The sequence below is a fragment of the Streptomyces sp. NPDC007872 genome (genome assembly GCF_042868165.1).
GTDB lineage: Bacteria > Actinomycetota > Actinomycetes > Streptomycetales > Streptomycetaceae > Streptomyces.
This window is the reverse complement of the sequence record NZ_JBIAEA010000006.1, coordinates 304,831-415,569: the sequence shown is the minus strand read 5'-3', so window position 1 is coordinate 415,569 and position 110,739 is coordinate 304,831. Positions and strand designations below refer to the sequence as shown.

General features: G+C 73.7%; 104 protein-coding genes, 1 tRNA gene and 3 pseudogenes (2 of these 108 cut by a window edge). 56 read left to right on the top strand and 52 right to left on the bottom strand.

Annotated elements, in window-relative coordinates:
* The 4 genes from ACFYNX_RS23780 to der all read left to right on the top strand — a co-directional run.
* A protein-coding gene (locus tag ACFYNX_RS23780) for a prephenate dehydrogenase (RefSeq protein ID WP_388663873.1) crosses the window boundary here: on the top strand, positions 1–1,038 show its 3' portion. The gene continues 51 nt to the left of window position 1, outside the view; only the last 1,038 of its 1,089 coding nucleotides appear in the window; its start codon lies beyond the left edge, outside the window; the stop codon is at positions 1,036–1,038.
* 160 nt (positions 1,039–1,198) lie between these two features.
* The gene (gene cmk / locus ACFYNX_RS23775; RefSeq protein WP_388663950.1) at positions 1,199–1,864 is read left to right on the top strand and encodes a (d)CMP kinase; all 666 of its coding nucleotides are present in this window, start codon (positions 1,199–1,201) and stop codon (positions 1,862–1,864) included.
* 53 nt (positions 1,865–1,917) lie between these two features.
* Entirely contained in the window at positions 1,918–2,505 is a 588-nt protein-coding gene (locus ACFYNX_RS23770; protein WP_388663948.1) for a lysophospholipid acyltransferase family protein, read from the top strand.
* Between the two features lie 69 nt (positions 2,506–2,574).
* The gene (gene der / locus ACFYNX_RS23765) at positions 2,575–4,023 is read left to right on the top strand and encodes a ribosome biogenesis GTPase Der (RefSeq protein ID WP_125657084.1); all 1,449 of its coding nucleotides are present in this window, start codon (positions 2,575–2,577) and stop codon (positions 4,021–4,023) included.
* A gap of 75 nt (positions 4,024–4,098) precedes the next feature.
* Here the strand turns inward: der and ACFYNX_RS23760 are convergent, their stop codons facing one another.
* Together ACFYNX_RS23760 and ACFYNX_RS23755 are read right to left on the bottom strand one after the other, a co-directional pair.
* Positions 4,099–4,377 carry a hypothetical protein gene (locus ACFYNX_RS23760; RefSeq protein ID WP_388663870.1) on the bottom strand — a complete coding sequence of 93 codons (279 nt, stop codon included), beginning with the start codon at positions 4,375–4,377 and terminating at the stop codon, positions 4,099–4,101.
* Positions 4,378–4,589: 212 nt separating this feature from the next.
* Positions 4,590–5,372: a hypothetical protein gene (locus ACFYNX_RS23755; protein ID WP_388663868.1), complete on the bottom strand. Its 783-nt coding sequence runs from the start codon at positions 5,370–5,372 to the stop codon at positions 4,590–4,592.
* A 216-nt stretch (positions 5,373–5,588) separates the two neighbouring features.
* On the opposite strand from ACFYNX_RS23755, the gene ACFYNX_RS23750 reads away from it, so the two are divergent.
* From ACFYNX_RS23750 to ACFYNX_RS23735, 4 genes are all read left to right on the top strand, one after another.
* The gene (locus ACFYNX_RS23750) at positions 5,589–6,206 is read left to right on the top strand and encodes a transglycosylase family protein (protein ID WP_388663866.1); all 618 of its coding nucleotides are present in this window, start codon (positions 5,589–5,591) and stop codon (positions 6,204–6,206) included.
* 90 nt (positions 6,207–6,296) lie between these two features.
* Positions 6,297–7,571, top strand: a complete 1,275-nt coding sequence (locus ACFYNX_RS23745) for a glycosyltransferase (RefSeq protein WP_388663864.1) — start codon at positions 6,297–6,299, stop codon at positions 7,569–7,571.
* Positions 7,572–7,676: 105 nt separating this feature from the next.
* The gene (locus ACFYNX_RS23740; protein ID WP_388663862.1) at positions 7,677–8,657 is read left to right on the top strand and encodes a helix-turn-helix transcriptional regulator; all 981 of its coding nucleotides are present in this window, start codon (positions 7,677–7,679) and stop codon (positions 8,655–8,657) included.
* A 250-nt stretch (positions 8,658–8,907) separates the two neighbouring features.
* Complete coding sequence (locus ACFYNX_RS23735; protein ID WP_365540113.1) at positions 8,908–9,123, top strand: I78 family peptidase inhibitor; 216 nt, start codon at positions 8,908–8,910, stop codon at positions 9,121–9,123.
* A gap of 74 nt (positions 9,124–9,197) precedes the next feature.
* Here the strand turns inward: ACFYNX_RS23735 and ACFYNX_RS23730 are convergent, their stop codons facing one another.
* Entirely contained in the window at positions 9,198–10,094 is an 897-nt protein-coding gene (locus tag ACFYNX_RS23730; protein WP_125657102.1) for a phosphatase PAP2 family protein, read from the bottom strand.
* A gap of 406 nt (positions 10,095–10,500) precedes the next feature.
* Between ACFYNX_RS23730 and ACFYNX_RS23725 the strand changes: the two genes are divergently transcribed.
* Positions 10,501–12,252: an MFS transporter gene (locus tag ACFYNX_RS23725; protein ID WP_388663859.1), complete on the top strand. Its 1,752-nt coding sequence runs from the start codon at positions 10,501–10,503 to the stop codon at positions 12,250–12,252.
* Positions 12,253–12,294: 42 nt separating this feature from the next.
* On the opposite strand, the gene ACFYNX_RS23720 is transcribed toward ACFYNX_RS23725, so the two are convergent.
* Positions 12,295–12,726 (bottom strand): cell division protein SepF, encoded by a 432-nt coding sequence (locus ACFYNX_RS23720; protein ID WP_125657109.1) that lies wholly within the window; start codon positions 12,724–12,726, stop codon positions 12,295–12,297.
* A 371-nt stretch (positions 12,727–13,097) separates the two neighbouring features.
* On the opposite strand from ACFYNX_RS23720, the gene ACFYNX_RS23715 reads away from it, so the two are divergent.
* Positions 13,098–14,375 carry a DUF5685 family protein gene (locus ACFYNX_RS23715; protein WP_388663857.1) on the top strand — a complete coding sequence of 426 codons (1,278 nt, stop codon included), beginning with the start codon at positions 13,098–13,100 and terminating at the stop codon, positions 14,373–14,375.
* A 35-nt stretch (positions 14,376–14,410) separates the two neighbouring features.
* Here the strand turns inward: ACFYNX_RS23715 and ACFYNX_RS23710 are convergent, their stop codons facing one another.
* Complete coding sequence (locus ACFYNX_RS23710) at positions 14,411–15,388, bottom strand: transporter substrate-binding domain-containing protein (protein WP_388663855.1); 978 nt, start codon at positions 15,386–15,388, stop codon at positions 14,411–14,413.
* A complete protein-coding gene (locus ACFYNX_RS23705; protein ID WP_365540108.1) occupies positions 15,385–15,882 on the bottom strand; it encodes a GNAT family N-acetyltransferase in 498 nt (165 codons plus the stop codon). The genes ACFYNX_RS23710 and ACFYNX_RS23705 overlap by 4 nt, the downstream gene beginning before the upstream one ends.
* A 558-nt stretch (positions 15,883–16,440) precedes the next feature.
* Between ACFYNX_RS23705 and ACFYNX_RS23700 the strand changes: the two genes are divergently transcribed.
* The 11 genes from ACFYNX_RS23700 (at position 16,441) to ACFYNX_RS23650 (ending at position 28,824) form a co-directional block, all read left to right on the top strand.
* Positions 16,441–17,298: an amino acid ABC transporter permease gene (locus ACFYNX_RS23700; RefSeq protein WP_365540107.1), complete on the top strand. Its 858-nt coding sequence runs from the start codon at positions 16,441–16,443 to the stop codon at positions 17,296–17,298.
* Positions 17,295–19,100 carry an FAD/NAD(P)-binding protein gene (locus ACFYNX_RS23695; RefSeq protein WP_388663852.1) on the top strand — a complete coding sequence of 602 codons (1,806 nt, stop codon included), beginning with the start codon at positions 17,295–17,297 and terminating at the stop codon, positions 19,098–19,100. Before ACFYNX_RS23700 ends, ACFYNX_RS23695 begins: the two co-directional genes overlap by 4 nt.
* Before the next feature lie 51 nt (positions 19,101–19,151).
* Complete coding sequence (locus tag ACFYNX_RS23690) at positions 19,152–20,048, top strand: amino acid ABC transporter permease (protein WP_388663850.1); 897 nt, start codon at positions 19,152–19,154, stop codon at positions 20,046–20,048.
* On the top strand, positions 20,045–20,845 hold the full coding sequence (locus ACFYNX_RS23685) for an amino acid ABC transporter ATP-binding protein (protein WP_388663848.1): 801 nt from the start codon (positions 20,045–20,047) through the stop codon (positions 20,843–20,845). Before ACFYNX_RS23690 ends, ACFYNX_RS23685 begins: the two co-directional genes overlap by 4 nt.
* A 70-nt stretch (positions 20,846–20,915) precedes the next feature.
* Complete coding sequence (locus ACFYNX_RS23680; RefSeq protein ID WP_388663846.1) at positions 20,916–21,890, top strand: ABC transporter substrate-binding protein; 975 nt, start codon at positions 20,916–20,918, stop codon at positions 21,888–21,890.
* A 173-nt stretch (positions 21,891–22,063) separates the two neighbouring features.
* Complete coding sequence (locus tag ACFYNX_RS23675; RefSeq protein WP_388663844.1) at positions 22,064–23,101, top strand: LLM class flavin-dependent oxidoreductase; 1,038 nt, start codon at positions 22,064–22,066, stop codon at positions 23,099–23,101.
* Positions 23,098–24,405 carry an NtaA/DmoA family FMN-dependent monooxygenase gene (locus ACFYNX_RS23670; RefSeq protein ID WP_388663842.1) on the top strand — a complete coding sequence of 436 codons (1,308 nt, stop codon included), beginning with the start codon at positions 23,098–23,100 and terminating at the stop codon, positions 24,403–24,405. The genes ACFYNX_RS23675 and ACFYNX_RS23670 overlap by 4 nt, the downstream gene beginning before the upstream one ends.
* A gap of 7 nt (positions 24,406–24,412) precedes the next feature.
* On the top strand, positions 24,413–25,201 hold the full coding sequence (locus ACFYNX_RS23665; RefSeq protein WP_365540100.1) for a DUF1684 domain-containing protein: 789 nt from the start codon (positions 24,413–24,415) through the stop codon (positions 25,199–25,201).
* Between the two features lie 171 nt (positions 25,202–25,372).
* Positions 25,373–26,266 carry a S1 family peptidase gene (locus ACFYNX_RS23660; protein ID WP_388663840.1) on the top strand — a complete coding sequence of 298 codons (894 nt, stop codon included), beginning with the start codon at positions 25,373–25,375 and terminating at the stop codon, positions 26,264–26,266.
* 268 nt (positions 26,267–26,534) lie between these two features.
* Positions 26,535–27,419, top strand: coding sequence for an esterase/lipase family protein (locus tag ACFYNX_RS23655; protein ID WP_388663838.1), 885 nt, complete (start codon positions 26,535–26,537; stop codon positions 27,417–27,419).
* 316 nt (positions 27,420–27,735) lie between these two features.
* On the top strand, positions 27,736–28,824 hold the full coding sequence (locus ACFYNX_RS23650; protein ID WP_388663836.1) for a hypothetical protein: 1,089 nt from the start codon (positions 27,736–27,738) through the stop codon (positions 28,822–28,824).
* 62 nt (positions 28,825–28,886) lie between these two features.
* Here the strand turns inward: ACFYNX_RS23650 and ACFYNX_RS23645 are convergent, their stop codons facing one another.
* A complete protein-coding gene (locus ACFYNX_RS23645) occupies positions 28,887–29,951 on the bottom strand; it encodes a lytic polysaccharide monooxygenase (RefSeq protein ID WP_388663834.1) in 1,065 nt (354 codons plus the stop codon).
* Between the two features lie 171 nt (positions 29,952–30,122).
* Positions 30,123–30,281, bottom strand: a pseudogene (locus ACFYNX_RS23640) (two-component system response regulator); the annotation flags it as partial.
* On the opposite strand from ACFYNX_RS23640, the pseudogene ACFYNX_RS23635 reads away from it, so the two are divergent.
* Together ACFYNX_RS23635 and ACFYNX_RS23630 are read left to right on the top strand one after the other, a co-directional pair.
* A pseudogene (locus ACFYNX_RS23635) lies at positions 30,262–30,787 on the top strand (tripartite tricarboxylate transporter permease); the annotation flags it as partial. The pseudogenes ACFYNX_RS23640 and ACFYNX_RS23635 sit on opposite strands and share 20 nt — an antisense overlap.
* A gap of 75 nt (positions 30,788–30,862) precedes the next feature.
* Positions 30,863–31,357 carry a DUF6299 family protein gene (locus ACFYNX_RS23630; protein WP_388663832.1) on the top strand — a complete coding sequence of 165 codons (495 nt, stop codon included), beginning with the start codon at positions 30,863–30,865 and terminating at the stop codon, positions 31,355–31,357.
* A 6-nt stretch (positions 31,358–31,363) separates the two neighbouring features.
* On the opposite strand, the gene ACFYNX_RS23625 is transcribed toward ACFYNX_RS23630, so the two are convergent.
* Positions 31,364–31,849: a DUF402 domain-containing protein gene (locus ACFYNX_RS23625; RefSeq protein WP_388663830.1), complete on the bottom strand. Its 486-nt coding sequence runs from the start codon at positions 31,847–31,849 to the stop codon at positions 31,364–31,366.
* Positions 31,830–32,753: a GNAT family N-acetyltransferase gene (locus tag ACFYNX_RS23620; protein ID WP_365540076.1), complete on the bottom strand. Its 924-nt coding sequence runs from the start codon at positions 32,751–32,753 to the stop codon at positions 31,830–31,832. The genes ACFYNX_RS23625 and ACFYNX_RS23620 overlap by 20 nt, the downstream gene beginning before the upstream one ends.
* Before the next feature lie 73 nt (positions 32,754–32,826).
* On the opposite strand from ACFYNX_RS23620, the gene ACFYNX_RS23615 reads away from it, so the two are divergent.
* Positions 32,827–33,201 (top strand): GntR family transcriptional regulator, encoded by a 375-nt coding sequence (locus ACFYNX_RS23615; protein ID WP_125663240.1) that lies wholly within the window; start codon positions 32,827–32,829, stop codon positions 33,199–33,201.
* Positions 33,202–33,207: 6 nt separating this feature from the next.
* Here ACFYNX_RS23615 and ACFYNX_RS23610 read toward each other — a convergent pair whose 3' ends face one another.
* Positions 33,208–34,326, bottom strand: a complete 1,119-nt coding sequence (locus tag ACFYNX_RS23610; RefSeq protein ID WP_365540074.1) for a DUF5925 domain-containing protein — start codon at positions 34,324–34,326, stop codon at positions 33,208–33,210.
* A 342-nt stretch (positions 34,327–34,668) separates the two neighbouring features.
* On the opposite strand from ACFYNX_RS23610, the gene ACFYNX_RS23605 reads away from it, so the two are divergent.
* Positions 34,669–35,475 (top strand): SGNH/GDSL hydrolase family protein, encoded by an 807-nt coding sequence (locus ACFYNX_RS23605; protein WP_125663236.1) that lies wholly within the window; start codon positions 34,669–34,671, stop codon positions 35,473–35,475.
* Here ACFYNX_RS23605 and ACFYNX_RS23600 read toward each other — a convergent pair.
* Positions 35,459–36,508, bottom strand: a complete 1,050-nt coding sequence (locus tag ACFYNX_RS23600; protein ID WP_388663826.1) for a protein kinase — start codon at positions 36,506–36,508, stop codon at positions 35,459–35,461. The two genes, ACFYNX_RS23605 and ACFYNX_RS23600, sit on opposite strands and share 17 nt — an antisense overlap.
* Before the next feature lie 324 nt (positions 36,509–36,832).
* Between ACFYNX_RS23600 and ACFYNX_RS23595 the strand changes: the two genes are divergently transcribed.
* Positions 36,833–37,105 (top strand): hypothetical protein, encoded by a 273-nt coding sequence (locus tag ACFYNX_RS23595; protein ID WP_388663824.1) that lies wholly within the window; start codon positions 36,833–36,835, stop codon positions 37,103–37,105.
* Positions 37,106–37,255: 150 nt separating this feature from the next.
* Here ACFYNX_RS23595 and ACFYNX_RS23590 read toward each other — a convergent pair whose 3' ends face one another.
* The 4 genes from ACFYNX_RS23590 to hmgA all read right to left on the bottom strand — a co-directional run bounded on the left by ACFYNX_RS23590 (position 37,256) and on the right by hmgA (position 41,926).
* Entirely contained in the window at positions 37,256–38,452 is a 1,197-nt protein-coding gene (locus ACFYNX_RS23590; protein WP_365540072.1) for a CaiB/BaiF CoA-transferase family protein, read from the bottom strand.
* A gap of 106 nt (positions 38,453–38,558) precedes the next feature.
* Positions 38,559–39,782 (bottom strand): type ISP restriction/modification enzyme, encoded by a 1,224-nt coding sequence (locus ACFYNX_RS23585; RefSeq protein WP_388663822.1) that lies wholly within the window; start codon positions 39,780–39,782, stop codon positions 38,559–38,561.
* A gap of 33 nt (positions 39,783–39,815) precedes the next feature.
* Positions 39,816–40,565, bottom strand: coding sequence for a GntR family transcriptional regulator (locus tag ACFYNX_RS23580; protein WP_388663820.1), 750 nt, complete (start codon positions 40,563–40,565; stop codon positions 39,816–39,818).
* A 38-nt stretch (positions 40,566–40,603) separates the two neighbouring features.
* Positions 40,604–41,926, bottom strand: a complete 1,323-nt coding sequence (gene hmgA / locus ACFYNX_RS23575) for a homogentisate 1,2-dioxygenase (protein WP_365540070.1) — start codon at positions 41,924–41,926, stop codon at positions 40,604–40,606.
* A 151-nt stretch (positions 41,927–42,077) separates the two neighbouring features.
* On the opposite strand from hmgA, the gene ACFYNX_RS23570 reads away from it, so the two are divergent.
* The 11 genes from ACFYNX_RS23570 to ACFYNX_RS23520 all read left to right on the top strand — a co-directional run bounded on the left by ACFYNX_RS23570 (position 42,078) and on the right by ACFYNX_RS23520 (position 57,571).
* Positions 42,078–44,387: a right-handed parallel beta-helix repeat-containing protein gene (locus tag ACFYNX_RS23570; protein WP_388663817.1), complete on the top strand. Its 2,310-nt coding sequence runs from the start codon at positions 42,078–42,080 to the stop codon at positions 44,385–44,387.
* Complete coding sequence (locus tag ACFYNX_RS23565; RefSeq protein WP_388663815.1) at positions 44,384–45,202, top strand: hypothetical protein; 819 nt, start codon at positions 44,384–44,386, stop codon at positions 45,200–45,202. The genes ACFYNX_RS23570 and ACFYNX_RS23565 overlap by 4 nt, the downstream gene beginning before the upstream one ends.
* The gene (locus ACFYNX_RS23560; RefSeq protein ID WP_388663813.1) at positions 45,199–46,530 is read left to right on the top strand and encodes a hypothetical protein; all 1,332 of its coding nucleotides are present in this window, start codon (positions 45,199–45,201) and stop codon (positions 46,528–46,530) included. Before ACFYNX_RS23565 ends, ACFYNX_RS23560 begins: the two co-directional genes overlap by 4 nt.
* A gap of 36 nt (positions 46,531–46,566) precedes the next feature.
* On the top strand, positions 46,567–47,349 hold the full coding sequence (locus tag ACFYNX_RS23555; RefSeq protein WP_388663811.1) for a TetR family transcriptional regulator: 783 nt from the start codon (positions 46,567–46,569) through the stop codon (positions 47,347–47,349).
* A 67-nt stretch (positions 47,350–47,416) separates the two neighbouring features.
* A complete protein-coding gene (locus ACFYNX_RS23550) occupies positions 47,417–48,961 on the top strand; it encodes a flavin-containing monooxygenase (RefSeq protein ID WP_388663809.1) in 1,545 nt (514 codons plus the stop codon).
* A gap of 169 nt (positions 48,962–49,130) precedes the next feature.
* Positions 49,131–51,332, top strand: coding sequence for a molybdopterin-dependent oxidoreductase (locus ACFYNX_RS23545; RefSeq protein ID WP_388663807.1), 2,202 nt, complete (start codon positions 49,131–49,133; stop codon positions 51,330–51,332).
* Positions 51,333–51,564: 232 nt separating this feature from the next.
* Positions 51,565–52,962: a CitMHS family transporter gene (locus ACFYNX_RS23540; protein ID WP_388663805.1), complete on the top strand. Its 1,398-nt coding sequence runs from the start codon at positions 51,565–51,567 to the stop codon at positions 52,960–52,962.
* 144 nt (positions 52,963–53,106) lie between these two features.
* Positions 53,107–53,829, top strand: coding sequence for a hypothetical protein (locus ACFYNX_RS23535; protein ID WP_388663803.1), 723 nt, complete (start codon positions 53,107–53,109; stop codon positions 53,827–53,829).
* A 55-nt stretch (positions 53,830–53,884) separates the two neighbouring features.
* Positions 53,885–54,679, top strand: coding sequence for a class F sortase (locus ACFYNX_RS23530; protein WP_388663946.1), 795 nt, complete (start codon positions 53,885–53,887; stop codon positions 54,677–54,679).
* 363 nt (positions 54,680–55,042) lie between these two features.
* Positions 55,043–56,434 (top strand): aldehyde dehydrogenase family protein, encoded by a 1,392-nt coding sequence (locus ACFYNX_RS23525; RefSeq protein ID WP_388663801.1) that lies wholly within the window; start codon positions 55,043–55,045, stop codon positions 56,432–56,434.
* A 54-nt stretch (positions 56,435–56,488) separates the two neighbouring features.
* Entirely contained in the window at positions 56,489–57,571 is a 1,083-nt protein-coding gene (locus tag ACFYNX_RS23520; RefSeq protein ID WP_388663944.1) for a zinc-binding dehydrogenase, read from the top strand.
* Between the two features lie 18 nt (positions 57,572–57,589).
* Here the strand turns inward: ACFYNX_RS23520 and ACFYNX_RS23515 are convergent, their stop codons facing one another.
* From ACFYNX_RS23515 to ACFYNX_RS23470, 10 genes are all read right to left on the bottom strand, one after another.
* On the bottom strand, positions 57,590–58,519 hold the full coding sequence (locus tag ACFYNX_RS23515) for a PDR/VanB family oxidoreductase (protein ID WP_388663799.1): 930 nt from the start codon (positions 58,517–58,519) through the stop codon (positions 57,590–57,592).
* Positions 58,520–58,567: 48 nt separating this feature from the next.
* Positions 58,568–60,025, bottom strand: coding sequence for a purine-cytosine permease family protein (locus tag ACFYNX_RS23510; RefSeq protein ID WP_388663797.1), 1,458 nt, complete (start codon positions 60,023–60,025; stop codon positions 58,568–58,570).
* Positions 60,022–60,339: a Rieske (2Fe-2S) protein gene (locus ACFYNX_RS23505; protein WP_388663795.1), complete on the bottom strand. Its 318-nt coding sequence runs from the start codon at positions 60,337–60,339 to the stop codon at positions 60,022–60,024. The genes ACFYNX_RS23510 and ACFYNX_RS23505 overlap by 4 nt, the downstream gene beginning before the upstream one ends.
* The gene (locus tag ACFYNX_RS23500) at positions 60,336–61,205 is read right to left on the bottom strand and encodes an iron-containing redox enzyme family protein (RefSeq protein ID WP_125665013.1); all 870 of its coding nucleotides are present in this window, start codon (positions 61,203–61,205) and stop codon (positions 60,336–60,338) included. Before ACFYNX_RS23500 ends, ACFYNX_RS23505 begins: the two co-directional genes overlap by 4 nt.
* Complete coding sequence (locus tag ACFYNX_RS23495) at positions 61,202–62,005, bottom strand: dihydrodipicolinate synthase family protein (protein WP_365540057.1); 804 nt, start codon at positions 62,003–62,005, stop codon at positions 61,202–61,204. Before ACFYNX_RS23495 ends, ACFYNX_RS23500 begins: the two co-directional genes overlap by 4 nt.
* Before the next feature lie 24 nt (positions 62,006–62,029).
* On the bottom strand, positions 62,030–62,575 hold the full coding sequence (locus tag ACFYNX_RS23490; protein ID WP_388663793.1) for a DUF6190 family protein: 546 nt from the start codon (positions 62,573–62,575) through the stop codon (positions 62,030–62,032).
* A complete protein-coding gene (locus ACFYNX_RS23485; protein ID WP_388663791.1) occupies positions 62,565–63,743 on the bottom strand; it encodes an aminotransferase class I/II-fold pyridoxal phosphate-dependent enzyme in 1,179 nt (392 codons plus the stop codon). The genes ACFYNX_RS23490 and ACFYNX_RS23485 overlap by 11 nt, the downstream gene beginning before the upstream one ends.
* 248 nt (positions 63,744–63,991) lie before the next feature.
* The gene (locus tag ACFYNX_RS23480; protein WP_365540055.1) at positions 63,992–64,693 is read right to left on the bottom strand and encodes a DsbA family protein; all 702 of its coding nucleotides are present in this window, start codon (positions 64,691–64,693) and stop codon (positions 63,992–63,994) included.
* 36 nt (positions 64,694–64,729) lie between these two features.
* Complete coding sequence (locus tag ACFYNX_RS23475) at positions 64,730–65,530, bottom strand: MBL fold metallo-hydrolase (RefSeq protein WP_388663789.1); 801 nt, start codon at positions 65,528–65,530, stop codon at positions 64,730–64,732.
* Positions 65,531–65,664: 134 nt separating this feature from the next.
* The gene (locus tag ACFYNX_RS23470; protein ID WP_356546131.1) at positions 65,665–66,603 is read right to left on the bottom strand and encodes a DMT family transporter; all 939 of its coding nucleotides are present in this window, start codon (positions 66,601–66,603) and stop codon (positions 65,665–65,667) included.
* 130 nt (positions 66,604–66,733) lie between these two features.
* Between ACFYNX_RS23470 and ACFYNX_RS23465 the strand changes: the two genes are divergently transcribed.
* The gene (locus tag ACFYNX_RS23465) at positions 66,734–67,402 is read left to right on the top strand and encodes a TetR/AcrR family transcriptional regulator (RefSeq protein WP_388663786.1); all 669 of its coding nucleotides are present in this window, start codon (positions 66,734–66,736) and stop codon (positions 67,400–67,402) included.
* 196 nt (positions 67,403–67,598) lie between these two features.
* Here the strand turns inward: ACFYNX_RS23465 and ACFYNX_RS23460 are convergent, their stop codons facing one another.
* The 4 genes and pseudogenes from ACFYNX_RS23460 to ACFYNX_RS23445 form a co-directional block, all read right to left on the bottom strand.
* Positions 67,599–68,672: a TetR family transcriptional regulator gene (locus ACFYNX_RS23460; protein WP_388663784.1), complete on the bottom strand. Its 1,074-nt coding sequence runs from the start codon at positions 68,670–68,672 to the stop codon at positions 67,599–67,601.
* A gap of 233 nt (positions 68,673–68,905) precedes the next feature.
* Positions 68,906–69,820 carry a DMT family transporter gene (locus ACFYNX_RS23455; protein ID WP_365540051.1) on the bottom strand — a complete coding sequence of 305 codons (915 nt, stop codon included), beginning with the start codon at positions 69,818–69,820 and terminating at the stop codon, positions 68,906–68,908.
* 113 nt (positions 69,821–69,933) lie between these two features.
* Positions 69,934–71,490, bottom strand: a complete 1,557-nt coding sequence (locus ACFYNX_RS23450) for an ABC transporter substrate-binding protein (protein ID WP_388663782.1) — start codon at positions 71,488–71,490, stop codon at positions 69,934–69,936.
* A gap of 156 nt (positions 71,491–71,646) precedes the next feature.
* Positions 71,647–73,071: pseudogene (locus tag ACFYNX_RS23445) on the bottom strand (S8 family peptidase); the annotation flags it as partial.
* 1,098 nt (positions 73,072–74,169) lie between these two features.
* On the opposite strand from ACFYNX_RS23445, the gene ACFYNX_RS23440 reads away from it, so the two are divergent.
* Positions 74,170–77,088 carry a LuxR C-terminal-related transcriptional regulator gene (locus tag ACFYNX_RS23440; RefSeq protein WP_388663780.1) on the top strand — a complete coding sequence of 973 codons (2,919 nt, stop codon included), beginning with the start codon at positions 74,170–74,172 and terminating at the stop codon, positions 77,086–77,088.
* Here the strand turns inward: ACFYNX_RS23440 and ACFYNX_RS23435 are convergent.
* Entirely contained in the window at positions 77,085–77,402 is a 318-nt protein-coding gene (locus ACFYNX_RS23435; RefSeq protein ID WP_365540048.1) for a hypothetical protein, read from the bottom strand. The two genes, ACFYNX_RS23440 and ACFYNX_RS23435, sit on opposite strands and share 4 nt — an antisense overlap.
* A gap of 447 nt (positions 77,403–77,849) precedes the next feature.
* Between ACFYNX_RS23435 and ACFYNX_RS23430 the strand changes: the two genes are divergently transcribed.
* The gene (locus ACFYNX_RS23430) at positions 77,850–79,055 is read left to right on the top strand and encodes a S1 family peptidase (RefSeq protein ID WP_388663778.1); all 1,206 of its coding nucleotides are present in this window, start codon (positions 77,850–77,852) and stop codon (positions 79,053–79,055) included.
* A 110-nt stretch (positions 79,056–79,165) separates the two neighbouring features.
* Positions 79,166–80,083 (top strand): hypothetical protein, encoded by a 918-nt coding sequence (locus ACFYNX_RS23425; RefSeq protein WP_388663776.1) that lies wholly within the window; start codon positions 79,166–79,168, stop codon positions 80,081–80,083.
* 55 nt (positions 80,084–80,138) lie between these two features.
* Here ACFYNX_RS23425 and ACFYNX_RS23420 read toward each other — a convergent pair whose 3' ends face one another.
* Both ACFYNX_RS23420 and ACFYNX_RS23415 read right to left on the bottom strand, forming a co-directional pair.
* Complete coding sequence (locus ACFYNX_RS23420; RefSeq protein WP_388663774.1) at positions 80,139–80,834, bottom strand: ArsR/SmtB family transcription factor; 696 nt, start codon at positions 80,832–80,834, stop codon at positions 80,139–80,141.
* An 18-nt stretch (positions 80,835–80,852) separates the two neighbouring features.
* A complete protein-coding gene (locus ACFYNX_RS23415; RefSeq protein ID WP_388663772.1) occupies positions 80,853–81,581 on the bottom strand; it encodes a TetR/AcrR family transcriptional regulator in 729 nt (242 codons plus the stop codon).
* Positions 81,582–81,675: 94 nt separating this feature from the next.
* Here ACFYNX_RS23415 and ACFYNX_RS23410 point away from each other — a divergent pair, with 94 nt between their 5' ends.
* The 3 genes from ACFYNX_RS23410 to ACFYNX_RS23400 all read left to right on the top strand — a co-directional run bounded on the left by ACFYNX_RS23410 (position 81,676) and on the right by ACFYNX_RS23400 (position 83,914).
* Entirely contained in the window at positions 81,676–82,827 is a 1,152-nt protein-coding gene (locus ACFYNX_RS23410) for an acyl-CoA dehydrogenase family protein (protein WP_388663770.1), read from the top strand.
* Between the two features lie 71 nt (positions 82,828–82,898).
* Positions 82,899–83,186 carry a YiaA/YiaB family inner membrane protein gene (locus tag ACFYNX_RS23405; protein WP_365540042.1) on the top strand — a complete coding sequence of 96 codons (288 nt, stop codon included), beginning with the start codon at positions 82,899–82,901 and terminating at the stop codon, positions 83,184–83,186.
* Between the two features lie 101 nt (positions 83,187–83,287).
* Positions 83,288–83,914: a TetR/AcrR family transcriptional regulator gene (locus ACFYNX_RS23400; RefSeq protein ID WP_388663768.1), complete on the top strand. Its 627-nt coding sequence runs from the start codon at positions 83,288–83,290 to the stop codon at positions 83,912–83,914.
* On the opposite strand, the gene ACFYNX_RS23395 is transcribed toward ACFYNX_RS23400, so the two are convergent.
* Positions 83,905–84,366 carry a MaoC family dehydratase gene (locus ACFYNX_RS23395; RefSeq protein ID WP_365540040.1) on the bottom strand — a complete coding sequence of 154 codons (462 nt, stop codon included), beginning with the start codon at positions 84,364–84,366 and terminating at the stop codon, positions 83,905–83,907. The two genes, ACFYNX_RS23400 and ACFYNX_RS23395, sit on opposite strands and share 10 nt — an antisense overlap.
* A 143-nt stretch (positions 84,367–84,509) precedes the next feature.
* Between ACFYNX_RS23395 and soxR the strand changes: the two genes are divergently transcribed.
* Positions 84,510–84,995, top strand: a complete 486-nt coding sequence (gene soxR / locus ACFYNX_RS23390; protein ID WP_365540039.1) for a redox-sensitive transcriptional activator SoxR — start codon at positions 84,510–84,512, stop codon at positions 84,993–84,995.
* A 150-nt stretch (positions 84,996–85,145) separates the two neighbouring features.
* Here the strand turns inward: soxR and ACFYNX_RS23385 are convergent, their stop codons facing one another.
* The 3 genes from ACFYNX_RS23385 to ACFYNX_RS23375 form a co-directional block, all read right to left on the bottom strand.
* Positions 85,146–85,760, bottom strand: coding sequence for a hypothetical protein (locus tag ACFYNX_RS23385; RefSeq protein WP_365540038.1), 615 nt, complete (start codon positions 85,758–85,760; stop codon positions 85,146–85,148).
* Between the two features lie 157 nt (positions 85,761–85,917).
* The gene (locus tag ACFYNX_RS23380) at positions 85,918–87,063 is read right to left on the bottom strand and encodes a serine-threonine protein kinase (RefSeq protein ID WP_388663942.1); all 1,146 of its coding nucleotides are present in this window, start codon (positions 87,061–87,063) and stop codon (positions 85,918–85,920) included.
* Between the two features lie 238 nt (positions 87,064–87,301).
* A complete protein-coding gene (locus tag ACFYNX_RS23375) occupies positions 87,302–88,600 on the bottom strand; it encodes an exo-beta-N-acetylmuramidase NamZ domain-containing protein (protein WP_388663765.1) in 1,299 nt (432 codons plus the stop codon).
* Positions 88,601–88,844: 244 nt separating this feature from the next.
* Here ACFYNX_RS23375 and ACFYNX_RS23370 point away from each other — a divergent pair, with 244 nt between their 5' ends.
* Positions 88,845–89,654, top strand: a complete 810-nt coding sequence (locus ACFYNX_RS23370; protein ID WP_388663763.1) for an SDR family oxidoreductase — start codon at positions 88,845–88,847, stop codon at positions 89,652–89,654.
* A 115-nt stretch (positions 89,655–89,769) separates the two neighbouring features.
* Positions 89,770–90,363 (top strand): TetR/AcrR family transcriptional regulator, encoded by a 594-nt coding sequence (locus ACFYNX_RS23365; RefSeq protein WP_125664713.1) that lies wholly within the window; start codon positions 89,770–89,772, stop codon positions 90,361–90,363.
* A 35-nt stretch (positions 90,364–90,398) separates the two neighbouring features.
* Here ACFYNX_RS23365 and ACFYNX_RS23360 read toward each other — a convergent pair whose 3' ends face one another.
* From ACFYNX_RS23360 to ACFYNX_RS23320, 9 genes are all read right to left on the bottom strand, one after another.
* Entirely contained in the window at positions 90,399–91,631 is a 1,233-nt protein-coding gene (locus ACFYNX_RS23360; protein WP_388663761.1) for an acyl-CoA dehydrogenase family protein, read from the bottom strand.
* A 5-nt stretch (positions 91,632–91,636) separates the two neighbouring features.
* Positions 91,637–92,665 (bottom strand): phosphotransferase family protein, encoded by a 1,029-nt coding sequence (locus tag ACFYNX_RS23355; protein WP_365540034.1) that lies wholly within the window; start codon positions 92,663–92,665, stop codon positions 91,637–91,639.
* 233 nt (positions 92,666–92,898) lie between these two features.
* Positions 92,899–93,810 carry an MBL fold metallo-hydrolase gene (locus tag ACFYNX_RS23350; RefSeq protein ID WP_365540033.1) on the bottom strand — a complete coding sequence of 304 codons (912 nt, stop codon included), beginning with the start codon at positions 93,808–93,810 and terminating at the stop codon, positions 92,899–92,901.
* Between the two features lie 93 nt (positions 93,811–93,903).
* Complete coding sequence (locus ACFYNX_RS23345) at positions 93,904–94,200, bottom strand: hypothetical protein (protein WP_388663758.1); 297 nt, start codon at positions 94,198–94,200, stop codon at positions 93,904–93,906.
* 219 nt (positions 94,201–94,419) lie between these two features.
* Positions 94,420–94,725 carry a DUF202 domain-containing protein gene (locus ACFYNX_RS23340; RefSeq protein WP_388663756.1) on the bottom strand — a complete coding sequence of 102 codons (306 nt, stop codon included), beginning with the start codon at positions 94,723–94,725 and terminating at the stop codon, positions 94,420–94,422.
* A gap of 35 nt (positions 94,726–94,760) precedes the next feature.
* Positions 94,761–95,153 (bottom strand): YidH family protein, encoded by a 393-nt coding sequence (locus ACFYNX_RS23335; protein ID WP_125664703.1) that lies wholly within the window; start codon positions 95,151–95,153, stop codon positions 94,761–94,763.
* A 78-nt stretch (positions 95,154–95,231) separates the two neighbouring features.
* Entirely contained in the window at positions 95,232–95,756 is a 525-nt protein-coding gene (locus tag ACFYNX_RS23330; RefSeq protein ID WP_388663755.1) for an NUDIX hydrolase, read from the bottom strand.
* Positions 95,757–95,859: 103 nt separating this feature from the next.
* Positions 95,860–96,624 carry a glucose 1-dehydrogenase gene (locus ACFYNX_RS23325; protein WP_388663754.1) on the bottom strand — a complete coding sequence of 255 codons (765 nt, stop codon included), beginning with the start codon at positions 96,622–96,624 and terminating at the stop codon, positions 95,860–95,862.
* On the bottom strand, positions 96,621–97,271 hold the full coding sequence (locus ACFYNX_RS23320) for a TetR/AcrR family transcriptional regulator (protein ID WP_388663752.1): 651 nt from the start codon (positions 97,269–97,271) through the stop codon (positions 96,621–96,623). Before ACFYNX_RS23320 ends, ACFYNX_RS23325 begins: the two co-directional genes overlap by 4 nt.
* A 106-nt stretch (positions 97,272–97,377) precedes the next feature.
* Between ACFYNX_RS23320 and ACFYNX_RS23315 the strand changes: the two genes are divergently transcribed.
* Positions 97,378–99,033 carry an FAD-binding dehydrogenase gene (locus ACFYNX_RS23315; RefSeq protein ID WP_388663750.1) on the top strand — a complete coding sequence of 552 codons (1,656 nt, stop codon included), beginning with the start codon at positions 97,378–97,380 and terminating at the stop codon, positions 99,031–99,033.
* Between the two features lie 118 nt (positions 99,034–99,151).
* Here ACFYNX_RS23315 and ACFYNX_RS23310 read toward each other — a convergent pair whose 3' ends face one another.
* From ACFYNX_RS23310 to ACFYNX_RS23300, 3 genes are read right to left on the bottom strand one after another with little or no spacing between them, the layout of a single operon-like run.
* Positions 99,152–99,595: an ASCH domain-containing protein gene (locus ACFYNX_RS23310; protein ID WP_388663748.1), complete on the bottom strand. Its 444-nt coding sequence runs from the start codon at positions 99,593–99,595 to the stop codon at positions 99,152–99,154.
* A gap of 52 nt (positions 99,596–99,647) precedes the next feature.
* Entirely contained in the window at positions 99,648–101,060 is a 1,413-nt protein-coding gene (locus ACFYNX_RS23305; RefSeq protein ID WP_365540026.1) for a gluconate:H+ symporter, read from the bottom strand.
* A 44-nt stretch (positions 101,061–101,104) separates the two neighbouring features.
* Positions 101,105–101,626, bottom strand: a complete 522-nt coding sequence (locus ACFYNX_RS23300) for a gluconokinase (protein ID WP_356546191.1) — start codon at positions 101,624–101,626, stop codon at positions 101,105–101,107.
* 276 nt (positions 101,627–101,902) lie between these two features.
* On the opposite strand from ACFYNX_RS23300, the gene ACFYNX_RS23295 reads away from it, so the two are divergent.
* From ACFYNX_RS23295 to ACFYNX_RS23280, 4 genes are all read left to right on the top strand, one after another.
* On the top strand, positions 101,903–102,604 hold the full coding sequence (locus ACFYNX_RS23295; RefSeq protein WP_365540025.1) for an FCD domain-containing protein: 702 nt from the start codon (positions 101,903–101,905) through the stop codon (positions 102,602–102,604).
* A gap of 165 nt (positions 102,605–102,769) precedes the next feature.
* Positions 102,770–104,242: an amino acid permease gene (locus ACFYNX_RS23290; protein ID WP_388663745.1), complete on the top strand. Its 1,473-nt coding sequence runs from the start codon at positions 102,770–102,772 to the stop codon at positions 104,240–104,242.
* A 130-nt stretch (positions 104,243–104,372) separates the two neighbouring features.
* On the top strand, positions 104,373–105,458 hold the full coding sequence (locus ACFYNX_RS23285; protein WP_365540023.1) for an S-(hydroxymethyl)mycothiol dehydrogenase: 1,086 nt from the start codon (positions 104,373–104,375) through the stop codon (positions 105,456–105,458).
* Positions 105,458–106,087, top strand: a complete 630-nt coding sequence (locus ACFYNX_RS23280) for an MBL fold metallo-hydrolase (protein WP_125667180.1) — start codon at positions 105,458–105,460, stop codon at positions 106,085–106,087. Before ACFYNX_RS23285 ends, ACFYNX_RS23280 begins: the two co-directional genes overlap by 1 nt.
* On the opposite strand, the gene ACFYNX_RS23275 is transcribed toward ACFYNX_RS23280, so the two are convergent.
* Both ACFYNX_RS23275 and ACFYNX_RS23270 read right to left on the bottom strand, forming a co-directional pair.
* The gene (locus ACFYNX_RS23275) at positions 106,071–106,997 is read right to left on the bottom strand and encodes a pseudouridine synthase (RefSeq protein WP_388663742.1); all 927 of its coding nucleotides are present in this window, start codon (positions 106,995–106,997) and stop codon (positions 106,071–106,073) included. The two genes, ACFYNX_RS23280 and ACFYNX_RS23275, sit on opposite strands and share 17 nt — an antisense overlap.
* 108 nt (positions 106,998–107,105) lie before the next feature.
* Positions 107,106–107,193, bottom strand: a tRNA-Leu gene (locus ACFYNX_RS23270).
* Between the two features lie 208 nt (positions 107,194–107,401).
* Here ACFYNX_RS23270 and ACFYNX_RS23265 point away from each other — a divergent pair.
* The 3 genes from ACFYNX_RS23265 (at position 107,402) to ACFYNX_RS23255 (ending at position 109,986) form a co-directional block, all read left to right on the top strand.
* On the top strand, positions 107,402–108,727 hold the full coding sequence (locus ACFYNX_RS23265; RefSeq protein ID WP_125667182.1) for a M20/M25/M40 family metallo-hydrolase: 1,326 nt from the start codon (positions 107,402–107,404) through the stop codon (positions 108,725–108,727).
* 183 nt (positions 108,728–108,910) lie between these two features.
* Positions 108,911–109,144: a chaplin ChpH gene (gene chpH, locus ACFYNX_RS23260; RefSeq protein ID WP_030213014.1), complete on the top strand. Its 234-nt coding sequence runs from the start codon at positions 108,911–108,913 to the stop codon at positions 109,142–109,144.
* 140 nt (positions 109,145–109,284) lie between these two features.
* A complete protein-coding gene (locus ACFYNX_RS23255) occupies positions 109,285–109,986 on the top strand; it encodes a chaplin (protein WP_388663739.1) in 702 nt (233 codons plus the stop codon).
* 85 nt (positions 109,987–110,071) lie between these two features.
* On the opposite strand, the gene ACFYNX_RS23250 is transcribed toward ACFYNX_RS23255, so the two are convergent.
* On the bottom strand, positions 110,072–110,260 hold the full coding sequence (locus ACFYNX_RS23250) for a DUF5703 family protein (RefSeq protein ID WP_015032473.1): 189 nt from the start codon (positions 110,258–110,260) through the stop codon (positions 110,072–110,074).
* 47 nt (positions 110,261–110,307) lie between these two features.
* On the opposite strand from ACFYNX_RS23250, the gene ACFYNX_RS23245 reads away from it, so the two are divergent.
* Positions 110,308–110,739, top strand: partial view of a hypothetical protein gene (locus tag ACFYNX_RS23245; RefSeq protein ID WP_388663737.1) — the 5' portion only. Its footprint extends 267 nt past the window's final position; only the first 432 of its 699 coding nucleotides appear in the window; the start codon lies at positions 110,308–110,310; its stop codon lies beyond the right edge, outside the window.

Sequence of the window (110,739 nt, the reverse complement as noted above, 5' to 3'; positions counted from 1 at the left end):
CTCGCCCTCGCCGGCCGCGGCATCACCGTCCACCTGCGCGACCACGACCCGGACCGCGCCCGCACCGCCGCCGCGCTCGGCGCCGGCACCGACGAGGCGCCCGGGGGTCCCGTGGACCTCGCCGTCGTCGCCGTGCCCCCCGCCCACGTGTCCACCACCCTCGCCGGGGCCATGACCGCCGGCCTCGCCCGCGGCTACCTGGACGTCGCCAGCGTCAAGGGCGGACCGAAGCGGGAGCTGGAGGCCCTCGGCCTCGACCTCACCGCGTACATCGGCACGCACCCGATGTCCGGCAAGGAGCGCTCGGGCCCGCTCGCCGCCACCGCCGACCTCTTCGAGGGCCGCCCCTGGGTCCTCACCCCCACCCGGGACACCGACACCGAGGTCCTCAACCTCGCCCTGGAACTCGTCGCCCTCTGCCGGGCCGTCCCCGTCATCATGGACGCCGACGCCCACGACCGGGCCGTCGCCCTGGTCTCCCACACCCCCCAGCTCGTGTCCTCCATGGTCGCCGCGCGCCTGGAGGAGGCCGACGAGTCGGCCGTGCGCCTCTGCGGGCAGGGCATCCGCGACGTCACCCGGATCGCCGCCTCCGACCCCCGCATGTGGGTCGAGATCCTCTCCGCCAACCCCGGCCCCGTCGCCGACGTCCTCTCCGGCGTCGCCGCCGACCTCGACGAGACCGTCCGCGCCCTGCGCTCCCTCCAGTCCGCCGACGAGGACCGGCGCCGGGACGGCGCCACCGGCGTCGAGGACGTCCTGCGCCGCGGCAACGCCGGCCGCTCCCGCGTCCCCGGCAAGCACGGCGCCGCCCCCGCCGCGTACGAGACCGTCGCCGTCCTCATCAGCGACCGGCCCGGCGAGCTGGCCCGGATCTTCGCCGACGCGGGCCGCGCGGGCGTCAACATCGAGGACGTCCGCATCGAGCACGCGACCGGCCAGCAGGCCGGCCTGGTCCAGCTCATGGTGGAGCCCTCGGCGGTCCAGGTCCTCGGCACGGCCCTCCAGGAGCGCGGCTGGGCCCTCCGTACGGGCTGACGCGGACCGCCCGGGCCCGGGGCCGGGGGACCGGTCCCCGGGGCCCCCGCACGGGCTGGGCCGAACGGGTGCGTGGGACTCGGTAACCTTGGGGGAGCCCGTCGCGTCCCCGCCGGGTCCTGCCACCCCACCCCAGGAAGGTGTTCCCACCGTGGAATCCGTGATCGTCGCCATCGACGGGCCGTCCGGCACGGGCAAGTCGAGCACCTCGAAGGCGGTCGCCGCCAAGCTGGGACTGAGCTACCTCGACACCGGCGCCCAGTACCGGGCGATCACCTGGTGGATGATCAGCAACGGCGTGGACGTCTCCGACGCCGGGGCCGTCGCCGACGCCGCCGCCAAGCCGGTCATCGTCTCCGGCACCGACCCGTCCCGGCCCACCATCACCGTGGACGGCGCCGACGCCTCCGGCCCCATCCGCACCGAAGAGGTCACCTCCAAGGTCAGCGCCGTCAGCGCCGTCCCCGAGGTCCGGGCGCTCATCACCGAGCTCCAGCGGACCATCGCCCGGGACGCCGGGCACGGCATCGTCGTCGAGGGCCGGGACATCGGCACCACCGTCCTGCCCGACGCCGACCTGAAGATCTTCCTCACCGCCTCGCCCGAGGCCCGCGCCGCCCGCCGCTCCGGCGAGCTCAAGGGCGCCGACGTGCGCGCCACCCGGGAAGCCCTGGTCAAGCGGGACGCGGTCGACTCCAGCCGCAAGACCTCCCCGCTCGCCAAGGCCGACGACGCCGTCGAGGTCGACACCACCGACCTCACCCTCGACCAGGTGATCGAGTGCGTCGTCACCCTCGTGGACGAGAAGCGGGCGGCCGTCAGGTGACCGTGCCCTCCGCGAAGGGCGCCGCCGTCGGCCGCGGCATCGGCATCGGGCTGATGTACGGGCTGTGGAAGCCGCGCGTCCTCGGCGCCTGGCGGGTGCCGGCCTCCGGCCCCGTCGTCCTCGCCGTCAACCACGCGCACAACATCGACGGCCCCATGCTCATGGGCACCGCCCCGCGCCCCGTGCACTTCCTCATCAAGAAGGAGGCGTTCGTCGGCCCGCTCGGCGGCTTCCTGGAGGGCATCGGGCAGCTCAAGGTGGACCGCCACGGCGCCGACCGCACGGCCATAGCCAACGCCCTGGGCGTCCTGGAGCAGGGCGGCGTCCTCGGGATCTTCCCCGAGGGCACCCGGGGCGAGGGCGACTTCGCCTCGCTGCGCGCGGGCCTCGCGTACTTCGCGGTCCGCAGCGGCGCGCCGATCGTCCCGGTCGCCGTCCTGGGCAGCACCGACCGCCGGGGACGGCTCGTCAAGGCCCTGCCCCCGCTGCGCGGCCGCGTCGACGTCGTCTTCGGCGAGGCCTTCGAGGCGGGCGACGGCAGCGGCCGGCGCACCCGCAGGGCGCTGGACGAGGCCACCGTACGGATCCAGGGGAGGCTCACCGCCCACCTGGAAAACGCCAGGCGCCTCACCGGGCGCTGAGCGAGACTCTCAGTAGTGGAACCCGTCGACCGGGAACCACCGACCACGAATGATCGAGGAACGGACTTCATGAACGACCAGCACGACCACGGGGCACTTGGCGACGCCGAGTACGCGGAGTTCATGGAGCTCGCCGCGGAAGAGGGCTTCGACGCGGAGGAGATCGAGGGCGCGATCGAGGAGGCCGGGCACGGCCCGCTCCCCGTCCTCGCCGTCGTCGGCCGCCCGAACGTCGGCAAGTCGACCCTGGTGAACCGCATCATCGGCCGCCGCGAGGCCGTCGTCGAGGACAAGCCGGGCGTCACCCGCGACCGCGTCACCTACGAGGCCGAATGGGCCGGCCGCCGCTTCAAGGTCGTCGACACCGGCGGCTGGGAGCAGGACGTCCTCGGCATCGACGCCTCCGTCGCCGCCCAGGCCGAGTTCGCCATCGAGGCCGCCGACGCCTGCCTCTTCGTCGTGGACGCCACCGTCGGCGCCACCGACACCGACGAGGCCGTCGTCCGGCTGCTCCGCCGCGCCGGGAAGCCGGTCGTCCTCGCCGCCAACAAGGTCGACGGCCAGTCCGGCGAGGCCGACGCGGCCATGCTCTGGTCGCTCGGCCTGGGCGAGCCGTTCCCGGTCTCCTCGCTGCACGGCCGCGGCACCGGCGACCTCCTGGACGAGGTCCTGAAGAAGCTGCCCGAGGCCCCCGCGCAGCGCTTCGGCAACGCCGTCGGCGGCCCGCGCCGCATCGCCCTCATCGGCCGCCCGAACGTCGGCAAGTCCTCCCTGCTCAACAAGGTGGCGGGCGAGGACCGGGTCGTCGTCAACGAGCTGGCCGGCACCACCCGCGACCCGGTCGACGAGCTGATCGAGCTCGGCGGCGTGACGTGGAAGTTCGTCGACACCGCCGGCATCCGCAAGAAGGTCCACCTCCAGGAGGGCGCGGACTACTACGCCTCCCTGCGGACCGCGGCCGCCGTCGAGAAGGCGGAGGTGGCCGTCATCCTCATCGACACCACCGACACCATCTCGGTCCAGGACCAGCGCATCATCACCATGGCGGTCGAGTCGGGCCGTGCCATCGTCATCGCCTACAACAAGTGGGACGAGCTGGACGAGGAGCGCCGCTACTACCTGGAGCGCGAGATCGAGACCGAGATGCAGCAGGTCTCCTGGGCGCCCCGGGTGAACGTCTCCGCCAAGACCGGCCGCCACATGGAGAAGCTGGTCCCGGCCATCGAGACCGCCCTCGCCGGCTGGGAGACCCGCGTCCCCACCGGCCGGCTGAACGCCTTCCTCGGCGAGATCGTCGCCGCCCACCCGCACCCGGTCCGGGGCGGCAAGCAGCCCCGCATCCTCTTCGGCACGCAGGCGGGCACCAAGCCGCCCCGGTTCGTCCTCTTCGCCTCGGGCTTCCTGGAGGCCGGCTACCGCCGCTTCATCGAGCGCCGCCTCCGCGAGGAGTTCGGCTTCGAGGGCACCCCGATCCACATCTCGGTCCGGGTGCGCGAGAAGCGCGGCCGCAAGAAGTAGCACCGCCCCGCGGTGCCGCGCGACACGGCCGGGGGCCGGTACCCGCTACGGGTACCGGCCCCCGGCCGTTCGGTCCTACAGCCCCCTGCGGGGCCCCGGCGGCAGCGCCGGGCGGTGGGCCTGCGGGGGCGGCGGCGCCGGCGCCCGGTCCGCCCACGTCGCGGGGGCCGCGTGCCGGCGCCCCCGCCCGGACCCGCCCGCGCCCAGCGTCGTGCCGAAGGCCCGGAAGGCCAGTCCCTCCTCGCCGCTGCGATCGCCCGGCAAGGTGCGGAACGACCTGCGGTACTCCGAGTACAGGGCGTCGTAGATCGGCGTGGGCGAAGGGCCCGCCGTGACGTCCGGCGCGGGGCGCATGGAGGGGATCTGACTCGGATGCGGCTGGAGGAAAGGGTCGTATGGGTGCACGTAGGTGCCAACGACCCCGCCGCCCGTCGGATGCGGGCGGCTCTCGGAAAGAGGCGCCCGCCGCGGACGCGGCACGGTCGGAGCCCCGGCTCCCGGCGTCCCCCGCCCCGCCGGGGCGCCGCCGACCCGGACCCACCCCGAGCCCGGCCGCGCGCCCTCCCTCACGTGCCGGCCAGGGGCATCGCGGCGGCCACCAGGCGCCCGTTCGCGGCGGCCTTCTCCAGGGCGTCGCGCAGCAGGTCCTCGCGCGGCTGCTGGCCGATCGAGCCCACCGGGGCGGCGAAGACCAGGACCGTGTGCGACTTGTTGGCCGCCGCGCGCCAGCCCTCGGTGACCTGGAGCGGCTGGTGCGCCTGCCACCAGGCGGCCTGCCCGGCGCCGCCCGGCCCCGGCTGGAGCACCGAGTGGAGCTGGCCCATGGCGACCAGGACCGACCAGCCCGGCAGCGCCGCCGGCGTCGTCTCCAGGTCCACGACCTGCCGGAAGCCCTGCTCGGCCAGGAGCGGCAGGAACTCGTCGACGAGGCCGTCCGACCCCGGGCGGGCCACCGGGGCGGTCGGCTCCACCACCAGGGCCGGGTGCAGCTCGCCCCGGATCAGGACGAGCCCGCTGGTGACCCCGAGCACGGCCTGCTCGGGGTGGGAGGCGGAGAGCGTGTCGGCGGCGTCCGAGGCCGTGATGGAGGCGACGGCGCCCTGGAGCTGCTCCTCCGCGACGCGGACGACCTGCGAGGGGATGCAACTGGCGTGGGCGAACGCGAGGACCGCCGTCTCCTCGCCGACGAACAGCACCGTGCTGGTGCGCTCCTGCTCGGAGTCCCCCGGCGTGCGGCAGGAGGTGCAGTCGTAGTGGCCCGGGGCGTTGTCGCCGTCGAGCAGCCGGTCGGCTTCTTCGTCGCCGATCTCGGCGCGTACGTCCTCGCTGACGTCGAGCATGCGCGGCACGGGGGGCTCCCTGGACTCGGTACGGGCGGACGCCGGGCGGTTCCCGGTCGTCTCATGCCGAGTTCAACGGGCCAGGCTCGGCCGGGGTCACGCGCGGATGCGGGACAAGTTGCGGCCGGCCCGCACGGCGGGAGGGTGCCGCCGACCGGGTGGGGTGTCGGCGGAGTCCCGCGCGGCACGGGCCCGGGGCGCCCGGGGGCTGCCTAGCCTGCGTCGATGTCGAAGATCAGATTTTTGACGGCCGGTTCCCTCGTGGCGGCCTCCGCGGCCGCGCTCCTCACCCTGGCCCCGGCCCCCGCCCAGGCGCAGACCCAGGCCCGGACCCAGGCCCCCGCCCAGGCGCAGGCCCGGACCCAGGCCCGGGAAGCCGCCACCGCGCCCCGTACGGCGACCGCCTCCGTGCCCGCGTACGCCTGCGCGAAGGACCAGTGGCCGTGGGGCTGCGTCGCCGAGTGCGAGAGCGGCGGGCGCTGGCACGTCAACACCGGCAACGGCTTCTACGGCGGGCTCCAGTTCTGGCATCCCACCTGGGTCGAGCACGGCGGCCTCGCCTACGCCCGGCGCGCCGACCTGGCCACCCGCGCGCAGCAGATCAAGGTCGCCGAGGAGGTGCTGCGCACCCAGGGCTGGGGCGCCTGGCCTGTCTGCTCCAAGCGGTACGGCCTGAGCGGGCGCGTCCACACCGTCCAGGCCGGCGACACCCTCAGCTCGATCGCCCGCCGCTTCGGGATCAAGGGCGGCTGGCAGGCGCTGTACAAGGCGAACCGGAGCCTGATCGGGTCCGACCCGAACCGGGTCGCCGTCGGCACCATGCTGCGGATCTCCCCGCTCTGACGGCCCGCCCGGCCGCCCGCGGACACCGGCGCCGCCCCGGCAAGTAGAGTCGGGCGACCGACCAACTGACCGGGGGGAACCGGCAGCGCGATGCGTATCTCCTTTCTGCTCCACAACGGCTACCACTACGGCGGCACGATCCGCACCACCTTCACGCTCGCCGAGAAGCTGGCGGAGCGTCACGAGGTCGAGATCGTGTCGGTGTTCCGCCACCGCGACCGCCCGCTGCTCGGCCTCCCCGGCGGGGTGACCCTGCGTCACCTCGTCGACCTGCGCAAGGACGGTCCCGGATACGACGGGGACCACCCCGACTTCCACCGCCCCGCCGAGGTCTTCCCGCGCGGCGACGGGCGCTGGAAGCAGTACAGCGCCCTCACCGACGCCCGGATCGGGGAGCACCTGCGCGGGGTGGAGACCGACGTCCTCGTCGCCACCCGCCCCGGGCTCAACGTCCACCTCGCCCGGCAGGCCCGGCGCGGGCCCGTCCTGATCGGCCAGGAGCACCTGACCCTGGAGGGCCACGGCTACCGGCTGCGCCGGGACATCCGCCACGAGTACGCGCTGCTCGACGCCGTCACCACGGTCACCGAGGCCGACGCCCGCGCCTACCGGAGGCTGGGGCTGCCCGGCGTACGGATCGAGGCCGTGCCCAACAGCGTGCCCGCGCCCTCGCTCCCGCCCGCCGACCCGGCGGCGAAGACGGTCGTCGCGGCCGGCCGGCTGACCCGGGTCAAGCGGTACGACGTGCTGATCGACGCCTTCGCGGAGGTGGCCGGGGACCACCCCGACTGGAAGCTGCGGATCTACGGCTCCGGGGACGCCGTCCAGGACCTCCGGCAGCCGCTCGCCCGGCGGATCGAGGAGCGGGGCCTGGGGGAGCGGGCCTTCCTCATGGGATCGGTCACCCCGCTGGAGCCGGAGTGGGTCAAGGGCTCGATCGCCGCCGTGACCTCCCAGCGCGAGTCCTTCGGCATGACGATCGTGGAGGCGATGCGCTGCGGCCTCCCGGTGGTCTCCACCGACTGCCCGCACGGGCCCCGCGAGATCATCGAGGACGGGGTCGACGGCCGCCTCGTGCCGGTCGACGACGCGGCGGCGGTCGCGCGGGCGCTGCGCGAGCTGATCGAGGACGACGAGCTGCGGGCGAAGACGGCGCGGGCGGCCCTCGCCGCCTCCGAGCGCTTCGACCCGGCCCGGATCGCCGCCCGGCACGAGGCGCTCTGGACGGAGCTCCTCGGCCGGGGCGCGTCCCGGCGCGCGCACTCCCCGGCGCGGGCCGCGCTCCACCGGACCGTGGGCCGGGCCGTCGACGCCGTCTACGCCCAGAAGGCGCGGGCGGGCCGTCTGGTCCGCCGCTTCCGCTGACCCGGCCGGAGCGCTCCCCGCCGGTCGCCGAGGCGTCCGGTCACCGGGGCGCCCGGCCCGCATCGAGGACAGCAACTGTCCGCGAGGGCTGCCAGACTCGGGCGCATGTTGGAGACCTCCGCACGGCTGCTGCGTCTGCTCTCACTGCTCCAGGCCCACCGCGAGTGGTCCGGCGCCGACCTCGCCGACCGGCTCGGCGTCACCCCGCGCACCGTGCGGCGGGACGTCGACCGGCTGCGGGAGCTGGGCTACCCGGTGCACGCCAGTCCCGGCACCGGCGGCGGCTACCAGCTCGGGGCCGGGGCCGAGCTGCCGCCGCTGCTCCTCGACGACGAGGAGGCCGTGGCGGTCGCCGTCGGTCTGCGCGCCGCCGCCGGGCAGGGCGTCGAGGGCATCGGCGACAGCTCCGTGCGCGCCCTGGCCAAGCTGGAGCAGGTCCTGCCGGGCCGGCTGCGGCGGCGCGTCGGGGCGCTCAACGCCGTCACGGTCCCGCTGCTGCGCACGCCGAACGAGCGGGTCGACCCGGCGGTCCTCACCGAGCTCGCCCACGCCTGCCGGGACAGCGAGCGGCTGCGCTTCGCCTACCGGGACCACGGCGGCTCGGCCACCCGCAGGACCGTGGAGCCGCACCGCCTCGTCTGCACCGAGCGGCGCTGGTACCTGGTCGCCTGGGACCTGGACCGGGCCGGCTGGCGCACCTTCCGGGCCGACCGGATCGAGCCCGCCCCGCCGCACGGCCCCCGCTTCACGCCCCGCGAACCGCCCGCCGAGGACCTGGCCGCCTACGTGGCGAAGGGGGTGTCCAGGGGCGCCTACACGACGGAGGCGACGGTCCGGCTGCTCGTGCCGCTCGCCGAGGCCGCCGCGGCCGTCGGCCCGCTGGACGGAGTCCTGGAGGCCGACGGGGACGCGGCCTGTCTGCTGCGCACGGGGGCGCACGGCCTCGACGTCATGGTGATCCACGTGCTGATGCTGGGCTTCGACTTCGAGGTGGTCGAGCCGCCGGAGCTCACCGGGCGGATCCGGGACCTCAGGGACCGTCTGTCCCGTGCCCTCGACCGCGCGGACGGCGTAAGCATTCTGTAAGGAAAGAGTGAGCGCCTCGCGCGGACACCGCCGGAACAATTCGGGAAGTCCGCGCGGCGAGAGGTAATCGTCCGCGTTTCGCCCGCCCTTCCTTCTCCCGGGCGAGGAGTTCCGGGCATTCTCCGGAAATCGCCGGAGAAGTGGCGGAGAAGTGACGGACGTCCGGCCTTACGAGTGACATGGAACACGGCAAACCGATGTCGAGAACTTGTGACACAAGCGTGACCGGCAAGGGACTAACGTGAGGTTCATGGCACCCACACCGCGCACTCCCGAACCGCCCCGCGACGCCCCCGAGTCCTATGTGGGCCTCGACGCGGAAGGCGCCGAGCAGCTCGCCAGGACCCGGGGCTGGAGCGTCGTCCGCACCCTGCCGCCGGGCTCGATCATCACCATGGAGTACCTCGCCGGGCGCATCAACTTCGAGGTCCAGGACGGCGCCGTCACCCGCTGCTGGCTCGGCTGACGCCCGGCCCCGCGCACACGGAAGGGCCCCGGCCGGTCGGCCGGGGCCCTTCCGTGCGTACGAGGGGCGGGGGATCAGCCCCGGGTCGCCGGGGTGCGCCGGCCGCCGGCCACCCCCACGGGCTCCCGGACCGGGTCCCGCACCGGCTCCTCGGGGCCGGGCGGGCGGGTCGGGAAGAACCCCGGCCGGGGCCCTCCGGACGCCACCGGCAGCGAGGGCACGAGCCGGCGCCGGTCCCGCAGCCGCTCCCGCAGCCGGTCGCGCGCGGCGAGGATCCACGACTCCGCCACGGCCAGGACCGGCTCGCACCAGGGCAGCGCGAGCAGGACGAGGAGGCCGGCCGCCCAGCCGAGCAGGACGTCGCTCAGCCAGTGGGTGCCCAGGTAGACGGTGGTGAGGCCGACGCCGAGCGCGACCACGGCGGAGAGCGCCGACAGATAGCGCCTGGCCCGCGGTGTGGTCGCCAGATAGGCCAGGATTCCCCAGGTCACGACCGCGTTGGCGGTGTGCCCCGAGGGGAATATGTCGCCGCCCGCGAAGAGCTCGGCGGAGCCGACCTGCGTCGCGTAGTGGGGTCCGAGCCGGCCGAGTCCGAGCTTGACCGAGCCGACCGAGACGTTGAGCAGCAGGAGGGCGGCGCCGAGACACAGCAGGGGGCGCAGGGTGTGCTGGCGCCAGGAGCGCCAGCCCAGCCAGGCGGCCACCATGACGGCCGTGGGGCCGCGCTGACCGAGGACGACGTAGTAGTCGAGGAAGGCGTGCAGCTCCGGCCACTGCTGGTAGGGCCGGAACAGCATGATCTTCCAGTCGAGGGTCACCAGCCAGGTCGACAGCAGGACGGCCACGACGATGGCGAGATAGAACGCCGACGTCCCGCCGAAGAGGGCGAGACGCGTGCGGGTCATCCCCGGGACCTCTATCTTCGGCGGTTCCGGCTCCCGGTCCAGCCGGGCAAAGATGTCGGTACGCACCCAATCGACGTTACAGGGAGTGAGAAGCCGACCCCGTCAAACCGCTCCCTTCGTGATGACGATGTGATGTTGAGCGGCTCGCGAACGGCGGCTCATTACCGGCGTCCGTCCGGAAATCGGATGACCTGCCGGTCCATTGCCCGAAGGCGCATTCCGGATGAATGTTTGAAGACCCGGGAATTGTTCCGAACGGCCGGCCCCGTGGAATTCCGTACGGCCCGCGCGCCGCCCCGAGTGGCGTACGCCACACCCGCGCCCCCGACGGGGTGAGAGGTGCACCACGCGCTCGACGCTTGAACTCGCGTACGCTGGCGACTCGCTCGCCCGTCGATGCCGGGCCGCTCCGGGGGAGACAACCCCTGGTCGGGGCCCACCGAACGCGAGAGTTCCACCGGGAGGTACGCACATGTCGCGGACGAACACGGCCCCAGCACGTCCCCGTGCCGCCGCGGGCGATGGTGCCAACCGCTGGGTCGTCCTCGTCGTCCTCTGCGTCAGCCTCCTCCTGGTCGCCCTGGACGCGACCATCCTCCACGTCGCCGTCCCCTCGCTCACCGAGGACCTGCGCCCCAGCTCCACCGCGCTGCTCTGGATCGTCGACGCCTACCCCCTGATCTGCGCCTCGCTCCTCATCCTCTTCGGCACCCTCGGGGACCGGGTGGGCAGACGCCGCGTCCTGCTGCTCGGTTACGCGCTGTTCGGGGTCGCCTCCGCGGTCGCCGCCCTGGCCACCGAGCCCTCCGTCCTCATCGCGGCCCGCGCGCTGCTCGGCGTCGGCGGCGCCATGATCATGCCCGCCACGCTCTCCATCCTCCGGGCGGTCTTCCCCGACCGGCGGGAGCGCGCCACCGCCATCGGGGTCTGGACGGCGGTCGCCGCGATCGGCGCCGCCACCGGACCGGTCCTCGGCGGCTTCCTCGTCGAGAACTACTGGTGGGGCTCCGTCTTCCTCATCAACATCCCGCTGATGGCGCTGATCCTGCCGCTCGGCCGGCGCCTCCTGCCCGAGTCCCGGGGCGCGGCCGACGGGCCCTGGGACGTCCTCGGCGCCCTCATGGCCGCGGCCGGCGTCCTCGGCTGCGTCCTCGGCGTCAAGCGCGCCGGGGCCGGCGACCCGCTGCTCGACCTGCCCACCGCCGGGCCGCTGCTGCTCGGCGCGGCGCTCCTCGTCCTCTTCGTGCGGCGGCAGAAGCGGCGCCCGCACCCGCTGATCGACACGGGGCTCTTCGCCCGCCCCGCCTTCACCACCTCGGTCGGCTGCATCGTCCTGGCCATGCTGGCCCTGGTCGGCCTGGAGCTCATCGCCGTCCAGTACCTCCAGCTCGTCCTCGGCCTCAGCCCCCTGGAGACCGGTCTGCGGCTCCTGCCGCTGACCTTCGCCGCCATGGCGGCCGGCGCCACCGGCTCGTACACCCTGCGCCGGATCGGGCCGCGCCGGATGGTCGGCTGGGGCTTCGTGCTCACGGCCGGGGCCGTGCTGCTGCTCGTCCTCATGGGGGAGCACGACCGGCCGCTGCTGCTCACGGTGGGCTTCGTGCTGCTCGGCTTCGGCCTGCAGACCACGCTCTTCTCGGCGTACGAGTCGATGCTCAGCGAGGCGCCGCAGAAGAGCGCGGGCGGCGCGGCGGCGATCGGGGAGACCTCGTACCAGCTCGGCGCCGGGATGGGGATCGCGCTGCTCGGCAGCGTGATGAACGCGGCGTACGCCCCCGGCCTCCGCGGGGTCCCCGGGGTGCCCGAGGAGGCGGGCCGGGCCGCCGCGAACTCGCTCGGCGAGGCCTACCAGGTGGCCGGCCGGCTCGGCGGCACGGCCGGCGACGCCCTGCACCAGGCCGCCCGGCACTCCTTCGTGAACGGTCTGCACGTCACGCTCTGCGTCAGCGCCGCGCTGCTGCTCGCCGGGGCGCTGATGGCCCTGCGCCTGCCCCGGGTCATGGAGTGTCCGGTGGATCCCGAAGACCGCGAGGACCTGGAGGACCTGGAGGACCTGGAGGACACCGAAGGCGCCGGGGGCCCCGGGCTCGGGGAACGGCAGGCCGTCGACGGTCCGGCGCGGTCCGTGGAGCGCGCCCGGAAGGCGGGGCCGTCCGGACCGCGGGTGCCCGCGAGCCGGGAAGCGGTCGAGCCCGCCCGCTCGGGAGGACGCCCGGCGCGCTGACCCGGCCCGCCGGGAGGTGCCCGGCCGGGCCTGCGGACCCGGTCAGCTCTGGTTGAAGAAGCCGTCCTGCGGGCGCCGGCCGCCCTCGCTGACGATCTGGGTGTCGGCGGGGGTCAGCAGGAAGACCCGGGTCGCCACGCGCTCGATGGAACCGCGCAGGCCGAAGGCGAGGCCGGCGGCGAAGTCGACGACGCGCTTGGCGTCGTCCGGCTCCATCGCCGTCAGGTTCACGATGACCGGGACGCCGTCCCGGAAGAGCTCGCCGATGCCCCGGGCGTCCCGGAAGCCGTCCGGGGAGACGGTGGCGATCCGGCGGCCCCGGTCCTCGGCCGTGTCGGTGGCCACCCGGACCCGGGGGTCCGTCACCCAGGCGTCGCCGCTCTCGGCACCGTCGGCGTACTCGTCGTCGTAGTAACGCTCGTCGTTGTCCTCGACGAGTCCCAGCCAGGCACTCGCCTTGCGCACCGATCCCATCGACGCCTCCTTTCAACGCGGTCACTTGTGGTTCCGCATGTCCCCATCGTCGTCCATGATGCGGATCGCGCGCCAAGCGGATAAGTGCCGTGCAGGGGATTCGTGACGGTACTGGTGCAGAACGTGAGGGCCGTTTGCTGGCGATTCGTCAGGAAACATGCGGTATGCGGGTCCTGGCGAGGGGCCATGCAGATGAAAATATGAAAGTCGTGCCGGAAGAGTGACGACGGGCGCGTACGGGTGAACGGAGCCGCTCGCTACGATGCCGCGAGGCCGCTCGACGGCCCTTCGTACGGCCCTCCGTACGACCTTGCGCACCGCCTTCCGGACGCCCCTCGGGGCGGCCGGGGCCACGACTCACGGGGGAGTCCTTGTTCGGAATCGTCAGACCCTGCACGCACCGGCTCACCGACGGCCTCAAGACCGCGTGGACGGCCCACCTCTGCGGACTCTGCCTGGCCCTGCGCGCCGACCACGGCCAGTTCGCCCGGGTCGTCACCAACTACGACGGGCTCATCGTCTCGGTCCTGACGGAGGCTCAGACCGGTGCCGTGGCGAGCGGCCGGCGCACCGCGGGGCCCTGCCCGCTGCGCGGCATGCGGACCGCGCCCGTGGCCCGGGGCGAGGGCGCCAGGCTCGCCGCCGCCGTCTCGCTCGTCCTCGCCTCGGCGAAGGTGCGGGACCACGTCGCCGACCGGGACGGCCTGTTGGCGCGCCGACCCGTCGCCGCCGCGGCCCGCCGCGTCGCCCGCTCCTGGGACCGGGCCGGGGCCAGGACCGGCCGCGCCCTCGGCTTCGACACCGCCGTCCTCGTCGACGCCGTCGACCGGCAGACCGGCATCGAGGCCCTCGCCGGACCCGGCACGCCCCTGCTCGCCGTCACCGAGCCGACCGAGACCGCGACCGCCGCCGCCTTCGCGCACACCGCCGTCCTCGCGGGCCGCCCGGAGAACGCCGCACCCCTCGCCGAGGCCGGCCGCCTCTTCGGCCGGCTCGCCCACCTCCTCGACGCCGTGGAGGACCAGGCCGCCGACGCGGCGAGCGGCGCCTGGAACCCGCTCACCGCGACCGGCACCTCCCGCGCGGAGGCCCGCCGGCTCGCCGACGACGCCCTGCACGGCATACGCCTCGCCCTGAAGGACGCCCGGTTCGCCGACGGCAAGCTGGTCCACGTCCTGCTCGCCCACGAGCTGCGCACCTCGGTGGACCGCGCCTTCTCCACGACGACCTGCTCGCACGGGGCGCACGGCGCCGGACAGGGGCCGGTGCCGGGGAACCCGTACGCCCCCCAGGGGCCCGGCCCCGGCAACCCGTTCGCGCCCGGCCCCGGCGGACCCGGCGGCCCGGGCGGGCCCCACGCCCCCGGGCCCGGCGGTCCGGGCGGACCCGGCGGGCCGTTCCCGCCCGGACCTCCCGGCCGGCGCGGGCTGATCGCCGGCTGCGCCCTCTGGGTCGGCCTCGCCTGCACCTGCCAGATGTGCTGCGGGACGTACGAGGACCCCTGGAGCCGGCAGCGGCGCGAGGGCCTCTGCGGTCAGTGCGACCCGGGCGACTGCTGCGACTGCTGCGACTGCTGCAGCAACTGCTCCTCCTGCTGCGAGGGGGACGGCTGCTGCTGCGGCGACTGCAACTGCGGCTGCGACTGCTGACGACCCGTCGGACCCCCGCCGCCCCCCTCGTACCGCTACTTCTCCGGCGCCGGGAGCTCCGGCGGGGAGATCCGCGAGCGCTCGATGCCCGAGCCCGTCACCCCCCACTTCCTCAGGATCCGGTCGTACGTCCCGTCGGCCTTCAGACCGTTCACCGCGGCCTGGAAGGCCGGCGCGAGCGGCGTGCCCTTCTTGAAGGCGAAGCCGACGTCGAGCCGCCGGTACTCGTTGAGGAACTTCATGTTCTTCTGCTGCGTCACCGCGTACCGCAGACCGTTGATCGTGCTCATCACGATGTCGCTGCGCCCCTGCTGGAGCGCCATCCAGACGGCCCCGACCTCGTTGTAGACGTTGATCTCGTACGGCTTCTTCCCCGCCTCCGCGCACCGGCCCTTGTTCTTCTCCAGGGTCCGCTCGAAGGTGGTGCCGGCGTCCACCGCCACCTTCAGGCCGCACAACTGCGTGAGGTCGGTGATCTCCTTCAGCGGACTGTCGGCCCGGGTCGCGAAGCCCTGCCCGTCGTTGATGTACGTGACGAAGTCGATCGTCCTGCGCCGCTCCTCGGTCACGCCGAAGTTCCCCGAGCCCACGTCGTACTTGCCGCTGCCGAGGGCCGGCAGGATCGCCTCGAAGCCGACGGCCTCGCGCTTCAGCTCCAGGCCCAGCGCCTTCGCTACCGCCCCGGCGAAGTCGGCGTCCACCCCCACCACGGTCCTGCCGTCCGGCAGGTAGGCCGAACTGGGCGGGGTGGCAACGGAGGAGGCGATCGTGAAGCCGCCCCGCTGCCGCACGTCGGCGGGGAGCAGCTTCGCCGCGGCCTCGTTCTTCTTCACCCCCGCCACCACGTCCTCGGTGGGGAGCGCGCCCTTCGCCGTGCCCGGGGCGCCCGAGGCCCCGGCCGGCGCGGTCGCGGGATCGCCGCCCGCGCAGGCGGTGAGGCCGAGCGCGGCCACGGTGATCAGGGCGAAGGCCAGGGTGGTGCGGGCGGGGCCGGAACTCGTGCGCGTACTCATGGCTTCGGGTTCTCCAGGAATTTCTCGAACGGCAGCGGGCCGATCGTCTCGGGATCGGCGGACACGTCGAAGAGCGGGCGGTAGCCGCTCGCCAGGTAGAGGCCCCTGGCCTCCGGCTGGCGCGGCCCGGTCGTCAGGTAGATCCGGGAGTAGCCGCGGGCGGCCGCCTCCCGTTCGAGCGCGGTCAGGACGCGGCGGGCGAGTCCGCGCCTGCGGTGCGCCGAGTGGGTCCAGATCCGCTTCAGCTCGGCGGTGTGCTCGTCGTAACGGCGGTAGGCGCCGCCCGCCACCGGCAGGTCCTGCTCCAGGAGGAGCAGGAAGGTGCCGTGGGGAGGGGCGAACTCCTCCACCGGATAGCGGCTCAGGTCCTCCGAGGAGCCGTACCGGGTCGTGTATTCGTGGGCCAGCTCGTCGAGGAGCGGGCGCGCCAACGGGTCGTCGGCCGTGGTCCGGCGCACGGACGGCGCGGACTCACGGCTGGGCGTGAGAGGCATGCGTCTCTTTCGGGCGAAGAGAACGGAGAAGGGGAAAGGGAAGAGCCGAGGGGAGGGGAGCTCAGTGCCGCACAGGTGAAGGGGCCGCCGGCGGCGTCAGGACGCACACCACGGGCGGGGAGGAGACGGAAGGAGACGCAGCGGGCCGGCTCAACAGGAAGAGGACCACACGCGACCGAAGTCGATGTGGGAGCGCGTGACCAACTGCTGCGAATGCATGGGCCCAGTGGAACAGGCATCCGTTTCCCCGTCAACCACGACGAGACGAACGGCTCATATTCCGGACGGACTTGACAAGCATCCGCTCGGCGGCCGTAGCCTCACAGGGCGGACACCGGGCTGAGGGGCCCGGCTCCGCGCTCACCGCTCGCCGTGCGTGTGAAGGCGCACCCCGTGCGAACGCCCCGCGCGTTCCCCGTGTGAACGTCCCGCGTGTCCCCGCACCGACGCCCGCCGCGTTCCCCCGCGAACATCCCGGCGCCGTCCCCGTGGACACCGTCCGCGTTCCGTGTGCACTCCCGTGTTCGATCCGCCCCCTGGCATCCACGGAGCCTTCGCATGTCGACACCCCTCGCCACCCTCGCCAAGGAGGCCGCGGCCCCGCCGCCGGCCGAACCGTCCCTCCGGATCGTCCCCACCCGCCGCGCCGGACAGTGGGCCGCCGCCGGCGTCGTGATCGTCCTGCTCGCGCTCGGCCTCGTCTCGGTCGTCCGCAACAAGGCCTTCCAGTGGGACGTCGTCGCCCAGTACTTCACCTCCGCGTCCGTCCTGCGCGGCCTCGGCCTGACCCTGTGGCTGACCGCCCTCGTCATGGTCCTCGGCTTCGCCCTCGGCACCCTGCTCGCCGTCCTCAGACTCTCCGCCAACCCCGTTCTGCGCTGGGTCAGTTGGGGCTACATCTGGTTCTTCAGGTCCACGCCGATCCTGGTCCAGCTCCTCTTCTGGTTCAACATCGGCATGCTCTACCCGCAGATCCTCGGCGTGAACACGGTCAACCTCCTCGGCCCCGTCGCCGTCGCCGTCATCGGCCTCACCCTGCACGAGGCCGCCTACGCCGCCGAGGTCGTGCGCGGCGGCATCCTCTCCGTCGACCGGGGCCAGATCGAGGCCGCCGAGTCCCTCGGCCTCGGCCGGTGGCGCCGGCTCACCCGGATCGTCCTCCCGCAGGCCATGCGCGCCATCGTCCCGCCGGCCGGGAACATGCTGATCGGCACCCTCAAGGGCACCTCGATCGTCTCCGTGATCGCCGTCCAGGACCTGCTCTACTCCACCCAGCTCGTCTACCACCGCACGTACGAGATCATCCCGCTGCTCCTCGTCGCCACCCTCTGGTACGTCGCCGTCACCTCGGTGCTCGGCGTCGGCCAGTACTACGTCGAGCGGCACTACGCCCGCGGAACGGGCGGTGCCCGATGAGCCCCCGCCCCTCCCTCGTCGTCGTGGGCGCCGGGCCGCGGGGGACCGGCTTCCTCGAACGGCTCGCCGCCAACCTGCCCGAGCTGTACGGCGACCGGCCCCTCGACGTCCACCTCGTCGACCCGCACCCGCCCGGCCCCGGCCGGATATGGCGCACCGCACAGTCCCCGCTGCTCTGGATGAACTCCGAGGCCGAGGACGTCACGATGTTCACCGACGAGACCGTGCGCCTCGAAGGCCCCGTCCGGCCCGGACCCACCCTCGCCGAATGGGCCGGCATCGACGGCCGCACCTTCCCCACCCGCCCCCTCCAGGGCGCCTACCTGCGCTGGGTGTACGAGCGGGTCCGCGCCGCCCTGCCCCCCTCCGTCACCGTCCACGAGCACCGCGCCCCCGCGCTGCGGGTCGGCGGCTCCCGCGAGGGACGCCAGCGGGTCTGGCTCGAGGGCTCCGCCGTGCCCCTCCCCGCCGACCTCGTCGTCCTCACCGTCGGCCACCTCGACGCCGAACCCGACCGGGAACAGCGGGCGCTCGCCGACTTCGCCGCCCGCCACGGCCTCGTCCACCTGCCGCCCGACTTCACCGCCGACACCGACCTGAGCGCGCTCCGCGCCGGCGAACCCGTCCTCGTCCGCGGCTTCGGACTCGCCTTCGTCGACCTGATGGTCCTCCTCACCGAGGGCCGCGGCGGCCGGTACGAGGGCGAGGGCGACGACCTCGTCTACGTGCCCTCCGGCCGGGAGCCCGTCCTGCACGTCGGATCGCGCCGGGGCGTCCCGTACCACTCGAAGATCGGCTACGCCCTCGACGGCGAACGGCCCCCGCTGCCCCGCTTCTTCGGCACCGAGCAGACCGACGCCCTGCTCGCGCGCCGCGAACCGATCGACTTCCGGCGCGACGTGTGGCCGCTCGTCGACAAGGAGCTCGGCTGGGCCCACTACCACCGCCTCTTCTCCACCCATCCCGAGCGGGCCGCGCTCCCCTGGAGCGACTTCGAGAAGGCCTACGAGGCGGCCGAGCCGCTCGGCGCCGAACTCGCCGCGCTCGTCGCCGACGCCGTCCCCGACCCCGCCGACCGGCTCGACCTCGACGCCCTCGACCACCCCCTGGAAGGAGCCCGCTTCACCTCCGCCGAAGCCCTCCAGGAGGGCCTGCGCGGCTACATCACCGCCGACCTCGTCCGCCGCCACGACCCCGCCCACAGCGCCGACGCCGCCGTCTTCGCCGGGCTGCTCTCCGTCTACGGACAGCTCCTGCGGCTCGGCACGCGCCTGGACCCCGGCGGCTGGTGGCACGGCTTCTTCAGCTACCTCGCCTCCGGGCCGCCCGGACCCCGGCTCCGCCAGCTCCTCGCGCTCTCCCGCGCCGGCGTCGTCCGCTTCCTCGGCCCCCGGACCGCCGTCGAGACCGACGAGGAACGCGGCCTCTTCCGGGCCTCCTCCGAGGCCGTGCCGGGGGAGTGGACCGAGGCCCGCGCCCTGGTCGAGGCCCGGCTGCCCGACCCCACCCTGGAGCTCACCGGCAGCCCGCTGCTGCGCGCCCTCCACGAGGAGGGGGCCCGCGCCACCGACAGCGGCCTCCTCGTCGTCGACCCCGTCGACGGCCGGATCCTGGAGCGCGACGGGCGCCCCCACCCGCGCCGCTTCGCGCTCGGACCGCACACCACCGCCCGCGCCGGCGGGGCCTTCACCCGCCCCCGCACCGGCGGGGTCGCCTTCGGGCAGAACGACGTCACCGCGCGCGCCGCGCTCGCCCTCCTGCGCGACCTGGAGTGTCGTCTCCCGGTCCCGCTGAGCGTCTGACCGGCGCTCCCCCTCCCGTACCCCGCCCTGCCTTTCTCCCGAGGAACCGCCATGGCTCTCACCAGCGATCCACCGGTCGACCCGCTCACGAAGGAACCGGCCGCCCCCGCCGCGCCGCCGGCCGCCGGCCTCGTGGTCGTCCCCGTCCGCCACCCCTGGCGCTGGGTGGCCGTCGCCGCCACCGCCGTCCTGCTCGTGCAGTTCGCCCACGGGCTCGTCACCAACCCCGGCTGGGAGTGGGACGTCTTCGCCGCGTTCTTCAGCACCGAGACGATCCTCAAGGCGGTCTGGGTCACCCTCCAGCTCACCTTCCACGGCACCGCCCTCGGCTTCGCGATCGGCATCGTGGTCGCCTTCATGCGCCTGTCGGCCAGCCCCTTCCTGCGCTCGGTCGCCTTCGGCTACATCTGGGCCTTCCGCTCCATCCCGCTCATCGTCCAGCTCCTCTTCTGGTTCAACCTCGCCTACCTCTACAAGGAGCTGAGCGTCGGCATCCCCTTCGGGCCGAGCTTCTTCTCCTTCGACACGATGGGCCTGGTCGGCGAGATGAGCGCCGCCGTCCTCGGACTCGCCCTGCACCAGGCGGCCTACGCGGCCGAGATCGTCCGAGGGGGCGTACTCGCCGTGGACGAGGGCCAGTTGCAGGCCGCCGCCTCCCTCGGCATCCCCAAGCTCCGGCAGGTGCGGCGGATCATCCTGCCGCAGGCGATGCGCTCCATCCTGCCCAACGCCGCCAACGAGGTCATCTCGCTCTTCAAGGGCACCTCGATCGTCTCCGTCATGGCGATCGGCGAACTCTTCTACCAGGTCCAGGTCGTCTACGGCCGCAACGGGCGGGTCGTCCCGCTCCTGATGGTCGCCACCGCCTGGTACATCCTGCTCACCACCGCGCTCTCCGTCGTCCAGCACTACGTCGAACGCCACTACGCGAAGGGGAGCACCCGATGAGCTCCGCCACCACCGCCGAGAAGGCCCCCGCCGCCACCACCGCCAAGGTCGAGATCCGGGCCGTCCACAAGAACTTCGGCCCCCTGCACGTCCTGCGCGGCATCGACCTCGACGTGCGGGCCGGCGAGGTCACCGTCGTCCTCGGCCCCTCCGGCTCCGGCAAGTCCACCCTCCTGCGGACCATCAACCACCTGGAGAAGGTCGACGGCGGCACGGTCAGCGTGGACGGCGTCCTCGTCGGCTACCGGCGCTCCGGGAACAAGCTGTACGAGCTGCGCGAGCGCGAGATCCTCAAGCAGCGCACCCGGATCGGCTTCGTCTTCCAGAACTTCCACCTCTTCCCGCACCTGACCGTCCTGGAGAACGTCGTCGAGGCCCCCGTCTCGGCCCTCAAGCGCCCCCGCAAGGAGGCCGAGGCCGCGGCCCGGAAGCTGCTCGAACGCGTCGGGCTCGCCGACAAGGCGGAGGCGTACCCCAAGCAGCTCTCCGGCGGACAGCAGCAGCGGGTCGCCATCGCCCGCGCGCTCGCCCTCGAACCGGGCCTGCTCCTCTTCGACGAGCCGACCTCCGCGCTCGACCCCGAGCTGGTCGGCGAGGTCCTCGACGTCATCAAGGACCTGGCCGCCACCGGCACCACCATGATCGTCGTCACCCACGAGATCGGCTTCGCCCGCGAGGTCGCCGACACGGTGGTCTTCATGGACGAGGGCCGGATCGTCGAGCAGGGCCCGCCGGCCGAGGTGCTGGACAACCCGCGCCACGAGCGCACCCGCGCCTTCCTCTCCAAGGTCCTCTGACCCGCCCGTCCCTTCCCTCCCTCCCTCCCTCCCTTCTCCTCTTCCTCCCTCTCACGACAGGAGCATCACCATGAAGACCCGCCGTACCCTCCTCACCGCCCTCGCCTCGCTCACCGCCCTCGGCGTCCTCACCGCCTGCGGCTCGGGCGAAGCCGCCACCAACGAGGTCAAGCCCGAGGGGAAGAAGGGCAACGGCATCAACCTGAGCCCGGAGCAGAACCGCGTCCACACCGCCAAGGTCGACGCCATCGCCGCCAAGCTCCCCGCGGCCGTACGGGAGAGAGGCACGCTTGTCCTGGGCGTCTCCGCGTCCAGCAATCCGCCGCTCGCCTTCCGTGCCACCGACGACAAGACGCTGATCGGCGTCGAGGTCGACATCGCCACCCTGGTCGCCGACGCCCTCGGCCTGAAGCCCGAGTTCAACGCGGTCTCGTGGGAGAACCTCTTCGTCGGCCTGGACAGCGGCAAGTACGACGGCGTCTTCTCCAACGTCACCGTCACCGAGGAGCGCAAGGACAAGTACGACTTCGCCACCTACCGCCTGGACGACCTGGCCTTCGAGGCCAAGAAGGGCTCCGGCTGGACGGTGAAGGGGCCCGAGGACGTGGCCGGGAAGGCGATCGCGGTCGGCTCCGGCACCAATCAGGAGAAGATCCTCGTCGACTGGTCCGCGCAGAACGAGAAGGCCGGGCGCAAGCCGGTCGACATCAAGTACTACCAGAACACCTCCGACTACTACCTGGCGCTCCAGTCCGGCCGGATCGACGCCTACCTCGGCCCCAACCCCGTCGCCGCCTACCACGTGCTCTCGGCGGGCCAGACGGAGGTCGTCGGCAAGTTCTCCGGGGCGGGCGCCGGGCTCCAGGGCAAGATCGCGGCCACCACGAAGAAGGACAGCGGGCTCGTCGCCGCCTACGCCGCCGCGCTCGACCACGTCATCCAGAACGGCACCTACGCCCAGGTCCTCAAGCGCTGGGGCCTCGACGGCGAGTCCGTCCCGAAGTCGGAGATCAACCCGCCCGGCCTGCCCCGCACCAAGAACTGACCCACCGGCCCCGCGCCGGAAGAACCACGGTGCGGGGGCGGGTCGCCCGGCCCCCGCACCACGACGGGGCGGGCCGGGCGACCGGCCCCGCACCACGGGCCGGGCGAAACGGCTCGGCACCGCGAACCGGGCGCCCCGCCCCGCCCCGCGAGAACCCTTCCGAGAGAGACCGCATGACCAGCACCCGACCGCTCCACCTCGCCGCCGAGCTCGCCCCGGGCCCCGGCCCGGCCGCCCCGGGCCCGGAGACCGCCGCCCGTACGGTCGCGCTCGCGCGCCTCGCCGAGGCCGCCGGGCTCGACTTCCTCACCCACGACGACTCCTTCGCCCGCCCGGGCCTCGACGCGCTCGCCGTCCTCGCCCGGGTCGCCCCGGAGACCCGCTCCGTCGGCCTGGTGCCGACCGTGACCACCACCCACACCGAGCCCTTCCACGTCCAGGCCGCCGTCGCCACCCTCGACTGGGTGAGCCGGGGCCGGGCGGGCTGGCGGATCGACGTCTCCCCGACCGGCGCCGAGGCCCGGCTCTTCGGCCGCCGCCCGGCCCCGCCCACCGCCGAGCTGTGGCAGGAGGCCGGCGAGGTCGCCGAGGTCTCCCGCAAGCTCTGGGACAGTTGGGAGGACGACGCCGAGATACGGGACGCGGCGACCGGGCGGTTCGTCGACCGCCGCAAGCTGCACCACGTGAACTTCCAGGGCGCGACCTTCTCGGTCAAGGGCCCCTCGATCGTCCCCCGGCCCCCGCAGGGCAACCCGGTGACCGTCGTCGACGCCACCCGCCCCGCCGCCCGGGAGACCGCCGCCCACCACGCCGACGTGGTCCTGATCGGGGCCGCCACCGCCGAGGAGGCCGCCGCCCTGCGCGCCGAACTGCACCGGGGCGCCCGCGCCCACGGCCGCGACCCCGGACAACTGCGCGTCCTGCTCACGCTGACCGTCGACCTCGACGCGTACGAGGGCGGGCCCGGCGCGCTCGCCGGACTGATCGCGGACTGGCACCGGGGCGGGGCCGTCGACGGCTTCCACCTCGTCCCGGCCGTCCCGGAGCGGGACCTGGAGCGGTTCACGGCCGAGACCGTGCCCCTGCTCGCCGACCGGGGCTCCTTCCGCACGGCCTACGAGGGCACCACCCTCCGCGACCACCTGGGGCTCGTCCGCCCCGAGAGCCAGTACGCCGCCGGCGCGCGCGCCAGGACGGGAGCGGGCGCATGAGCACTCCGGGACCCCGCAAGCGGATCCACCTCGCCGCGCACTTCCCCGGCGTCAACTCCACCACCGTCTGGGCCGATCCGCGCTCCGGCTCGCAGATCGACTTCTCCTCCTTCGAGCACCTCGCCAGGACCGCCGAGCGCGGCCTCTTCGACTTCTTCTTCCTGGCCGAGGGGCTGCGGCTGCGGGAGCACGCGGGCCGCATCCACGACCTCGACGTCGTCGGCCGGCCCGAGTCGATCACCGTCCTGAACGCGCTGGCCGCCGTCACCGACCGGCTCGGCCTGGCCGCCACGGTCAACGCCACCTTCAACGAGCCCTACGAACTGGCCCGCCGGCTCGCCTCGCTCGACCACCTCAGCGCGGGCCGGGCCGCCTGGAACGTGGTCACCTCCTCGGACGCCTTCACCGGCGAGAACTTCCGGCGCGGCGGCTACCTGGACCGCGCCGACCGGTATACGAGGGCCGCCGAGTTCCTCGCCACCGCGCGGGAGCTGTGGGACTCCTGGACCCCGGAGGGCACCCCGGAGCCCTTCGCCCACACCGGGCCGCAGTTCCGGATCGACGGCGAGTTCACCGTCCCGCGCTCCCCGCAGGGACACCCGGTCGTCATCCAGGCCGGGGACTCGCCCGAGGGCCGCGAGTTCGCCGCCTCCGGCGCCGACGTCGTCTTCACCCGCCACTCCACCCCGGAGGCGGGCCGGGAGTTCTACGCCGACGTCAAGGGCCGGCTCGCCCGCCACGGCAGGCGGCCCGGCGACCTGAAGATCATGCCCGGCGTGACGTACGTCCTCGGCGACACCGACGCTGACGCGCGGGAGAAGGCCGACGAGATCCGCCGGCAGCAGGTCTCCCCGCAGAACGCGATCCTCGCCCTGGAGCAGGTCTGGGGCCGGGACCTGTCCGGCTACGACCCCGACGGGCCGCTCCCGGACGTCGACCCCGACCCGGACTCGGCGCTCGTCCAGGGCAGGGTGCGGGTCGCCGACCCGGTCGGCGTCGCCCGGAAGTGGCGGGCGCTCTCCGAGGCCAAGGGGCTCTCGATCCGGCAGACCGTCGTCGAGACCACCGGCAGGCAGTCCTTCGTCGGCAGCCCGGAGACGGTCGCGGCGGCCCTGGAGGAGTTCGTCGCCACGGACGCCGCCGACGGCTTCATCCTCGTCCCGCACCTCACTCCCGGCGGCCTCGACGACTTCGTCGACCGGGTCGTCCCCCTGCTCCAGGAGCGCGGGGCCTTCCGCACGGAGTACACCGGTACGACGCTCCGGTCCCACCTCGGGCTCCCCGAGCCCGTACGAAAGGGTTGAGAAAAGCATGAGCACGGATCCACGGCAGGACTGGCGGGAGTGGCACGAGGGACGCGAGGCCTCGGTCTCCTCCCCGTACGGGCTGCTCTCCCTCACGGGCAACCACTGGCTCACCGACCACCCGGAGGGTCGAATTCCGGCCGTTCCGGGGGAGTGGCGGGCGGACGGTGACGAGGTGGTCCTGACGGCGGCCGAGGCGGACGGCCTCACCGTCGACGGGAAGCCCTTCACCGGCACCGTCCGGCTCGCCGCCGACCAGGGCCCGCCCGAGGAGTCCCGGGTCGCGGCGGCCGGGCGGCGGATCGTCGTGCTGCGGCGCGAGGGGGAGTGGGCCGTACGGGACTTCGACCCCGACGCGGAGACCCGCCGCGCCTTCCGGGGCATCGAGGCCACCCCGTACGACGAGCGCTGGGTGGTGCCCGGCGTCTTCCGCCCGTACGGGGAGACCCGCAGCGTGCGGGTCGAGAACGCCGACGGCCGGGAGCGGGGCCTCGGCCTCGCCGGCGAGCTGGTCTTCGCGCTGGACGGCGACGAGCACGTGCTCCAGGTGGCCGTCGAGGAGGGCGGCTCCCTGTGGGCGGTCTTCGCGGACGCCACCAGCGGCCGCGACAGCCACCGCTTCCGCTTCCTGAAGCCCCCGGCCCCGGCGGCCGACGGCACGGTGACGGTGGACTTCAACCGGGCGGTGCTGCCGCCGTGCGCCTTCGCGGACCACTTCCTCTGCCCGTTCCCGCCGCCGGGGAACACGCTCGACGTGGCCGTCCCGGCGGGGGAGCGGCGCCTCGCGCGCGCCTGATCCCCACCCCCTGCCTGGTACGGGGTAGTTGACGGCTGTACGGCTGAAAGGCGCCCTTGCGGCGTGAAGTCGTACGGCCGGAGACTCCCCCACAGCGCCGGCCCCCGGGCCGCGCCTCACGGGCCCGACCCCCCACGGCGGGCCCCCGATTCCCCTCGGGAGGAACGAGAAGTGAGGACCATGCGCACCACCCCCACGAGAACGATCCGGCTGCTCGCCGTCGCCGCCGGCCTCGCCGCCGCCGCGACGCTCGCCGTCCCCGCCGCGAACGCCGGCCCCACCGGCACCTTCGACGCGAGCGCCCTCGCGGCGACCGGCGACGCCGTCCGCGCCGCCGACGTGGCCGGCACGGCCTGGCACGTCGACACCGCCACCGGCCGGCTCGTCGTCACCGCCGACTCCACCGTCAGCGAGGCGGAGATCGCGAAGATCAAGCAGCGGGCCGGGGCCAACGCCGCCGCCATCAAGGTCGAACGGACCCCGGGCCGCTTCAGCAAGCTGATATCCGGCGGGGACCCGATCTACGCCGACGCCGGCTGGCGCTGCTCGCTCGGCTTCAACGTCCGCGACAGTGCGGGCGCCTCCTACTTCCTGACCGCCGGGCACTGCACCGACGGCGCCGGGACCTGGTACGCCAACTCCGCCAAGACCACCGTCCTCGGGACCACCGCCGGGTCCAGCTTCCCGGGCAACGACTACGGCCTGGTCCGCTACACCAACGCCTCGATCACCAAGTCCGGCACCGTCGGCAGCGTGGACATCACGAGCGCCGGCAACGCCACGGTCGGCCTGTCGGTCACCCGCCGGGGCTCCACCACCGGCATCCACAGCGGCAGCGTGACCGCCCTCAACGCCACCGTGAACTACGGCGGCGGCGACATCGTCTCCGGCCTGATCCGCACCAACGTCTGCGCCGAGCCCGGCGACTCCGGCGGTCCGCTCTACTCGGGCAGCCGGGCCATCGGCCTCACCTCGGGCGGCAGCGGCAACTGCTCCTCGGGCGGGACGACCTTCTTCCAGCCCGTGACGGAGGCGCTGAGCGCCTACGGGGTGAGCGTGTTCTGAGAAGGACCGCCGGGGCGAGCGGCCCCGGCGCGACGACGAGAAGGCCCCGGTGCTCCGGCACCGGGGCCTTCCCGCTGTGCCGAAACGACGGCATCGCCCAACTGCCGCATTATCAGATGGTCATGACGGCGCATCACTTTTTACCGACGCGTAACTTCCCAGTCGTGGCTACCCGTGCGTAGCTTGGCTGAAGCGCATCCCCACTTGTGGTCCGGACCGCAGGGCGTAGCACCCCACCTTTCCCCTTGAGCCGCAAGGAGATCGCCCGATGCTGCCCTGGAAGTCCGCCGTCAGAGCGCTGTCCGTCCTGCTGCTGACCGCCGCCGCCGCACTCGCCCCCACCGCCGCCTCCGCCGCCCCCGACCGGGCCGAGACCGCCGCCGTCGCCGCATCCGGTCGCGGCTGGAACGACTTCTCCTGCAAGCCCTCCGCCGCACACCCCCGCCCCGTCGTCCTCGTCCACGGCACCTTCGGCAACTCCGTCGACAACTGGCTCGGCCTCGCGCCGTACCTCGTCGACCGCGGGTACTGCGTCTTCTCGCTCGACTACGGGCAGCTCCCCCACGTGCCCCTCTTCCACGGGCTCGGCCCCATCGCCGCCTCCGCCGGACAGCTCTCCACCTACGTCGACCGGGTCCTCGCCGCCACCGGCGCCCCCGAGGCCGACCTCGTCGGACACTCGCAGGGCGGCATGATGCCCCGCTGGTACCTCAAGTTCCTCGGCGGGGCCGCGAAGGTGAACGCGCTCGTCGGCATCGCCCCCGACAACCACGGCACCACCCTGCTGGGCCTCACCAAGCTCCTGCCGTACTTCCCCGGGGCCGAGGACCTGATCAGCGCCAACACCCCGGGCCTCGCCGACCAGATCGCCGGCTCGCCCTTCATCACCAAGCTCAACGAGGGCGGCGACACCGTGCCGGGGGTCCGCTACCACGTCATCGCGACCCAGTACGACGAGGTCGTCACGCCGTACCGCTCGCAGTTCCTGAGCGGCCCGAACGTCACCAACGTCCTCATCCAGGACAAGTGCGCTCTCGACCTGTCCGAGCACGTGGCGATCGGCACGGTGGACCGGGTCGCCTTCCACGAGGTCGCCAACGCCCTCGACCCGGCGCACGCGTCCCCGACCACCTGCCTCTCCGTGATCGGCTAGCGCGGGAGTCCGTACGAGGCCGGGTCCCCGGGAGGGGGCCCGGCCGTGCGCGTCGTCGCTCTGTCGGCGCAACGGAAACGCTCTCTGATGGCACGGCTCGGTGCAATGGGCGCTAATCGTAGTCAAGTGTGCGTTCCTTGCACATCACGAGACAGCCACAGTGGGCGCCTCCGGGATGTCCACGAACGGAGCCTGTGACATGACCACCGACCTTCCTCACATCCACCCGACGGAAGACGACATAGGAAGAGAGCCGCAAGGGCCCGTTTCCGGGTCACGCCCTCAGCCGGCTGTCTCCCCGTCCCCGGTGCCCGGCGTGCCGGCTCTTCCCGACCTCCCGGCCCTGCCGCCCTGCGCGACGCCGGACACCCCGGTCCTGACGGCCTCCCCCGCGGAGGCGCGGCGGTCCGATCAGCCGGCCGAACCGCTGATCGAGCCGTCGGCCGAGCCGTCGGCCGAGCCGTCGACCGAGCCGTCGGCCGAACCACCGGCCGTCCTCGCGGAGGCCGACGGGACGGCACGGGCCGTCCCGTCGGCGCCGGGCCAGGACGACACCGGTGACGAGGCGATCCACACCCTTCTGACGACGGCGGCGACCGAGCGCCCGGTGAACGAGGTCGCCGCGCTCGTGGCCCGGCTCCAGGAGACCGGCGAGCTCTCCAGCCCCGCGGACGTGGCGCTCCGGGCGGCGGCCGTCACCCGTCCCCTGGACGAGGTGCGGGAACTGCTCGTCCTGCTGAACGCCTCCGGGTACGACCTCCACCAGGCCGAGACCACGCTGCGCGCCGCGGCGGTGGGACGGCCGATCGAGGACGTGGTGCGGCTCGTCGGCATCCTCGGCACCGACGGCGCGGACTGGCGCCCCACCGGCACCGGCACCGCTGACACGGTTCCGGACTCCGCCCCGGCCGCCGCCGCCGTCCCGAAGCGCCCCCGGGGCGCCGCCAAGCGGACGGGGTCGCCCCTGGACGGCGCCCTGGCCACGGGCCCCGGCAGCCACAGCACCTCCCCGGCACTGCGGTCGGCCCTGCGCTGGCCCGCGGCGCTCGCGCTGCTCGCCTGCGGCCTCGTCCACCTGCCGACGGACCTCACGGGCCTACGGGCGGGCGGTGACACGGAGACGCTGTCCGTGGTCGTCACCGTGCTCTGTCTGGTGGGCGGCGCATGGCTCGCGGTACGGGACACCCTGGTGGTCTGGGCCGCCGCCGCGGGCCTCGGGGTCGCCGTCATCGCGCTCCACGGAGTCGCGAGCGCCCGCACCGTCGACCTGCTGAGCGGCAGCCTCGGCGCCACGTCCGCCTGGGCGAGGGCGCTGGCCCTGCTGGCCGCCGTGGCCGTCGTGGCCCTGGCCGCCGCGGCCGTGGTGCGGCACACGAAGACGGCCGGCGCGGCGGACAACGCCTGACGCACCGGCCGCAGAGAACCGTCTCCGCCCGGACAGCCCCGTGCTGCCCGGGCGGACGGCCGTCAGGCCCGGCGGCGCCGGGCGGTCCCGAAGAGCACGGCCGCGCCGACCGCGAGCACGGCGGCGCCGCCGATCGCGAGGTACGGGGTGCCGGCGTCGCCGCCGGTCTCGGCCAGCTCCGCACCGGAACCGGAAGCACCGGCGGGCGCGGGCGCGTTGGGCGTGGCCGGGGCGGCGGGCGCCGAGGAGGACGACACGGGGGCGGCCGTTCCCTCGCCGCCCGTTCCCTCGCCGCCCGTCCCCGCGCTGCCGGCCTCCGCGGTGCCGGTCCCTGCGGCACCCGTGTGTCCGGCATCCGTGTGCCCGGCGCCCGTGTGCCCGGCGCCGGTCGCCGGATCGTCGTCCCCGTGCCCGCCGTGCTCGACCGAGGACTGGTCCGCGCCGTCCTCGATCTGCTGGTCGGTGGGCGCGCTCGCGCTCGGCGCCGGGGAGCCGCCGTCCTGTCCGAACACCACGTCGGAGCAGGTGTAGAAGGCCTCGGGGGAGTCGGAGCGCTGCCAGATCGAGTAGATCAGGTGGCGGCCGGACTTCTTCGGGACGGTCCCCTGGAAGACGTAGTCGCCGTTCTGCATCCCGGGGTCGGTCACCGTCAGGAACGGCTTCGCCTCCAGGTCCGACCACTTCAGCGGCTTCGACGGGTCGTAGCCGTCCTTCGTCACGTACAGCTCGAAGGAGCCCTTGTGCGGCGCGGTCCCCTTGTAACGGAAGGTGTGCGCGCCGGAGTCCAGCCTGCTCGCCGGCCAGTCGGCCCGCGCCAGGTCGAGCCCGCGGTACTTGTCGTTGCCCGCGCTGCACAGCTTGCCGTCCGGGATCAACCGCCGGTGCTGCCCGGCCGCGTTCGCGATGTTCACCGCGTTCCAGTCGTAGAACGCCTGCGTTCCGCTCGCCGCCACCGCCGCCTTGCAGGCCGCCGACTTCGGGGACTCCGGCCCCTCCGCGTAGCAGGCCGAGACCCGGCTCACCGGATCCGTCATCGACCCGTGCGCGGACGCGGGCACGGCCGAGAGCCCGGACAGGGCCAGCACGGTACCGGCGGTGACGACTGCGGCCGAACGGCGAGAGGTCATGGGGGACAGCTCCTTCACGGGGTGGGGCGTGGGGGGTTGCCCAGCAAGCTAGCCGCCCGGAACCGCGGAAAAGCCCGCGTGGAGCGGGGGAGGGCGATCCTTAGGGCCCCTTTAAGGAGGCGCTAAGCGACGCCTGAGGAACCGGACCGGAGCCGGTCCGGCCGGGCTCCCTCAGCCCAGGCGCCGGTAGCGGCGTTCCGGGCGGCCCGTGCCGCCGTAGCGGAGGGTGACCTCCGCGCGGCCCGTCTCCGCGAAGTACTCCAGGTAGCGGCGGGCGCTGACCCGGGACAGGGAGCCCGCCTCGGCGCACTCCGTCGCCGCCGTGATGCCGGCCGCGTTCCAGCAGTACGGCATCCAGCCCGGCCCGCTGCTCTTCGAGCGGGAGCCCGAGCTCGTGTGGGGCCTGATCGCCTCGCTCTTCGTCGGCATGGTGCTGCTGCTCGCGCTCAACCTGCCGCTCGCCCCCGTCCGGGCCAAGCTGCGCATCCCCCGCCCGTACCTCTACGCCGGCATCCTCTTCTTCGCCGCCGTCGGCGCGTACGCGGTGGGCGGCGAGGCGCTCGACCCGGTCGTCCTGCTCGTCCATCGGCCTGATCGGCCTCGGGATGCGGCGCTACGGCCTGCCGGTGCTGCCCGCCGTCATCGGCGTCATCCTGGGCCCGGCCGCCGAACAGCGGTTGCGCCGCGCCCTCCAGATCAGCGACGGCTCCCCGGCGGGGCTCGTGAACACCCCGTTCTCGATCACCGTGTACGCGGTCGTCGTCCTCCTGCTCGCCTGGCCGCTCCTGCGGCGGGCGGTCACCCGGCGTGAGGACCCCGCCCCTCCGAAGGGATGAACTTCGGCCATTCGACGGCCGGATCCGGGTATCCCTGGCGGGCAGCACCATCCCCCACCCCGAAGGGACCCCCTCATGCGCGTCCGGCTCGTTCTCGCCGCATCCGCCCTGCTCACCGCCGCCGTCGCCCCCCTCGCCCACGCGGGAGGGGCCGACGGCCACCCTGCCGGCGACCACCACACCGGCGGCCACCACGCCACCGACCGGCTCACCGCCGGCCAGGCCCGCGACGGCCTCTTCACCAACGGCCTCTTCGTCGACGCGTACGGAACCGTCGCCGACGACAGCACCGTCAGCCTCTCCGGCACCTACCGCTGCCTCGACGACAGCGCGGGCCCCGTCTTCGTGAGCTCCACGCTCGTCCAGGGGGACCGTTCCACCGGCATCGGCGGCACCCGGGCCGTCTGCGACGGACACCTTCACACCTGGACCAACAGCTCCGTGGTGAAGGAGCCCGCCTACAGCCCCGGCGCCGCCCGCGTGGAGGCCACCCTCATGCAACTCAACGGGACCGGTCTGCCGCTGCCCCGCTTCCTCGTCAGCGAGAAGGCGGACGTCGAGCTGCGCTGACGACTCCTACGCCCCGCCCAGCAGGTCGACCAGACCGGCGTGGCCGAGCGCTTCGAGCTCGTCCAGGGCGGCCACGGCCCGGTCCGCCGCCTCCGGATCGGAGGCGGCGAGACCGCTCGCCGCGAACTCGTCCTCGTCGAGCCGCAGCACCTCGCTGCCGTCCGCCGACACCCACAGGTCCAGGTCCAGGTCCTCGACCACCACCCCGGAGCCGCCGATCACGGGCGGCCGGGTGACGTCGCAGTACCAGCCCTTGAGGACGCCGTCGGCCGACCGCACCTCCTTGACCGTGAACCAGCGCTCCCGCCAGTAGTGCTCCACGAAGACGTCGCCCGGCTCGAACCGCACGAAGCCGAAGTCCCGCACCCCCTCGGCCGCCCACGGCGCGCGCACCGAGAGCCGGCCCGGCTCCTCCACGAGCACCTCGGCCGGATAGCGGATCTTCGTCCGGCCCGCCTTCGTCAGGACGACCTCAACCGAGCGTCCGGACATGCCGCACCTCCGTCGCCGCGATCTCGTAGCCGAACCACTCGTTGATCGCCAGCATCGGCCCGTTGCCGGCGTCGTTCCCGGTGAACGCCTCCGTGCAGCCCGCCTCCCGGGCCCGGTGCAGGGACGCGTTCTTCACCAGCTTGGCGAGCCCCCGGCCCCGGAAGGCCGGAGCCGTGCCCGTCATCCCCGTGTTGTACCGGCCCAGCCCGTCCGTCTGCGCCACGCTGAACGCGGCCGGCACCCCGTCCACCACCGCCACCGTCGTCAGCGTCCGGTCCAGGAGGGGGTGGTTCCAGGTGGCCTCCCGCCAGTGCGCGTAGTCGTCCAGCGCGACCGACACGTCGCCCGGCTCGTCCGCGGACGTCACCGCGTCCAGCTCGAACAGCGGCCGGGGGTCGGCCGCGAAGTCCCCGGCCGTGAGCAGCTCGACGCCGGAGGGCGGCGCCTGGAGCGGCGGCAGCCCGGTCCCCACCAGATCGAGCCGGAGGAAATGGGCGGAACGGCTGGGGGAGTAACCCCGCCGCCCGGCCCAGGCACGGTGCTCCGGCGCGTCCAGGACCCAGCTGTAGAGGGTGCGCGCCCCGTGCCGGGCGAGGTGCTCCTCGGCGGCGCGCAGCAGCAGCGTCCCGGCCCCGAGACCCTGGTGGGCGGGGTCCACGTACACGTTGAGGGAGCCGACGCCCGGTTCCGGCGAATCGTGGGCGATCCGCAGTTGGACGGTCCCGACGATCGCGCCGTCCCCGGCCACGGCCACGAACGGGCGGGCGTGGCTGTCGGGGTGGGCGTGCGCCCAGTCGAACACGAGCTGTTCCGGGGTCGCGAGCATGAAGGGGAGCGCGGCACGGCGGACCCGGGCGAAGCCCTCGGCGTCCCCGTCCCCCGCGTAACGGACGATCACAGTCATGTGGGCGCACGTTACGGCCGCAGCGCGCACCACCGCCTCCCCTTTTCCGGCGGGGTGGGGGCAGAATCGGCGGGTGACACTCACCATCGTCGTGGACCACGAATCCACCACCGCTCCCTACGAACAACTGCGTGCCCAGATCTCGGAGCGGGCCCGGTCGGGCGGACTGCCGGTCGGCTACAAACTGCCGACGGTACGGGGACTCGCGGAGCAGTTGGGGCTCGCAGCGAACACGGTCGCCAAGGCGTACAAGGCCCTCGAGGCGGACGGGGTCATCGAGACGCGCGGGCGCCACGGGACCTTCGTCGCCGCCGCCGGGGACGCGGCGAGCCGCCGGGCCGCCACCGCCGCCGCCCAGTACGCAGAGGAGGCCCGCCGCCTCGGCCTCAGCCGCGAGGCCGCCGAGGCGGCGATGAGCGAGGCCCTGCGGGCGGCGTACGACAGCTAGGAAGCCCTACAGGTAGAGCCCCGCCCCCGCCGTGCGGGGCTCGGGAAGGTCCGCCGGGGGCGTGCCGCGGCGGAGCGCGAACAGCTCCGCCAGCGTCGCGCCCTCGCGCGGCACGCCCTCCTCGCGCCCGAGCCACGCCACCGACTCGGCCCGGCTCAGCGGCCCCACCTCGATGCGGGCCAGACAGCGGCCCGGCCGGACCACGGCCGGGTGCAGCCGCTCCAGGTCCTCGTTGGTGGTGACCCCGACCAGGACGTTCCGCCCCTGCCCGAGCAGGCCGTCCGTCAGGTTCAGCAGCCGCGACAGGGCCTGCCCCGCCGTGTGCTTCGCCTCGCCCCGGATCAGCTCGTCGCAGTCCTCCAGGAGCAGCAGCCGCCAGCGTCCCTTCGCCGTGCCCTCGTCCTCCCCGATGGCGATGTCCATCAGATAGCCGACGTCGTTGAAGAGCCGCTCCGGGTCGAGCACGCAGTCCACCTGGCACCAGTCCCGCCAGGACCGCGCCAGCGTCCGCAGCGCGGACGTCTTGCCGGTGCCCGGCGGCCCGTGCAGCAGCAGGAGGCGTCCCGCGACGGAGTCGGGCGTCACCTTCATCAGCCGGTCCATGGACTCGGCCACCGGCGCCGAGTAGTGGGGCCGGACCTCCTCCCACGTCCCGGCGCCGATCTGCCGGGTGGTGCGGTGCGGGCCGCGCCGGGGCGACATGTGCCAGAAGCCCATCGTCACGTTCTCGGGCTGCGGCTCCGGCTCGTCCTTCGCCCCGTCCGTGGCCTCGGCGAGGATCCGCCGCGCCAGCTCCTCGTCCGTGGCCGTCACGGTGACGTCCGCGCCCCGGTTCCAGCGGGAGACCAGGAGCGTCCAGCCCTCGCCCTCGGCGAGCAGGGCGCTGCGGTCGTCGTCCTTCGAGGCCCGCAGCACGCGCGCGCCCGCCGGGAGCAGCGTCGCCTCCGGCCTGACCCGGTCCAGGGTGGTGCCGTGGGCGTGGGGCTGCTCGCCGGTCGCGAAGCGGCCGAGGAACAGCGCGTCGACGACGTCCGACGGCGCGTCGCTGTCGTCGAGGTTCAACCGGATCGGCAGCGACCGCTGCGGCGCGGACGGTGCCGGTGGGGTGTCAGCCATGGCGCTCATGATCCGGCAGCCGGTTGCGCCGCGCACCGTGTTTTGGGCGGGGCGCGCTTCCCGGTCGCCGGAGTGGCGGTACGTCAGGTCCAGTGGCCCCGCAGGGCGCCCCCGGCGCGGCGGGCGAGCGCGCCGCGCCCGTCGTGCTCGCCGCGCGGCCGGCCGGGGGAGACGAACCTTCCGCGGTGGAGAGCGGGAGCGGACCATCCGCCTCCCCTCGTGGCCGGATCTCGACGGTCCCTGACGGAGGATCGGAAGAAGTTCACCCCCAGTTTTGACATGAACACTTCCTGGGTGGCGGATCCACTGCTACTACCTGGTAACGCAGAGATCCTGCTACAGGGAGGTTCCATGAGACTGTCCCGATTCACCGCCCTCTCCTCCTCGCTCCTCCTCGGCGCCGTCCTCGCCCTCACCGGGGCGGGCGCCGCCCAGGCCGCGGAGTCCGCCGCACTCGACTACGTGGCACTGGGCGACTCGTACTCCTCCGGCGTGGGAGCCGGCAGCTACGACAGCGCCAGCGGCGACTGCAAGCGCTCCACGAAGGCGTACCCCGTCCTCTGGAAGAACGCGAACGCCCCCTCCTCGTTCGCCTTCACCGCTTGCTCGGGCGCCCGAACGGGTGATGTGACCGCGAATCAGCTCGGACCGCTCTCGGCCGCCACCGACCTGGTCTCCGTCACGATCGGGGGAAATGACGCCGGTTTCGCCGACGTCATGACGACCTGTGTGCTCCAGTCCGAGTCCACCTGCGTCAGCCGTGTGAATCAGGCCAAGGCCTACGTCGACTCCACCCTGCCCGGCAAGCTCGACTCCGTGTACGACGCCATCAGGGCCAAGGCACCCAACGCCCGTGTGGTCGTCCTCGGCTATCCGCGCTTCTACCAGCTCAACGGCACCTGCGTGGCCGGCCTGAGCGAGGGCGAGCGCCGCGCCATCAACGGAGCCTCCGACTACCTCAACGCCGCCGTGGCCAAGCGCGCGGCCGACCACGGCTACACCTTCGCCAGTGTCGTCTCCGCCTTCACCGGACACGAGATCTGCTCCGGCTCGGCCTGGCTGCACAGCGTCAACTGGCTCAACATCGGCGAGTCGTACCACCCGACCGCCGCCGGACAGTCCGGCGGCTACCTGCCGACCTTCAGGAACGCGGCGTAGCCGGTACGCCGTCCGCCCCCGTGGCGCCGGAACCGGCCGGAACGGTGCTCGTGACGCCGCCCGGCGCGCCCGGCCCGGCGCCCGGCCCGTCGTCCCGCACCGCGTGGTAGACCAGCGCCCCCGCGATGAGCAGCGCCCCGACGACCCCGGCCACCAGGACGGGGACCCGGCGGGGCGTCCTCGTCCTCCGGCCGGACGGCGTACCGGGGGCGGGGGCCGTGCCGGGGGCGGAGGGCGTGCCGTTCCCGTGGGCGCTCCGGCGCGTCGCGGGCGCGTCCGCCGGGGAGACGCCCGCCGGGGAGGCGCCCGTCTTTGATGCGCCACCGCCCGCCCGCGCGCCGGACCCGTCCGACCGTGAGCCGTCCGTGGGCGTCCGTGCGCCGCCCGCCACCCGCCGCAGCTCCCGCTCGGCCCGTTCCGCCGCCGGGACGCCCCCGGGCCCCTCGCCCCGGAGCGCGTCGATCACCGTGCCCAGCGGACCTGACCGGTCGTCCGCGATCGTCCCCAGGAGCGCTCCCAGGGAGCGCAGCTCCTCGGCCGGGCCGGCTTCCTCCGCCCGCGACGCGCCGCCGAAGCCGGTGACGACCACCCGGCCGTCGTTGCCCAGGAGCACGTCCTCCGGCTCCACGCCCCGGTGGGGGACGCCCGCCTCCCGGGCCGCCCGCAGTCCGGCCAGGACCTCGGCGCCGACGCGCGCGGCCTCGCGCGCCGGCAGGGGCCCGCCCGCCTCCAGGGTCTCGGCGAGGGTGAGGCCCCGGACCAGCTCCGTCGCCACCCAGGGCCGGCCGTCGTCGGTGACCACGCCGAGGACCCGTACGACGGAGGGGTGGGAGATCCGCGCGGCGGCCCGCGCCCCGCGCTCCCGCCGCGCGTGGAGCAGCGGCACCTCGTCCGCCGGGAGTCCGGGCGGGACCCGGGACTCCTTCAGGGCCACCTCGTGGCCGCTCGTCCCGTCCAGGGCGCGCCAGACGGTGCCCGTCGCCCCCTCGGCCAGGACGTCCAGAAGCCGGTAACGACCCGCGATCACCGTCATGGATCCACGGTAGCCGAGGGCCGCCCTTCCGGCTCCGGTCCGGAGCGGGTGCGGGCCTCCCGGCCCCGCCGGTGGATCTTGGTGGTGGAGATCACACGCCCCTTCGCGCCCCGGGCGGTCACCCCGGAGTGCAGGATGGTTCGTGACGGTTCGACAGGTGTTCGAGCCCTGTCCAACTCGCCCTGGAATCAGACGGATTCGGAGGGTGACCGTTCACCCCCTTACGGGTGCGTTGAATCCCGACGTCGGGATACACGGGTGTCATGACGGGGCGATAGGGTTAACCTGCCCGGGTCGGGTGCCCTTGTACGGGTGGGGAGTGACATGGAACAGATAGCAATGCGCAGCAGGCCGCGAGTGCCTGCCATCACCTGCGGGAGCAGCGCGACCAGTTCGCGGCTCGACCGTCATCTCGCGGTGCTCGGCGGACCCGCCGTGCCCCGGCGCGAGGCGGCCGAGGCGACCCTGCTGATGCGGGAACTGACGACGCGTACGCGGGAGGTTCCGGTGCACGGTCACCGCAGCCGCAGCGCCCGGGTCTCGCTCTTCGCACCGCTCCGCCGCCTCCGCCGCTCCCTCTTCGGCACCCGCCGCTGACCTGCCGCGGTCCCGGCCGCCCACAGGGCCCCGACAACGACCCCGCCGGACGTGTCCCCGCCCGTCCGGCGTTCGTCGTGCCCGCACTGCCGGGGCCCGCGCGGCCGCCCGGGTCCGGGCGTCCCCGCCCCGGATCCGTCCCCGTCCCCGTCAGGCGACCACCCCCGCGTCCCTGAGCTCCTTCACCTCCGCCTCCCGCAGCCCGAGCCCGGCGAGGACCTCGTCCGTGTCCTGGCCGAGGGCCGGGATCCGGTCCATCCGCGGTTCCGGCGCGTCCGGGAACACGATCGGGGGCAGCAGCGTCCGCAGCGGTCCGACCGGTGACTCCACCTCCCGCCACCGGTCACGGGCCGTCAGTTGCGGATGGTCCGCGAGCTGCGCCACCGAGTTGAGCCGGGCGCAGGCGATGCCCGCCGCGTCGAGCCGGGCCAGCGCCCCCTCCGTCGTCAGCGGGGCCAGCGCCTCCGCGACCGCCGCGTCCGTCGCCGCGCGCCCCGCCACCCGCGCCGCGTTCGTCGCGAAGGCCGGATCGTCGGCGAGACCGGGCCGGCCGAGCACCTGCTCGGCGAGCCGCCGCCACTCCCGGTCGTTCTGCACGGAGAGCAGCACCAGGCCCCCGTCCGCCGTCGGATAGGCGTCGTACGGGGCGATCACCGCGTGCGCGAGCCCCGTGCGCGCCGGGGCCGCGCCCCCGTGCGTCCCGTGGTGCAGCGGGTGCCCCATCCACTCGGCGAGCGAGTCGAGGAGGGAGACCTCCACCGGCCCGCCCCGGCCGGTCGCGCCGCGCCGTACGAGCGCGGCGAGGACGCCCGAGAAGGCGTACATCCCGGCGGCGATGTCGGCCGCCGGGATGCCCGACTTGACGGGCTGCTCCGGGGTGCCGGTCACCGACACCAGGCCCGCCTCGCACTGGACGAGCATGTCGTAGGCCCGCCGGTGCGCGTACGGCCCCCGCGCCCCGTACCCCGAGACGTCCACCGCGATCAGCCGCGGGTGCGCGGCGCACAGGGTGGCGGCGTCGAGACCGAGGCGGGCCGCCGCGCCCTGCGCCAGGTTCTGCACGAAGACGTCGGCCCCGGCCGTCATCCGCCGGACGAGGGCCAGGCCCCGGGGGTCCTTGAGGTCGATCGCCACCGACTCCTTGCCGCGGTTGCACCACACGAAGTGGGAGGCCAGGCCCCGGGCGGCGGTGTCGTAACCGCGCGCGAAGTCGCCGCCGTCGGGGCGCTCGACCTTGACGACGCGGGCGCCGAGGTCGGCGAGCTGGCGGGTGGCGAAGGGCGCGGCGACCGCCTGCTCGACGGCGACGACCGTGATCCCTTCGAGGGGGAGGGGCTGAGTGCTCATGACCGCCCTGCCTACCCTGCCGGACCGGCCCTTGTCACCAGGGGATGCGTCACCCCCCGACCGGCCCCGCCTCCGCCTCCGCCTCCACTCCCGTCCCCGTCCCCGGTCACAGGAGCATGAACTGCCCCTCCGGGCCCTCCTCCCGGTGGTCCAGTACGGACGCGGGGCGGCGGGCCCGGGCGGGCGGCGGCAGTACTCCGGCGGCGCGCAGGGCCGCCGCGCCTTCCGCCCCGCCCTCCGCCGCCCCCGCCGCGAAGGCCGCCCGCTCCGGCTCCCGCGCTCCCAGCAGCGCGAGCACGGTGATCAGGTCGAGCAGCTCCGAGGTCCACTCCTGCGGCCAGGCGGCCGGCCCGATCGCCTCCAGGGAGCCGGGCTCCGCCGGAGCGGTCCGGTGCGCGAACCACTGCTCCAGGACCCGCACCCCGCCCACCCGGAACTCCCAGGCCTCCGCCGGTACGGGGGAGATCCGGCCCCCGTCGAGGACCAGCGCCTCGTCCTCGGAGTCGTACGCCAGCGTCGTCGGGCGCGCCGGGACCGCGGCCCGCACGTAGGGGCGGCGGCCGCCCGGAAGCCGGGGCTTCGTCCCGCTCAGCGCGCCCCGCGACTGCGCGTCGAGGAGGTCCCGGCCGAGCGCCACGCCCACCGCCCAGGCCTCCGGGCCGCCGGGGAGCGGGACGCGGCACCCGGCGGGGGAGGGGCGGGCCGCCGCCACCGTCCACGCCAGCCAGTCATGGGCGTCGGCCCCGTCCCCGTACCGCTCCCCGAGGAAGTCCAGGAGTCCGGGCGCGAGGTTGGGCTCGTGGCCGCCGGGGCGCCGGAACAGCGGCCGGATCCGGCCCGGACGGCCCGCGGGGGAGCGGCCCTCCGGCAGCGCGGCCGTCACCAGGAGCGCGGGCCCGGCCGCCCCCGGCACGTACCCCTGCTCCACGGCGAACAGTTGCGGCTCCCCGGCGACCCGCCACAGCTCCGGCCGCGCGGTGTCGATCAGCCGGTGGTCGGGGAGCAGCCACTGCTCGTCGAACGGGCCGTGCGCCACCCGCACCGGCGCCGGGCACGGGCCCGCCTCGCGCGCGAACCGCACGGTCCCGGTGCGCTGGCCGGGCAGCGCCGCCACCGCGCTCGCCGGGGTCCGCGCCCGGCTGGGCCGGAACAGCGCCTCCCGCTCGGCCCCCTCGGCGGCCACGAGCCGGTCCCAGCGGGTCCGCAGGGTCCGCGCGTCGGGGGCGACGATCCAGGAACGGCCGAACCGCAGCGGGGCCACGGACCACGGCATCAACTCGTCGAGGAGGGGCGCGTCCTGCGGCCGGGCGTCATCGGTCACGCCCCGCATGCTAACGACCGCCGTCGGTGCGCCTCCAGCGCGTCAGTGGGCTTCGACCGTGACGGTGAAGGAGAAGCGGTCGCCGCGGTAGCGGATGCGGGCCACGTCGACGACCCTGCCGTCCTCGTCGTAGGTCACGCCCGTGTAGTGCAGGATCGGGGAGAGCAGCGGGACCTGGAGCAGGCCCGCCGTCTCCGGGTCGGCAAGACGGGCCTCGACCGTGTCCGTGATGCGGCTGATCCGCACCCCGACCACGTCCCGCAGCACCTTCGTCATCGGCCAGCGCTCCAGGTCCGCCGGGTCGATCGCGGCGGCGAGCTCGGGCAGCACCGCGTTCTCCGCCCAGTTCGTCGGCTCGCCGCTCTCCCCGTCGCTGCGCAGCCGCCGGTACGCCACGACCTCGGGCAGGTCGGGGAAGTACTCCGCGAGCTCCCCGGGCACCGGCTCGGTGCCGTGCCCGAGGACCGTCGTCCGCTCGCCCGACTGCTGGGCCACGATCGCGTCGATCGAGCCCAGCAGCCGGCGCGGGGTGGAGCGGCGGGCCCCCGGCTCGATGAAGGTGCCGCGCCGCCGGTGCCGGCTGATCAGGCCCTCCTCCTCCAGCTCCTTGAGGGCCTGGCGCATGGTCAGCACGCTCACGCCGTAGTGGGCGGCGAGCTGCTCCTCGGTGGGCAGCCGCAGCGAGGCGTCGGACGTGCGGCCCAGTATCGAGGCGCGCAGCGACTGCGAGACCTGGTACCAGAGCGGCAGCTTGCGGTTCAGGACCAGCGAGTCGGGAGCGAAGGCGGTCACGGGTCCTCCGTACGGGGGCTACGGGCGTGCGGCCGGCGTCACGGCCGGAAGTGGCGCTCCAGACCCTGCCACACGTCGTCGTACCCCCTCTGCAGGTGGTCGGCGTCCGCGGCCTGCGGGGTCGCGGTCACCGGCCAGCGGGTCTCGAACATGAAGGCGAGTCCGTCGTCGATCTTCTGCGGCTTCAGCTCGGCGGCGCTGGCCCGGTCGAAGGTCTCCCGGTCGGGGCCGTGCGCGGACATCATGTTGTGCAGCGAGCCGCCGCCGGGCACGAAACCCCCCTTCCCGGCGGTCTTGGCGTCGTACGCGCCCTCGATCAGGCCCATGTACTCGCTCATCACGTTCCGGTGGAAGTACGGCGGCCGGAAGGTGTCCTCGCCGACCAGCCAGCGCGGGGCGAAGGCCACGAAGTCCACGTTCGCGAGCCCCGGGGTGTCGGAGGGCGAGGTGAGCACCGTGAAGATCGACGGGTCGGGGTGGTCGTAGGAGATCGACCCGATGACGTTGAAGCGGTGCAGGTCGTAGACGTACGGGGTGTGGTTGCCGTGCCAGGCGACGACGTCCAGCGGGGAGTGCCCGTACGTCGCGGACCAGAGGTTGCCGCAGTACTTGTTTACCACCTCGACCGGGCCCTCGACGTCCTCGTAGGCGGCGACCGGGGCCCGGAAGTCCCGGGCGTTGGCCAGGCCGTTGGCGCCGATCGGGCCGAGGTCGGGGAGCTGGAAGGGGGCGCCGTAGTTCTCGCAGACGTAGCCGCGCGCGGTCTCGTCGAGCAGCTCGACGCGGAAGCGGACCCCGCGCGGGACCAGGGCGACCTCGCCGGGGCGGACGCCGAGCAGGCCGAGCTCGGTGCGGAGGAGGAGGCCGCCGCGCTCGGGGACGATCAGCAGCTCGCCGTCCGCGTCGCCGAAGACCCGTTCCATGGAGGCGTTGGCGTGGTAGAGGTGCACGGCCATGCCGGTGCGCTGGGTCGCGTCGCCGTTGCCGCCGAGCGTCCACAGGCCGGCCAGCCAGTCCGTGCCCGGCGCCGGGTCGGGCAGCGGGTTCCACCGCAGCCGGTTGGGGTCGGGCACGGTCTCGGTGAACGGGGCGCCGCGCAGCGCCCCGTTGTCGATCCGGGTGTACGGCGGGTGCGCGGCCGACGGGCGGATCCGGTAGAGCCACGAGCGGCGGTTGTGGGTCCGCGGCTCGGTGAAGGCGCTGCCGCTGAGCTGCTCGGCGTAGAGGCCGAGGGGTGCGCGCTGCGGCGAGTTGCGGCCGTGCGGCAGCGCGCCGGGGATCGCCTCCGAGCTGTGCTCGTTGCCGAAACCGGTGCTGTAGGTGAGCGCCTCGGCCGTCTTCCTGGCCTGCTCCGTGGTCATCGCCCGCTCCTGTCCTGAGCCCGCAAAGGAATCCTATGGGAGACCGTAGGATTCCGCGCGCTCCACGTCAACGGTGCATGGCCGCCGGGGCGCGGACCGATGTGTGCGCGAGGGGGTCAAAAAAGATGAACATTGCTCTACTCTCACGCGCATGTCCCGGACCCGAAGGTTCGTCCTCGCGCTCTCGGTCGTGCTCGCGGCGCTCGCCGCGGCCCTCTTCGCCGCCCCCGGGGCCCAGGCCCACGAGGAGCGGCCCGTCACCTTCCCCGACGGCTCCGGCAGCGTGCCGAAGCTCCGCACGGGCGAACCCGACCTCCTCGTCTGCAAGACCGACCGGGCCGACTTCGCACGCCGGATCTCCGGCTTCCCGGCCGCCCTCAAGGCCCGCAACCTCACCCTCTTCGAGCGCTGCGCCGCCTCCGGACACCGCCATCTCCAACAGGCCGTCGACGCCGTCGACCGGCCCGGCCTCACCATCGCGATCCTCCCCGGCCGCTACGAGGAGGAACCCTCGCAGCCCCCGCCCACCGGGGCCTGCGCCCGCCTGGAGGCCCCGGACTCCGCGCTCGGCTACCAGATCCTCAGCTACGAGCAGCAGCGGCAGTGCCCGCACAACCAGAACCTGGTCGCGATCCTCGGCAAGAAGGACCTCCAGATCGAGGGCACCGGCGCCTCCCGCCTCGACGTCGTCATCGACGCCAAGTACCAGAAGCTCAACGCGATCCGGGCCGACGGCTCCGACGGCGTCTACTTCCGCAACTTCACCGCCCAGCGCACCACCTTCAACTCGCTGTACGTCCTCGCCGCCGACGGCTTCGTCATCGACGACGTCCTCACCCGCTGGAACGACGAGTACGGCTTCCTCACCTTCGCCTCCGACCACGGCCTCTACAAGGACTGCGAGTCCTACGGCAACGGCGACTCCGGCATCTACCCGGGCTCGGCCTCGAACATCAACGACGGCCGCGGCTACGACGTCCCCCGCCACTCCATCGAGATCACCGGCTGCCGCAGCCACCACAACATGGTCGGCTACTCCGGCACCGCCGGGGACTCGGTCTGGGTCCACGACAACGAGTTCGACCACAACATGGGCGGCGCCTCCATGGACTCCGCCTTCCCCGGCCACCCCGGACTGCCCCAGAACCACGCCCGCTTCGAACGCAACCTGATCCACGACAACAACCAGAACTACTACCCGTACGTCGCCGACGGCACCTGCGCCAGACCGCCCGTCGAACGCGGCTACGAACAGGGCGTCGTCTGCCCCCAGATCTCCATGCCGCCCGGCACCGGCATCATCACCGCCGGCGGCAACTGGAACCTCTACGAGGACAACTGGGTCTACGGCCATCAGCGCACCGCCTTCTACCTGAACGCCGTCCCCGCCTTCATCCGCGGCGAATCCGCCTGGGGCAAGCAGACCGACACCTCCCACCACAACCGCTACGCCGGCAACCACCTGGGCGTCGACCGCTCGGGCGCCTCCCGCCCCAACCGCACCGACGTCTGGTGGGACGGCCAGGGCGGCGGCAACTGCTGGCAGGCCGACGCCGGCGCCACCACCCCCGGCGCCCCGCCCGAGTGCGGCGCCCGGCGCGGAGACGTCTCCGGCACCGCCGACCGCCTCGTCGGCGAACCCGTCAAACTCGCCCAACTCCTCGTCTGCGCCGACTACGACGTGCGGGCCCGCCGCCTCCCGGCCGGCTGCGACTGGTACGGCGCCCGGGGCCTCCAGCGCGTCGAGACCCAACTCGCCCTCGGCAGCGCCCTCGTCCTCGCCCTCACCGGCGGCGCCCTGTGGTGGCGATGGCTGCGCGGCAACCGGCTCGCGGGCGCCGCCACCCTCCTCGGGCTCGCGGGCCTCGCCCTGGACGTCGCCGGCTCGACCCTCGCCCTCACCCCGACCGCCGTCCCGGCCGTCGCCCTGCTGCTCACCGGCGCCTGGTGGACCCTCCTCGGCCTCACCCTGCGCCCCACCCGCCCCGCCTTCGCCCTGACCACCGTGACCCTCGGTGCCCTCACCCTCCTCGACGCCTTCGACAAGGCGGTCCTCATGATCCCCGGCACCCCCGTGAGCCCCGCCTGGCTCCGCCTCCTCCTCGGCGTCGTCTGGGTCCTCTGGTCCGTGGTGGCAACGGGGGCTCGCCTTCCGGCCGGAGGGACGGGAGGAGGGGCGGGAGAGGGAACGGGAGGAGGGAGGGCAAGAAGGCCTGCCACGGGGTCGGTTGGAGGGCCTGCTGGAGAGTCGGCCGAGCCCGGGGACGCAGTGGCCGGACCCGGTGGCGCCCCCGCCCCCGCCTCCACTTCCAGCCCCGGCCCGACCTCCAGCCCCGGCCCCAGCTCCACCTCCAGCCCCAGCCCCAGCCCGGTCTCCGGTCCCGGCCCGGCCTCCAGCCCCGGCCCCGTGCCCCCGCAGGCCCCCGACGCCCGTCCGCGCCACAAGGAGGGGCCCGCGTGACGCGCGTACTCGGGGCGCCGTCCCTCGGACGCAGGTTCGCCGGCCTCTGCCTGGCGCTCGCCCTGGCCGCCGTGCCGGTCCTCGCGGGCTGCGGCGGCCGGCCCACCACCCACCACAAGCCCGGCACCGGCCACCAGGAGGCCACCGGCGGCAGCGGCACCCTGCTGCCGGCCCGGGACGAGACCGGCGGGCACCGGCTCAGGGAGCTTCCCGCGGCGGAAGCGCCCACCGTCCGGGCCGAGGTCCGCCCCGACTCCGAGGGCGGCTGGAACGTCCACCTCACCGTGGAGAGGTTCCTCTTCACTCCGGAGAGCACCGGCGGCGCGGCCGTCCCGGGCCGTGGCCACGCCCGCCTCCTGGTCGACGGCCGTGAGACCGGCCGCCTCTACGGCCCCTGGGGGTACGTACCGGCCGGCGCCCGCACCCTGACCGTCCGGCTCCACGCGGACGACCACACCGTCTGGGCCGTCGACGGCGCCCCCGTCCAGACCACCGTCCCCCTGGCCGGGGCCCCCGCCACGTCCGCCCCGCCGAGCCCCCGTCCCACCGCACCCGGCCGGACCGTCACCCTCACCGTCACCGGAAAGACCGTCCAACCACCTCCCTCCCGCATCGCATTGAAGAAGGGCGAACGCCTCACCCTCCGCGTCACCAGCGACCGTGACGACACCCTCCACGTCCACGGCTACGACCGTGAACTGCCGCTCTTCTCCGGCACGCCCGCCACCCTCACCCTCACCGCGGACCGCACCGGCCTCTTCGAGGTCGAGACGCACGGTTCCGGACTCGTGCTGACCCAACTCGTCGTCCGATGACCACGACCCTCGTCCAGCTCCTCACCCCCGTCCCCGTCCCCGTTCTCGTTCCCGCTCTTGTCCCCGCCCGGGTCCTCGCCCACGGTGTGGGCTCCCGGCACGACCTCCCCCTCTCCCCCTTCTACGCCTACGCCGGCGCCTTCACCGCGCTCCTCGTCTCCTTCCTCGCCCTCGGCCTGCTCTGGTCCTCCTCCCGTTTCCGGGGCGACCTGGCCGGACGCCCGCTCCCCGCCGCCCTCCAACGGGCCGCCGACGCCCCGCCCACCCGCGCCGCCCTCCGTCTCCTCGGCGCCGCCCTCGCCCTCGTCTTCCTCCTCCACCTCCTCCTCGGCCCCGACGACCCGGACCGCAACCCCGCTCCCGGCGCCCTCTACGTCCTCCTCTGGGTCGGACTCGTCCCCGCCTCCCTCCTCCTCGGCCCCGTCTGGCGCCTGCTCAACCCCCTGCGCGCCCTCCACGCCCTCCACCCGCCGCGGAATCCCCGCCCGCTGCCCGCCGCCCTCGGCATCCGCCCCGCCGCCGTGGGTCTCCTCCTCTTCACCTGGCTCGAACTCGTCGCCCCCGACAACACCTCCCGCACCACCCTCCTGATCGCCCTCGCCCTCCACGCAGGCGTCCACCTGCTGGGCGCCGCCCGCTACGGCGGCCGCTGGTTCGCCCACGCCGACCCCTTCGAGGTGTACTCCTCCCTCCTCGCCCGGCTCTCCCCGCTCGGCCGCCGCGCCGACGGCCGGCTGGTCCTGCGTTCCCCCTTCAACGGTCTCGACTCCACGCCCCGCGTCCCCGGCCTCGTCGCCACCGTCTGCGTCCTCCTCGGCTCCACCGCCTACGACGGCCTCTCCGACAACCCCCGCTGGATCACCACCCTCCAGACCTCACCCCTCGGTCCCGTCCCCACCGCCACCCTCGGCCTCCTCACCGCCGTGCTCCTCGCCGCCGCCTGCTACGGCCTCTGCGCCGGCGCCCTGCGTCTGGCGGACCGCGAACTCACCACCCCCCTCACCTCCTTCGCCCACTCCCTGCTGCCCATCGCCCTCGGCTATCTCACTGCCCACTACTTCTCACTCCTAGTCACCGAATTTCCACGTACGGTAATCATGGCAGGGGGCACTGACAACGCCCCCTCGCCCGCCCCGCCCCTGAGTCCCGGCGGTCTCGCGACCCTCCAGGTCGCCGCCGTCGTCACCGGTCACGTCCTCGGCGTCGTCGCCGCCCACGACCGGTCCGTGCGCCTCTTCCCGCCGGCCCGGGCCGTGGCGGGCCAACTCCCCCTGTTCGTGCTGATGATCGCGTACACCCTCGGAGGCATCGGCCTCCTCGTCGCCTGAGGCCCCGGCTTCGCCCGTCCCCGCCGGAGCGGCATCATGGACCCCGTGTCCCAGACCCGCCCCCAGACCGCTCCGGCGCTCCGCCGCGCCCCCGTGCAGCAGCGCAGCGCCGAGCGGCTCGCCCGGATCCTCGACGCCTGCGCCGTACTCCTCGACGAGACCGGATACGAGCGGCTGAGCACCCGGGCCGTCGCCGCCCGCGCCGGCGTGCCCATCGGCTCCGTCTACCGCTTCTTCGGCAACAAGCGGGCGATGGTCGCGGCCCTCGCCCTCCGCAACCTCGACCGGTACGCCGAGCGGGTCTCCGAGCGGCTCGCCGCGACGCCGCCCCTCGACGCGTACGGGGCCATCGACGGCGTCCTCGACGAGTTCATCGCGATGAAGCGGACCGTTCCGGGCTTCGCCCTCGTCGACTTCGGCGTGCCCGCCGCCGCGCCCGGGGAGGTCTCCGGCAGCGCCTCCGACGAGGCTTCCGGCACCGGGGGAGACGCCGACGACGGTGACGCCGGCAGCGACAGCGGCAGCGAGGGTGACGGCGGCAGCGAGGGTGACGGCGACAGCGAGCGTGACGGCGAGGGCGGCTCGCGCCGCGAGTCCGAGGATCCCAATCGGCTCGTCGCCGAGCGGATCTGCGGCCTCCTCGCCGCCCATCTGGGCCGCCCCGCCGACGAGGAGCTCCACCGGAAGGTGCTCGTCGGGGTCGAGACCGCCGACGCCCTCGTCCGGCTCGCCTTCCGCACGGACCCCGCCGGGGATCCGGCGCTCGTCCACGAGACCCGGCTCCTCCTCTACGCGTACCTGGCGCCCTCCCTCTCGTAGCGGCGGCAGTCACCCGTCCCGCCCACCCCGTCCGTCCCAGTTTCCTCGTCCTCCGGAGTCGTCACCCATGTCCGCCTCCTCGGCTCCGCCCGTCGCCGAACACCTCGACGTCCTGGTCGTCGGCGCCGGGATCTCCGGCATCGGGGCCGGTCGCCACCTGAAGACCGCACTGCCGTCGAAGACCTTCGCGATCCTGGAGGCCCGGGCGGCCTCCGGCGGGACCTGGGACCTGTTCCGCTATCCGGGGATCCGGTCCGACTCGGACCTGCACACCTTCGGCTACGAGTTCAAGCCGTGGCGGGACGAGCAGTCCGTCGCCGACGCGCCCCGGATCCTGTCGTACCTGCGCGAGACCGTGGCCGAGAACGGCCTCGACGCCCACATCCGCCACCACCGCAAGGTGCTCTCCGCGTCCTGGTCGAGCGACCGGGCGCGGTGGACGGTGCACGTCGAACGCACCGACACCGGAGAACGGACGACGCTGACGTGCTCCTGGCTGTTCTGCGCGAGCGGCTACTACCGCTACGACCAGGGGTACACGCCGCACTTCGAGGGCCGGGAGCGCTTCCGCGGCACGATCGTGCACCCGCAGCACTGGCCCGAGGACCTCGACCACGCCGGCAAGCGGGTGGTGGTGATCGGCAGCGGCGCCACCGCGGTCACGCTGCTGCCCGCGATGGCCGGGACCGCCGCGCACGTGACGATGCTCCAGCGGACCCCGTCGTACATCATGCCGGTGTCGAAGAACGACGTGATCGCCAACGCCCTGAAGAAGTACCTCGGGCAGGAGCGGGGCCACGCGCTGACCCGGCGCAAGAACATCGCCCAGCAGCGCTTCGTCTGGTCCTTCTGCCGGCGGTACCCGAAGGCCGCGCGCCGGTTCATCCGCTGGGTCAACGCCCGACAGCTTCCCGAGGGGTATCCGGTCGACGAGCACTTCAACCCGCCGTACGACCCCTGGGACCAGCGTCTGTGCGCCGCGCCCGACGGGGACCTGTTCAAGGCCGTCCGCGCCGGAAAGGCCTCGGTCGTCACCGACCGGATCGCCACCTTCACCGAGGACGGGGTACGGCTCGAGTCCGGCCGCGAACTCGGGGCCGATGTCGTCGTCACCGCGACCGGTCTGAACGTGCAGGCGTTCGGCGGGATCCGGATCACCGTCGACGGCGAGGAGGTCCGCCCCTCCGACACCGTCGCCTACAAGGGCGTGATGCTCTCCGGGGTGCCCAACCTCGCCTTCTCGATCGGCTACACCAACAGCTCCTGGACGCTCAAGGTCGGCCTGCTGTGCGAGCACTTCTGCCGGCTCCTCGCCCACATGGACGCCTCCGGCCACGACATCTGCCGGCCGGAGCCGGCCGATCCGGCGATGCCGACCCGGCCCTTCCTCGACTTCGGCGCCGGTTACATCCGGCGCGCGGTCGACCGACTGCCCCGGCAGGGCGACCGGATGCCGTGGCTGACCTCGATGGACTACCACTCGGACGTCAGACTGCTCCGCGCCGACAGCGTCGTCGACCCGGAACTGCACTTCACCCGGGCCGGCGCCGGCACCGAGGTTGAAGGTGAGCCCGGCACCGAGGCCGAAGGTGAGCCCGGTGCCGGGGGCTGAAGACGAGCCCGAAGCCGGGGCCGGAGGTGAGCCCGAGGCCGGGACCCAGGCCGTCCGTGCTGCCACGACCGCTTCCCGGCACGCGATGTGAGGGGTACGAGCATCCCCCTCCCCAGCCTCCCTACCGGTCGGTATGCTCGGCGCCACCCGACGCACCCAGGGAGACGCCATGTCCACCGCCCTGCGCATCTGCCCCCTCTGCGAAGCGACCTGCGGACTCACCCTGACGATCGAAGGGACCCGGGTCACCGGCGCGCGCGGCGACCGCGACGACGTGTTCAGCAAGGGGTTCGTCTGTCCCAAGGGCGCCGCGTTCCCCGAGGTCGACGCCGACCCGGACCGGCTCCGCCGCCCCCTGGTCCGCAAGGACGGCGAACTGCGCGAGGTCGACTGGGCCGAGGCCTTCGACACGATCGCCGCCCGAATCCGTCCGATCGTCGAGGAGTACGGGCCGGACGCGGTGGGTATCGTCCTGGGCAACCCCAATGTGCACACGATCGCCGGAGCCCTCTACCCGCCCCTGCTCGTCGGCGCGCTGCGCACCAGGAACCTCTTCACGGCGTCCACGCTCGACCAGATGCCCAAGCACGTCTCCAGCGGCCTGCTCTTCGGGGACCCCCTCGCCGTCCCCGTGCCGGACCTGGACCGCACCGACCACCTGCTGATGCTCGGCGCCAATCCGCTGGACTCCAACGGCAGCCTGTGCACCGCCCCCGACTTCCCCGGCCGGCTCAAGACGCTCCGCAGGCGCGGCGGCACCCTCACCGTCGTCGATCCCCGGCGCACCCGCACCGCGCGCCTCGCCGACCGGCACGTCGCGATCCGCCCCGGCGCCGACGCCCTGCTCCTCGCCGCCCTCGTCCACACCCTCTTCGCGGAGGACCTCACCGACCTCGGACCGCTCGACGCCCACGTCGAGGGCGTCGAGGGGGTACGGGACGCGGTACGGGAGTTCAGCCCCGAAGCGGTCGCCGCCGCCTGCGACGTGGACGCCGCCACCATCCGCACCCTCGCCCGGGAGCTCGCCGCCGCGCCCACCGCCGCCGTCTACGGGCGGATGGGCAGCTCCACCGTGGCGTACGGCACCCTCGCCAACTGGCTGGTCGACGTCCTCAACGTCCTCACCGGCAACCTCGACCGGCCCGGCGGCGCGCTCTTCCCGCTCTCCGCCACCGCGCCCGCCCCGCGCCCCGCCGGGCCCGGCAGGGGCTTCGCCCTCGGCCGCCGGCACAGCCGGGTCTCGCACCACCCCGAGGTGAAGGGGGAGTTGCCGCTGGTCGCGCTCGCCGAGGAGATCGAGACCCCGGGGGAGGGGCGTGTCCGCGCCCTCGTCACCATCGCCGCCAACCCCGTCCTGTCCGCCCCCGACGGAGACCGCCTCGACGCGGCCCTCGGCTCCCTCGACCTCATGGTCGCCGTCGACCCGTACCTCAACGAGACCACCCGTCACGCCGACGTCCTGCTGCCCCCGCCCCCGCCCTCCCGGAGCGCCCACTTCGACTTCGCCTTCAACGGGTTCGCCGTCCGGGACCAGGTCCGCCACACCCCGGCGGCCGTCCCCCTCGAAGCGGACCGGATGGACGAGTGCGAGATCCACGCCCGGCTGGTCCTCGCCGTCTCGGGCCTCCACGGCGCGCCGCCCTCCGCCGTGGACGACCTCGCCATCCGCACGACCCTCGCCAAGGCCGTGACGCAGGAGCACTCGCCGGCGTACGGCGCCGACCCCGAGGAGTTCGCGGCCCGGCTCTCCGGGGACACCGGGGCCGAGCGGCGGCTCGACCTGATGCTGCGGCTCGGCCCGTACGGGCTCACCCTCGACGAGGTGAAGGCGCACCCGCACGGCATCGACCTCGGACCGCTGAAGCCCCGGCTGCCCCAGCTCCTCAAGACCCGCAGCGGACGGATCGAACTCCTTCCCGCGCCCCTCGCCGCCGACCTGCCCCGGCTGCGCGCCGCGCTCGACGCCGTACCCGACCCGGACGCCCTCCGGCTCGTCGGGCGCAGGCACCTGCGCTCGAACAACAGTTGGCTGCACAACACCCCCGCGCTCGGCGGCGGTTCGAACCGCTGCACCCTCCAGGTGCACCCCCGGGACGCGGACCGGTTGCGGCTGACCGACGGCGGGCTCGCCCGGGTCAAGGGGGAGGGCGGTGAGCTGGAGGTGCCGGTCGAGGTCACCGACGGGGTGCGCCCGGGCGTGGTGAGCCTCCCGCACGGCTGGGGCCACGACCGGGCGGGCACCCGGCTCGCCGTGGCGTCCGCCCGCCCCGGCGTCAACGTCAACCAGTTGCTCGACGGGACGCGGATCGACCCCCTCTCCGGCACCGCCGTGCTCAACGGCTTCCCCGTCGAGGTGTCGCCGCTGCCGTGAACCGGACGCCGTCCTGCCGTGAACCGGACATCATCCTGCCGCGAACCGGACGCCGCCCTGCCGTGATCCTGAGTGGCGCCCCGCCGCGCCTTCGCGCCGTACCCCTTTGTTGACCTGGGGTTTTGCTCGTATTGCTCACGCGTCAACACCTTGTTAACGGCGGAAGGGGGCACCTACCGTCATCCGGACCGCCGCTCGGCGGCAGTTCAAGGGTGAACGTGAGGTGTCCTCCATGCTGACCGTCCTCGGCTTCGTCATGATCGCGACCTTCCTGGTCCTGATCATGACGAAGAAGATGTCGCCGATCGCGGCGCTCGTGCTGATCCCCGCGCTCTTCTGCGTCGCGGTCGGGCAGGGCGCCCGGCTCGGTGACTACGTCATCGACGGCGTCGGCAACCTGGCGCCGACGGCCGCGATGCTGATGTTCGCGATCGTCTACTTCGGCGTCATGATCGACGTCGGTCTCTTCGACCCGATCGTCCGGGGCATCCTGCGCTTCTGCAAGGCCGACCCCGTGCGGATCGTCGTGGGCACCGCGGTGCTCGCCGCGATCGTCTCCCTGGACGGCGACGGCTCCACCACCTTCATGATCACCGTCTCGGCGATGTATCCGCTCTACAAGCGGCTCGGGATGAGCCTGGTCGTCATGACGGGCGTCGCCGCCACCGCCAACGGCGTCATGAACACCCTGCCCTGGGGCGGCCCCACCGCCCGCGCCGCGACCGCTCTGAAACTGGACGCCGCCGACATCTTCGTGCCGATGATCCCCGCGCTCGGCGTGGGCCTGCTCTTCGTCTTCTCCCTCGCGTACGTCCTCGGCCGCCGCGAGCGCAAGCGCATCGGCTACCTCACGCTCGGCGAGGTCCTGGTGCCGGAGACCGACACGGTGCTGGTCGCGGCCGGGGGCGGGAACGGGGGCGGTAAGGCGGCCGGTCGCGGAGGCGCCGCCCAGGCCGGTACGGGAGAGGGGGACGGTGACGGCGACGGGTTCCAGGGGCTCGACCCGGAGCGTGCCACGCTCCGGCCCCGGCTGTACTGGTTCAACGCCGGTCTGACGGTCGCGCTGCTCACCGCGATGATCCTCGAACTGCTGCCGATCCCGGTGCTGTTCCTCCTCGGCGCCGCCCTCGCGCTCACCGTCAACTACCCGGACATGGCCGAGCAGAAGGCCCGCATCGCCGCCCACGCCGAGAACGTCCTCAACGTCTCCGGCATGGTCTTCGCCGCCGCCGTCTTCACCGGCGTCCTCACCGGCACGGGCATGGTCAAGCACATGGCGGACTGGCTCGTCGGCGCGATCCCCGAGGGCATGGGGCCGCACATGGGCCTGGTCACCGGTGTGCTGAGCCTCCCGCTCACCTACTTCATGTCGAACGACGGCTTCTACTTCGGCGTGCTGCCGGTCCTCGCGGAGGCGGGCGCCGCCCACGGCGTGTCGTCCCTGGAGATCGCCCGGGCGTCGATCGTCGGCCAGGCCCTGCACATGTCGAGCCCGCTGGTGCCGGCGGTGTACGTGCTCGTGGGCATGGCGAAGGTGGAGTTCGGTGACCACACCAGGTTCACGGTGAAGTGGGCCGCGCTGACCTCGCTGGTCGTCCTGGCGGCGGCGGTCCTCTTCGGGATCGTCTGACGGGACCGGGGCCGGCGGTCTCTGAGCCGGACGGGCGACTCGGAGATCGACACGAGCATGTCGCCACCCTCCGCATTCATGTGATGACTGATAGTCGGATTATCGGTTGAAACACCCGACATGTCCTTTCCTGGAGGAACCCGCATGCCTGCTCGTGCTCTCCGCCCCCTCGCCGCCACCCTCGCGGCCACGGCCGCCTTCGGCGGCCTCGCCCTCGCCGGCGCCCCGTCCGCGGTCGCCGCCCCCGGCGACAACGGCGACATCAAGGTCCACAAGGTCGGCACCCCCTACGGCGACCTGAACGACGAGGCGAGGGTCTGCAAGTTCTACCTCGCGGCCTTCAACTTCGACATCCTCGACGAGGTGACCTGGGAGATCACCCCGCAGCCGCCCCGTCCGGAGGTCCCCAGCCTCAACGGCCGCGTCGCGCTGAACACCGGCATGGGCCACAGCAGCACGCTGTCGCTGCCCGAGGGGCAGTACCGGGTCACCTGGACCTTCCCGGGCGCCGCCGCCACCGGCAAGCAGAAGGTCTTCACGGTCGACTGCCACGGCAACGGGCCGGGCGGACGGCCGGGCAACGGACCGAACAACAACGCCGGCCACAACAACTCCGGCGCCAACGACAACTGGTCCGGCAACAACAACGGCGGCACCGCCAACAACGGCGGCAACTGGTCCGGCAGCGGCCAGGGCCGTCCCCCGCAGGGCGCGGTGGGCGCGGGCGGCGGCGGCAGCGTGGAGCTCGCCGCGGCCGAGGACTCCTCCGCGTTCGGCGTCGGGGCGGCCGTCGCCGCCGGTCTCGCCGGCACGGCCGGACTGGTCATGATCCGCCGCTCGCGCCGCCGCAACGATGGCGCCGCGTAGGTCCCGCATCACGCGCAGGCGGCGGCGCCTGTTCCGGCTCGCCAGGACCGTGACGGTGGTCGTGGTCCTGGTGGTCGGGGGCTTCTGGTGGGCGGGTGACGAGGAGCCCGCCGCCCCGTCCCTCGCCTCCGCCCCGGTGGCCGGCCAGGCCGGCGGCGCCGGGGTGGAGGGGGCGGCCGCCGGGGCCGCCCCGGCGGCCGGAGCGCCGGCCGCCCTGGACCACAAGGCGAAGCCCGAGGCCCCGCCGGAGCGCACGCCCCCCTCGGGGAGCGTCCCCTCTCCGAAGGGCGGGCCCTCCCCGAAGGCCGCCCCCTCGAAGGCCGCGCCCGCGCCGAAGACCGCACCACGGCCGAAGGACACGTCCCGGCAGGCCCCCGCGTCGCTTCCCCGCTCGCGTCCCACCACCGTCGCCGTCCCGGCCATCACCATCGAGGCGCCCGTGACCGACCTCGGCCTCGACGCCGAGGGACGGCTCGCCGCCCCGCCGGTCGACAACCCCAGGATCGTCGGCTGGTACGCCAAGGGGCCCACGCCCGGCGAGCGCGGGACCGCCGTCGTCGTCGGTCACCGGGACACCCGCACCGGACCCGCGGTCTTCCTCAACCTCGGCGTGCTCAACCCCGGCAACACCGTCCGGGTCGCCCGCGCCGACGGCAAGGTCGCCGTCTTCACGGTCGACCGCGTCAAGACGTACGCCAAGGACGACTTCCCCGACAAGGAGGTGTACGGCGCCACCGGGCGGCCCGAACTGCGGCTGCTCACCTGCGGCGGAGCCTTCGACCGCAAGACGGGGTACGACGCCAACATCGTCGTCTTCGCCCACCTCACCGACATCGCCCAGAAGATCTGACGCCCCGGATCCCAGGCGCTCCGTCGGCCCCTCCCGCCGCGCCCGGCGGGCCGCGCCACCCGGCGCGCGCCCGCCGGGCGCGGCGGCATGTCCGAACGGCTGCCCGCCGGGCGGCAAGGCGGAACGGCCCGGTTCCGGCCCTCCCCGTCTGCCCGGTCCCGCCATGGACGGCACCGGGCCCGGAGCGGCACGATCGACTCCGTACCGAAACCCGGGACCGGCTCCGTACCGGAACCCCGGACCGACTCCGTGACCGGAACCCCGGACTGAGACCCGGGGCACGCCCCGCCACCCTGGCGCCGGAAAACTAACGGCGCTAGTTTGGGTGGGCGACGGACCCGTCGGTAACGTGAGGAGACAGGGATGAAGGCGCACGACGCGATGTACATCGGCGGGGAGTGGCGCCCCGCCTCCTCCACGGAGACCATCGCCGTGGTCAACCCGGCGGACGAGCAGGTCATCGGCCACGTCCCGGCCGGCACCGCCGAGGACGTCGACGCCGCCGTACGCGCCGCCCGCGCCGCGCTGCCCGCCTGGGCCGCCACCCCGCCCGCCGAGCGCTCCGCCCGCATCGCCGCCCTGCGCGACGCGCTCGCCGCCCGCGCGCAGGAGATCGCCGCCACCGTCACCGCCGAGCTCGGCGCCCCGCCACAGCTCGCCGCCGCCGTCCACGCCGGACTGCCGATCGCCGTCGCCGGCACGTACGCCGAACTCGCCGCCACCCACCCCTTCGAGGAGAAGGTCGGCAACTCCACCGTCTACGCCGAGCCGGTCGGCGTCGTCGCCGCGATCACCCCCTGGAACTACCCGCTCCACCAGATCGTCGCCAAGGTCGCCCCGGCCCTCGCCGCCGGCTGCACCACCGTCCTCAAGCCCGCCGAGGACACCCCGCTCACCGCGCAGCTCTTCGCCGAGGCCGTCCACGAGGCGGGCCTGCCCGCCGGCGTCTTCAACCTGGTCACCGGCCTCGGCCCGGTCGCGGGCCAGGCGCTCGCCGAGCACCCGGACGTCGACCTCGTCTCCTTCACCGGCTCCACCGCCGTCGGCCGCCGCATCGGCGCCCTCGCGGGCGGCGCGGTCAAGCGGGTCGCCCTCGAACTCGGCGGCAAGTCCGCCAACGTCATCCTGCCGAGCGCCGACCTGCCCAAGGCCGTCGCCGTCGGCGTCGCCAACGTCATGTCCAACTCCGGCCAGACGTGCAGCGCCTGGACCCGCATGCTGATCCCCGCCGACCGGTACGAGGAGGCGGTGGCGCTCGCCGCCGAGGCCGTCGCCAAGTACGTCCCCGGCGAGCGCGTCGGCCCGCTGGTCAACGCCAAGCAGCAGGAGCGCGTCCGCGGCTACATCGAGAAGGGGATCGAGGAGGGCGCCCGGCTCGTCGCCGGCGGCCCCGAGGCCCCGCGCGAGACCGGCTACTACGTCTCCCCGACCGTCTTCGCCGACGTCACCCCGGACATGACCATCGCCCAGGAGGAGATCTTCGGACCGGTCGTCTCGCTCCTGAAGTACGAGGACGAGGAGGAGGCCCTCGCCCTCGCCAACGGCACCGTCTACGGCCTCGCCGGGGCCGTCTGGGGCGACCCCGAGGAGGCCGTCGCCTTCGCCCGCCGCATGGACACCGGCCAGGTCGACATCAACGGCGGCCGCTTCAACCCGCTGGCCCCCTTCGGCGGCTACAAGCAGTCCGGCGTCGGCCGCGAGCTGGGAGCGCACGGCCTCGCCGAGTACCTCCAGACCAAGTCCCTCCAGTTCTGAGCCCGTTCGCCCCCTTCCCGCAGTTCCGAGCCCCGAGGAGCACCGCACGTGAGCCTGATCCGCGCCGCCGTCCTGCCCGCCGTCGGCGCTCCGCTGGAGATAGCCGACATCGAGCTCCCGGAGCCCGGCCCCGGGCAGGTCCGGGTCCGCCTCGCCGCCGCCGGGGTGTGCCACTCCGACCTCTCCCTCTCCAACGGCACCATGCGCGTACCGGTCCCGGCCGTCCTCGGCCACGAGGGCTCCGGCACCGTCGTCTCCGTCGGCGAGGGCGTCACGCAGGTCGCCCCCGGCGACGAGGTCGTCCTCAACTGGGCGCCCTCCTGCGGCACCTGTCACCCCTGCTCGCTCGGCGAGGTCTGGCTCTGCGCCGACGCCCTGACCGGTGCGGGCAACGTCCACGCCCGCACCCAGGACGGCACCGAGCTCCACCCCGGACTCAACGTCGCCGCCTTCGCGGAGGAGACGGTCGTCGCCGCCCGCTGCGTCCTGCCCGTGCCCGACGGCGTCCCGCTCGCCGACGCCGCCCTGCTCGGCTGCGCCGTCCTCACCGGCTGGGGCGCGGTCCACCACTCCGCCCGGGTCCGGGAGGGCGAGACCGTCGCGGTGTACGGCGTCGGCGGCGTCGGCCTCGCCGCGCTCCAGGCCGCCCGGATCGCGGGCGCCTCGACGATCGTCGCCGTGGACGTCTCCCCGGAGAAGGAGGCGCTCGCGAGGGCGGCCGGGGCCACCGCGTACGTCGTCGCCTCCGACACCACGGCGAAGGACGTCAGGAGGCTGACCGGCGGGCAGGGCGTCGACGTGGCCGTGGAGTGCGTGGGCCGCGCCGTCACCATCCGCACCGCCTGGGAGTCCACCCGGCGCGGCGGCCGGACCACGGTCGTCGGCATCGGCGGCAAGGACCAGCAGGTGACGTTCAACGCCCTGGAGATCTTCCACTGGGGCCGCACCCTGGCCGGCTGCGTCTACGGCAACTCGAACCCGGCCGAGGACCTGCCGGTCCTCGCCGAGCACATCCGGGCCGGACGGTTCGACCTGAGGTCCCTCGTCACCGAGCGGATCACCCTGGACGGCATCCCCGGCGCCTTCGACAACATGCTCGCGGGCAAGGGCGGCCGGGCCCTGGTCGTCTTCCCCTGAGACCCGTACGGACCCCGGTCACAGATCGAGGACGAGGCGTGGGCCGCGCGAGCGGCCCACGCAGATCATCATCGAGGCCCCCGCCGCCTTCTCCTCCTCGCCGAGGACGGAGTCGTGGTGCTCGGGCGTCCCCGCGAGCACCTTCGTCTCGCAGGTGCCGCACCACCCCTCCTCGCAGGAGTACGCCACGCCCGGCACCACCTCCCGCACGGCGTCGAGCAGGCTCCGCCCCGGCTCCACCCGGACCGTCCGGCCGCTCCGGCGCAGCTCCACCTCGAAACCACCCCCGGAGCCCCCGGAGTCCGCCGCCGGGACGACCGCCGCCCCGAACCGCTCCATGTGCAGCGGCCCCTCCCAGCGCTCCTCCACCGCCCGCAGCAGCCCCTCCGGACCGCAGCAGTAGACGGCCGTCGACGGGGGCAGCCCCCCGAGGGCGGCGTCCAGGTCGAGGAGCCCCTCCGTGTCCTGCGGCACCAGCGTCACCCCGGGCAGTCCCGCCAGCTCCTCGCGGTACGCCATCGACGCCAGGCTCCGGCCCCCGTAGAGCAGGGACCAGGAGCCCGGGGGCAGGGAGCGGACCATCGGAAGGAGCGGGGTGATGCCGATGCCGCCCGCGACGAACAGGTACCGCTCGGCGGGCACCAGCGGGAAGCGGTTGAACGGCCCCCGCACCCCGAGGACCGTGCCCGGCCCCACGGAGGCGTGCACCTCCTCCGAACCGCCCCGGCCCGCCGGCTCCCGCAGCACCCCGAGCCGGTAGGCGCCCCGGTCGCCCGGGTCGCCGCACAGCGAGTAGTGCCGGACCGCCCCGGACGGCAGGGTGACCTCCAGGTGCGCGCCGGGTTCCCACGGGGGCAGGTCGGCGCCCGCGGGGTCGGCGAGCAGGAGCCCCAGGACGCCCTCGGCCTCCCGGACGACCGACCGGACCGTCAACTGGAACACGGACATGCGACACCTCGCAGCAGAGGGGGACGGGGAAGGAGGGGAGGTGCGGGGTCAGCGCGCGGCGCCCGCCGGCGGCGGGAGGAGCGGCTCCGGCCACATCCGGCACAGCACCCCGTACAGCACCGCCGCCACCGTGAAGGAGGCCGGCAGGCTCAGGTCCACGCCGCCGGTGAGGTCGGTCAGCGGGCCCACGTACAAGGGGTTGTTGACCCACAGGATCCCGACGGCGGAGCCCGCCGCGAAGGCGGTGGCGGCCCGCGGGTTGACCCCGCGCGCGTACCAGTACCGCCCGCCCCCGCCCGTGGTGAACGAGCGAAGCGCCTCCGCGTCGTACCGGCCCCGGTGGAGTCCGTACCCGACGAAGAGCACGGCCGCCCACGGCGCGACGACGGTGAGCAGCAGCGTCACGAACGCCGACATCGCGTTCATGGCGTCGTACACCACTGCCCCCAGGTACAGCACGGCCCCGGCGAGCAGCGCGACCACCGTGGTCACCGCGGCCCGGGAGGAGCGCCAGAACACCGAGTTGGCGGAGAGCCCCGCCGCGTACAGGCAGAGGCCGGCCTGCGGCAGGGTGCCCGCGAAGCCGAAGAGCACCACCGCCACCGCGAACCAGTCGGGCACCGCGTCCGTCAGGCCCTGGAGCCACGGCTCGTCGGGCACCGGGAAGAGGGTCGTCACGTACGCGCCGGTGAGCAGCGCGGCGAGACTGCTGAGGAACATGGACACGCCGCTCGCCCGGGCCACCCGCCCCGGCCGGACGGAGGTCGGCATGAAGCGGGTGTAGTCGCCCTGGAAGGTGGCGTAGGACAGCGGCACGGTCGCGGAGGCGGTCGCCGCCAGCAGCCAGGTGTGCGGGACGCCGTCCAGGGCGAGCGGACCGCCGCCGTACCCCGGGTCGAAGTCCGGGGCGAGGACCAGGACGGTGCCGAGCAGGACCGCCCCGCCGGTGACGGCGGTGATCCGGTACGTGCGGACGAGGGTCTCGTGGCCGCGCACGGCCACCAGCGCGACCGCCGCCGCCGTCACGAACATCGCGACGGTCAGCGGCCCCGGACCCGTCGGGGTGGACAGCAGCCGGTGCCCCGCCACCATGACGGCGGTGCCGCCGGTCCACACGGCGATGGCGAAGAAGCCGAGCGCGGTCACCACCGTGAGGACGTTGCCGACGACCCTGCCCCGCACCCCGAAGTGGGCCCCGCTGGAGACGGGGTCGTTGGTGCCGGTGCGGACGCCGAACCGGGCCAGCGGCGCGAGCAGCACCGTGCCGACGGCGACGCCCACCGCGATGGCGCTCGCCGAGGCCCACCAGCCGAGGCCGAAGACCACGGGCAGCGCGCCGAGCACGACCGTGCCGAACGAGAACTGCGCGGACGGCCAGATCCAGCCGAAGTCGGCCGGGGACGAGGTGCGTTCGGCGTCGGGCACGGGCGCGACGCCGTCGTGCCCGGCCGTGGCCGCACGGGGCGGCGTCGCGGTGGACGCCGCCCCGGTCGGTGTGGTGGTCACGGGGCGCCTCCGGAGGAGGGGTCGGGAGCGGTGACGTCCTGGCCGGGCAGGACGTCGACCACCCGGAGGGCGGCGCACGCCGCCCCCGAGAGACGCTCCCCGCTGGTCAGGTCGAAGGTCGTGTGGTGCAGGGGGCAGGTGATGCGCAGCCTGTCCCCGTCGACCCTGCCGTACTTGAGCCGGCCCCCGCGGTGGGGGCAGACGGCGGCCGCGAGGACCTTCCGGCCGCCGGTCTCGACCAGGACCAGGTCCTCGGTCACCTGGCGGACGACCGGCTCGTCGTCCCGCCGCCGTCCGACGGGCACGGCCGTCATGCGACGGTCTCCCGCGCCCGCGCCACGGCCGCCTCCGTGGCCGTGCCGACGATGTCGGAGGCCAGCCGCACGCCCGCCCAGATCTTCGCGAGGTCCGGCTCGTCGAGCGCGCGGATCGCCGTCCGCATGTGACCGCTGTGGTACGCGTCGATGTAGAGGTGCTCGGTGTAGTAGGCGTCGTTCCTGATCCCGAGCCGCCGGGCCGCCCGCGCGAAGCTCTGGAAGGCGTACAGGACGCTGGTCTCGAAGTAGGCGTACGCGCCCAGGAAGTACTGGGGCGAGGACGCCCGGCTCGCCAGCCAGTGGAACATGTTGACGTACGCGTAGCACTCGGGGACCGTCTCGTCGAGGTAGTCCTCCAGGCGCAGGCTCAGACCGAGTTCGGTCAGCAGGTCCCGGTAGAGCTGGGAGTGCGCCTTCTCCTCGTTGCCGCAGCCGAGTTCGTCGATGAGGACCCGGAAGACCGCCATCGCCGAGCGGTACGGCAGCCGGGGCACGACCGGCAGCAGGGACTCGGACTCGGTGAGCCCGTCGAGGGCGAACTGCCGCACCACCGTCGTGAACTGCTCCCGGGTGGCGTGCTCGGCGAGGAAGGTGGCGCTCTCGGGGAGCGCGGCCTCCTCCTCGGCGAGGAAGTCCTTCAGGGCGCCGAGGAGTTCGCCGGCCGAGCCGAACCGGGGCGCGGACGCCTCGTACGCGCGCGCCTTGGGCAGGATCCACCGTTCCTCGATCGCGGTCATCGACCCGTAGTCCCCGAGGCTGGGCACCCGCCGGTAGAGGGCGTGCAGGTCGCGCTGGGCGGTCGCGGCCGGGGCCGTGACCGAGTGCGCGGCCACGGGGGCGGAGGCGGAGGGGAGGCCGCTCATGCCGCCGTCGCCTCCTCGTGGGTGGTGGGCGAGGAGATCACGCCGCGCTCGTGCAGTTCCTTCTTGACCCAGCGGTACCAGTCGTCGCGGAAGACGCCGTACCGCTCGCAGACGGCGTTGAGCTCCGCCTGGCGCTCCGGGGTGGGGTCGACCAGCATCGCGTTGCACAGGGCGGGTTCGAGGTTGGCCAGCGGGCCGATGAAGCCGTCGACGCCGCGGACGTCGGCGAGGAGGTTCTCCCAGCCCTCGAAGACCGGGATGCCGGTGCCGGCGTCGGCCGTCTTCCGGGTGAAGGCGGCGTCGCCGCTGGACTCCTTGATGCCGACGATCCCGGGGATCTCGCAGATCCGCAGCAGGGTGTCGAACTCGATGCGGTTGCCCGACAGCGCCTCCTCGTTGTAGAGGAAGACGGGTATGTCGAGGGCGGCGCGGATGGCCCGGTAGTGGTCGACGATCCCGTCCTGCGTCACGTCGGCGCCGAACGGGGTGGTGACCACGACGGCGTCGACGCCGAGCTCGACGGCGGTGCGGGCCCGGTCGATCACCGAGGCGGTGTCGGGGAGCTGGATGCCGGCGAGGACGGGCAGCCCGCCGGCGTGTCTCACGGTGTACGCGACGACGTCCCGCCACTGCCGGGCGTCGAGCTTCCAGCCCTCGCCGGAGGTCAGGGCCGGCATGAGGCCGGTGACCTCGGCGCGGACGTGGTCCACGAGGCGGGCGACGCTCTGCTCGTCGACGGTGCCGTGCTCGTCGAGGGGGGTGATCAGCGGGACGATCGTCCCGGAGTAGGTGCCAGACATGGAGGGGGCCTTTCCGGGGTCCGTTCAGAGGGTGTCGGAGGGGACCGTCAGCACCAGCGACCGCCGGTAGAGGTCCTCCAGGTACGCGGGGAACGCCGGCTCCCCGCCGGGGTCCCCGCCGCGGGAGGGGGCGCCCGCCGGGGCGAGCGGTGCGACGGGCAGGCCGGCCGTCCGCAGCAGCCGGGGGCTCGCCGTGTGCAGGACGCCCCCGCGGTGGACGACCTGGGCGAGCAGCAGCCGCTCGTGGGCGGGCAGGCCGTCCAGCTCGGGCGCGGTGAAGGCCCGGCGGACGTCCGCCTCCTCGTAGCCGGTCCGCTCGACGGCGAGGTCGGTGTGGAGGACGTCCATGAAGGGGTAGTACTCGTCCTGCGTCTTCCGGTCGTATCCCCACACGAGGTCGTCGCAGCGGCCGACCTGCTCCCAGCTCATGACGACCCGTCCGGCCTTCCCGGCGGCGAGCCGGCCGATGAAGAAGGCCTTGGCGGCGCGCCGGACGGCGTCGTCCTCGCTGTGCATGCCCATGAAGAGGGCGGCGTCCACGAAGGTCACGGCGTCGGTGTCAGGCCGCATAGCGCTCGAGCACCTTCCGCATCCGGTCCATGGCGCCGGCGAACACCTCGGGCTCGCGGGCCAGGGCCAGCCGGACGTACCGCTCGCCCTTCTCCTTGCTGTTCCAGTAGAAGAAGGTGCCCGGCAGGACGTACACCTCCTCGTCGAAGAGGACGGCCTGGAGACGGGTGGCGGTCAGCTCCTCGGAGGTGATCCGGAACCAGGCGACGCTGGTGCCGACGACCGGCTCCTGGAACTCCAGGATCGTGCCGTCGAGGGCGGCGCGGGCGGCCGCGGCGTTGGTGGTGATGATGTCGCGGACGGAGGCGAAGCCGTCGGCGATGGAGTCCTCGACGTACTGCGTGACCATGTTGAGGACGAAGGGCGAGACGTTCAGGAGGACGCTGGTGTGGAGGTTGTAGACCTCCTCCTGGATGTTCCGGCTGGCGGTGATCATGGCACACTTGGCGTCCTGGATCGGCCAGGTCTTCCCGGTGTCCTCCATGACCATGTACGTGACGCCGGACTCCTCCAGGAGTTCGTAGACGTCCACCCGGCCGATGCCCTCGTCGCACAGCGCGAAGGAGGCGAAGCAGAAGTCCATCACCAGGACCTTGTCGTGGTCCACGCAGTAGCGGACGACCTCGCGGAAGCCCTCCAGCTTCTCGGCGAGCAGGGTGAAGCCGGTGGGGTTGTTCGGGTCGACGAGGTAGATCGCGTCCGCGTCGATCGCCTCGGACAGCCGGTCGTAGATGGCGTCCTTGTCGTGCAGCACCGACTCGTCCACGGGGCCGAGCGGCACCTGCATGTTGCGCAGCAGGTCCACGAGGTTGTCGAAGCAGGGCTCGACCAACTGGACGGACATGCCGCGCTGCTTGAGGAACATGCCGGCGACCATGGTCGAGACGCTGGCGGAGTACGACAGGAGCGTGCGGTCCATGGCGCGGGCGGTCGGCTGCCGGTGCAGCCGGAAGAACGCGTCCAGGAACCGGCGCTCGAAGTGGGCCTGCTGCTTCGACTCGGACTCGTGCCACAGCTCGGGGAGCCGCGAGACGATCCGCTCCTGGGAGGCGGACTGACGCTGGTGGGTGTGCGCGTCGGCCAGGTTGAACCGGGTCTTCAGGGCTTCGATCTCGTGCTGGGTGAGGTCGACGAACGTGCTGACGTCTGCCTTGTCGGTCAACGACATGAAGGACTCCCGCTGTCGATGCGAATCTGCGTCCGGAATTCCGGCGGCGGGGACGACTGTAGGAGCTTCGAGCGCCCTTGCGAATAACGGCCGGGTCACGCAATTAATAATCACCGCGATGTTATGAACGCGAAAAAAAGGTACGACGGCCAGGCATTCCTCCCGGAGGAACGCCTGGCCGTCGTACCCGATGTTCGGTCGGTTATGGAAGAGAATTCAACCAATCAGTGGCCGGTATTCGGCGGACGCTATTCGGTGGCGGCCTGGAGCAGGATGTCCTCGTATACCTTCGGGTCGTCGGAGGCGATCACCGGCCAGCCGATGCCGTACGCGCCCTCCCAGCCCACGTCGATGCCGGGGTTGGCGTGGTCGGAGCCGTCGGACAGGAACAGGTGGGGGCTGCAGTTGATCCGGTCGGTCCGGGAGAGCGCGGCCTGGTCCGCGAGGTCCCGGCGGGCCCGCCCGTCGTCCAGCGCCTCGGCGAGCGCGTCGACGTCCACCGCGCCGGTGTCCGCGGCCACGTCCAGGATCACCTTGCGGTGGCTGATGCACCGCGACTCGGCCCAGAAGGCCCGCCGCAGCCCGAGGTCGAGCTGCTCCGACGCGCGCAGGCCCTGCTCCTTGGCGGCGAGGACCGCCTCCAGGGCGGGCAGCGTCGTCGAGGGGTACAGCCAGTCCTTGGCCTGCCAGAGCTGCCAGCCGGCGGCCGGCTCCAGGCTGGCCATCCGGGCGACCTCGCTGTCCGTGCCGGGGCGCGGGCTCGGGGCGTCGTTCAGCAGCTCCAGCGGGAAGGCGCGCAGGTCGAAGGAGACCTGCTCCTCCAGACCGAGGCGGGCCCGGGTGGCGTGCAACCGGTGGACGGCGATGTGCGCGAAGGAACACCAGATGTCGGAGAAGACGGTGACGACCCCGCGCGGCGGGGTCGGATCGGTGAGGACGGAGTCGGACATGGTTCTCCTCGGTTCGTGTGCGGGCGGAGCGGGGGCTCAGCCGGAGGGGGACTCGTGGGCGTCGAGCGCCGCCTCGAGGTCGAGGTCGGCGCCGGGCAGCCAGGCGGGCAGGGAGGGGATGCGGGCCATGGCGTCGAAGAGCCGGGGCACGGCGTCCTCGCGCACGGTCGGCCCGTGCGCGCTCAGCAGGCGCGCGGGCCGCAGGGCGGCGAGCTCGCGCACCGGGCGGAGGAACTTCGCCTCGTCGACCAGGGCGGTCCAGGGGGCTATCGCCCGGTTCAGGACCTCGAAGCCGTGGAAGAACTCCTCCTCGGCCAGCTCGGCGAAGTCCTCCGTTATCTCCTCCACGACGGTGCCGAAACTGTCGGAGCTGTAGAGGGTGCCGTCGGAGTGGTCGAACACGGCGAGGGTTCCGGGTGAATCGAACGTGGGCGGCCGGTGAAAACTCAGCTCGCGGTCGCCTATTTTCGTCCGGCTTCCCGGGTTCGCGGTCACCAGGCGGTCCTGCGGAATGCCGAACTCCTCGGATATGCGTGTCACCGATATCGCGTTGGCGAGCACCCTGGCGTTCGGCGCGTCCTCCAGGAGGCGGGCGAGGGCGCCGGTGTGGTCGCGGTCGTCGTGGGTGACGACGATCCAGCGCAGCTCGGCGGGGTCGATCAGCGACCGGAGGGAGTCCAGGAAGCCCTCCCGGTCGACGGGCATGCCGGTGTCCACCAGGACGGGCTGTCCGGACCGTACGAGGAAGGCGTTCACCGGCTGGTCGCCGAGGTCGGGGATGGGCAGGGCCGAGGGGAGGACGTGGATGTCCGGCCCGGCGGTGTAGGACGCTTTCATGACGCACCTTTCGTGACGCACCTCATGGCGCGCCGGGTGCGGGCGCGCCTCCTGCGGCGCGCCTTCCGCGACGCGCCGGACGGGTCGGACGGGCCGGAGCCCCGGGCGGGGGCCCCGGGGACTCCGGCCCGGGATCAGACGAGCTGGATGGTCAGGGAGCCGGCGATCAGCAGGGCGAGGCCCAGGGCGCGCGGCTTGGTGAGGGAGCGCTGCGGCAGCTTGAACAGGCCCTTGTGGTCGATGAGGGCGGAGGTGAGCTGCTGGCCCGTCACGGTGAGGGCGATGGTCACCGCAGCGCCGATGGACGGGATGAGCAGGAAGGTGCCGGTGACGTAGGCGGCGGCACAGGCGCCACCCAGCCAGCCCCACCAGGGCATCTTCTTCAGCGGGGCGATCTTGGGCTTGGGGGTGCGCCGCGTCGCGTAGAGCACGAGCAGGACGACGGCGATGGTGAAGGTCGCCACGGCGAAGCTGATCACCGCGACGGTGATGGGCTCCTTGAGCTGGGCGCGCAGTTGGGCGTTGACCGCGCCCTGGATCGGCAGCACGCCGCCGGCCACGACGCCGAGGGCGAGCCAGCCGGCACGGCCGGCGCTCGACATCCTGGGGGCACCGGCGGGGGCCGCGGCCTTCATGCCCCGGATGATCACGACGATGCCCGCGAGGACCGCCACGGCGCCCAGGACGATGCCGGCGCTGAGCTCCTTCCGCTCCAGGCCGAGGAGGCCGAAGAGGTCGAGCGCGAGCGAGGCGAACATCTGGCCGGTCACGAAGAGCCCCACGGCGGCGAGGGCGCCGAGCCGGGGGAAGAGCAGGATGCCGCTGGTGATGTAGAGCGGGCTGGCGAGCCCCCCGAGCAGTTGCCAGGGCTCGACGTCGGGCAGCTTGCCGAGCGCGCCGAGCGCGCCGGCCGCCACGGCGAGGACGACGAGCAGGCCGGTGGCGACGCCGAGCTGGATGGTCGAGGCGCCGTAGGGGGTGCCGACGGCCGAGTTGAGCTGGAGGTTCACCGAGGCCTGGACGGCCAGGAGGCAGCCGACCAGCAGGGCCGCGGCGAGGAGCGCGGTGTGCATGGGATCTCCCTGGGGCGGGATGGCGAGCGGTAAGTGGACACTGAGTCCGTTTAGCATGCCACTCGACACGGCAAGTGGACAAGGTGTCCACTTATCTTGGGGAGAACTTGAGGGAAGTAGGGTCGGGCCCATGAGCGACGACGAGCAGCGGGGCGGCGGAGCCGACGCCGTGCACCGGGTCGACGGTCTCCTCGGCGACCTCCAGGCCGCGGACGAACGGCCGGTCGCCCCGCGCAGACGCGCGGACGCCGAACGCAACCGCGCCCAGATCCTGGCCGCGGCCGAGCGGCTCTTCGCCGAACAGGACCCCCGGACGGTCACCATGGACCGGATCGCCAAGGCCGCCGGGGTGGGCCGCGCCACGCTGTACCGGAGCTTCCCCGATCCGCCCTCGGTCGCCGTGGCGCTGCTCGACGAGCACGAACGCCGGCTCCAGGGGCAGCTCATCTACGGACCCCCGCCGCTCGGGCCCGGCGCCCCGGCGGGGGAGCGGCTCGCGGCGTTCTACCTGGCGATGCTGGACCTCCTCGAACGGCACCTGCCGCTGGCCCTGGGGGCGGAGACGGGGGCGGCGCGCTTCCGGACGGGCGCGTACGGCTTCTGGCGCGTCCACGTCCGGACGCTCCTCGTCGACCACGGGGTCGAGGACCCCGACCCGCTGATCGACATCGCGCTCAGCCCGCTGGCGCCGGAGCTCTTCCAGTTCCAGCGGCACGAACTCGGCCTGTCGGCCGAGCGCGTCGGCCGCTCGCTGACGGCCTTCGCCCGCCAACTGCTGCGGTCGGGGGACGGGCGCTGACGGACCCTCGGGCGGGGACGCCGGGGGCGGACCTCTCGCGGGGAGCGCGGACCTCTCGCGGGGAGCGCGGGCTTCTCGCGGGAGGCGTGGACTTCTCACAGGGGGCCGGGGCCGGGTGGCACCGACGGGGGCTCGGTCCGTCGATGCCCTCGGCCCGGTGCCGCTCGGGCTGCCGGTGTCCTCGGTCCGGTGCCGCTCAGGCCGGCGTGGGCCGTGAGGTGTGCGGGGCGGCGGGACGCGGGGCGTGCGGGGCCGGCCGGGGCGGGGGCGTGGGGCCCGGCGTCGGACGGGGCGCCTGCCCCTGGGCGTGGGGGCCCGGCGCGGCGGTGCGCGGGGCCGGGGGGTGAAGGCCCGGGGTGGCGGGGGTGCGCGGGGGCTGGGCGTGGGGGCCCGGCGTGGCGGTGCGCGGGGGCTGGGGGCGCGGACCCGGCGTGGCGGTGCGCGGGGTCGGGGCGTGCGGGCCCTGGGGAGGGGGGCCCTGCGGGTGGGGAGCGGGGGCCGGGGCGGGGCCGTACGACGTCTGCCCCGGCGCGAGGGGTGCCGGGGTCGAGGCCGGGCCGGGCTTCCGCGGGGTGTCCGCGGGTCCCTGCGGCGGCTGGGCGGCCGGGTGGACGAGGCCGGGCAGGATCAACTCCCAGATGCGGCGGAGCCGTTCCTCGGCGGAGCCGTGCAGGGCACCGCTCTCGGGGACGCACGGACCCTGCGGCCCGCCGTCGCCGAGGAGCCGGAGCGCGTCGGCCGGGGGACACGGACAGCGCATCTCCAGCTCGACCCCGGTGACCACGTAGCCGATCAGCGTCGCGACCGCCGTCGCGTCCACGCCGGGACGCAGGGCCTTCTCCGCCACCGCGTACCGCGCCAGCCGGCTCACCTCGCGGCGCCAGGGGCAGTCGCGCGAGGAGGCGGGATCGGTCGGCTGGAGCTCGCGGGCCAGGCGCTCGCCGGCCCGGGCCACGGGATCGGTCTCGAAGAGCCGGATGAGGGCGTGGGTGGTGATCACCAGCTTGTCGACCGCCGTGCCGCCCACCCCCTCGGCCGATAAGCAGGCCGACTCGACGGTGATGCCGGTGACCGCGCGGGCCCGGGCGCGCACCGCGACCGCCAGGTCCGCCTTCGTCGCGAAGTGGAAGACCAGGGCTCCCGTCGTCACGCGGGCGTCCCCGGCGATTCTCGCCAGGGACGCCCGCTCGTATCCCCATCTGTCGAACACCCGCGCGGCGGCCGACAGGATCTCCTGTCTCGTCCGCTCTGCCCGTTGCTGTATCGCCATCGGCTCCCCCGTCGGCTTGGTGGTGCAGAAGGTGTCGGAGTGCTGTGTCGGAGTGCTGTGTCCGGGCACGTGCCCGTGGCCGACTCGAAACTATCCGGCCGGACGGTGGCGAAACGTCGCCCACCGTACGCACGGCCGGAATTGGGGGGTTGACGGGTGTACGCCTCCCAGGTCGCGGACGTACGACCCGCGCCGGACGCCCGCGAAGTGACCGGAACCGGCAGTCCGGGCCGTCAGGTGGATTCGGCCGTTCCGGTGGCGGCGGAACGTCGTGGCCGGGAACGGGAGACGGCCACGCCCGCGAGGCACAGCGCGCCCCCGGCGAGGGTGAGCGCCCCGGGCAGTTCGCCCAGGAACGCCCACGCGAGCAGCACCACGAGCGCGGGCACGGCGTACGTCGTCGCGCCCATCCGCCCGGCGGTCGTACGGGCCAGGGCGTAGGCCCAGGTCGTGAAGGCCAGCGCGGTCGGGAACACCCCGAGGTAGACCATGTTCAGGGTCGCCGACAGCGGCGCCCGCCCCACCTCCCCGGCCAACTGCCCGGCGAACGGCAGGCACGCCACCGCCCCCACCAGGCACCCGAACGTCGTCACCTGGAGCGCGCTGCCGTGCGCGAGCGCCGGCTTCTGGGCGACGACCCCGCCCGCGTACGCCACCGCGGCGAGCAGGCAGAGCGCGACCCCCAGCACCGAGGCGTGGCCGCCGGAGGAGTCCCGGGACATCGAGAGGCCGACGGTCACCGCGCCCGCGAACGACACGGCCATGCCCGCGAGCAGCCGGGGCGGCAGGGACTCCCCGAGGAACCGCGCGCCGAGCAGGGCGATCAGGATCGGGCCGATGTTCACCACCATCGCGGCCGTGCCCGCGTCGACCTCCTGCTCGCCCCAGTTGAGCACCACCATGTACACCCCGAACCAGAGCAGGCCCGAGACCGCGATCCCCGGCCAGGCCGCCCGGGGCGGCAGCCCCTCGCGCCGCACCAGGAGGACGGCGCCGAGGACCAGGACCCCGGAGAGGAGCCGCCCGAGCGCGAGCGCGCCGGGGGAGTAGGCGGCACCCGCGCTGCGGATGGAGACGAAGGCCGAGGCCCACAGGACGACGGTGACACCGGCCGCGACGAGCGCGAGCCGGGGGGATGACTTCTGCATGCCCCGACGGTAGGCGGTGGACCCTTCGGCACTCACCGCAATATCCTCGAGACCGGGACCGGGACCGGGACCGGGACCGGGACCGGGAGTCCGAGAGGACGGCTCCGCACCGTCTACCGCTGCCGGCCCAGCTCCCACAGCCGCCACACGCCGCTGTCGTCCGCGACGAGGTAATGGCCTCCGGTGACCGCCGGGCGGGTCACCACGTAGGTCTTCTTCTGCCACAGGGGCACCAGCGGAACGTCCTTCGCCACCACCCGCTGGATCACCCGGAACCGCTCGACGCTCCTGTCGCGGTCGACGAACCGCTGCGTCGCCTCGATGGAGCGGTCGATCTCGGCCGACGCGTAGCCGTTGTGAAGGGTGTTGCCGCTCCCCACCAGCGGCTGGACGAAGGTGTCCGGGTCGGGGAAGTCGGGACTCCACTGCAGGACGTAGGCGTCGAACTCGCCGCTCTTGTAGCGTTCCTGGTACCTCACCCAGTCGGGCTCCTCGACCAGTTCGACCCGGAACAGGCCCTTCCGTTCCAGTTGCGCCTTCAACGCGCGCGCCTCGACGGCGGCGCTGCCGACCTGGTGGCCCAGCGTGATGCGCACCGGGGTGGACACGCCGGCGTCGTGCAGCCGCCGCGCCGCCCACTCCGGGTCCGACTCGGGGTAGACGTCGTAGAAATCCGTGCCGTGCCCGGGGATGCCCCGGGGCACGAGGGAGTAGAGCGGCGACACGGTGTCCTTGAAGACCGCCTCCGCCAGCCGTCCCCGGTCGACGAGCGCGGCGACGGCTCCGCGGGCCGCGACCCGGCCCAGCGGGCGGTGCGCCGGGCGCGTGTTCAGGACGAGGTAGCGGCCCACCGTGCTCTCCCCGACGGAGAGGCGCGCGTCCGCGTCCCCGCCGTTCTCGAGGGAGGCGAGCGTCGCGGAGGTGAGCCCGGCGTGGGCGACGTCGATCTCCCCCGCGTTCCAGGCCTTCTCCACCTCCTGGGAGGTCGGGTAGTAGCGGATCTCGACCGGCTTGCCCTCCTTGGGGACGGCTCCCCGGTACGCGGGGTTCGGGACGAGGCCGATCCGGACGCCCTTCTCGTACGAGGAGAGGAGGTACGGCCCCGACCCCGGGAAGGTCCGCCGCGTCCGGAGCCCGTCCCGGGGGAACTCGGCCGGATCGACGATCGATCCCGCGGGTGTGGCGATCTTGGAGGGCCAGGTGGCGTCCGCCGTCGCGAGGTGGAAGGTCACGAAGGGACCGCTCGCCTCCACGGAACGGAGGTTCGCGAACAGCGGCGAGGGTCCGAGGGGGTCCCGGATCTCTAGGACGCGGTCGAACGAGTGCTTCACGGCCGCGGCGGTGACCGGATGTCCGTTGGAGAACGTGAGGCCGTCGCGCACCTTGCACCGGTAGGTGGTCAGGAGCCCGGTGAACCCGCACGATTCGGCCGCGTCGGGCCGGGGCACGGTCGCCCCGGGGTCGAAGGTGAGCAGGCTCTGGTAGATGTTGCTGTACAGCGCCCAGGACCCGCTGTCGTACCCTCCGGCGGGGTCGAGGTGGGTGAGGCTGTTCGCCGTCCCGACGACGAGGGGCTCTTCCGCCGCGGTCGTCAGCGGCAGCAGCCGGTAACCGCAGGCCGCCAGTAACACGCAGGCTCCCGCCGCGATGCCGAGGCTTCTGCGCTTCATGTGAGGGTCTTCCTTCTGCGTGGGGGGGTGAGGCCGTGCGTGGGGAGGGGGAGGGGCGGGCGGCCGGCGCGACACCGGACAGCCCCGGCAGAGGGGAAGCCGCCGGGGCTGTCGGGCATCAGGGGGGAAGGGCCGGCCGGTGCGGGGCCCGGGTCAGCCGGTGGTGACGGCGGTCAGGGTCTTGTCGGCGTCGGAGAGTCCGGCGCCGCAGCCGCCGGAGCAGGTGCCGGGCAGGGCGCGGGTGTTGTTCTTGATGGTCTGCTCGATCTGGGCGGGGGTGAGGGAGGAGTTCTTGTGCTTCAGCAGCGCGGCCAGGCCCGCGATGTGCGGGGCGGCCATGCTGGTGCCCTGGTAGGAGGCGTAGGACTCGTCGCCCGGAGACTTGGTCCCCTTGTTGAGGGAGGACCAGATGCCGTCCGCGTCGCGTACGGCGGTCTCGCCGCCGGGCGCGGTGACGTCGACGACCTTGCCGTAGTTGGAGTAGGCGGCGCGGTTGCCCTCGCGGTCCGAGGCGGCGACGGTGACGACGTTGGCACAGCCGGCCGGGCTGTAGGCGGCGGCGTCCTTGTTGTCGTTGCCGGCGGACACGACGACGGTGGTGCCCCGGTCCCTGGCGCCCTTGAGCGCGGCGTTGTAGGCCTCGTCGCAGGTGAACTCGCCGCCCAGGCTCATGTTGATGACCGCGGCGCGGTTCTTGTTGGCGGGCACGCCGGTCACGGTTCCGCCCGACGCCCAGGTGATGGCGTCGATGATGTCGGAGGTCGTTCCGCCGCACCTGCCCAGGACGCGGACGGGCAGGATGCCGGCCTCGTGGGCGACGCCGACCGTTCCGTATCCGTTGGCCGCGGCGGCGATCGTGCCGGCGACGTGGGTGCCGTGCCAGGAGCTGTTCCGGTCGCCGGAGGGGACGGGGTTGCCGTACTTGTCCTTGCCGCACTCGCCGGTCTTCAGCCAGTCGCCGGCGTCGGAGGGGTCGTTGTCGCGGCCGCCGCCGTCGTTGGCCGTCCAGGTGTTGGAGATGAAGTCGTAGCCGGGCAGCAGCTTGGCGCTCAGCTCGCTGTGCTTGGTGATGCCGGTGTCGATGACCGCGACGGTGACGCCCTTGCCGGTGGCCTGCTTCCAGGCCGAAGGAACGTTCATGCCGGCCGTGGTCTCGTACAGGTCCCACTGGTAGCCGTACTCGGCGGGGTCGACCGCGGTGGCGTACACCCGGCGGTCGGGGACGACGTAGGCGACGTCGGGGTCGGCCAGGAAGGCCGCCGCGACCTTCTGCGCGTCCTGGACCTTGTCGGCCTCGGGCAGTTCGACCAGGGCGGCGCCCGTGCCCAGGCGGCGCTCGAAGGAGACCGGCTCGCCGGTCTTGCCGGCCTTGGCCTCGGCGTCCTTCACGACCGCCGCGTTCGACGTGGCCTCCGCCGCCTGGGACTTGTACCCGACGATGAAGCCGTCGACGAGCTCGGTGGCACCGGAGACGTCGGCGGTCACGGGGGCGGGAGCGGTCGCGAGGGCGGCGGCCTTGCCGGTGCCGGCGGGACGGGCCGCGTCCGAGGAGCCGCCGGCGAAGGCGACGCCGGTGCCCATCACCGCGGCGGCGGTCGCGACCGCGAGGGTTATGCGGAGGGGGGTGAAACCGTGCACGTGGGTTCCTTTCGATCCGATCGGGCGGGTGGTCCGCCGTCTCGGGGTGGGACAAACAGGGGAGCCGGGCATCCGGCCGCGCGGGCGCACCCGAGCGCCCGGCTCCTGCTTTCCGAGTGCCGCCCGTTCCTCGGTGGGGGGTGGTGGGGGGTGAGGGGCGGCGTTGGTGTGCACGACGGGCGGCGGGGCCGGGTACGCCCGTGGCCCGTCGTGGTGCGGCCGACCGCCGCGAAGGGCGAGTGATCGACCGGTGGCGGAAACCTATGGACGGGGACGGCGGAAGGGCCATCCGGGTGCCCGCACATACGGACACCTATTTATTTCGACGCGGCGACGGGTGGGTGAGGGCCGTACCGCCCGGGAAGGGGCGGTCGCGCGGCCGGTCCGGTGCCGGGAGGTTGATTGCGTATCCGTGGAACCGGCTCTCCGGATGTTCGGGCGTACGGAAGGGACCTAGGTTCGGGCGTCGGCCGACCGGACTCGTGGGTCCGTGCGGAAGAACGCGCGGGATCCCTCCAGCCGCGGTCGGCCGACCTGTGCACGGGCGTGCGGAACGAGCTGTGCGCGCCGCCCTCGGGCAGTCCCGGCCGGACGGCACCGCGCCCTGCTTCTCGGCAGTCGGCCGGGCGTGCTCCGCGGCGCGCCGTCGCCGAAAGCTCTTCCGCGCGCCCGGGCACGCCCGCCCGTCGCATGCCGGGCCCCCGCGCGCACGTGAATCCGCGCCGCCCGCCGCCGGTTGCCGCGCAGCGTGCCGGATTTCCGGTTTCGCGCGGGAGGGACGGTGAAAATTCCGTTCCCGTGCCCGTGTGCTCGCGCTGTCGCCTTGATACGGTTCCGGAATCGGCTCGTACGGACCGGTGCCCCGGGCGCGGAATGCCTTTCGCGGGATTCCCGCCGGACGGGACCCCGGCCGTACCGGATTCCCGCCGTGCGGATTCCCTCGGCAAGGCATTTCCGCCCTACGGGATTTCCGCCGCGGGTCCGAGGTGCCGGGTGCGCCGTGACCGGGCCGCCCGGAAGGAAGAGAGCGAGGATGACGGCGTGATCGAGACGCGTGGTTCCGCTCTGCGGCCCCTGGCCCGCGTCCTCGCCGACGGAAGCGCCGAACCGGTGCTCCTGTTCGTCGAAGGCGCCGCCGGCACGGGAAAGAGCCATCTGCTCCGGGAACTGGCCGACCTGCCCGGGACGGCGGACACGGCCCGGGTGCGGTGGCGGTGCGGAGCCGGCGACGGCCCGCCGGAGCAGGACGGGCACCGGCGGACCCCGGCCCTGTGGCTGGTGGACGACGTCCACCGGGCGGACGAGGACGAGCTGGCGCGGCTGCGCCGGGTCCTCGAAGGCCTCGCACCGGGCTCGGCCGCCGCCGTGACCTACCGCCCCGAAGAGCTCCCCGTGCCCGGCCTGCCGCTGGGCGCTCCGCCCACGGCGTACCCCTCCGGCCTGACGGTGCTCCGGCACCGCCTCGCGCCCTGGGACGAGGAACGCGTCCGCCGCGCCGCCGCGGAGGCGCTGGACGGCACCTGCACGGACGGGGCGGTGCGCAGGCTGCGCGAACTCACCGGCGGGGTGCCCCGGGTGGTCGTCGACCTCCTCGCCGTACTGGGGGAACAGCGGCCGCCGTTCACCGGCACGGCCGCCGAGGTGGAGGCGGCCGGCGTGCCGGCCCGCCTCGCGGAGCTGGTCCTGAGCCGTACGCACGCGCTGTCCCCGGCGCACCGGCCGGTGGTCTGGGCGGCCGCCGTGCTCGACGAACCCGTCGGCCGCGACGAGCTGATCGCCGTGTCCGGACTCGGAACCGCGACGGGCGGCAGCGCCCTGCTGCGGGCCCTGGAGGTCGCCGCCCTGGCCGAGCCCGCCGAAGGCCGCTACGGCTTCGCCGTCCCGCTGGCCGCACCGGCCGTACGGGCCTGTGTGCCCGGGCCCGTGCGCCAGGACCTGCACGAGCGGGCGGCGGGCGTGCTGAGCCGCAGGCAGCCCGTGCCCTGGGTCGGCGTGGCCGACCACCACAGGGCGGCCGGAGAGACCCGCGGATGGCTCAGGGCGGTGGAGCGGGCGGCCGGGTCGGCGGCCGCGTCCGGCCGGCACCAGCAGGCCGTCGCGCTCCTCGAACGAACCCTCGCCACGCCCGGCCTGCCCCCGCAGAGCCGGGCCCGCCTCGCGCCGCTCCTCGCCCGCAGCGCGGTGACCGGACTGCGCTCGGACCAGACCGTGGAGGTCCTCGCGCAGATCGTGCGGGACACCGACCTCCCCCCGGCCGTGCGCGGAGAGCTGCGGCTCGACCTGGGCCTGATGCTGTGCAACCAGATGGGCCGCTTCCCCGAGGGATGGCGGGTCCTGGAGACCGCCGCCGCCGAACTGCGCGAGGTACGGCCCGGCTTGGCCGCGCGCGCCATGACGGCGCTGTCCAGTCCCTATTGGCCGGGGCCTCCCCTCGACGTCCACCGGCGATGGCTGGCCGAGGCCACCGTCGCGGCGGACGCCAGCGGGGACGAGCCCATGCGCACGGCGGTCCTGGCCGGCCGGGCGGGACTCGCCATGAGCTGCGCCGATCCGGGAGCGTGGGAACTGGCGAAGGAACTGCCCGGGAAGGACACGGACCCCGCGTCCGCCCGACAGGCGGCGCGCGGTCTGTGCAACGCCGCGGACTTCGCGGTCTGGCTCGGCTTCTACGAGCGGGTGGAGGACCTCCTCGCGGCGGGGAGCGACCTGTCCGCACGCAGTGGTGCGCCGTACATGGAGTACAACGCGCTGGGGACGCGGCTGCTCCAGGAGTGGTGGACCGGTCAGTGGCCGGGCCTGGCCGAGCGGTGCGAGGAGTTCGTCGCCGCGACCGCCGACATGCCGTTCCTCGCCTCCGACGCCTACGTCGTGCGCGGCCTGCTCGCCGTCGCCCAGGGGGACTGGGGGGAGGCCGCGTCCTGGCTGTCCCAGCGGGGGACGTTCGGCAGGGAGAAGCTGCCCGTGCCGCTGGGCGCGACGGCGGCCGGCGCGGTGGTCCGCCTCGCCCTGGCCCGCCAGGAGGTGGAGGCCGCGGCCGAACAGGCGCGCGCCGCCTGGGCGGTGGTGGCCGCGAAGGGCGTGTGGCCGTGGGCGGCGGAACTCGCGCCCTGGGCCGTGGAAGCGCTGTCGCGCGCGGGTGACGGGGCCGCGGCGCGCGCCATGGTCCGGGACTTCTCCCAGGGCCTCGGGCGGGGTGACGCACCCGCCGCCCGGGCCGCGCTGCTCTGGAGCCGGGCCGTACTCGCCGAGACGGAAACGCCGCCGGACGGGGAGGTACGGGACGGGGAGGAGCGGGACGCAGAGGGCCGGGACGGGGAGGAGCGGGACCGGCTGCTGCGGGCCGCCGGACTGTACCGGGAGGCCGCGGCGGTCTACGCGGAGCTGCCCCGCCCGTACTCCCGGGCGCTGACGGCGGAGGGCGCCGCGCGGTGCGTGCTCGCGGCGGACGCGGGAACGGCCACGGGGGCGGTCGCCGAAGCGGACGCGGGAACGGCCACGGGGGCGGTCGCCGAAGCGGACACGGATGTGGCCACAGGGGCGGTCGCCGAAGCGGTCGCCGAAGAGGACTCCGGTACGACCGTGCGGACGGGGGACGCCGCCCTGTCGGCGATCGCCGAGCTGGAGGACTGCGCCCGGCGCTTCGCCGAACTGGGGGCCGTCTGGGACGCGGCGCGGGCCAGGGCCCTGCTGCGCACGCGCCTGCCGGCGAAGAAGGGCCGCCCTCCCGGCCGCCCCTCGCACGCCGACGGCCTCTCTCCCCGGGAGGCGGAGGTGGCCCAGCTCGCGGTCTCCGGCCTGACCAACCGGGAGATCGCCGCGACCCTGCACCTCTCCCCCCGGACGGTGGAGCAGCACATCGCCCGCGCCATGCGCAAGACGGGGGCCCTCTCCCGCCGCGACCTCGCCCACCGGCTGGAAGACGTCTCCCGGGGAGCGCCGGAGGGCTTCGGGGAACGCTAGGGGGCGCCCCACCGGGACGGGACGAACCCGTCGGTGCGGAACGTCCCGTCGTGCCCCCAGGCGTCCACGGTCGCGGCCGTCCAGTCGAACACCCAGCCGGGGCGCAGCCCGCGCGCTCCCCAGCCGTCCGGACGCCGGCGGGGTATCGGGAAGCCCGCCCTCTGCGCGGCGGCCGCCGTGTCGCAGGTCTCGCGCGCGATGCGCAGCGCGTCCGACCAGGTGTCGGCCGGCCCGGTGAGGACGTGCAGTCCGCACTGCTCGGGCCGCACGGAGTTCTTTATGGGGACATTGACCTGGAAGTAGACCTTGGCCATGGCGCCGTCTCCTCGGTTCTGCGTTCTCCCGCCCAGCGGGCTGCGCTTCGGGACCGCTCGACTGCCGATCGGATCCAGCCAGCCTACGAACAGGACCGGGCCCTGAATATCCGGAAACGGCCGATCACCTATACGTATGCCGGTCGCCGCCCGAAGGGCGTGCAGTCCTTCCTGCCGATCTGTCCGGTACCGCCCGAAGGCCGGCGGCAATAAGCGGATCGGCTTCCGGTAAGACGCTTTCCCATTCAACCGGGCAGCCGTGAATTCTGTTAAAAACTCCCCGCCGCACGCGTCTTGAATTTCTTTCGATCGCTACGCAATAGTTCGGACCACGGCGAGTCGGTGACTCTCCGTCAGCCTGGAACCGCCTTTCGTCGATGCGTTGTTGGCGCATTTCGGCGATAAACCCCCCATCGGGTTCCCGGCTGTCGTCCGGAAGGAAACAACGTGCGCAACTCTCGTAGGTACCGCCTGGCCGCGGTGGGCATCGCGCTCTCGGCCTCGGCGGTCCTGGGCACCCAGGTCACGGCCCAGGCGCAGGACACGGCGTCCACCCCCCGCTACCAGCCCGAGATGGTCCGGGCGCTGGCCTCTTCGCTCGGCGTGAGCGAGAAGGCCGCGGTCGACCGCCTGGACCGGCAGGACGCCCAGCAGGCCGTGCTCGCCCGGCTGGAGAAGAGCGGGATAGCCGGCGACGGCGCCTTCTTCGACGCCTCCGGCACGCTGACCGTCAACGCCGACGACCAGGCCGAGGCGACCAGGATCGAGAAGGCCGGCCTCGCCGCCCGGGTGCCCGCCCGCGGTCAGGCCGCACTCGACGGGATCAAGGCCGAACTGGACGCCCTCGCCGCGAAGAAGGTCCCCTCCGGAGTGGCCTCCTGGTCCGTGGACCTGGCCTCCGACAAGGTGACCGTCAAGGTCGCCGACGACCGGGGCGCCGCCGCCAGGGCGTTCCTGGCCAAGGCCGCGAAGCACGGCGCCGCCGTTCAGATCGTGCGGGGCCAGGAGAAGCTGGAGCCCAAGGCCGCGATCTACCCCGGCAGCAAGATGACGTTCAACAACACCTCCCAGTGGTGTTCCGTCGGCTACGGCGCCCGCGACAGCTCCAGCCGGCAGTACCTGGTGACCGCCGGGCACTGCGTCACCAACACCCTGCGCTACGACGGAACGGCCTTCGCCCAGGGGTACAAGACCCGCTACGCGCTCGGCACCCGCAGCGTCGACATGGGCATCCTGACCGTCAACTCCGGCCACTCGATCGTCACCGCCGTCGGCACCTGGGGCCAGGGCAGCACCAGCACGGTCGCCGTCAAGGGCAGCAGCCGCGCCGCGTCCGGCGCCGCGCTCTGCAAGTCCGGCGCCACCACCGGCTGGACCTGCGGCACGGTCGGCTCCTACAACAACACCGTCACCTACATCGACCGCAGCGGCGGCCCCGACACGGTCGTCAGCGGCCTGGCCTCCTCCACGGTCTGCGTCGAGGGCGGTGACAGCGGCGGTGCGTACATCTCCGGCAACCAGGCCCAGGGCATGACCTCCGGCGGTCCGACCGACCAGCAGTGCACCGGCGGCGTCAACTCCCGCGGCACCTCGTACTTCCAGCCGCTCGACGACGCCCTCAAGTACTACGGCCTGACGCTCAACACCAACTGAGCACGTCCACAGCAGGACCGGCCGGGGGGCGCTCGCGGACAAGGCGAGCGGCCCCCGGCCGCCTTTTCCCCCACAGCCCTGCCCGCAGCCCCCGCCCGCTGGAAGACGCCATGCCGAACGCCCCCCACCCCGACGACCCGGACAGGATGTTCGCGGCCGTGTTCAAAGAGGCCCTGCGGCGGCGGGGCCTGCCGCTGGACCGCGTGCGCGACCACCTGGAGTCGTACGGGATCACCCTCAGCCTCGCCACCCTCAGCTACTGGCAGAGCGGGCGCAGCCTGCCGGAGAAGCCCCAGTCCCTGCGCGCCGTCGACGTCCTGGAGCCCTTCCTCGACCTCCCGAGCGGCACCCTGCGCTCGCTGCTGAGGCGCCGGCCGCGCGGCTGGGTCCCGCAGCACGACCCGGCCGCCGTCCGCGGCGTCTACGGCGAGGGCTCCGACCTGGAGAAGGTCCTCGGCGACGCCTTCCCGCACTTCAACGCCGGTCTGCGGCGGCTGGTCGTCCACGAGGCGGTGAGCGTGAACGAGCACCGCCTCATCGACGCGATGCGCGTCACCGTCGCGGTCCGGGCCGTCCGCGACGACGTGCGGCACCTGACGGTCGTCCACACCCTGGACTCGGCGAAGACCGACGCGCACGCGGTCGACCTCACCGTCCCGCACGGTCCGCGTCCGCACGTCCGTGTACGGCCGGAGCTGAACTGCGTGGTCGCCGAGCTCCCCCTCGGCCGCCGGCTGGCCAGGAACGAGACGGCGGTCGTCGAGTACACGCTCCGCTCCCCCTCCACCGCGGGCGTCTCCCACCACCACGAACGCCGCGTCACCACGTCCCTGCAGACCTATCTGCTCCAGGTGCGCTTCCACCCCTCGGCGGTCCCGGCGACGTGCTGGCACTCCTACCGCCGGCAGCTCGGGGCCGAGCCCCGGAACCGGCAGCTCGCGCCCCTCGACGACTTCCACACCACGCACCTGCTGTCCGTGAAGTGCGCACCGGGCGTGTACGGCGTCGAATGGCGGTGGACGGACTGAGACCCGGCGGGGCCCCGCGCGGGCCCCACCGAAGCCGCAGCCCTCCCCGCGACCGTCACCGCAGCGCCCCCGGCGCGATCCCCAGGCAGGCCCGCAGCGCGTCCTCGCCCGCCGGGGTCACCCGCACGGCCCGCCCGGACCCGATCCGTACGCACCACCCGGCGTCGAGCGCGTGGCGGCAGAGCGCGGCGCCCGCGGCCCCCGCGAGGTGCGGCCGGCGCTCGGTCCAGTCGAGGCAGCCGCGCGCGACGGGCCGCCGCCCCTTGCGTACGAGGGCGATGCCCTGCTCGCCGAACCACGCCAGGCCCCGGTCCGTGAGCGCGAACCCGGCGTCCTGCCGCAGCAGCCTCCGCGCCGTCAGCGCCTCGGTGAGCGCGGTGCCGAGCCGTCCGGCGAGGTGGTCGTAGCAGGTCCGGCCGCGGGCCATCGCCGCTCCGGCGCTCGCCTCCCGCAGCGAGCGGGGCCGCGCGGGCGCCGGGGGGCCCGACCGGGCGGCCAGGTCCTCCACGAGGTGCGCGGTCCCGGCGTCGGCGAGCCGTACGTACCGGTGCCTGCCCTGCCGTTCCTCCGCCAGCAGCCCGCCGCCGACCAGCCTCCCGAGGTGCTCGCTCGCGGTGGACGGCGCCACCCCGGCGTGCCGGGCGAGCTCCCCGGCGGTCCAGGCCTGCCCGTCGAGCAGGGCGAGCAGGAACGCGGCACGGGTCTCGTCCGCGAAGAGCGCCGCGAGCGCGGCGAGGTCCTTGGCAGCCATGCCCCCAGGTTGCCGCACTCACCCTTCGGCGGCGGCCGAAGCGTCGCGGGGGCCCGAAGCGTCGCGTGGCCCCGAAGTCTCGCGTGGCCCCGAAGCGTCCCCGGGCCCCGCCGTCCGGGACGCGTACTGCGCGGCGAGGCCGTCCAGGAGCGCCCGCAGGCCCGTCTCGAAGGCGCCCTCGTCGACCTGCCGGCGGCGCTCCGCGAGCAGGTGGGCCTGGCCGAGGTGGGGGTACTCGGCGGGGTCGTACGCCGTCTCGTCGTCGACGAAGCCGCGGGCGAAGGAGCCGAGGGCGGAGCCGGTGATGAAGTACCGCATGAGGGCGCCGATGTACGTGGCCTGGGCCGGGGGCCAGCCCGCGCGGACCATCGCGCCGAAGACGGCGTCGGCGACCCGCAGACCGGCCGGGCGGCGGCCGGGGCCCTGGGCGAGGACCGGGACGATGTGCGGGTGGTCGGCGAGGGCGGCGCGGTAGGAGACCGCCCAGTCGTGCAGCGCCGTCCGCCAGTCGCGGGGGTCGTCCGCCGCGAACATCGACAGGTCGATCTTCGCGCTCACCGCGTCCGCGACGGCGTCGAGGATCTCGTCCTTGGTGCGGAAGTGGTTGTAGAGCGAGGGCCCGCTCACCCCGAGCTCGGCCGCGAGCCGGCGGGTGGAGAGCGCGGCGAGGCCCTCCGCGTCGACCAGCGCGCCCGCCGTCTCGACGATGCGGTCTCGGCTGAGCAGGGGCTTGCGCGGTCGGGCCATGGCGCACATAGTAGGCCTGCGCTTCGAAAACTAGCAGTGGTAATTAAAGCGGTGATGATCAAAGTGACGGCCGACGGCCGGGTGAGGTGGCACGGTGGATCTGGCGCTGAGCGAGGAGCAGGAGGCCGCACGGCGGCTCGCCGAGGACTTCGTCGCCCGGGAGGTGACCCCGCACGCCACCGCGTGGGACCGCGCGGAGGAGGTGGACCGGGGGATCGTGAAGAAGCTCGGCGCCGTCGGCTTCCTCGGCCTCACGCTCCCGGAGGAGTACGGCGGCTCGGGCGGTGACCACCTCGCGTACTGCCTCGTGACCGAGGAGCTGGGCCGCGGCGACTCCTCCGTGCGCGGCATCGTCTCCGTCTCCCTCGGCCTGGTCGCCAAGACGATCGCCTCCTGGGGGAACGAGGAGCAGAAGCGGGCGTGGCTGCCCCGGCTCGCCTCCGGCGAGGCGCTCGGCTGCTTCGGCCTCACCGAGCCGGGCACCGGCTCCGACGCCGGGAACCTGGCGACCCGGGCCGTGCGCGACGGCGACGACTACGTCGTCAACGGCGCCAAGATGTTCATCACCAACGGCACCTGGGCCGACGTCGTGCTGCTCTTCGCCCGCACGAACGACGCCCCCGGGCACAAGGGCGTCTCCGCCTTCCTCGTCCCCGCCGACGCCCCCGGCCTCACCCGCCGCCCCGTCCACGGCAAGCTCGGACTGCGCGGCCAGGCCACCGCCGAACTGGTCCTGGAGGACGTCCGCGTCCCGGCCTCCGCGATGCTCGGCCCCGAGGGCAGGGGCTTCGCCGTCGCCATGTCCGCCCTCGCCAAGGGCCGCATGTCGGTCGCCGCCGGCTGCGTCGGCATCGCGCGGGCCGCCCTCGACGCGGCCCTGCGGTACGCGGGGGAGCGCGAGCAGTTCGGCAAGCCGATCGCCTCGTACCAACTGGTGCAGGAGCTGATCAGCGACATCTCCGTCGACGTGGAGGCCGCCCGGCTGCTCACTTGGCGGGTCGCCGACCTGATCGACCGCAACCTGGACTTCGCCACCGCCGCCTCCCAGGCGAAGCTGTACGCCTCCGAGGCCGCCGTCCGCGCCGCCAACAACGCCCTCCAGGTCTTCGGCGGCTACGGCTACATCGACGAGTACCCGGTCGGCAAGCTGGTCCGCGACGCGCGCGTCATGACCCTGTACGAGGGCACCAGCCAGATCCAGAAGCTCGTCATCGGCCGGGCGCTGACGGGGGTCTCGGCCTTCTGAGTACGGGGCCGCGCGCCCCTGAGTACGCGGACGGATGTGGCGGGGGCCACATCCGTCCGATGCTGTCCGGCATGAGCGACACACCGGTCAAGCAGCAGAACACCGCCGCCTACTACACGCAGGCCGTCATCTCCTTCGGGATCGCGCTCACGGCCGTGGCCGTCGGCGTCTACCGGCTCGACGCCAGCGCCTGGGTGCGCGCCTTCCTCGCCGTCTCGGTCCTCTACCTCACGACCTCGGCCTTCACCCTGGCCAAGGTCGTCCGCGACCGCCAGGAGGCCGGCCAGATCGTCAGCCGCGTCGACCAGGCCCGCCTGGAGAAGCTCCTCGCCGAGCACGACCCCTTCCAGAAGCTCTGAGCCCGCGCCCGGCCCCGCCGGGCCCCGCCAAGGGATCTAAGCGCTTGCTCACCCTCGTTGATATGGTGTCCGTGCTGACGGGGACCGAAGAGGAGTGTGGGATGAGCGCGGCGGAGGAGACGCCCGGGGGCGAGGACGTGCCCTGGGGCGAGGTCACGCCCGAGGCGGCGCGGCGGCTGCTGGTGGCCGCCGTCGAGGCGTTCGCCGAGCGCGGCTACCACGCCACCACCACCCGGGACATCGCCGGCCGCGCCGGGATGAGCCCGGCCGCGCTCTACATCCACTACAAGACCAAGGAAGAGCTGCTCCACCGGATCAGCCGCATCGGTCACGACAAGGCCCTGGAGATCCTCCGGGCCGCCGCCGACGGCGGGGGCACGGCGGCCGAGCGCCTCGCCGACGCCGTCCGCTCCTTCGTCCGCTGGCACGCCGAGCGCCACACGACCGCCCGCGTCGTCCAGTACGAGCTCGACGCCCTCGGCCCCGAGCACCGCGCCGAGATCGTGGAGCTGCGCCGCGAGTCCGACGCGGCCGTGCGCCGGATCATCAACGAGGGCGTGGCGTCCGGGGAGTTCGACGTCCCCGACGTGGCCGGCACCACGGTCGCCGTGCTGTCCCTCTGCATCGACGTCTCGCGCTGGTTCACCACCCAGGGCCGCCGGACGCCCGACGAGGTCGGCGCGCTCTACGCCGGCCTCGTCCTCAGGATGGTCGGCGCTCAGAAGTAGTAGCGGGAGACCGACTCGGCGACGCAGACCGGCTTCCCGGAGCCCTCGCGCTCCACGGTCACCGCCGCCGTCACCTGCACGCCGTCCGGGACCTCCTCGACCTTCGCCAGGACGGCCGTGGCGCGCAGCCGCGAGCCGACCGGCACGGGGGCCGGGAAACGCACCTTCTCCGTGCCGTAGTTGATGCCCATCCGCACGCCCTCGACCGCCAGGACCTGCGGGACGAACACCGGCAGCAGCGACAGCGTCAGATAGCCGTGCGCGATGGTGGTGCCGAACGGCCCGGCGGCGGCGCGCTCCGGGTCGACGTGGATCCACTGGTGGTCGCCGGTGGCCTCCGCGAAGAGGTCGATCCGCTTCTGGTCGACCTCCAGCCAGTCGCTGTACCCGAGCTGCTCGCCGACCCCCGCGCGCAGCTCCTCGGCGGAGGTGAAGATCCTCGGCTCGGCCATGTCCCTGCTCCCTCTCGTCACGTTCCCTCCGGGCGCCCCGCACGCTCCGGTCGCACTGTCCAAGCGCTTGCTCAGCTTGTGGTGCGGACGGTCCGCTGTCAACGCCCGGCCGGGCGCCGGGGCGGTTCCCGTAGGGTCGCGGAGTGCCGCAGATTCCAGAGAAGATCCACGAGCTCACCGTCGGCCAGCTCTCCGCCCGCAGCGGGGCCGCCGTCTCCGCCCTGCACTTCTACGAGGCCAAGGGGCTCATCAGGAGCCGCCGCACCAGCGGGAACCAGCGCCGCTACGGCCGCGACACCCTCCGCCGGGTCGCCTTCGTCCGCGCCGCGCAGCGGGTCGGGATCCCCCTGGCCACCATCCGCGAGGCGCTCGCCCGGCTCCCCGAGGAGCGCACGCCCACCCACGAGGACTGGGCCCGCCTCTCGGCGGCCTGGCGCGCCGAACTCGACGCGCGCATCCAGCAGCTCGGCCGCCTCCGCGACCACCTGACGGACTGCATCGGCTGCGGCTGCCTCTCCCTGGAGACCTGCGTCCTGTCCAACCCCGACGACGTCTTCGGCGACCGGATGGCGGGCTCCCGCCTCCTCCCGGTGCGCCGCCCGGCCCCGCGGGAGAACGAGCAGGCCTAGGGGGTGTCCGGAGGATCAGGGTCCGGTGGGCCCCGGTCGCCCGGCCCGGGGGACCGCGGCGGGGCCTGAATCCGCGCCCGTCGCGCCCGCGTGGAGCGCGTCAGGGGTTTCCGGCCCCGCCTTCGGTCCCGCCCCCGGCGTCCCGGAGGGTCACGCCGCCGACGCCAGTCGCCGGCCCCGGTCGGCCCGCGCCCGGGCCAGGGTGGTCGAGGTGAGCACCGCCCGGGGGACGCCCACGCCGCAGTCGGCGCACACCGGGCCGTGCCACGGCTCGTACCGGTCGCCGGGCCCCGACCACTCGATCCGGGGCCCCGCGCACACCGGGCACGCCTCGCCCGGACCGCGCTCCAGGGCCGTGATCAGCCGCCGCAGCACTTCCGGCAGCGGCTCCGACGGGTGCACCTCGGGATCGCCGCACCGGACCACGCCGTTGCCGCCCCAGACCCGCCGGTGCCAGTCGTCGAGCGCGCCGAGCCGGCGCAGCCCCTCGTGCTTCTCGCGCCGCCGCCGGGCGGCGAACTCCTCCTCGTACGCGAGCCACACGGCCCGCGCCTCCTCCAGCTCGTCGAGCGCCGCCACGAGCCGCCCCGGGTCGAGCTCCCGGTCCTCGGGCCCGAACCTGTGCCTCCGGCACAGGTGGTCCCAGGTCGCGCGGTGCCCGTAGGGAGCGAACCGCTCCAGACACTTGCGCAGGGAGTACCTGCGCAGCGCCGTGTCGCACCTCGGATCGCGCACCTGTCTCGCGAGACTCCGGAAACCGGCCATCTCCCGCCACCTCCGTCGCTGGTCCTTCCGCGGTATCAGAGGGACGAACGGGAAGCCGTCTGTGTTCCATCGAAATGCGGATGGCAGCCATCAGTGGGGCGGGAGGGGCCCGTGGGGCGGGGCGGAACCACCGCGTCCGGGGGCCGCCGGGCCGGGCTCACCGGCCCGTCCCCGACGCCGACACCACCACCCGTGCCAGCTCCGGGCGGCAGAGGTCGTCGTGCGAGCGGACCACCTCCGCCGTGTCCACGTTCACGCACCCCGCCCCCGGCACCCCCGTGCGCAGGACCGCCGCCAGGCTCCGCGCCACCGTCCCCGGCACCGCCCGCACCCCGTCGTGCCCGATCGCCCCCCAGCGCGGATCGTCCCCGTCGGCGGGACCCGGGCCGTCCGCGAGCCGGACCGCCAGCGGATACAGCGTCCCGAGCGCCGTGTCGTGCCGCGAGTGGCAGACCACCAGCGGCCCCCTGATCCGGTGCTGGAGGTCCCGCAGCGCCCCGGACCGCTCGGGCGCGTGCGGCAGCCGCGCCGCGAACGCGTAGTGCGAGAAGGCGCCCTGAAGGAGCGTCACGGAGGCGACCGGCCGGGCCCCGGCGGGCAGCCCCCGCAGCGCGTGCGCGACGAGCCGGGCGCCCGTGCCGTGCCCGACGAGGTGGATCCGGAGCCCGGGGGCGGCGCGGGCGACCTCGCCGAGCAGCGGCCCGAGCCCGTGTTCCCCGACGCGTCCGGCCCGCCGCCCGAGGACGTGGTACGCGGCCTGCCGCAGCGCCTCCCGGGCCCCGAGCCGACAGCGCTCCGGGCCCTCCGGGAGCTTTGGGCCCAGGGCGTCGGCGAACCGGCCGCACACCTCCACCGGGTCCGCCGCCAGGAACGCCGGCACCGGCCCCCCGGCGCCCGGCACGTCCGCCAACTCCCGCAGCAGCGCCCCGAACTCCGCGGACGCCGCCTCCTCCGCCGGTGCCGAGGCGAGGAGGTCGGTGAGCCGCTCCAGGACCGGCTCCTTCTCCGGGAGGACCGTCGCGAGGGCCCGGTAGTCGGGGCCCGGCTCGCCCGTGCACACCGCCGAGGGCCAGACCACCCCCGCGTACCCGGCCTCGGCCCCCGGGGCGAGCAGCCCGGGGAAGGGGGCGAAGAAGTCCGAGCAGAGCCGGGTCGCGCCGGACGGCGAACCGTTTCGCCCGTGCGCGAGGAGGAACAGGTCCGAGACCCCCTGCCGGGCCAGCGCGGCGAGCGCCGCCGCCTGCCCCGGGGGTCCGTCGCCGTCCTGGTCGAAGGTGATCTCCCGGTACGGCTCCACACTCATCCCGGCCACGGCACGACCGTCCCTCCGCTTCGAGGGGGCCGCGGCACCGAGTGCGCCCCGTGCGCGGGCGGCGGCTCCACGGCCAGCATGCCCGCGCACGGCCCCTTCCAGACCCGCGACGGGGATCCGGCACGGGGGCCCGACGGGACGGCCCCGGGGACGTCCCGCCCGCCCCTTCCGAGGCCTCCCGCCCACCCCCTCGGGGCACGGGGGCCGACCACCTGTCCCGGACCGGCCCTCAGCGGTACAGCAGGTACTCCCTCCGCACCGCCCGGAAGGCCGCCAGGTCCTTCTGCCACGCCCCAACGACCTCGTCCGTGTCCGCGCCCGCGTCGATCAGGGTCCGCACCCGGGTCGAGCCGGTCAGCTTGTCGATCCAATCGTCCGGCCGCCAGGCGAAGCCGGACCACGAGCGGCGGGCGGTGACCAGGAGCCCGATCCCCGTCCGCACCGGGTCGAAGGCCTCCCGGTCGTGGACGTGCACCTGCACCCCGCCCACGGTCTTCCCCTGGAACTTGGAGAAGGCCGGTGCGAAGTACGCCTCGCGGAAGCGGACCCCGGGCAGGCCGAGCGCGTTCGCCGCCTCCGCCCACCGGCGGTCGATCCCCTCGGCGCCGAGGAGTTCGAAGGGGCGGGTGGTGCCCCGGCCCTCGGAGAGGTTGGTGCCCTCGAAGAGACAGGTGCCGGAGTAGACGAGCGCGGTCTCCGGCGTCGGCATGTTCGGGCTCGGCGGCACCCAGGGCAGCCCCGTGGAGTCGAAGAAGTCCGCCCGCCGCCACCCCGTCATGCGCACGGTCTCCAGGGCGACGGGCGCGGCCAGGAACTCGCCGTTGAAGAGCAGCGCCAGCTCGGCCACCGTCATGCCGTGCGCCTGCGCGATCGGCTCGCGCCCGACGAAGGTGGCGAACGCCCGGTCCAGGACGGGCCCGAGCGCCGCGCGCCCGGTCACCGGGTTCGGCCGGTCCAGGACCACGAACCGCTTCCCGGCGAGGGCGGCGGCCTCCATGCAGTCGTACAGCGTCCAGATGTAGGTGTAGAAGCGCGCGCCGGCGTCCTGGATGTCGAAGACGACCGTGTCCACCCCGGAGGCGGTGAAGACGTCCGCGAGCGGCCGTCCGCTCTTCAGGTACGTGTCGTGGACGGGCAGTCCGGTCGCCGGGTCGTCGTACCGGCCCTCCGAACCGCCCGCCTGGGCGGTCCCCCGGAAGCCGTGCTCGGGGCCGAAGACGGCGATCAGGTCCACCCGCTCGTCGGCGTGCATCACGTCCACGAGGTGGCGGGCGTCGGGGGTCACGCCGGTCGGGTTGGTGACGACGCCGACCCGCTGCCCGTCGAGCAGCGCGTACCCGTCCGCCGCGAGCCGCTCGAAACCGGTCCGCACCCGGCGCCGCCCGGCCTCCCGGCCCGAAGTCCCCGTCTCCCGCCCCGGAGCCCCCGTCTCCCGGCCCGGTGTCCCGGCGGCGGCCGGCCGCGCGGTCGCCACCGTCGCCCCCAGGGCGCCTCCGGCGGCCAGCAGACCCCGTCGCGACAGACCCATGCGCGAACCTCCTCGATCGCGGCCCCGGCCGGGGCGCATGACATGGGCACGCACGCTAGCGCTCCCGGCCGCCCGGGGGAACGAGGCGTGCGGAAGGCTCCTTCTTTCCGCCGGCCCTTCCTTCCTCCGACCCTTCCCTCTCCGCATACCGACCGGTTAGTCTGCCGAGATCGTCGTCCCGGAAGGGTCGGAGGGGCCGAACGGGCCGGAGAAGCCGGAGAGTCGCGGAGAGGTGGGTCCAGACATGGGCGCGGACACGGACGCAAGCACCACGGACACGGGTACGGACGCCCTCCGGGGCGCCGGAGTCGTCGTCACCGGCGCGGGCGGCGGCATCGGAGCCGCCCTCGCCCGCCGCTTCGCCGCCGAGGGCGCCCGCGTCGTCGTCAACGACCTGGACGCCGACCGGGTCAAGGCCGTCGCCGCCGGGATCGGCGCCCTCGCCGTCCCCGGTGACGCCTCCGCCGTCGTCGACGAGGCCCGCGAGGCCCTCGGCGGCACCGTCGACGTCTGGTGCGCCAACGCAGGCCTCTCCTCGCCCGGCGACGCCTTCGCCGACGAGGACGTCTGGGCCGCCGCCTGGGACGTCAACGTCATGGCCCACGTCCGCGCGGCCCGAGCCCTCCTCCCGGAGTGGCTGGAGCGCGGCAGCGGCCGCTTCGTCTCCACCGTCTCCGCCGCCGGGCTCCTCACCATGATCGGCGCCGCGCCGTACAGCGTCTCCAAGCACGGCGCGTACGCCTTCGCCGAGTGGCTCTCCCTCACCTACCGGCACCGCGGCCTCTCCGTGCACGCCATCTGCCCGCAGGGCGTCCGCACGGACATGCTCACCGCCGCCGGGAGCGCGGGCGAGCTGGTCCTCGCCCCCACCGCCATCGAGCCCGAGGACGTCGCCGACGCCCTGATCGACGCGATCGGGGCCGACCGCTTCCTCGTCCTGCCCCACCCCGAGGTCGCCGGCTACTACCGCAACCGGGCCACCGACCCCGAGCGCTGGCTCGGCACCATGAACCACGTCCAGCGGACCTGGGAGACGGGCGCCGGTCGGCCGTAGTCCCCGGCGGATGGGAAGATCTCCTGGCGGGAACACGTTTCCCTGACCGAAAACGATCACTGAAGACGACCACCGAAGACGATCACCGAAGAAGCACGAAGGAAGGCGGCGGAGCATGGCCAGGACGACGGAGGGGAACGGCGTCCCCGTCCCCCAGAGGCTCCTCGCCGCCGCCACCCGGCTCTTCGCGGAGCAGGGCTACGACCGCACCTCCGTCCAGGAGATCGTCGAGGCCGCCGGGGTCACCAAGGGCGCCCTCTACCACTACTTCGGCTCCAAGGAGGACCTCCTCCAGGAGGTCTACTCCCGGGTCCTGCGCCTCCAGCAGGAGCGGCTCGACGCCTTCGCCGACGCCGACGCGCCCGTGGAGGAGCGGCTGCGCGACGCCGCCGCCGACGTCGTCGTCACCACCATCGAGAACCTCGACGACGCCTCGATCTTCTTCCGCTCCATGCACCACCTGAGCCCGGAGAAGAACAAGCGGGTGCGGGCCGAGCGCCGCCGCTACCACGAGCGGTTCCGCGCCCTGATCGAGGAGGGCCAGAAGGCCGGGGTCTTCTCCTCCGCGACCCCCGCCGACCTGGTGGTCGACTACCACTTCGGCTCCGTGCACCACCTGTCCACCTGGTACCGCCCGGACGGCCCCCTCAGCCCCGAGCAGGTCGCCGGCCACCTCGCCGACCTCCTGCTCCGGGCCCTGCGCCCCTGACCGCACCCCTCCCGGGGTGCGGCCCGCGGACGCCCCTACAGGTACTTCTTCAGCTCCCGGCGCGCCAGGGACCGCTGGTGCACCTCGTCCGGCCCGTCCGCCAGCTTCAGCGTCCGCGCCGCCGCCCACAGCTCGGCCAGCGGGAAGTCCTGCGACACCCCGCCCGCGCCGTGCGCCTGCACGGCCTTGTCGATGATGTCGACCACCGCGCGCGGAGTCGCGATCTTGATGGCCTGGATCTCGGTGTGCGCGCCCCGGTTGCCGACGGTGTCCATGAGCCACGCCGTCTTGAGGACCAGCAGCCGCAACTGCTCGATGGTGACCCGGGCGTCCGCGATCCAGTTCTGCACGACGCCCTGCTGGGCGAGCGCCTTGCCGAAGGCGGTACGGGAGACCGCGCGCCGGCACATCAGCTCCACGGCCCGCTCCGCCATGCCGATCAGCCGCATGCAGTGGTGGATGCGGCCGGGACCGAGCCGGGCCTGCGCGATGGCGAAGCCGCCGCCCTCCTCGCCGACGAGGTTCGCGGCCGGGACGCGGACGCCGTCGAAGAGCACCTCGGCGTGGCCGCCGTGGTAGTGGTCCTCGTACCCGTACACCCGCATCGCGCGCCGCACCTCGACGCCCGGGGTGTCGCGCGGCACCAGGATCATCGACTGCTGGCGGCGGAGGTCGGTGCCGTCGGGGTCGGTCTTGCCCATGACGATGAAGACCTTGCAGTCGGGGTTCATCGCCCCGGAGATGTACCACTTGCGCCCGTCGACCACGTACGCGTCGCCGTCCCGCCGGATCCGGGTCTCGATGTTGGTGGCGTCGGAGGAGGCCACCTCGGGCTCGGTCATCGCGAACGCCGAGCGGATCTCGCCCGTCAGGAGCGGCTCCAGCCACTGCTTCTTCTGCGCCTCGTCGCCGAACTGGGCGAGCAGCTCCATGTTCCCGGTGTCCGGGGCGGCGCAGTTGAGGGCGGTCGGGGCCAGTTGCGGGCTGCGGCCGGTGATCTCGGCGAGCGGCGCGTACTGGAGGTTCGTCAGCCCCGCCCCGTACCCGGCATCGGGAAGGCTGTGCCGGTCCACGAAGAAAAGGTTCCACAGGCCCTGCCGCTTGGCCTCGGCCTTCAGCTCCCCGACCACCGCCGGGGTGTCCCACGGGGAGGCGAGCAGGGCGCGCTGCTCCTCGGCGACGGCCTCGGCCGGGTAGACGTGCTCGTCCATGAAGGCGAGCAGTCGCGCGCGGAGCTCCTCGGTGCGCGCGTCGTAGGCGAAGTCCATGGGGGTCAGCCCTCCTGAAGGGTGGTCAGGCCGTGTGCGATGAAGACGGGGACGAGTTCGCCGATGCGGTCGAAGCCGGCGCCGACCGTCTGGCCGAGGGTGTAGCGGTAGTGGATGCCCTCCAGGATCACGGCGAGCTTGAACCAGGCGAAGGCCGTGTACCAGGAGAGGGCGGAGGTGTCGCGGCCCGAGCGGGCCGCGTAGCGCTCGGCCAGCTCGGCGGCGCTCGGGTGCCCGGGAGCCGTGGCGGTCGTGGAGATCGGGGAGTCCGGCAGGTCCAGCGGGGTGCTGTACATGACGAGGAGGCCGAGGTCGGTGAGCGGGTCGCCGAGGGTGGACATCTCCCAGTCCAGGACGGCCCGGATCCGGTCGTCGGGGCCGACGAGGACGTTGTCGAGCCGGTAGTCGCCGTGGACCACGGTCGGCGGGGGAGAGGCGGGCAGCGCCCGGCCGAGGGCGGCGTGCAGCTCGTCGATCCCGGCCAGCTCCCGGCCGCGCGAGGCGTCGAGCTGCTTGCCCCAGCGCCGGAGCTGCCGGTCGAGGAAGCCGTCGGGGCGCCCGAAGTCGCCGAGCCCGACGGCGGCCGGGTCCACGGCGTGCAGGTCGACGAGGGTGTCGACCAGGCCGAGGACGGCGGCGCGGGTGCGCTCGGGGCCCAGCGGGCCGAGCTCGCGGGCCGAGCGGTACGGCGTTCCCTCGACGAACTCCATGACGTAGAAGGGCGCGCCGAGCACCGACTCGTCCTCGCAGAGCAGGACCGTCCCGGGGACGGGCACGTCCGTCGCGTGCAGGGCGCTGATCACCCGGTGCTCGCGCCGCATGTCGTGGGCGGTGGCCAGGACGTGGCCGAGCGGGGGCCTGCGGACGACCCAGCGGCCCGCGTCGGTGCCGTCGGTCACCGCGTACGTCAGGTTCGACCGCCCGCCCTCGATCAGCCGGGCTTCGAGGGGGCCGGCCACCAGACCGGGCCGCTCGCGGTCGAGGAAGCGGCGCAACCGCTCGGGGTCGAGGCCTGGCGGCGGGGCGGAACTCATCGGACGTACCTCCGGATCGGCTTCGGAATCGGCTTCGGACGGCATCGGCTGCGGTCGGCACTCATGATGACCGACCAGTCGGTATGTCGTCCAGAGGGGTGTCCGCCACACTCCGGCCGGAGGGCCGGACGCGAAGGGCGTGGGCGTGTGCCGGAGGGCCGGACGTGAAGGGCGTGTGCCGGGGGACCGGCCCCCGGCACACGCCCTTCACGCCCGGAACCCCTCCGTACGGCTCAGGCGTGGCAGGCCACTGGCACCCCGCCGTTCATCGCCGCCATGTCGCCGAGCACCGCGGCCAGGTCGAGCGGGTGCCCCTCCGGCAGTCCCTCCAGCTCCGCGTGGGCGCGGTGCAGGTTGGCCACCAGGCGCTCGCTCTCCCGCCACGCGGCGAACTCGCCGAGCTCCGCCCGCCGCGCCGTCTCCAGGGGCGTGTCCCCCCGCGCGTACCCCTCGGCGGCGAGGTCCCGCACCCACAGCAGGTACCGCTCCGTCGCGTCGTACGCGGAGGGGTCGGTCACCCGCCCGTGCCCCGGCACCACCGTCGGCGCGTCGAGCGAGCGCAGCAGGTCGAGCGCGCGCAGCGAACCGGCGAGCGACCCCATCGGCAGGAACGGCGTCCCGCCCTGGAAGACCAGATCGCCCGTGAAGACCACCCCCTGTTCCGGGAGGTGCACGATCGAGTCGCCCGTGGTGTGCGCGGTGCCCGGGTGGATCACCCGCACCTCGATCCCGGCGACGTGCACCGTCAGCCGGTCGGTGTACGTGACGGAGGGCGGGAGGATCTCGACCCGCCCGAAGTCGGTCTGCGGCCAGATCAGGTGGAGCTGGTGCCCGGCCGCGAGCTGCTCGGCCCGGCAGTTCTCGTGCCCCACGATCCGCGCCTCGGGGAGGAACACCCCGTTCCCGTAGGTGTGGTCCCCGTGGTGGTGGGTGGAGACGACGGTCCGGGGCAGCGGGAGCCCGGCGGCGAGGACCGCCTCGCGCAGCAGCAGGGCCCGCCGTTCGGTGGCGGCGGTGTCGACGAGCAGGGACTCGTCCGCGTCGCCGAGGAAGCCGGCGTTGTTCAGGCACCAGCCTCCGTCGGGCTGGACGAAGGCGTGGACGCGCGGAGCGAGGGTGACCACGTAGGGGTCGGTGGAAGACAAGGGATTCCCCCGGGTGAGAGCCGGACCTGACAGGGGGGAAGCGTGCCAGTCGGCCCCGGCCCGGGGGAAGGAGGGGTCGGGTCGTCCACCGGATCAGTGGTCGTCCCAGTGTCCGTCGTGCGCCGCGTGCCGGTGTCCGTCGTGCACGTAGTCGACGTGGTCGCCGTGCGTCACCGTCCGGTGGCCGCAGTCGGGCCCGTGCTCGTGCGCGTGCGCCTCGTGGGAGACGTGGCCGGCCGGCTCGCACTCGTCCCAGTGGCCCGCGTGCTCGCGGTGCAGGTGCCCGTCGTGCGCGTAGTCGACGTGGTCCCCGTGGTCCACCGCCCGGTGGCCGCAGTCCGGACCGTGGGCGTGGGCGTGCGTGGGGTGTTCGTGGTGGAGAACGGTCATCACATGGCCTCTGTGAGGGAGCTGCTGACCTTTCCAGGCTAGTCCGATGTGCCCGTCTCGTCCTGGTTCCGGAGGCGTGCCGCGCTCGTGTCCCGACGGGGTTCGTGTCCCGGTGCCGCGTCCCCGACAGGGCCCGTGTCCCGGTGCCGCGTCCGTGTCCCCTACGGGATCTCCGCCGCGTCCGTACCCCCGTGCCCCCGTGACGCGCCCCCGCCGGGCTCACCAGATCAGCGCCGCCCCGAAGAAGGCGAGACCGACGGTGCACGCGGCGGCGAGCAGCGCGCCCCGGTGGGTGAGCGGGCGCGGCCGGACCGCGTCCAGGGAGCGGATCCGGCGGTGGGCCACCGCCAGGAACAGGACCCACACGAGGGCGGAGAGGGCGAGCGCGGCTTGCCCCCGGGGCGTGGTGTCGTCCTGGACGGCCAGTTTGACGGCGAGCACCGCCACGACCGTGCAGGAGAGCGTGGTGCGCCGCCAGGCGAGCCGGGTCCGCTCCGGCTGGAGCCCGGGGTCCCGGGTCACCACCGCCCCGGTGTCGCCCGCTTCCGGGGGACCCGCCACTACCCGGCCCAGCCGAAGAGCACGACCACCACCATCGCGAGCGCCACCACGGCCACCGCGAGGCTGAGGACCGCCGGGAAGCGGGACGCCGGAAGGTCCTCGCCGCGCCGCATCGCCCGCTCGCAGCGCACCCAGTGGTTCACCGCGCGCAGGGCGCACAGGACCCCGGCCGCGAGCAGCGCGAGCGCGAGTCCGACCCGCACCCCCCACCGCAGGTCCGGCAGGAACTGGTCGACGGCGAAGCCGCCGCCGACCAGGGCGAGCGCGGTCCGGATCCAGGCGAGGAAGGTCCGTTCGTTGGCGAGGGAGAAGCGGTAGTCGGGGGTGTTCCCCTCGTCCCGGATCCGCTGCGGCGCGAACCAGAGCCGCAGACTCTGCACGAAATCGCTCACGTGTGCACCCTAACGGCCTGATCACCGGACCGCCCGACGCGCCGGAAGGCCGTGACCGGGCCCAGCGGCGACGGGCCCTCAGCCCCGTCCTTCCGCCGCGTGCGCCCGCAGCCGCTCGTACGCGGCGAGCCCGTCCGGCACCCATTCCCACGCGCCGAGCCGCGCGGCCAGCTCGTCCTCCGTCAGGAAGGCGTGCCAGGCGACCTCCTCGACCTGCGGGTCCACCGGCAGCTCGCAGCGGACCTCGTACACGGCCGACCACCACCTCCCGGCCACGCCCCCGGAGTCGTACAGGAAGCGCAGCACCGGCTCGGGGCGGGGGAGTCCCCGTACCCCCAGCTCCTCCTCGGCCTCGCGCAGCGCGGCCTTGTCGTAGGACTCGCCCGCGCCGACGACACCGCCGACGAACATGTCGTACATCGAGGGGAAGACCAGCTTCGTCGGCGTCCTGCGGTGGACGAAGACCCTGCCGTCGGCGTCCCGGACCCGGATGAAGACGCAGCGGTGGATCAGGCCCCGCGCGTACACCTCACCGCGCGGGGCCCGCCCGATCACCCGGTCCTGCTCGTCGACGACGTCGAGAATCTCTTCGGCGGAACTCATGCCGCCATCCAAGCAAAGCCGTCCGAGCGAAGCAGTCCGGGCGAAGCCGTCCAAGCAAAGCCGTCCGAGCGAAGCCGTCCGGGCGAAGCCGCGCGGCCCCGCCTCACTGCCCCATGACGTACTTGACCGTCGGACCGGTCGTCCAGCCGCCGTCCACCGCCAGCTCGGCGCCCGTCACGTACGAGGCGGCGTCCGAGAGCAGGAAGACGACCGCGCCCGCGATCTCGCCGGCCTCGCCGACCCGGCCCATCGGGGTGTTCGGGTACTTGCCCTCGCCGCGCTCGATGCCGACGGAGGCGGTCATCGGGGTGTACGTCATGCCCGGGTGGACGGAGTTGACGCGGATCCGCGCCGTGCCGAGCTCCACCGCGCCGATCTTCGTCAGACCGCGCACGCCCCACTTGGAGGCGCCGTAACCGGCCGTCAGCGCCAGGCCCATCAGGCCGGCGGCCGAGGAGATGTTGACGATCGAGCCGCCGCCCGCCTCCCGCATCGCGGGGACCACGGCCTTCATGCCGATGAAGACGCCGGTCAGGTTGATGTCGAGGACCTTGCGGAAGTGCTCGACGGACTCGGTCTCCAGGAGGGTGCCGGTGGATATGCCGGCGTTGTTCACCAGGCCGTGCAGTCCGCCGAACTCCGCCACCGCGTACGCGACGGCCGCCGCCCACTCCTCCTCGGAGGTCACGTCGTGGTGGAGGAACCGGGCCCGCTCGCCGAGCTCCCCGGCGGTCGCCCTCCCCTCCTCGTCCAGGACGTCGGTGAGCACGACGTTCGCTCCGGCGGCCACGGCCTGCCGGGCGGCCTCGGCGCCCAGGCCCCGGGCGCCGCCGGTGACGAGGACGGTCCTGCCGGTGAGGTCGTTCATGAGGGGTCCTTCCGTTCGTCCGCCGGCTCCGGCCGGGGGGCGTGGAGCAGGGCGGTGGTGGTCTCGGCGAGGTCCGCGAGGAAGAGCACCTCGCCGGTGAGGGGTTCGGTGCCGTCCAGGTACTGCCGGGCCCGGTCCGCCAGGGCCGCGCCGACCACGGTCAGCGCCAGGTCGAGGCGTTCCAGGAGCAGCGGCTCGGGCAGCCCGGTGGCGGCGAGGCGGTCCGCGATCCGCTCGATCAGGCGCCAGTAGCCGGTGCCGGCGAGCGTGGGGTGGGGCGTGCGGGCGCGGACCCCGCTCTCGTGGCTGAGCTGCGCGGAGATCCGCAGGCAGCGCCGGCCCCGCTCGGTGCGCAACTCGCCGGCCTCGGCCGCGACCAGGGCCGTGACCAGCCCCTTCAGGTCCCCGTCCGCGCCCTCCAGGAGCGGCGCGAGGACCGCCTCCGTACGGGCCTGGCGCCCGGCCATCACGGCGTCGAGCAGCCCGGCGCGCGAGCCGAAGTGGTACTGCACGGCGGAGGGGTTCGCCTGTCCGGCGCGGGCCACGACGTCCCGCAACTGCGCGCCGTGGACGCCCTGGGAGGCGAAGAGCTCCTCCGCCGCGCGGATCAGTTTCTCCCGGGTCTCGGGTCCCGACGTCCTGGCCATACGACCATATTAATGCTGAGCATTAAAAAAGCGAGAAGGATCCTCCGGCGCGGAGAAAGGGCTCGAACGGTTGACTGGATACACCGGTGTATCCAAGATGCGGTCCATGTCCTACGACGCTGACGTGATCGTCATCGGGGCCGGCCTCGCCGGACTCGTCGCCACCGCCGAGCTGGTCGACGCCGGCCGCACCGTGATCCTCCTCGACCAGGAACCCGAACAGTCCCTCGGCGGCCAGGCCCACTGGTCCTTCGGCGGCCTCTTCCTGGTCGACTCGCCCGAACAGCGCCGGATGCGCGTCAAGGACAGCCACGCCCTGGCCCTCCAGGACTGGTACGGCACCGCCGGCTTCGACCGCACCGAGGACCACTGGCCGAGGAAGTGGGCCGAGGCGTACGTCGACTTCGCGGCCGGCGAGAAGCGCGCCTGGCTCCACGCGCGCGGGGTGCGGTTCTTCCCCGTCGTCGGCTGGGCCGAGCGCGGCGGCTACGACGCCACCGGGCACGGCAACTCCGTCCCCCGCTTCCACATCACCTGGGGCACGGGCCCCGGCCTCGTCGCCCCCTTCGAGCGGAAGGTCCGCGAGGGCGTCGCCCGGGGCCTCGTCCGGTTCCGCTTCCGCCACCGCGTCACCGGCCTCGGCCGCACCGCCGGAGCCGTCGACACCGTCACCGGCGAGGTCCTGGCACCCTCCGCCGTCCCGCGCGGCACCGCCAGCGGCCGCGAGGTCACCGGCTCCTTCGAGCTGCGCGCCCAGGCCGTGATCGTCACCTCCGGCGGCATCGGCGGCAACCACGACCTCGTCCGCGCCCAGTGGCCCGCCCGCCTCGGCACCCCGCCCGCCAAGCTGCTCTCCGGCGTCCCCGCGCACGTCGACGGCCTCATGCTCGGCATCGCCGAGAAGGCCGGCGCCAGCCACATCAACCGCGACCGGATGTGGCACTACACCGAGGGCATCGAGAACTGGAACCCCATCTGGGCCCGCCACGGCATCCGCATCCTGCCCGGCCCGTCCTCCCTCTGGCTCGACGCCACCGGCAAGCGGCTGCCCGTGCCGCTCTTCCCCGGCTTCGACACCCTCGGCACCCTCGAACACATCGTGCGGACCGGCCACGACCACACCTGGTTCGTCCTCGACAAGAAGATCATCGGCAAGGAGTTCGCCCTCTCGGGCTCCGAGCAGAACCCCGACCTGACCGGCAAGTCGGTCCGCGGCGTCATCGGCCGCGCGCGGGCGGACGTCCCGGGGCCCGTCCAGGCCTTCATGGACAAGGGCGTCGACTTCGTCGTGGAGAAGGACCTCTCCGCCCTCGTCCGGGGCATGAACGCGCTCACCGGCGAGCCACTGATCGACGAGGCCGCCCTGCGCCGCGAGATCACCGCCCGCGACCGCGAGATCGCCAACCCCTTCACCAAGGACCTCCAGGTCACGGCGGTCCGGGGCGCCCGCACGTACCTCGGCGACAAGCTCATCCGCACGGCGGCCCCGCACCGTATCCTGGACCCCGGCGCGGGCCCGCTGATCGCCGTGCGCCTCAACATCCTCACCCGCAAGTCCCTCGGCGGCCTGGAGACCGACCTCGACTCCCGCGTCCTGACGGAGGGCGGCGGACCCCTGGAAGGCGTCTACGCGGCGGGCGAGGCGGCCGGCTTCGGCGGCGGAGGCGTCCACGGCTACCGCTCCCTCGAAGGCACCTTCCTCGGCGGCTGCGTCTTCTCGGGCCGCGCGGCGGGGCGGGCGGCGGCGAGGGCGGTGGGCTGACGGAACGGGCCCGGCCCGGCGACCGGGTCTCCGGAGAAGCCCCGCGTCAGGCCTCGTGCCGGGCCCCGCACCAGGCCTTGTGCCGGACCCCGCACCAGGCCTCGTGCCGGGCTCCGCGTCAGGCCCCGCCTCGGCCCTCCCGGAGCACCTCCACCACCCGGAACCACTCCACCACCAGCATCGTGTCCCCGTCCACCACGAACTCCGGGTCCCCCAGCGCCTCCCGCATCTCCCCGCCGTGCCAGAACGCCTCGTGGCCCGCGCGCCACTCCTCGACCGACCGGTGGCCCTCGCCCTCGGCGAGCGCGAGGCGGAGGTCCGCGTCGCGCAGGGGCAGGACCTGGACCTCCGTGATCTCCACGACCGCCACCTCGCGGCCGTCCGAGTCGACGACCGCCGAGCGTTCGCCGACCTCGGGCAGCTCCTCCTTCTCGGCCTCGTACTCCAGGAGGAGCCCCGTCGTGGCGGTCTTCTCGCCGGAGAGGACCGCCGCGACGAGCCGGTCCCGCAGGGGGCCGGGGAAGGCGAGCAGGAAGGGCTTGAGCGCGTGAGGGCCGGTCATGGCCGACAGTCTGTCAGCCGTGACCGGCCCTCACCCTTCGTTTCCGGCGGCGCTACAGCACCAGCGACAGCAGCAGCACGAACACGATGCCCACGACCGAGATGATCGTCTCCATCACCGACCAGGTCTTGATCGTCTGGCCGACGTTCATGCCGAAGTACTCCTTCACCAGCCAGAACCCGGCGTCGTTGACGTGGCTGAAGAAGAGCGAACCGGCACCGATCGCGAGGACCAGCAGCGCCGTCTCGCCCGTCGACATGCCCTCCGCCAGCGGAGCCACGAGCCCCGCCGCCGAGATCGTCGCCACCGTCGCCGAGCCCGTCGCGAGCCGGATCGCGACCGCGATCAGCCAGGCGAGCAGCAGGGCCGGGATGGACCAGCTCTCGGAGAAGTCCAGGATCATCTGCCCGACGCCGATGTCGATCAGGGTCTGCTTGAAGCCGCCGCCCGCGCCGACGATCATCAGGACGCCCGCGATCGGGGCGAGGGACTTCTCGACGGTCGAGGACAGCCGCTCCTTGGTGAAGCCGGCCGCCCGGCCCAGGGTGAAGAGCGCGACTATGACGGCGGCGAGCAGCGCGATCAGCGGCGAGCCGATGACGTCGGTGACCTTCTGGACGCCGTTCTCAGGGTCGTCCACGACGATGTCGACGAGCGCCTTCACCAGCATCAGGACGACCGGGAGCAGCACGGTCGCGACGGTGACGCCGAAGCCGGGACGCTTCTCCAGGTCCTCCGAGGGGCGCGTCGCCCCGTCAAGAGAACCCAGCATGTTCTCGGGGGCCTTGATGTCCACCCAGCGGGCCGCGTACCGGGAGAAGACCGGACCGGCGATGATCACGGTCGGGATCGCGACGACGAGGCCCAGGGCGAGGGTGACGCCCAGGTTGGCGCCGACGGCGTCGATCGCGACGAGCGGGCCGGGGTGCGGCGGGATGAGCCCGTGCATCACGGAGAGGCCGGCGAGGGCCGGGATGCCGATCCGCATCAGGGAGTAGTTGCCGCGCTTGGCGACGAGCAGCACGACCGGGATCAGCAGCACGATGCCGACCTCGAAGAAGAGCGGCAGGCCGATCACGGAGGCGATGAGCACCATCGCCCAGGGCATGGCCCGGCCGCTCGCCTTCGCCAGGATCGTGTCGACGATCTGGTCGGCGCCGCCGGAGTCCGCGAGCAGCTTGCCGAGGATGGCGCCGAGGGCGATCAGCACGCCCACGCCGGCGACGGTGGCGCCGAGGCCGGTGGTGAAGGACTTGATGGTGTCCGCGAGCGGCGCGCCCGCGAACGCGCCGAGCGCCAGCGACCCGATGGTCAGCGCCAGGAACGCGTGCAGCTTGAACTTGGTGATGAGCAGGACGATGACGGCGATGCCGGCGAGCACGGCGATTCCGAGCTGGGCGTTGCCTGCCGAGGTGATCGGTTCGGCGGCGTCCGCTGCCAGGATCTCGACGCTGAGACTGGTCACGGTGGTGTCCTTCGTACGGGCAGGAGGAAGAGGGGCGGAGGGGGTCAGGCGGTCCGGCCGCGCAGGGCGGCGACGGCGCGGGCGGTGATCTCCCCGGGGGTGCCGGACACGTCGACGGCGACGCCGGCCTCGTCGTCCTGGAGCGGCTCCAGGGTGGCGAGCTGGGAATCGAGCAGCGCCGTCGGCATGAAGTGCCCCTTGCGCGCGGCCATCCGGCCCTCGATGAGCTCCCGGTCGCCGGTCAGATGCAGGAAGACGACGCCGGGCGCCGCGGCACGCAGCCGGTCCCGGTACGCCCGCTTCAGCGCGGAGCTGCTCACCACGCCGCCGAGCCCCGCCCGGCCGTGCGCCCACTCCCCGATGGCGTCGAGCCAGGGGCCCCGGTCCTCGTCGTCCAGCGGGACGCCGGCCGACATCTTGGCCACGTTCGCCGCCGGGTGGAAGTCGTCGCCCTCGGCGTAGGGGAGGCCGAGGGCCTCGGCGACCAGCGGACCGATGGTGGTCTTGCCGGTCCCCGAGACGCCCATCACGACGACGACGGGAGGGGCCTGGGGAGTGCTGCTCATGGGGTGCCTCGCTGTCTTCTTCGACATCGATTCCGTTGTCCGTCGTGCTCATGAAACCCATGGGGTACGACGTATTCAAGGGACTGTGACATAAAAGTAGTACTTTTAATTCCGGATCCTGCTCCGGATCCTGCTCCGGATCCTGCTCCGGGGGTCGCTCCGGCCCCCGGCCCTGCCGCACCCGCCCCCGTTCCCGCCACGTCCGCCCCCGGTTCCGCCGCGTCCGTCCCCGCTTCCGCTGTGTCCACCCCCGCGTACCCGCATAGGCTGGCCCCCATGACGACACAGGCCCAGGGGCTTCACTCCCACGTCCTGGCCACCCTGGGCCTCGCGATCACCGCGGGGGAGTACCCGCCCGGCACCGTGCTGCGCACCGACGAGCTCGCCCGGCGCTTCGACGTCTCCCGGACCGTGGTCCGCGAGGTCGTCCGGGTCCTGGAGTCCATGTACCTCGTCGAGTCCCGCCGCCGCGTCGGCGTGACCGTGCTCCCCACCGCGAGCTGGAACGTGTACGACCCCCAGGTCATCCGCTGGCGCCTGGCCGGCGCCGACCGCCCCCGCCAGCTCCGCTCGCTCACCGTGCTGCGCTCCGCCGTCGAGCCCGTCGCCGCCGGCCTGGCGGCCCTGAACGCCACCCCCGAGCAGTGCCGCGAGCTCACCGAGCAGGCCCTCGGCATGGTCGCCACCTCGCGCGGCCGGCGCCTGGAGGAGTACCTCGTCCACGACATCGCCTTCCACCGGGTCGTCCTCGACGCCTCCGGCAACGAGATGTTCGCCCGCCTCGGCGACGTCGTCGCGGAGGTCCTCACCGGCCGCACCCACCACCACGTGATGTTCGAGGACCCCGACCCGGCCGCCGTCACCCTCCACGTCCGGGTCGCCGAGGCCGTACGGGAGCGGGACGCGGCCCGCGCCGAGGAGCTGACCCGGCAGATCGCGGTCGGCGCCCTCCAGGAGCTGGACGTCCTCGCGCCGTGAGAACCGGACGCAAGCTCTGAACTAGCTCAAATATGGGCGTTCAGTGACATGCGCCACAGTCAGTCACCGCCCCGTGCCGTGAGGATGTGCGCTGGTCGTACCGGGGAGACCCCCACCAGGGACGACCGGGTACCGCACAGCCCCCTCACGAAGGCGAACAACTCCATGAGTGACCGCGTCACCGCGGCCGACCCGCTGTCCGCCGCACCGGCGGCGTCCGGCGGGCCCACGGCCGCCACCCCCCACGTCGACGCCGGCGACGCCGGATACCGCAAGGACCTCAAGTCCCGGCACATCAACATGATCGCCATCGGCGGCGCCATCGGCACCGGGCTCTTCCTGGGCGCCGGCGGCCGCATGTCGCAGGCCGGGCCCTCCCTCTTCATCGCCTACGCCGTCTGCGGCGTCTTCGCCTTCTTCGTGGTCCGGGCCCTCGGCGAGCTGGTGCTCTACCGCCCCTCCTCCGGCGCCTTCGTCTCCTACGCGCGCGAGTTCATGGGCGAGAAGGGCGCCTACACGGCCGGCTGGCTCTACTTCCTCAACTGGTCGACCACCGCCGTCGCCGACATCACCGCGGCCGCCACCTACGCCCACTTCTGGTCGATGTTCAGCGACGTCCCGCAGTGGATCCTCGCCCTGATCGCCCTCGCGGTCGTCCTCGCCGCCAACCTCATCTCCGTGAAGTACTTCGGCGAGATGGAGTTCTGGTTCGCGATCGTCAAGGTCGCCGCCCTCGTCGCCTTCATGCTGGTCGGCATCTTCCTCGTCGTGACCTCCCACGAGGTCGGCGGCCACACCCCGGGCCTCGGCAACATCACCGACAACGGCGGCATCTTCCCCGAGGGCACGATGCCGATGCTGCTGCTCATCCAGGGCGTCGTCTTCGCCTACGCCTCCGTCGAGCTGTGCGGCGTCGCCGCCGGCGAGACCGAGAGCCCCGAGAAGATCATGCCGAAGGCGATCAACTCGATCATGTGGCGCGTGGGCCTCTTCTACGTCGGCTCCGTCGTCCTGCTCGCCCTCCTCCTGCCGTACACGGCCTACTCCGGCGACCAGAGCCCCTTCGTCACCGTCTTCGACAAGCTGGGCATCCCCGGCGCCGCCGGCGTGATGAACCTCGTCGTCCTCACCGCCGCCCTCTCCAGCCTCAACTCGGGCCTGTACTCCACCGGCCGCATCCTGCGCTCCATGTCGCTCGCCGGCTCCGCGCCCCGCTTCACCGGCGTCATGAACAAGGGCGGCGTCCCGTACGGCGGCATCCTGCTCACCGCCGGCTTCGGCGTCCTCGGCGTCGCCCTCAACTACGTCATGCCCGGCGAGGCCTTCGAACTGGTCCTCAACTTCGCCTCGATCGGCATCATCGGCACCTGGGCCATGATCATGGTTTGCTCGCTGCTGTTCTGGCGCCGGGCGAAGGAGGGCCGGGTCGTCCGCCCCGGCTACAACCTGCCCTGGGCCCCGTACACCCAGATCGTCACCCTCGGCTTCCTCGCCTCCGTCCTCGTCCTCATGTGGATGGACGGCGGCGTCGGCCGCACCACCGTCGCCTGCCTGCCGCTCATCGCGGCCGCGCTCGTCGGCGGCTGGTTCCTGGTCCGCCGCCGGGTCCGCGCGACCGCCGCGGCCCCCCGCGACTGACGGACTCCCACGGACTGACGTACCGTCAAGGGACCCCCACGGGCACGGCCTGCGGGGGTCTCGCCTTTTGTCGGGAGATAGTGGTACGCAGGAGCCTTGCAAGATCCGTTCGCAGAGAAGGAAGTTCGCGATGCCGCAGCACGTCCAGGGGGTCATCGCCCCCGGCAGGAACGAACCGGTACGGGTCGAGACGATCGTGATCCCCGATCCCGGCCCCGGCGAGGCCGTCGTGAAGATCCAGGCGTGCGGCGTCTGCCACACCGACCTCCACTACAAGCAGGGCGGCATCAACGACGAGTTCCCCTTCCTCCTCGGCCACGAGGCCGCCGGGATCGTCGAGTCGGTCGGCGAGGGCGTCACCGACGTCGCCCCCGGCGACTTCGTGATCCTCAACTGGCGGGCCGTGTGCGGCACCTGTCGCGCCTGTCTGCGCGGCCGCCCCTGGTACTGCTTCGACACCCACAACGCGAAGCAGAGGATGACCCTGCTCGACGGCACGGAGCTCTCCCCGGCCCTCGGCATCGGTGCCTTCGCCGAGAAGACCCTCGTCGCCTCCGGCCAGTGCACCAAGGTCGACCCCGCCGTCGCCCCCGAGGTCGCGGGCCTCCTCGGCTGCGGCGTGATGGCCGGCATCGGCGCCGCGATCAACACCGGGAACGTCGGCCGCGGCGACACCGTCGCCGTCATCGGCTGCGGCGGCGTCGGCGACGCGGCGGTCGTCGGCTCCCGCCTCGCCGGAGCCGCGAAGATCATCGCCGTCGACATCGACGACCGGAAGCTGGAGACGGCGAAGGCGATGGGCGCCACCCACACCGTCAACTCCCGCTCCACCGACCCCGTCGAGGCGATCCGCGAACTCACCGGCGGCTTCGGCGCCGACGTCGTCATCGAGGCCGTCGGCCACCCGGAGACGTACCGGCAGGCCTTCTACGCCCGCGACCTCGCCGGCACCGTCGTCCTCGTCGGCGTCCCCACCCCCGAGATGAAGCTCGAACTGCCCCTCCTCGACGTCTTCGGCCGCGGCGGATCGCTCAAGTCCTCCTGGTACGGCGACTGCCTGCCCTCCCGGGACTTTCCGATGCTCGTCGACCTGCACCAGCAGGGCCGCATCGACCTCGCCGCCTTCGTCACCGAGACCATCGGCCTCGGCGAGGTCGAGAAGGCCTTCGCCCGCATGCACGAGGGCGACGTCCTGCGCTCGGTGGTGGTGCTGTGATGACCGCCCGGATCGACCACCTCGTCACCTCCGGCACCTTCAGCCTCGACGGCGGCACCTGGGACGTCGACAACAACGTCTGGATCGTCGGCGACGACACCGAGGCGATCGTCATCGACGCCGCCCACGACGCCGGAGCCGTCCTCGCCGCGCTCGACGGACGCACCCTGCGCGCCATCGTCTGCACCCACGCCCACGACGACCACGTGAACGCGGCCCCGGCGCTCGCGGCCGCCACCGGCGCCCGCATCCTGCTCCACCCCGCCGACCTGCCGCTGTGGAAGCAGACCCACCCCGACCACAGCCCGGACGGCGACCTCGCCGACGGCCGGGTCCTCACCATCGCCGGCACCGACCTCACGGTCCTGCACACCCCGGGCCACGCCCCCGGGGCGGTCAGCCTGTACGCGCCGGAGCTCGGCACGGTCTTCACCGGCGACACCCTCTTCCAGGGCGGCCCCGGCGCCACCGGCCGGTCCTTCTCGGACTTCCCCACGATCGTCGACTCGATCCGGGACAAGCTCCTCACCCTGCCGCCGGAGACGGTGGTGCGCACCGGCCACGGCGACACCACCACCATCGGCGCCGAGGCCCCCCACCTCCAGGAGTGGATCAGCCGGGGCCACTGAGCCGCAGCCGGCTCTCGAAACGCACCGCGCGGCCCGTGAACGGGTCGGTGAACTCCAGCGTCCGCGCCAGCAGCCCCAGCGGACGCCCGAAGTCCTCCGGCCCGTCCTCACGGACCACCGGGTAGACCGGATCGTTCAGGATCGGCAGCCCCAGGGCGTTCATGTGCACCCGTAGCTGGTGCGTCCGCCCGGTCACCGGTTCGAGGCGGTACCGGCCGAGCCCGCCCGCGTGCGCCACAAGCCCGATCCGGCTCTCGGCGTTCGGCTCGCCCGGCACCTCCCGGGCGGCCATCACCCCGCGCTCCTTCTCGATCCGGCTCCGCACCGTCACCGGCAGCCCCACCGCCGGGTCGTACGGCGCCACCGCCTCGTACTCCTTGCGCACGGCCCGGTCCCGGAACAGCGTCTGGTACGCCCCCCGGTCCTCCTCCCGCACGACGAACAGCACGAGCCCCGCCGTCAGCCGGTCGAGCCGGTGCGCGGGCTGGAGGCGGGGCAGCCCCAGGTCCCGCCGCAGTCGTGCCGTCGCGGTCTCCGTGACGTGCCGCCCCCGGGGCATCGTCGCCAGGAAGTGCGGCTTGTCGGCCACCACGATCCGCTCGTCCCGGTACACGACCCCGACCGCGAACGGCACCGGCGTCTCCGGCGGGAAGTCCCGGTGGAACCAGATCCACCGCCCCACGGCGTACGGCTCGTCCCCGCCGACCGGCCCGTCGGTCCCGACGAACCGCCCCTCCCGCAGCATCTCCTCGACCCGCCCGGCCCCGACGGCCGCCCCGTACCGCTCCACCAGGTGGTCCCGCACGGTCGCCCAGGCGCCGTCCGGGTCCTCCGGGAGCCGCACCCGCACGGGATCGATGCCGTCCCGCTGGGGCAGCGGAGAAGCGGGGGCCCTGGTCCTGCGTCTCACCACTCCGCCTCGTGGCCGTCCGTACTCGTGCGTCCATGACGCGTGCGCTCATGATGCGTGCGCTCATGCGAAAGTCCCGGTCGAGAAGATCTCGACCGGGACTCCGTGTGGTGTCCGAGGGGGGACTTGAACCCCCACGCCCGATAAAGGGCACTAGCACCTCAAGCTAGCGCGTCTGCCATTCCGCCACCCGGACAAGGTGTCTGTCTTCCTGGCCGCTGGGCCCTTCCGACGAGGAAAACCATAGCAAACATTCGAGGTGGTCGATCACCACCCCCGGTCGGCCCCCGTCATGTGACGGCCGCGTGTCGGCGGGCCGCCGCCCTTGGGCGCCGAGGGGGCCACGCGGGAGGATGGGGGCGACCACCAGCAATCACGTGGGGCACGTAGTGGGAGGAAGCAGAGTGAGCGAGTCGAACACGGCCGGGAGCGTCCGCGGCGAGGACGAGGTAGTCGACCTCTGTCGCGACCTCATCCGCATCGACACCAGCAACTACGGCGACCACTCGGGCCCGGGGGAGCGGGCGGCGGCGGAGTACGTCGCCGAGAAGCTCGCCGAGGTCGGTCTGGACCCGCAGATCATCGAGTCGCACCGGGGGCGGGCCTCCACCGTCGCCCGGATCGAGGGCGAGGACCCGTCGCGGCCCGCCCTGCTGATCCACGGCCACACCGACGTCGTCCCGGCCAACGCCGAGGACTGGACCCACCACCCCTTCTCCGGGGAGATCGCCGACGACTGCGTCTGGGGCCGCGGCGCCGTCGACATGAAGGACATGGACGCGATGACCCTCGCGGTCGTGCGGGACCGGCTGCGCAGCGGCCGCAAGCCCCCGCGCGACGTCGTCCTCGCCTTCCTCGCCGACGAGGAGGCCGGCGGCACCTACGGCGCCCGGTACCTGGTCGACAAGCACCGAGACCTCTTCGAGGGGGTCACCGAGGCCATCGGCGAGGTCGGCGGCTTCTCCTTCACCGTCAACGAGAACCTGCGGCTCTACCTGGTCGAGACGGCCCAGAAGGGCATGCACTGGATGCGGCTGACCGTCGAGGGCACCGCGGGCCACGGCTCGATGACCAACGACGACAACGCCATCACGGAGCTCTGCGAGGCCGTGGGCCGCCTCGGCCGCCACCAGTGGCCGGTGAGGGTCACCAAGACCGTCCGGTCCTTCCTGGACGAGCTCTCGGACGCCCTGGGCACCCCGCTCGACCCCGAGGACATGGACGCCACCCTCGCCAAGCTCGGCGGCATCGCCAAGATGATCGGCGCCACCCTGCGGAACTCGGCGGCCCCGACCATGCTCGGTGCCGGCTACAAGGTGAACGTGATCCCCGGCCAGGCCACGGCGCACGTCGACGGCCGCTTCCTGCCGGGGTACGAGCAGGAGTTCCTGGCCGACCTCGACCGGATCCTCGGCCCCCGCGTGAAGCGCGAGGACGTGCACGGCGACAAGGCCCTGGAGACCAGCTTCGACGGCTCCCTGGTGGACGCCATGCAGCTCGCCCTGCGCGCCGAGGACCCGATCGCCCGCGCCGTGCCGTACATGCTCTCCGGCGGCACCGACGCCAAGTCCTTCGACGACCTCGGCATCCGCTGCTTCGGCTTCGCCCCGCTCCGGTTGCCGCCGGAGCTGGACTTCGCCGGCATGTTCCACGGCGTGGACGAGCGGGTCCCGGTCGACGGCCTCAAGTTCGGCGCCCGCGTCCTGGACCGCTTCCTCGACGCCTGCTGAGCGGGGACGCCCGTCGGGCGGGTCCGCCGGGCGTCCCCGCCCGGCGCCCGCCCCGGATTCGCCCGTGCGTTTGCGTGTGACCGAAAAGAGTGAATGACCCCGGGGGCTCGTAGCCCCCACCCCTCCCCCTCGTTACAGGTGTGCGGTCCGCGGCTGGGACCGCATTGCCAACTAGGAGGAATAATGATCAAGAAGGTCGTCGCTGCTGCGGCTGCCACCGGCGGTCTGGTTCTCGCGGGCGCCGGCATGGCGGTCGCCGACGCGGGTGCCCAGGGTGCGGCCATCGGTTCCCCCGGTGTCCTCTCGGGCAACGTCGTCCAGGTGCCGGTTCACGTTCCCGTGAACGTGTGCGGCAACACGGTCTCCGTGATCGGCCTGCTGAACCCCGCCTTCGGCAACGCCTGCGTCAACGACTGACGTCGTCCCTCGCCCCATGAGGGTGTGAGCCGGTCCGGCCCCGGAGTGCGTGCCATGCACTCCGGGGCCGGTGGCCATTTCCGCCCCGGGCCCTCCGCCCGGTGGCACTCTTTCGAAGCCGAGCAGGCAGGGAACAAGCTATGCGACAGGTCACGCGCAAGGGCCTCATCACCGTTGCGGCCGCCGGCGGCGTCTTCGCCGCGATCGGCGGCGGCTATGCGCACGCCGACTCCGGTGCGAACGGTGCGGCCACGAACTCCCCGGGCGTCGCGTCCGGGAACTCCGTCCAGGTCCCGGTGCACGTGCCGGTGAACGCCTGCGGGAACACCGTCAGCGCCGTCGGGCTGCTGAACCCGGCGATGGGCAACAAGTGCGCCAACGTCTCCGACTCGGGGAAGCCGGGCAAGCCCGGCGGCGGCTCCTCCGCCGACGGCCACACGGGCGGCTCGCCCGGCGTGGGCTCCGGCAACAACGTCCAGGTGCCGGTCGACGTCCCGGTGAACGTGTGCGGCAACAGCGTCTCGGTCATCGGGCTCCTCAACCCGGCCGCCGGCAACGACTGCGCCAACGAAGCCGAGCCCACGCGGCCGGGCAACCCGGAGAACCCCGGCAACCCGGGCAACCCCGGGAATCCGGGCACTCCCGAGAGCCCCGGCACCCCGGGCACCCCCCAGACCGACGACGGGTCGAACACCCCCGGGGCGCAGACCGTGACGCCGCCGCGGGCCGTCGAGGAGCTCGCCGAGACCGGCGCCGCGCCGCTCGGCGTGATCGTCCCCGCCGGAGCCGGACTGCTGCTCGCCGGTTCGCTGATCTACCGCCGGTCCCGCCGCGCCGCCTGAGACGGCCGCACGGCCCGGACCGTGTGACGCGCACCACGCACGGGGGCCCCGCACACCGCGGGGCCCCTTCTCGTGGTCCTTCCGACTACCAGGTCGCCCTGACCTGGCGGATGATCCGCCGCTTCAACCGCACTCTGCGGCTCCCGTCCCGGTGCAGGCTCAGACGGTCCAACTCCCAGTGTCCGTACTCGGCATGGTCGGTCAGCAGCCGCGTCGCCTCCTTGCGGGAGACACCGCGCGGCACGTACACGTCGACAAATTCGTATTCCGGCATCGCATCTATTGTGCGGGCACGGCCCCGGTACGGATAGCGTCTGTCCCATGTCTGATGCTGCGCAGCCCACCGCTGCCGAGGTACGTGCCGCCGCCGAGGCGGTCAAAGCCGCACTGGACCGTCACCTCGCGGCGGTCGAACGCCGCACGGGGGACGACGACCCGGCCGTCTACGAGGCCTTCAACGCCCTGGCCTCGGCGGCCGAGACCTACGACGAACTCCTCTACGACCACTACGACGAGGTCACCCCCTTCGAGATCCCCGGGGCGGACGGCTCCCTGCCGCCGTACACCGGACCCGACGAACCCCACGCCCTCAGCCTCCTGATCCGCCGCGACTACGCCGTGGCGGAGCCCCGGCGCCTGCTCGCCCAGGCCCGCCGCGTCGCCGAGACCGGCGGCGAGGACGTCACCGGGGCGGCCGCCAAGGCCGGCGTCTCGCCCCTCGCCGCGCTCGGCGTGCTCTTCGGCGAGTACGAG

Bases quoted from the DNA above. Each gene is read 5' to 3' on its own strand.
- ACFYNX_RS23770 (WP_388663948.1), top strand. From the start codon at position 1,918: ATGTACGGGCTGTGGAAGCCGCGCGTCCTCGGCGCCTGGCGGGTGCCG.
- der (WP_125657084.1), top strand. From the start codon at position 2,575: ATGAACGACCAGCACGACCACGGGGCACTTGGCGACGCCGAGTACGCG.
- ACFYNX_RS23760 (WP_388663870.1), bottom strand. From the start codon at position 4,377: ATGCGCCCCGCGCCGGACGTCACGGCGGGCCCTTCGCCCACGCCGATC.
- ACFYNX_RS23750 (WP_388663866.1), top strand. From the start codon at position 5,589: ATGTCGAAGATCAGATTTTTGACGGCCGGTTCCCTCGTGGCGGCCTCC.
- ACFYNX_RS23745 (WP_388663864.1), top strand. From the start codon at position 6,297: ATGCGTATCTCCTTTCTGCTCCACAACGGCTACCACTACGGCGGCACG.
- ACFYNX_RS23740 (WP_388663862.1), top strand. From the start codon at position 7,677: ATGTTGGAGACCTCCGCACGGCTGCTGCGTCTGCTCTCACTGCTCCAG.
- ACFYNX_RS23735 (WP_365540113.1), top strand. From the start codon at position 8,908: ATGGCACCCACACCGCGCACTCCCGAACCGCCCCGCGACGCCCCCGAG.
- ACFYNX_RS23725 (WP_388663859.1), top strand. From the start codon at position 10,501: ATGTCGCGGACGAACACGGCCCCAGCACGTCCCCGTGCCGCCGCGGGC.
- ACFYNX_RS23720 (WP_125657109.1), bottom strand. From the start codon at position 12,726: ATGGGATCGGTGCGCAAGGCGAGTGCCTGGCTGGGACTCGTCGAGGAC.
- ACFYNX_RS23710 (WP_388663855.1), bottom strand. From the start codon at position 15,388: ATGAGTACGCGCACGAGTTCCGGCCCCGCCCGCACCACCCTGGCCTTC.
- ACFYNX_RS23705 (WP_365540108.1), bottom strand. From the start codon at position 15,882: ATGCCTCTCACGCCCAGCCGTGAGTCCGCGCCGTCCGTGCGCCGGACC.
- ACFYNX_RS23700 (WP_365540107.1), top strand. From the start codon at position 16,441: ATGTCGACACCCCTCGCCACCCTCGCCAAGGAGGCCGCGGCCCCGCCG.
- ACFYNX_RS23695 (WP_388663852.1), top strand. From the start codon at position 17,295: ATGAGCCCCCGCCCCTCCCTCGTCGTCGTGGGCGCCGGGCCGCGGGGG.
- ACFYNX_RS23690 (WP_388663850.1), top strand. From the start codon at position 19,152: ATGGCTCTCACCAGCGATCCACCGGTCGACCCGCTCACGAAGGAACCG.
- ACFYNX_RS23685 (WP_388663848.1), top strand. From the start codon at position 20,045: ATGAGCTCCGCCACCACCGCCGAGAAGGCCCCCGCCGCCACCACCGCC.
- ACFYNX_RS23680 (WP_388663846.1), top strand. From the start codon at position 20,916: ATGAAGACCCGCCGTACCCTCCTCACCGCCCTCGCCTCGCTCACCGCC.
- ACFYNX_RS23675 (WP_388663844.1), top strand. From the start codon at position 22,064: ATGACCAGCACCCGACCGCTCCACCTCGCCGCCGAGCTCGCCCCGGGC.
- ACFYNX_RS23670 (WP_388663842.1), top strand. From the start codon at position 23,098: ATGAGCACTCCGGGACCCCGCAAGCGGATCCACCTCGCCGCGCACTTC.
- ACFYNX_RS23665 (WP_365540100.1), top strand. From the start codon at position 24,413: ATGAGCACGGATCCACGGCAGGACTGGCGGGAGTGGCACGAGGGACGC.
- ACFYNX_RS23655 (WP_388663838.1), top strand. From the start codon at position 26,535: ATGCTGCCCTGGAAGTCCGCCGTCAGAGCGCTGTCCGTCCTGCTGCTG.
- ACFYNX_RS23645 (WP_388663834.1), bottom strand. From the start codon at position 29,951: ATGACCTCTCGCCGTTCGGCCGCAGTCGTCACCGCCGGTACCGTGCTG.
- ACFYNX_RS23630 (WP_388663832.1), top strand. From the start codon at position 30,863: ATGCGCGTCCGGCTCGTTCTCGCCGCATCCGCCCTGCTCACCGCCGCC.
- ACFYNX_RS23625 (WP_388663830.1), bottom strand. From the start codon at position 31,849: ATGTCCGGACGCTCGGTTGAGGTCGTCCTGACGAAGGCGGGCCGGACG.
- ACFYNX_RS23620 (WP_365540076.1), bottom strand. From the start codon at position 32,753: ATGACTGTGATCGTCCGTTACGCGGGGGACGGGGACGCCGAGGGCTTC.
- ACFYNX_RS23610 (WP_365540074.1), bottom strand. From the start codon at position 34,326: ATGAGCGCCATGGCTGACACCCCACCGGCACCGTCCGCGCCGCAGCGG.
- ACFYNX_RS23605 (WP_125663236.1), top strand. From the start codon at position 34,669: ATGAGACTGTCCCGATTCACCGCCCTCTCCTCCTCGCTCCTCCTCGGC.
- ACFYNX_RS23600 (WP_388663826.1), bottom strand. From the start codon at position 36,508: ATGACGGTGATCGCGGGTCGTTACCGGCTTCTGGACGTCCTGGCCGAG.
- ACFYNX_RS23595 (WP_388663824.1), top strand. From the start codon at position 36,833: ATGGAACAGATAGCAATGCGCAGCAGGCCGCGAGTGCCTGCCATCACC.
- ACFYNX_RS23590 (WP_365540072.1), bottom strand. From the start codon at position 38,452: ATGAGCACTCAGCCCCTCCCCCTCGAAGGGATCACGGTCGTCGCCGTC.
- ACFYNX_RS23585 (WP_388663822.1), bottom strand. From the start codon at position 39,782: ATGCGGGGCGTGACCGATGACGCCCGGCCGCAGGACGCGCCCCTCCTC.
- hmgA (WP_365540070.1), bottom strand. From the start codon at position 41,926: ATGACCACGGAGCAGGCCAGGAAGACGGCCGAGGCGCTCACCTACAGC.
- ACFYNX_RS23570 (WP_388663817.1), top strand. From the start codon at position 42,078: ATGTCCCGGACCCGAAGGTTCGTCCTCGCGCTCTCGGTCGTGCTCGCG.
- ACFYNX_RS23560 (WP_388663813.1), top strand. From the start codon at position 45,199: ATGACCACGACCCTCGTCCAGCTCCTCACCCCCGTCCCCGTCCCCGTT.
- ACFYNX_RS23555 (WP_388663811.1), top strand. From the start codon at position 46,567: ATGGACCCCGTGTCCCAGACCCGCCCCCAGACCGCTCCGGCGCTCCGC.
- ACFYNX_RS23550 (WP_388663809.1), top strand. From the start codon at position 47,417: ATGTCCGCCTCCTCGGCTCCGCCCGTCGCCGAACACCTCGACGTCCTG.
- ACFYNX_RS23545 (WP_388663807.1), top strand. From the start codon at position 49,131: ATGTCCACCGCCCTGCGCATCTGCCCCCTCTGCGAAGCGACCTGCGGA.
- ACFYNX_RS23540 (WP_388663805.1), top strand. From the start codon at position 51,565: ATGCTGACCGTCCTCGGCTTCGTCATGATCGCGACCTTCCTGGTCCTG.
- ACFYNX_RS23535 (WP_388663803.1), top strand. From the start codon at position 53,107: ATGCCTGCTCGTGCTCTCCGCCCCCTCGCCGCCACCCTCGCGGCCACG.
- ACFYNX_RS23525 (WP_388663801.1), top strand. From the start codon at position 55,043: ATGAAGGCGCACGACGCGATGTACATCGGCGGGGAGTGGCGCCCCGCC.
- ACFYNX_RS23515 (WP_388663799.1), bottom strand. From the start codon at position 58,519: ATGTCCGTGTTCCAGTTGACGGTCCGGTCGGTCGTCCGGGAGGCCGAG.
- ACFYNX_RS23505 (WP_388663795.1), bottom strand. From the start codon at position 60,339: ATGACGGCCGTGCCCGTCGGACGGCGGCGGGACGACGAGCCGGTCGTC.
- ACFYNX_RS23500 (WP_125665013.1), bottom strand. From the start codon at position 61,205: ATGAGCGGCCTCCCCTCCGCCTCCGCCCCCGTGGCCGCGCACTCGGTC.
- ACFYNX_RS23495 (WP_365540057.1), bottom strand. From the start codon at position 62,005: ATGTCTGGCACCTACTCCGGGACGATCGTCCCGCTGATCACCCCCCTC.
- ACFYNX_RS23490 (WP_388663793.1), bottom strand. From the start codon at position 62,575: ATGCGGCCTGACACCGACGCCGTGACCTTCGTGGACGCCGCCCTCTTC.
- ACFYNX_RS23485 (WP_388663791.1), bottom strand. From the start codon at position 63,743: ATGTCGTTGACCGACAAGGCAGACGTCAGCACGTTCGTCGACCTCACC.
- ACFYNX_RS23480 (WP_365540055.1), bottom strand. From the start codon at position 64,693: ATGTCCGACTCCGTCCTCACCGATCCGACCCCGCCGCGCGGGGTCGTC.
- ACFYNX_RS23475 (WP_388663789.1), bottom strand. From the start codon at position 65,530: ATGAAAGCGTCCTACACCGCCGGGCCGGACATCCACGTCCTCCCCTCG.
- ACFYNX_RS23470 (WP_356546131.1), bottom strand. From the start codon at position 66,603: ATGCACACCGCGCTCCTCGCCGCGGCCCTGCTGGTCGGCTGCCTCCTG.
- ACFYNX_RS23465 (WP_388663786.1), top strand. From the start codon at position 66,734: ATGAGCGACGACGAGCAGCGGGGCGGCGGAGCCGACGCCGTGCACCGG.
- ACFYNX_RS23460 (WP_388663784.1), bottom strand. From the start codon at position 68,672: ATGGCGATACAGCAACGGGCAGAGCGGACGAGACAGGAGATCCTGTCG.
- ACFYNX_RS23455 (WP_365540051.1), bottom strand. From the start codon at position 69,820: ATGCAGAAGTCATCCCCCCGGCTCGCGCTCGTCGCGGCCGGTGTCACC.
- ACFYNX_RS23450 (WP_388663782.1), bottom strand. From the start codon at position 71,490: ATGAAGCGCAGAAGCCTCGGCATCGCGGCGGGAGCCTGCGTGTTACTG.
- ACFYNX_RS23435 (WP_365540048.1), bottom strand. From the start codon at position 77,402: ATGGCCAAGGTCTACTTCCAGGTCAATGTCCCCATAAAGAACTCCGTG.
- ACFYNX_RS23425 (WP_388663776.1), top strand. From the start codon at position 79,166: ATGCCGAACGCCCCCCACCCCGACGACCCGGACAGGATGTTCGCGGCC.
- ACFYNX_RS23420 (WP_388663774.1), bottom strand. From the start codon at position 80,834: ATGGCTGCCAAGGACCTCGCCGCGCTCGCGGCGCTCTTCGCGGACGAG.
- ACFYNX_RS23415 (WP_388663772.1), bottom strand. From the start codon at position 81,581: ATGGCCCGACCGCGCAAGCCCCTGCTCAGCCGAGACCGCATCGTCGAG.
- ACFYNX_RS23405 (WP_365540042.1), top strand. From the start codon at position 82,899: ATGAGCGACACACCGGTCAAGCAGCAGAACACCGCCGCCTACTACACG.
- ACFYNX_RS23400 (WP_388663768.1), top strand. From the start codon at position 83,288: ATGAGCGCGGCGGAGGAGACGCCCGGGGGCGAGGACGTGCCCTGGGGC.
- ACFYNX_RS23395 (WP_365540040.1), bottom strand. From the start codon at position 84,366: ATGGCCGAGCCGAGGATCTTCACCTCCGCCGAGGAGCTGCGCGCGGGG.
- ACFYNX_RS23385 (WP_365540038.1), bottom strand. From the start codon at position 85,760: ATGGCCGGTTTCCGGAGTCTCGCGAGACAGGTGCGCGATCCGAGGTGC.
- ACFYNX_RS23380 (WP_388663942.1), bottom strand. From the start codon at position 87,063: ATGAGTGTGGAGCCGTACCGGGAGATCACCTTCGACCAGGACGGCGAC.
- ACFYNX_RS23375 (WP_388663765.1), bottom strand. From the start codon at position 88,600: ATGGGTCTGTCGCGACGGGGTCTGCTGGCCGCCGGAGGCGCCCTGGGG.
- ACFYNX_RS23370 (WP_388663763.1), top strand. From the start codon at position 88,845: ATGGGCGCGGACACGGACGCAAGCACCACGGACACGGGTACGGACGCC.
- ACFYNX_RS23365 (WP_125664713.1), top strand. From the start codon at position 89,770: ATGGCCAGGACGACGGAGGGGAACGGCGTCCCCGTCCCCCAGAGGCTC.
- ACFYNX_RS23360 (WP_388663761.1), bottom strand. From the start codon at position 91,631: ATGGACTTCGCCTACGACGCGCGCACCGAGGAGCTCCGCGCGCGACTG.
- ACFYNX_RS23355 (WP_365540034.1), bottom strand. From the start codon at position 92,665: ATGAGTTCCGCCCCGCCGCCAGGCCTCGACCCCGAGCGGTTGCGCCGC.
- ACFYNX_RS23345 (WP_388663758.1), bottom strand. From the start codon at position 94,200: ATGACCGTTCTCCACCACGAACACCCCACGCACGCCCACGCCCACGGT.
- ACFYNX_RS23330 (WP_388663755.1), bottom strand. From the start codon at position 95,756: ATGAGTTCCGCCGAAGAGATTCTCGACGTCGTCGACGAGCAGGACCGG.
- ACFYNX_RS23325 (WP_388663754.1), bottom strand. From the start codon at position 96,624: ATGAACGACCTCACCGGCAGGACCGTCCTCGTCACCGGCGGCGCCCGG.
- ACFYNX_RS23320 (WP_388663752.1), bottom strand. From the start codon at position 97,271: ATGGCCAGGACGTCGGGACCCGAGACCCGGGAGAAACTGATCCGCGCG.
- ACFYNX_RS23315 (WP_388663750.1), top strand. From the start codon at position 97,378: ATGTCCTACGACGCTGACGTGATCGTCATCGGGGCCGGCCTCGCCGGA.
- ACFYNX_RS23310 (WP_388663748.1), bottom strand. From the start codon at position 99,595: ATGACCGGCCCTCACGCGCTCAAGCCCTTCCTGCTCGCCTTCCCCGGC.
- ACFYNX_RS23300 (WP_356546191.1), bottom strand. From the start codon at position 101,626: ATGAGCAGCACTCCCCAGGCCCCTCCCGTCGTCGTCGTGATGGGCGTC.
- ACFYNX_RS23295 (WP_365540025.1), top strand. From the start codon at position 101,903: ATGACGACACAGGCCCAGGGGCTTCACTCCCACGTCCTGGCCACCCTG.
- ACFYNX_RS23290 (WP_388663745.1), top strand. From the start codon at position 102,770: ATGAGTGACCGCGTCACCGCGGCCGACCCGCTGTCCGCCGCACCGGCG.
- ACFYNX_RS23285 (WP_365540023.1), top strand. From the start codon at position 104,373: ATGCCGCAGCACGTCCAGGGGGTCATCGCCCCCGGCAGGAACGAACCG.
- ACFYNX_RS23280 (WP_125667180.1), top strand. From the start codon at position 105,458: ATGACCGCCCGGATCGACCACCTCGTCACCTCCGGCACCTTCAGCCTC.
- chpH (WP_030213014.1), top strand. From the start codon at position 108,911: ATGATCAAGAAGGTCGTCGCTGCTGCGGCTGCCACCGGCGGTCTGGTT.
- ACFYNX_RS23255 (WP_388663739.1), top strand. From the start codon at position 109,285: ATGCGACAGGTCACGCGCAAGGGCCTCATCACCGTTGCGGCCGCCGGC.
- ACFYNX_RS23250 (WP_015032473.1), bottom strand. From the start codon at position 110,260: ATGCCGGAATACGAATTTGTCGACGTGTACGTGCCGCGCGGTGTCTCC.